Source organism: Blautia sp. MSJ-9 (assembly GCF_018919065.1).
Taxonomy (GTDB): domain Bacteria; phylum Bacillota; class Clostridia; order Lachnospirales; family Lachnospiraceae; genus Blautia_A.
Genome location: NZ_JAHLQG010000034.1, coordinates 1 through 115343, shown reverse-complemented (window position 1 = coordinate 115343; position 115343 = coordinate 1). Strand labels below are relative to the sequence as shown.

At 41.0% G+C, this 115343-nt stretch carries 110 protein-coding genes, 1 pseudogene and 1 riboswitch (1 of these 112 running past the window's edge); of the genes and pseudogenes, 98 read left to right on the top strand and 13 right to left on the bottom strand.

The genetic code is table 11. The features are described 5' to 3' along the window. A protein-coding gene (locus tag KQI87_RS09610) for a hypothetical protein (protein ID WP_216459950.1) crosses the window boundary here: on the top strand, positions 1-393 show its final stretch. It extends 993 nt beyond the left edge of the window; 393 of the gene's 1386 nt are visible here — the last part of the coding sequence; the start codon falls outside the window, past its left edge; its stop codon occupies positions 391-393. 227 nt (positions 394-620) lie between these two features. Here KQI87_RS09610 and aroD read toward each other — a convergent pair whose 3' ends face one another. The 3 genes from aroD to KQI87_RS09595 all read right to left on the bottom strand — a co-directional run bounded on the left by aroD (position 621) and on the right by KQI87_RS09595 (position 4645). Further along, entirely contained in the window at positions 621-1382 is a 762-nt protein-coding gene (aroD, locus tag KQI87_RS09605; protein WP_216459949.1) for a type I 3-dehydroquinate dehydratase, read from the bottom strand. Between the two features lie 178 nt (positions 1383-1560). Then, positions 1561-2439, bottom strand: a complete 879-nt coding sequence (locus KQI87_RS09600) for a shikimate dehydrogenase (RefSeq protein WP_216459948.1) — start codon at positions 2437-2439, stop codon at positions 1561-1563. 205 nt (positions 2440-2644) lie between these two features. Continuing rightward, on the bottom strand, positions 2645-4645 hold the full coding sequence (locus tag KQI87_RS09595) for an oxidoreductase (protein WP_216459947.1): 2001 nt from the start codon (positions 4643-4645) through the stop codon (positions 2645-2647). 458 nt (positions 4646-5103) lie between these two features. Between KQI87_RS09595 and KQI87_RS09590 the strand changes: the two genes are divergently transcribed. The 9 genes from KQI87_RS09590 to rpsA all read left to right on the top strand — a co-directional run bounded on the left by KQI87_RS09590 (position 5104) and on the right by rpsA (position 14842). Beyond that, a complete protein-coding gene (locus KQI87_RS09590) occupies positions 5104-6540 on the top strand; it encodes an acyl-CoA carboxylase subunit beta (protein WP_216459946.1) in 1437 nt (478 codons plus the stop codon). A gap of 14 nt (positions 6541-6554) precedes the next feature. Next, the gene (locus KQI87_RS09585; protein WP_253292447.1) at positions 6555-7310 is read left to right on the top strand and encodes an OadG family transporter subunit; all 756 of its coding nucleotides are present in this window, start codon (positions 6555-6557) and stop codon (positions 7308-7310) included. Positions 7311-7409: 99 nt separating this feature from the next. Continuing rightward, positions 7410-7778, top strand: coding sequence for a biotin/lipoyl-containing protein (locus KQI87_RS09580; protein WP_022381146.1), 369 nt, complete (start codon positions 7410-7412; stop codon positions 7776-7778). Between the two features lie 16 nt (positions 7779-7794). Then, the gene (locus KQI87_RS09575) at positions 7795-8943 is read left to right on the top strand and encodes a sodium ion-translocating decarboxylase subunit beta (RefSeq protein WP_216459945.1); all 1149 of its coding nucleotides are present in this window, start codon (positions 7795-7797) and stop codon (positions 8941-8943) included. Between the two features lie 90 nt (positions 8944-9033). Further along, entirely contained in the window at positions 9034-10446 is a 1413-nt protein-coding gene (locus KQI87_RS09570; protein WP_119233585.1) for an oxaloacetate decarboxylase subunit alpha, read from the top strand. 88 nt (positions 10447-10534) lie between these two features. Then, the gene (locus tag KQI87_RS09565) at positions 10535-11887 is read left to right on the top strand and encodes an NAD(P)/FAD-dependent oxidoreductase (RefSeq protein WP_216459944.1); all 1353 of its coding nucleotides are present in this window, start codon (positions 10535-10537) and stop codon (positions 11885-11887) included. A 229-nt stretch (positions 11888-12116) separates the two neighbouring features. Continuing rightward, positions 12117-12788, top strand: coding sequence for a (d)CMP kinase (gene cmk, locus KQI87_RS09560; protein ID WP_216459943.1), 672 nt, complete (start codon positions 12117-12119; stop codon positions 12786-12788). Positions 12789-12906: 118 nt separating this feature from the next. Further along, the gene (gene ispH / locus KQI87_RS09555; protein ID WP_216459942.1) at positions 12907-13785 is read left to right on the top strand and encodes a 4-hydroxy-3-methylbut-2-enyl diphosphate reductase; all 879 of its coding nucleotides are present in this window, start codon (positions 12907-12909) and stop codon (positions 13783-13785) included. Then, positions 13766-14842, top strand: coding sequence for a 30S ribosomal protein S1 (gene rpsA / locus KQI87_RS09550; protein WP_216459941.1), 1077 nt, complete (start codon positions 13766-13768; stop codon positions 14840-14842). The genes ispH and rpsA overlap by 20 nt, the downstream gene beginning before the upstream one ends. A gap of 154 nt (positions 14843-14996) precedes the next feature. Here rpsA and KQI87_RS09545 read toward each other — a convergent pair whose 3' ends face one another. Further along, positions 14997-16016 carry a ribonuclease H-like domain-containing protein gene (locus KQI87_RS09545; RefSeq protein WP_216459940.1) on the bottom strand — a complete coding sequence of 340 codons (1020 nt, stop codon included), beginning with the start codon at positions 16014-16016 and terminating at the stop codon, positions 14997-14999. A 135-nt stretch (positions 16017-16151) separates the two neighbouring features. Between KQI87_RS09545 and KQI87_RS09540 the strand changes: the two genes are divergently transcribed. From KQI87_RS09540 to KQI87_RS09455, 18 genes are all read left to right on the top strand, one after another. Further along, positions 16152-17015: a putative ABC transporter permease gene (locus KQI87_RS09540; RefSeq protein ID WP_216459939.1), complete on the top strand. Its 864-nt coding sequence runs from the start codon at positions 16152-16154 to the stop codon at positions 17013-17015. Positions 17016-17185: 170 nt separating this feature from the next. Further along, a complete protein-coding gene (gene rsxC, locus KQI87_RS09535) occupies positions 17186-18502 on the top strand; it encodes an electron transport complex subunit RsxC (RefSeq protein WP_216459938.1) in 1317 nt (438 codons plus the stop codon). Between the two features lie 15 nt (positions 18503-18517). Continuing rightward, positions 18518-19495, top strand: a complete 978-nt coding sequence (locus KQI87_RS09530; protein ID WP_216459937.1) for an RnfABCDGE type electron transport complex subunit D — start codon at positions 18518-18520, stop codon at positions 19493-19495. Continuing rightward, on the top strand, positions 19492-20097 hold the full coding sequence (locus KQI87_RS09525) for an RnfABCDGE type electron transport complex subunit G (protein WP_216459936.1): 606 nt from the start codon (positions 19492-19494) through the stop codon (positions 20095-20097). The genes KQI87_RS09530 and KQI87_RS09525 overlap by 4 nt, the downstream gene beginning before the upstream one ends. A gap of 2 nt (positions 20098-20099) precedes the next feature. Next, positions 20100-20810, top strand: a complete 711-nt coding sequence (gene rsxE, locus KQI87_RS09520) for an electron transport complex subunit RsxE (protein WP_216459935.1) — start codon at positions 20100-20102, stop codon at positions 20808-20810. Positions 20811-20816: 6 nt separating this feature from the next. Next, positions 20817-21392, top strand: coding sequence for an electron transport complex protein RnfA (locus KQI87_RS09515; protein ID WP_216459934.1), 576 nt, complete (start codon positions 20817-20819; stop codon positions 21390-21392). Positions 21393-21405: 13 nt separating this feature from the next. After that, on the top strand, positions 21406-22197 hold the full coding sequence (locus KQI87_RS09510) for an RnfABCDGE type electron transport complex subunit B (protein WP_216459933.1): 792 nt from the start codon (positions 21406-21408) through the stop codon (positions 22195-22197). Between the two features lie 233 nt (positions 22198-22430). After that, positions 22431-23039 (top strand): Holliday junction branch migration protein RuvA, encoded by a 609-nt coding sequence (gene ruvA / locus KQI87_RS09505; protein ID WP_216459932.1) that lies wholly within the window; start codon positions 22431-22433, stop codon positions 23037-23039. Between the two features lie 145 nt (positions 23040-23184). Beyond that, a complete protein-coding gene (gene ruvB, locus KQI87_RS09500; RefSeq protein ID WP_216459931.1) occupies positions 23185-24189 on the top strand; it encodes a Holliday junction branch migration DNA helicase RuvB in 1005 nt (334 codons plus the stop codon). Positions 24190-24480: 291 nt separating this feature from the next. Further along, complete coding sequence (gene zapA, locus KQI87_RS09495) at positions 24481-24909, top strand: cell division protein ZapA (protein ID WP_216459930.1); 429 nt, start codon at positions 24481-24483, stop codon at positions 24907-24909. A 117-nt stretch (positions 24910-25026) separates the two neighbouring features. Further along, positions 25027-27234 (top strand): U32 family peptidase, encoded by a 2208-nt coding sequence (locus tag KQI87_RS09490; protein ID WP_216459929.1) that lies wholly within the window; start codon positions 25027-25029, stop codon positions 27232-27234. A gap of 5 nt (positions 27235-27239) precedes the next feature. Further along, the gene (locus KQI87_RS09485; RefSeq protein WP_216459928.1) at positions 27240-28613 is read left to right on the top strand and encodes an FtsW/RodA/SpoVE family cell cycle protein; all 1374 of its coding nucleotides are present in this window, start codon (positions 27240-27242) and stop codon (positions 28611-28613) included. Further along, on the top strand, positions 28537-30021 hold the full coding sequence (locus KQI87_RS09480; protein WP_216459927.1) for a peptidoglycan D,D-transpeptidase FtsI family protein: 1485 nt from the start codon (positions 28537-28539) through the stop codon (positions 30019-30021). Before KQI87_RS09485 ends, KQI87_RS09480 begins: the two co-directional genes overlap by 77 nt. A gap of 416 nt (positions 30022-30437) precedes the next feature. After that, positions 30438-30893, top strand: coding sequence for an NUDIX hydrolase (locus KQI87_RS09475; RefSeq protein WP_216459926.1), 456 nt, complete (start codon positions 30438-30440; stop codon positions 30891-30893). Between the two features lie 78 nt (positions 30894-30971). Further along, positions 30972-31304: a hypothetical protein gene (locus tag KQI87_RS09470; protein ID WP_253292446.1), complete on the top strand. Its 333-nt coding sequence runs from the start codon at positions 30972-30974 to the stop codon at positions 31302-31304. Positions 31305-31308: 4 nt separating this feature from the next. After that, entirely contained in the window at positions 31309-32379 is a 1071-nt protein-coding gene (locus KQI87_RS09465) for a DUF2953 domain-containing protein (RefSeq protein ID WP_216459925.1), read from the top strand. A gap of 2 nt (positions 32380-32381) precedes the next feature. Beyond that, entirely contained in the window at positions 32382-32759 is a 378-nt protein-coding gene (locus KQI87_RS09460; RefSeq protein ID WP_216459924.1) for a GerW family sporulation protein, read from the top strand. A 98-nt stretch (positions 32760-32857) separates the two neighbouring features. Further along, the gene (locus KQI87_RS09455) at positions 32858-32995 is read left to right on the top strand and encodes a hypothetical protein (RefSeq protein ID WP_178760763.1); all 138 of its coding nucleotides are present in this window, start codon (positions 32858-32860) and stop codon (positions 32993-32995) included. Between the two features lie 212 nt (positions 32996-33207). Here the strand turns inward: KQI87_RS09455 and rpmB are convergent, their stop codons facing one another. Continuing rightward, a complete protein-coding gene (gene rpmB / locus KQI87_RS09450; protein WP_019161496.1) occupies positions 33208-33396 on the bottom strand; it encodes a 50S ribosomal protein L28 in 189 nt (62 codons plus the stop codon). 208 nt (positions 33397-33604) lie between these two features. Here rpmB and KQI87_RS09445 point away from each other — a divergent pair, with 208 nt between their 5' ends. The 7 genes from KQI87_RS09445 (at position 33605) to udk (ending at position 43184) form a co-directional block, all read left to right on the top strand. Further along, positions 33605-33964 (top strand): Asp23/Gls24 family envelope stress response protein, encoded by a 360-nt coding sequence (locus tag KQI87_RS09445; RefSeq protein WP_020993850.1) that lies wholly within the window; start codon positions 33605-33607, stop codon positions 33962-33964. Positions 33965-34022: 58 nt separating this feature from the next. Continuing rightward, the gene (locus KQI87_RS09440; RefSeq protein WP_253292454.1) at positions 34023-35657 is read left to right on the top strand and encodes a DAK2 domain-containing protein; all 1635 of its coding nucleotides are present in this window, start codon (positions 34023-34025) and stop codon (positions 35655-35657) included. A gap of 122 nt (positions 35658-35779) precedes the next feature. After that, on the top strand, positions 35780-37834 hold the full coding sequence (gene recG / locus KQI87_RS09435; protein ID WP_216459923.1) for an ATP-dependent DNA helicase RecG: 2055 nt from the start codon (positions 35780-35782) through the stop codon (positions 37832-37834). 287 nt (positions 37835-38121) lie between these two features. After that, positions 38122-38733, top strand: coding sequence for a DUF6465 family protein (locus tag KQI87_RS09430; protein ID WP_216459922.1), 612 nt, complete (start codon positions 38122-38124; stop codon positions 38731-38733). Positions 38734-38999: 266 nt separating this feature from the next. Beyond that, positions 39000-41339 carry a ferrous iron transport protein B gene (gene feoB, locus KQI87_RS09425; protein WP_216459921.1) on the top strand — a complete coding sequence of 780 codons (2340 nt, stop codon included), beginning with the start codon at positions 39000-39002 and terminating at the stop codon, positions 41337-41339. A gap of 242 nt (positions 41340-41581) precedes the next feature. After that, on the top strand, positions 41582-42505 hold the full coding sequence (locus tag KQI87_RS09420; RefSeq protein ID WP_216459920.1) for a carbohydrate kinase family protein: 924 nt from the start codon (positions 41582-41584) through the stop codon (positions 42503-42505). 58 nt (positions 42506-42563) lie between these two features. Then, a complete protein-coding gene (gene udk / locus KQI87_RS09415) occupies positions 42564-43184 on the top strand; it encodes a uridine kinase (protein ID WP_216459919.1) in 621 nt (206 codons plus the stop codon). A gap of 245 nt (positions 43185-43429) precedes the next feature. Here udk and KQI87_RS09410 read toward each other — a convergent pair whose 3' ends face one another. Beyond that, entirely contained in the window at positions 43430-43666 is a 237-nt protein-coding gene (locus KQI87_RS09410; protein WP_216459918.1) for an alpha/beta-type small acid-soluble spore protein, read from the bottom strand. A gap of 423 nt (positions 43667-44089) precedes the next feature. Between KQI87_RS09410 and KQI87_RS09405 the strand changes: the two genes are divergently transcribed. The 6 genes from KQI87_RS09405 to KQI87_RS09380 all read left to right on the top strand — a co-directional run bounded on the left by KQI87_RS09405 (position 44090) and on the right by KQI87_RS09380 (position 49120). After that, positions 44090-45574: a fibronectin type III domain-containing protein gene (locus KQI87_RS09405; RefSeq protein WP_216459917.1), complete on the top strand. Its 1485-nt coding sequence runs from the start codon at positions 44090-44092 to the stop codon at positions 45572-45574. A gap of 166 nt (positions 45575-45740) precedes the next feature. Next, positions 45741-46610, top strand: coding sequence for a DegV family protein (locus KQI87_RS09400; RefSeq protein ID WP_216459916.1), 870 nt, complete (start codon positions 45741-45743; stop codon positions 46608-46610). A 204-nt stretch (positions 46611-46814) separates the two neighbouring features. Beyond that, positions 46815-47210, top strand: coding sequence for a methylglyoxal synthase (locus tag KQI87_RS09395; RefSeq protein ID WP_008702973.1), 396 nt, complete (start codon positions 46815-46817; stop codon positions 47208-47210). Continuing rightward, positions 47207-47758 carry a 16S rRNA (guanine(966)-N(2))-methyltransferase RsmD gene (gene rsmD, locus KQI87_RS09390; RefSeq protein ID WP_216459915.1) on the top strand — a complete coding sequence of 184 codons (552 nt, stop codon included), beginning with the start codon at positions 47207-47209 and terminating at the stop codon, positions 47756-47758. The genes KQI87_RS09395 and rsmD overlap by 4 nt, the downstream gene beginning before the upstream one ends. 135 nt (positions 47759-47893) lie before the next feature. Further along, positions 47894-48388, top strand: a complete 495-nt coding sequence (gene coaD, locus KQI87_RS09385) for a pantetheine-phosphate adenylyltransferase (RefSeq protein WP_216459914.1) — start codon at positions 47894-47896, stop codon at positions 48386-48388. A gap of 105 nt (positions 48389-48493) precedes the next feature. Beyond that, positions 48494-49120, top strand: a complete 627-nt coding sequence (locus KQI87_RS09380; RefSeq protein WP_216459913.1) for an ATPase — start codon at positions 48494-48496, stop codon at positions 49118-49120. A gap of 200 nt (positions 49121-49320) precedes the next feature. On the opposite strand, the gene KQI87_RS09375 is transcribed toward KQI87_RS09380, so the two are convergent. Continuing rightward, positions 49321-50313, bottom strand: a complete 993-nt coding sequence (locus tag KQI87_RS09375) for a hypothetical protein (protein ID WP_253292445.1) — start codon at positions 50311-50313, stop codon at positions 49321-49323. Positions 50314-50481: 168 nt separating this feature from the next. On the opposite strand from KQI87_RS09375, the gene KQI87_RS09370 reads away from it, so the two are divergent. The 32 genes and pseudogenes from KQI87_RS09370 (at position 50482) to KQI87_RS09215 (ending at position 84765) form a co-directional block, all read left to right on the top strand. After that, entirely contained in the window at positions 50482-51933 is a 1452-nt protein-coding gene (locus KQI87_RS09370) for an aminoacyl-histidine dipeptidase (RefSeq protein WP_216459912.1), read from the top strand. 202 nt (positions 51934-52135) lie between these two features. Further along, on the top strand, positions 52136-52978 hold the full coding sequence (locus KQI87_RS09365) for a M23 family metallopeptidase (RefSeq protein ID WP_253292444.1): 843 nt from the start codon (positions 52136-52138) through the stop codon (positions 52976-52978). Between the two features lie 64 nt (positions 52979-53042). Then, entirely contained in the window at positions 53043-53855 is an 813-nt protein-coding gene (locus KQI87_RS09360) for a GTP pyrophosphokinase (protein WP_216459911.1), read from the top strand. Between the two features lie 21 nt (positions 53856-53876). Beyond that, positions 53877-55922 carry a YgiQ family radical SAM protein gene (locus KQI87_RS09355; RefSeq protein ID WP_216459910.1) on the top strand — a complete coding sequence of 682 codons (2046 nt, stop codon included), beginning with the start codon at positions 53877-53879 and terminating at the stop codon, positions 55920-55922. Further along, a complete protein-coding gene (locus KQI87_RS09350; protein WP_216459909.1) occupies positions 55919-56551 on the top strand; it encodes a hypothetical protein in 633 nt (210 codons plus the stop codon). Before KQI87_RS09355 ends, KQI87_RS09350 begins: the two co-directional genes overlap by 4 nt. 157 nt (positions 56552-56708) lie before the next feature. Next, positions 56709-57734, top strand: a complete 1026-nt coding sequence (locus tag KQI87_RS09345) for an RluA family pseudouridine synthase (protein WP_216459908.1) — start codon at positions 56709-56711, stop codon at positions 57732-57734. Continuing rightward, entirely contained in the window at positions 57658-58218 is a 561-nt protein-coding gene (gene lepB / locus KQI87_RS09340; RefSeq protein ID WP_216459907.1) for a signal peptidase I, read from the top strand. The genes KQI87_RS09345 and lepB overlap by 77 nt, the downstream gene beginning before the upstream one ends. Positions 58219-58379: 161 nt before the next feature. Next, the gene (locus tag KQI87_RS09335) at positions 58380-58913 is read left to right on the top strand and encodes a Holliday junction resolvase RecU (protein WP_216459906.1); all 534 of its coding nucleotides are present in this window, start codon (positions 58380-58382) and stop codon (positions 58911-58913) included. 306 nt (positions 58914-59219) lie between these two features. Continuing rightward, on the top strand, positions 59220-60338 hold the full coding sequence (hisZ, locus tag KQI87_RS09330; protein ID WP_216459905.1) for an ATP phosphoribosyltransferase regulatory subunit: 1119 nt from the start codon (positions 59220-59222) through the stop codon (positions 60336-60338). A 3-nt stretch (positions 60339-60341) separates the two neighbouring features. Continuing rightward, positions 60342-60989 carry an ATP phosphoribosyltransferase gene (gene hisG, locus KQI87_RS09325; RefSeq protein ID WP_216459904.1) on the top strand — a complete coding sequence of 216 codons (648 nt, stop codon included), beginning with the start codon at positions 60342-60344 and terminating at the stop codon, positions 60987-60989. Between the two features lie 2 nt (positions 60990-60991). Continuing rightward, entirely contained in the window at positions 60992-62296 is a 1305-nt protein-coding gene (hisD, locus tag KQI87_RS09320; RefSeq protein ID WP_216459903.1) for a histidinol dehydrogenase, read from the top strand. Positions 62297-62466: 170 nt separating this feature from the next. Then, positions 62467-63054, top strand: a complete 588-nt coding sequence (gene hisB, locus KQI87_RS09315) for an imidazoleglycerol-phosphate dehydratase HisB (protein WP_216459902.1) — start codon at positions 62467-62469, stop codon at positions 63052-63054. A 17-nt stretch (positions 63055-63071) separates the two neighbouring features. Further along, positions 63072-63407: pseudogene (gene hisI, locus KQI87_RS09310) on the top strand (phosphoribosyl-AMP cyclohydrolase); the annotation flags it as partial. A gap of 171 nt (positions 63408-63578) precedes the next feature. Then, positions 63579-63754: riboswitch (cobalamin riboswitch) on the top strand. A gap of 159 nt (positions 63755-63913) precedes the next feature. Continuing rightward, the gene (locus tag KQI87_RS09305) at positions 63914-65284 is read left to right on the top strand and encodes a sirohydrochlorin cobaltochelatase (protein ID WP_216459900.1); all 1371 of its coding nucleotides are present in this window, start codon (positions 63914-63916) and stop codon (positions 65282-65284) included. Between the two features lie 259 nt (positions 65285-65543). Continuing rightward, complete coding sequence (locus KQI87_RS09300) at positions 65544-66587, top strand: hypothetical protein (protein ID WP_216459899.1); 1044 nt, start codon at positions 65544-65546, stop codon at positions 66585-66587. A gap of 117 nt (positions 66588-66704) precedes the next feature. Continuing rightward, entirely contained in the window at positions 66705-67823 is a 1119-nt protein-coding gene (locus KQI87_RS09295; RefSeq protein ID WP_442860613.1) for an ABC transporter substrate-binding protein, read from the top strand. 228 nt (positions 67824-68051) lie between these two features. Then, positions 68052-69071 (top strand): FecCD family ABC transporter permease, encoded by a 1020-nt coding sequence (locus KQI87_RS09290; RefSeq protein ID WP_216459897.1) that lies wholly within the window; start codon positions 68052-68054, stop codon positions 69069-69071. A gap of 126 nt (positions 69072-69197) precedes the next feature. Continuing rightward, entirely contained in the window at positions 69198-70334 is a 1137-nt protein-coding gene (locus tag KQI87_RS09285; RefSeq protein WP_216459896.1) for an ATP-binding cassette domain-containing protein, read from the top strand. A gap of 105 nt (positions 70335-70439) precedes the next feature. Further along, on the top strand, positions 70440-71159 hold the full coding sequence (locus KQI87_RS09280) for a glycosyltransferase family 2 protein (RefSeq protein ID WP_216459895.1): 720 nt from the start codon (positions 70440-70442) through the stop codon (positions 71157-71159). Between the two features lie 531 nt (positions 71160-71690). Further along, entirely contained in the window at positions 71691-71993 is a 303-nt protein-coding gene (locus KQI87_RS09275) for a hypothetical protein (RefSeq protein WP_216459894.1), read from the top strand. Positions 71994-72127: 134 nt separating this feature from the next. Then, positions 72128-73735 (top strand): fibronectin type III domain-containing protein, encoded by a 1608-nt coding sequence (locus KQI87_RS09270; RefSeq protein WP_216459893.1) that lies wholly within the window; start codon positions 72128-72130, stop codon positions 73733-73735. Between the two features lie 388 nt (positions 73736-74123). Continuing rightward, positions 74124-75965: a glutamine--fructose-6-phosphate transaminase (isomerizing) gene (glmS, locus tag KQI87_RS09265; RefSeq protein WP_216459892.1), complete on the top strand. Its 1842-nt coding sequence runs from the start codon at positions 74124-74126 to the stop codon at positions 75963-75965. Positions 75966-76224: 259 nt separating this feature from the next. Further along, on the top strand, positions 76225-76449 hold the full coding sequence (locus KQI87_RS17230; protein WP_334300732.1) for a transcription termination/antitermination NusG family protein: 225 nt from the start codon (positions 76225-76227) through the stop codon (positions 76447-76449). Between the two features lie 181 nt (positions 76450-76630). Beyond that, positions 76631-77209 carry a hypothetical protein gene (locus tag KQI87_RS09255; protein ID WP_216459891.1) on the top strand — a complete coding sequence of 193 codons (579 nt, stop codon included), beginning with the start codon at positions 76631-76633 and terminating at the stop codon, positions 77207-77209. Positions 77210-77639: 430 nt separating this feature from the next. Continuing rightward, positions 77640-78050: a His-Xaa-Ser system protein HxsD gene (gene hxsD / locus KQI87_RS09250; RefSeq protein ID WP_216459890.1), complete on the top strand. Its 411-nt coding sequence runs from the start codon at positions 77640-77642 to the stop codon at positions 78048-78050. Then, entirely contained in the window at positions 78040-78264 is a 225-nt protein-coding gene (locus KQI87_RS09245) for an HxsD-like protein (protein WP_216459889.1), read from the top strand. The genes hxsD and KQI87_RS09245 overlap by 11 nt, the downstream gene beginning before the upstream one ends. Beyond that, on the top strand, positions 78257-79300 hold the full coding sequence (locus KQI87_RS09240; RefSeq protein ID WP_216459888.1) for a prepilin peptidase: 1044 nt from the start codon (positions 78257-78259) through the stop codon (positions 79298-79300). The genes KQI87_RS09245 and KQI87_RS09240 overlap by 8 nt, the downstream gene beginning before the upstream one ends. After that, positions 79297-80346, top strand: coding sequence for a His-Xaa-Ser system radical SAM maturase HxsC (hxsC, locus tag KQI87_RS09235; protein ID WP_216459887.1), 1050 nt, complete (start codon positions 79297-79299; stop codon positions 80344-80346). Before KQI87_RS09240 ends, hxsC begins: the two co-directional genes overlap by 4 nt. 8 nt (positions 80347-80354) lie before the next feature. Continuing rightward, positions 80355-81743, top strand: a complete 1389-nt coding sequence (gene hxsB / locus KQI87_RS09230) for a His-Xaa-Ser system radical SAM maturase HxsB (RefSeq protein WP_216459886.1) — start codon at positions 80355-80357, stop codon at positions 81741-81743. Positions 81744-81760: 17 nt separating this feature from the next. After that, positions 81761-82327, top strand: a complete 567-nt coding sequence (locus KQI87_RS09225; protein ID WP_216459885.1) for a hypothetical protein — start codon at positions 81761-81763, stop codon at positions 82325-82327. A 2-nt stretch (positions 82328-82329) separates the two neighbouring features. Continuing rightward, entirely contained in the window at positions 82330-82740 is a 411-nt protein-coding gene (hxsA3, locus tag KQI87_RS09220) for a His-Xaa-Ser repeat protein HxsA3 (protein WP_216459884.1), read from the top strand. A 225-nt stretch (positions 82741-82965) separates the two neighbouring features. After that, entirely contained in the window at positions 82966-84765 is a 1800-nt protein-coding gene (locus tag KQI87_RS09215) for a fibronectin type III domain-containing protein (protein WP_216459883.1), read from the top strand. Between the two features lie 134 nt (positions 84766-84899). On the opposite strand, the gene KQI87_RS09210 is transcribed toward KQI87_RS09215, so the two are convergent. After that, positions 84900-86282, bottom strand: a complete 1383-nt coding sequence (locus tag KQI87_RS09210; protein WP_216459882.1) for an alanine/glycine:cation symporter family protein — start codon at positions 86280-86282, stop codon at positions 84900-84902. Between the two features lie 541 nt (positions 86283-86823). On the opposite strand from KQI87_RS09210, the gene KQI87_RS09205 reads away from it, so the two are divergent. From KQI87_RS09205 to KQI87_RS09165, 9 genes are all read left to right on the top strand, one after another. Then, the gene (locus tag KQI87_RS09205; protein WP_216459881.1) at positions 86824-87285 is read left to right on the top strand and encodes a hypothetical protein; all 462 of its coding nucleotides are present in this window, start codon (positions 86824-86826) and stop codon (positions 87283-87285) included. 160 nt (positions 87286-87445) lie between these two features. After that, positions 87446-88927 carry a polyphosphate:AMP phosphotransferase gene (pap, locus tag KQI87_RS09200; protein ID WP_216459880.1) on the top strand — a complete coding sequence of 494 codons (1482 nt, stop codon included), beginning with the start codon at positions 87446-87448 and terminating at the stop codon, positions 88925-88927. Continuing rightward, on the top strand, positions 88920-89651 hold the full coding sequence (locus KQI87_RS09195; protein ID WP_216459879.1) for a class I SAM-dependent methyltransferase: 732 nt from the start codon (positions 88920-88922) through the stop codon (positions 89649-89651). Before pap ends, KQI87_RS09195 begins: the two co-directional genes overlap by 8 nt. Positions 89652-90075: 424 nt before the next feature. Then, positions 90076-90813 (top strand): CpsB/CapC family capsule biosynthesis tyrosine phosphatase, encoded by a 738-nt coding sequence (locus tag KQI87_RS09190; protein WP_216459878.1) that lies wholly within the window; start codon positions 90076-90078, stop codon positions 90811-90813. A gap of 79 nt (positions 90814-90892) precedes the next feature. Next, the gene (locus KQI87_RS09185) at positions 90893-91678 is read left to right on the top strand and encodes a YveK family protein (RefSeq protein WP_216459877.1); all 786 of its coding nucleotides are present in this window, start codon (positions 90893-90895) and stop codon (positions 91676-91678) included. A gap of 21 nt (positions 91679-91699) precedes the next feature. Beyond that, positions 91700-92404: a polysaccharide biosynthesis tyrosine autokinase gene (locus KQI87_RS09180; RefSeq protein WP_216459876.1), complete on the top strand. Its 705-nt coding sequence runs from the start codon at positions 91700-91702 to the stop codon at positions 92402-92404. A 62-nt stretch (positions 92405-92466) separates the two neighbouring features. Continuing rightward, positions 92467-93432 (top strand): hypothetical protein, encoded by a 966-nt coding sequence (locus KQI87_RS09175; RefSeq protein WP_216459875.1) that lies wholly within the window; start codon positions 92467-92469, stop codon positions 93430-93432. A 35-nt stretch (positions 93433-93467) separates the two neighbouring features. Further along, a complete protein-coding gene (locus tag KQI87_RS09170; RefSeq protein WP_216459874.1) occupies positions 93468-94499 on the top strand; it encodes an LCP family protein in 1032 nt (343 codons plus the stop codon). A gap of 91 nt (positions 94500-94590) precedes the next feature. Then, positions 94591-95193, top strand: coding sequence for a hypothetical protein (locus tag KQI87_RS09165; protein WP_216459873.1), 603 nt, complete (start codon positions 94591-94593; stop codon positions 95191-95193). Between the two features lie 297 nt (positions 95194-95490). Here the strand turns inward: KQI87_RS09165 and KQI87_RS09160 are convergent, their stop codons facing one another. Beyond that, positions 95491-95877: a tyrosine-type recombinase/integrase gene (locus tag KQI87_RS09160; RefSeq protein WP_253292443.1), complete on the bottom strand. Its 387-nt coding sequence runs from the start codon at positions 95875-95877 to the stop codon at positions 95491-95493. Continuing rightward, positions 95874-96068: a hypothetical protein gene (locus tag KQI87_RS16595; RefSeq protein WP_253292442.1), complete on the bottom strand. Its 195-nt coding sequence runs from the start codon at positions 96066-96068 to the stop codon at positions 95874-95876. Before KQI87_RS16595 ends, KQI87_RS09160 begins: the two co-directional genes overlap by 4 nt. Before the next feature lie 634 nt (positions 96069-96702). Here KQI87_RS16595 and KQI87_RS09155 point away from each other — a divergent pair. From KQI87_RS09155 to KQI87_RS09080, 16 genes are all read left to right on the top strand, one after another. Continuing rightward, on the top strand, positions 96703-96879 hold the full coding sequence (locus KQI87_RS09155; RefSeq protein ID WP_216459872.1) for a hypothetical protein: 177 nt from the start codon (positions 96703-96705) through the stop codon (positions 96877-96879). A 372-nt stretch (positions 96880-97251) separates the two neighbouring features. Beyond that, complete coding sequence (locus tag KQI87_RS09150) at positions 97252-97590, top strand: hypothetical protein (RefSeq protein WP_216459871.1); 339 nt, start codon at positions 97252-97254, stop codon at positions 97588-97590. A 57-nt stretch (positions 97591-97647) separates the two neighbouring features. Next, the gene (locus tag KQI87_RS09145) at positions 97648-98307 is read left to right on the top strand and encodes a sugar transferase (RefSeq protein WP_216459870.1); all 660 of its coding nucleotides are present in this window, start codon (positions 97648-97650) and stop codon (positions 98305-98307) included. Positions 98308-98723: 416 nt separating this feature from the next. Next, positions 98724-100715 carry a polysaccharide biosynthesis protein gene (locus tag KQI87_RS09140; protein ID WP_330655768.1) on the top strand — a complete coding sequence of 664 codons (1992 nt, stop codon included), beginning with the start codon at positions 98724-98726 and terminating at the stop codon, positions 100713-100715. A gap of 21 nt (positions 100716-100736) precedes the next feature. Further along, complete coding sequence (locus KQI87_RS09135) at positions 100737-100925, top strand: hypothetical protein (protein ID WP_253292441.1); 189 nt, start codon at positions 100737-100739, stop codon at positions 100923-100925. Positions 100926-101042: 117 nt separating this feature from the next. Continuing rightward, positions 101043-102245, top strand: coding sequence for a DegT/DnrJ/EryC1/StrS family aminotransferase (locus KQI87_RS09130; RefSeq protein ID WP_216459869.1), 1203 nt, complete (start codon positions 101043-101045; stop codon positions 102243-102245). 25 nt (positions 102246-102270) lie between these two features. Then, on the top strand, positions 102271-102954 hold the full coding sequence (locus tag KQI87_RS09125) for a sugar transferase (RefSeq protein WP_216459868.1): 684 nt from the start codon (positions 102271-102273) through the stop codon (positions 102952-102954). A 5-nt stretch (positions 102955-102959) separates the two neighbouring features. Further along, on the top strand, positions 102960-103775 hold the full coding sequence (locus KQI87_RS09120) for a glycosyltransferase (protein ID WP_216459867.1): 816 nt from the start codon (positions 102960-102962) through the stop codon (positions 103773-103775). Positions 103776-103809: 34 nt separating this feature from the next. After that, positions 103810-105078, top strand: a complete 1269-nt coding sequence (locus tag KQI87_RS09115; RefSeq protein ID WP_216459866.1) for a hypothetical protein — start codon at positions 103810-103812, stop codon at positions 105076-105078. A gap of 15 nt (positions 105079-105093) precedes the next feature. After that, positions 105094-105999 carry a glycosyltransferase family 2 protein gene (locus KQI87_RS09110; RefSeq protein ID WP_216459865.1) on the top strand — a complete coding sequence of 302 codons (906 nt, stop codon included), beginning with the start codon at positions 105094-105096 and terminating at the stop codon, positions 105997-105999. A gap of 258 nt (positions 106000-106257) precedes the next feature. After that, positions 106258-107133, top strand: coding sequence for a glycosyltransferase family 2 protein (locus KQI87_RS09105; RefSeq protein WP_216459864.1), 876 nt, complete (start codon positions 106258-106260; stop codon positions 107131-107133). A gap of 30 nt (positions 107134-107163) precedes the next feature. Then, entirely contained in the window at positions 107164-108459 is a 1296-nt protein-coding gene (locus KQI87_RS09100; RefSeq protein ID WP_216459863.1) for an O-antigen polymerase, read from the top strand. 2 nt (positions 108460-108461) lie between these two features. Then, entirely contained in the window at positions 108462-109886 is a 1425-nt protein-coding gene (locus KQI87_RS09095) for a lipopolysaccharide biosynthesis protein (protein WP_216459862.1), read from the top strand. A gap of 57 nt (positions 109887-109943) precedes the next feature. Continuing rightward, the gene (locus KQI87_RS09090; protein WP_216459861.1) at positions 109944-111044 is read left to right on the top strand and encodes a GDP-mannose 4,6-dehydratase; all 1101 of its coding nucleotides are present in this window, start codon (positions 109944-109946) and stop codon (positions 111042-111044) included. A gap of 2 nt (positions 111045-111046) precedes the next feature. Next, positions 111047-112285 carry a nucleotide sugar dehydrogenase gene (locus KQI87_RS09085; protein ID WP_216459860.1) on the top strand — a complete coding sequence of 413 codons (1239 nt, stop codon included), beginning with the start codon at positions 111047-111049 and terminating at the stop codon, positions 112283-112285. Positions 112286-112335: 50 nt separating this feature from the next. Next, positions 112336-112872, top strand: coding sequence for a VanZ family protein (locus tag KQI87_RS09080; RefSeq protein WP_216459859.1), 537 nt, complete (start codon positions 112336-112338; stop codon positions 112870-112872). 261 nt (positions 112873-113133) lie between these two features. Here the strand turns inward: KQI87_RS09080 and KQI87_RS09075 are convergent, their stop codons facing one another. Genes KQI87_RS09075 through istA form a run of 3 tightly spaced genes read right to left on the bottom strand, consistent with a single transcriptional unit; the run spans position 113134 to position 115179 of the window. Further along, on the bottom strand, positions 113134-113331 hold the full coding sequence (locus KQI87_RS09075) for a mobility-associated LCxxNW protein (protein WP_216459858.1): 198 nt from the start codon (positions 113329-113331) through the stop codon (positions 113134-113136). Continuing rightward, positions 113324-114103: an IS21-like element helper ATPase IstB gene (istB, locus tag KQI87_RS09070; protein ID WP_216459857.1), complete on the bottom strand. Its 780-nt coding sequence runs from the start codon at positions 114101-114103 to the stop codon at positions 113324-113326. The genes KQI87_RS09075 and istB overlap by 8 nt, the downstream gene beginning before the upstream one ends. Next, positions 114100-115179, bottom strand: coding sequence for an IS21 family transposase (istA, locus tag KQI87_RS09065; RefSeq protein ID WP_334300733.1), 1080 nt, complete (start codon positions 115177-115179; stop codon positions 114100-114102). Before istA ends, istB begins: the two co-directional genes overlap by 4 nt. Positions 115180-115343: the final 164 nt, after the last annotated feature.

Genomic DNA, 115343 nt, shown 5'->3' with positions numbered 1-115343 from the left:
TGGGTTGGAATGACTGTATCTGTATCCATGCGTTACAGAGAAGGAAAGAAAGCAATGAAATCCCTTCTGGGTGGAATGTCCTCTTTCCGTCTGGCGACATTCTTAAGTGTTATGATCGTTCCGGTAGTAAGCTTCTTCCGTCCGATCTTCGGTGTTGGATCATCCATTACTCTGATGTTCCAGGCGTTTGTATGTGCAAGGATCGGTATGGACTACTGCAAGAGCGACAGAGACAAAATGATCGCAGGCGTAATGGCAGCAGTCCTTGCCACACAGGGAAGCGCATGGGCATCTGCATGGGCACTTGCAGTTGGATTTGGACTGAACATTTTCCTGTCCAACTGGAATCCGTTTGAGAAGAAAGCAGAACAGAAAGAAAATTCTAAATCATAAAGTAAAAGAAGGGTAGTTTCTACACATTGTAGAAATTATCCTTCTTTTATATCTATGGATAAGTATGTTGGTATGAACATGAAAAAAATTATGTATATTGAAAGCCCCTGTCGGAAAATGACAGGGGCTTTGCACGGAGATTTTCATCAAAAAATTTTAAGGAGTATTATTTTGATCAAATATTTATTGACATTTCATCAGGATAACGACCGAAGTTATCTGACAAATTATAGGCTGCTGTGAATGATATCCAGCACCTGTTTTAATTCATTTACACCGATCTGCCCCGGAGCGGAAGCTTTGGAGACAGCGCCGAAAGTGAGAGCGGAGCCGAATGTCTCACCTGTCAGACGGCTGACAACACCTGTTCCTGCCATGGACATGGTAATGATCGGGCGGTCTGCATATTTCTCAGACATTTCCAGAGTAGCGGAGAGGAGTGTAAGGACATCCTGTTTACAGGTAGGCATAACTGCCATTTTCGGAATATCTGCGCCGAAATCCTGCATCATGCGAAGACGTCTGATGATCTCGTCTTTCTCCGGAGTCTTAAAGAAATCATGGTTGGAAGCAATTACCTTTACACCAGCTTCATGAGCAGCATCGATGATGGTCTTAACAACGTCATCACCTGTAAATGCTTCTACATCGATCAAATCTACGTAACCGCTCTGAGCAGCTGCGATATTTAAAGCAGCATAATTGCTTACAGAAATTTCTTTCTCACCGCCCTCTTTAGAAGTACGGAAGGTAAGCAGAACCGGAATATCTTTTAAGACTTCCTGAAGCTCTTTCGCGGTTTCTAATACTTTTTCAGTAGTAAAGACATCATCGAACCAGTCAACACGCCACTCAACCACATCAACCGGGAGAGCAGTGATCTTTTTTGCCTCTTCGAGAATGTCTGTTTTTGTTTTTCCAACGATCGGAACGCAGATCTTTGGTCTGCCTTCACCGATCACAATGTTTTTTACCTGAACTGTGTTCATTTTCTTATCCTCATATTTCTTATCATATTAAGAATAACCGCATACACATGAAAAGCAAACTGCAGGACATGTACATCTTTGCGCGGAGTTATATATTCAGTACATCTCCTGCACTATGCCGAAAAGCGGTATATATCAAATATCACGAGGCAGCCAATTAGCTGCATGATATGATATATCAGTCATCATAGGAGATGTGAAGAATCTCTTTCATATGTTCGATAGGCATCGGTTCGCCTGTCCATAACTCAAATGCAGCAGAACCCTGGAATAACATCATTCCCAGACCGTTCATAGTCTTGCATCCCACTTCTTTAGCCATGGAACGCATCTTTGTTTCCAGTGGAGAGTAAGGAACATCTACAACGATCAGTTCAGGACGGAAATAGGATTTGTCCGGAACAACGGACTGTCCTTCTAATGGTTTCATTCCAACACCTGTAGCATTTACAAAAATGTAGCTGTCGTCCATTTCAGCTTTCAGTTTGTCGAGGTCTGCCAGATCATAAAGAACTGCATGGCAGGATGTCTTTGTATTGATCTTCTCTACTGTGGACACTGCACGATCCCAGAATTCATCCTTGCGGTTGAAGATTGTGATCTCAGCAACACCGTCCAAAGCAGCCTGGATTTCAATAGCAGTAGCAGCACCGCCTGCACCGACGATTGTCATTTTCTTTCCAATTACATCGATATCGTTGTCTTTCAGAGCGGACATAAATCCGATACCATCTGTGATGTGACCTGTAAGATGACCGTTGTCGTTTACGATAGTGTTAACTGCACCGCATAATTCAGCTGCAGGAGAGAGCTCATCCAGATATTTTCCAACCAGAGTTTTGTTTGGCATGGAAACATTGGAACCTCTCATTTTCAGTGTACGGATCGCTTTTACTGCATCTTCGATTTCGTCCGCACCAACCTCGAATGCGAGGTAAGCGTAGTCATACCCGAGTTTTGCAAAAGCCTCATTCTGCATTGCAGGAGAGCTGGAGTGACGGATCGGGTAAGCCATCAGACCGATTAATTCAGTATGTCCGGTAATTCTTTCTGCCATTATAATAGCCCCTTTCGTGATTCGTTGTAAAGGTCTGCTTTTATTTTTGCAAGATCTTTTTGGCGTTCATTGTATATCTGTGTACAGATAAAACAATGAAAAGTATACATTTAAAATGATATCATTTTATTCATAAAGTGAACAAAACTATACTACGTATGTTCACTTTATGAACAATATCAGGATATCAGATTTTACAAATTGTTTACTGAAGATATCCCATCTGAGTCAGAGTGCTGATAATATTTCTTCCTTCCATAGTTCCGTCGATGATTCTTCTTGCACGTTTGCTGTCACCGATGTTCAGGATTTCTACATCCTCAGAAGCAAATGCCTGAGAAAGTTCACTGTAAAGCTGTCCCTGAGCTCTCATGCCGAGGCATACAAAGCCATAGTCAAATGGAAGTTCACGTTCGCCCTCTGCGTCTTTTACAAGGAAAGAGCTGTCCTTTACTTCCTGAAGAGCAGTCTTTGTAAGCTGAGCTACATTATGTTTCTTCATCTGGTCTTTCATATCGTTCTTTGTAACAGGATCCAGGTCACGTCCGATCTGATCCATCATCTCCACGATAGAGATCTCAGCATTTCTTGCTGCAAAGAATTCCACAACATCAAGACCAACAGCACCGCCGCCTACAACAACAACTTTCTTGTCTGTCATATCTTCAGGATAGTCATTGATATGATTGATCATTCCAAGGATAGAAGTAACTTTGCCGCCTTCTTTGTCGATACGGTCATGGAGACCTTTAATCGGAGGAAGCAGAGGAGCGGAACCAGTGGAACTTACGATCAGGTCTGGATGGAATTTGCGGATATTTTCCGGTGTTCCTTCTGTATTCTTGAAGATGTAAAGGTTGTCAAGATGCTCTGCTCTGTGGATCAGGTAGTTCGGGAAGTCAGCCAGACGTTTCTTTGCAGGGATCCTAGAAATAACAGAAGCAAGACCACCAAGAGTTTCGCCTTTTTCCAGAAGGAAAGTGTTACAGCCTACTTCAGCGGCTGTACAGGCAGCTTCCAGTCCGGCAGTACCGCCGCCGATAACTACAACGTTACAATTTTTATTTACTTTCTGGTTCTTATAAACATCACCCTCAAGTACGGCTGGATTTACGGTACAGCGGATCGGGCGGTTGAAACCGATTCTGTTTCCTGCACATCCGATGTTACATGAGATACATTTGCGAAGATCACATTCTTTACCTGCAGCAACTTTATTTACCCATGCAGGCTCTGCGATAAGCCCACGTCCCATACCAATCAGGTCTGCATCGCCATCAGCAAGAATCTGCTCAGCAACCTTAGGGTCACGGATATTGCCCATGGAAATACATGGTTTGCCAAATTTTTCTTTGACAGCTTTCGGCATGTAGGAACGCCAGCCGTCTTTCATATAGTTTGCATCAATCTGGTACTGGATAGAACCATTTAAACCACAGGAAACGTCGAAGATATCTACTTCATCCTGTACATACTCCAGATATTTCAGAGTATCCTCCAAAGTATTGCCCCCTTCCATCAGTTCATCTGCACTGAGACGAAGCATGATCGGGAAGAAAGGTCCAACCTGTTTTCTTACTCCTTCGATGACCATACGGCAAAAACGAGTTCTGTTTTCTACAGATCCGCCGAATTCATCAGTACGTTTGTTTGTAAGAGGGGAGAGGAACTGGCTGATCAGGTAGGAATGTCCTGCATGGATTTCTACTGCGTCAAAACCTGCAGCCTGTGCTCTTTTTGCAGCTTCTCCATATTTCTTTACAATGTGATGAATCTCTTCAACAGTTAACGGACGCGGGATTTCGCCGCCTTCCTTGGATGGAACATCAGATGCGGAAACCGGCTGCATATTTGTACGTGCGGAAACTGCGGAAGCACCTGCGTGATTAATCTGGATCGCGATGCATGTGCCGTATTTATGGATCTCTTCACAGAATTTGTAAAGACGAGGCAGATAGTTGTCATGGTCAATACGAAGCTGAGTAGTTCCGTTAGAACCCTGCGGAGAATCTACACTTGCGTTCTCTACGATGATCAGACCAGTGCCGCCTTTGGCACGTTCTTTATAATAATTAATATGAAGAAAGCTCATCTCGCCGTTCTGCTCACCGTAATTGGTTCCCATAGGCATCATAACTACACGGTTTTTAATAGTCATATTTTTTACAGTAAGCGGGCTGAAAATATGCTGATAATTGCTTTTCATTACGTTTTTCCTCCTGAAATTTTTACTGGATTTCTTTGATATGTTAATTATATAACAGAGTCATTCATAAATCTAATTGATAATATCTGCGATATAATAAAATTAATCTATGGTTGCAAAAAGAAAATCAGGTAGACCGGAGATATGGATTTTTATCAAGTGGATATTTGCAATTGAAGCAGAGGACTTACTTGACCGAAGTCAGACAAACAGAAAAGACGTTCAGAGTATCATATCGGATGATCATATCAGACAAGTAATAGGATTTGGACTTATATAATAGGAAGGAATACACAGAAAAACAGCATACGAAAAAATTTAACAAATTTTTCTGCCATATTTTTAACAAAAAAGACAAAAAATTATTGAAATATCCTTCCAAAAAAGGTAAAATTAAAATCGGCTAAATTTTTGGGTTAACTTTTAAATATTCTCATAAAGATGGAGGGCAAACAAGAATGAGTAATGCAACACAAAGCTTAGCAGGCACAAGAATTACTTCTTTGCTTGACGCAAACAGTTTTGTCGAAATCGGCCAGGGCGTAACAGCCAGATCCACAGATTTCAACATGACTGCAAACAAAGCACCATCTGACGGTGTAATTACCGGATATGGTGTAATCGATGACAAACTGGTTTACGTATACAGCCAGGATGCATCTGTATTAAACGGTACTGTTGGCGAAATGCATGCCAAGAAGATCACAAGACTTTATGATCTTGCTATGAAAACAGGCGCTCCGGTTATCGGACTTGTTGACTGTGCAGGTATCCGTCTTCAGGAAGCGACAGATGCGCTGGAAGCTTTTGGACAGATCTATCTGAAACAGACACTGGCATCAGGCGTAGTTCCGCAGATCACAGCAATCTTTGGAACATGCGGCGGCGGTATGGCAGTTATCCCGTCCCTGACAGATTTCACATTCATGGAATCTAAAAAAGGAAAAATGTTCATCAACACACCAAACGCGCTGGAAGGCAACAATGCAGATAAATGCGATACAGCAGCTGCTGATTTCCAGAGCAAAGAAACAGGTCTGATCGATGGCGTTGGTACAGAAGAAGAGGTTCTTGGCCAGATCCGCTCTTTAGTATCACTCCTTCCTTCTAATAATGAAGACACAGACAATTACACAGAGTGTACAGATGATCTGAATCGTGTATGCGCAGAACTTGCAAACTGTGCAGGTGATACAGCAATCGCACTTTCCCAGATCGCTGACAACGGCGAATTCTTTGAGACAAAAGCAAACTATGCTAAAGACATGGTTACAGGATTTATCCGCTTAAACGGAGCTACTGTAGGTGCTGTAGCAAACAGAAGCGAAGTTTACGATGCTGAAGGTAAGAAAGTAGAAGAATTCGATGGAAGCATCTCTGCAAGAGGCGCAAGAAAAGCAGCAGATTTTGTGAAATTCTGCGACGCTTTTGATATCCCGGTTCTTACACTTACTAATGCAACAGGCTTCATGGCAACTGTATGCAGCGAGAAGATGATGGCGAAATCTGTAGGTGAACTGGTAGCTGCATTTGCAGATGCAACAGTTCCGAAGGTAAACGTGATCATCGGCAAAGCTTACGGTACAGCATATGTAGCAATGAACAGCAAATCTATCGGTGCAGACCTTGTATATGCATGGGACAATGCAGAGATTGGCATGATGGATGCATCCCTTGCAGCTAAGATCATGTATGCAGATGCAGATGCTGCTGAATTAAATGAAAAAGCTGCTCAGTACAGAGAGCTTCAGAACGGTGTTGTTTCCGCAGCAGCAAGAGGCTATGTTGATACTGTGATCAGCCCGGCTGACACAAGAAAATATGTAATCGGTGCATTTGAGATGCTGTTCACAAAGAGGGAAGATCGTCCGTCTAAGAAACACGGAACGGTTTAAGCGAGGTGACGCATATGAAGACAATCAAAAAAATAACTTCTGTCTGCATGGCACTTCTCGTAATGGCAGCACTGATCATTGGCAGTACTTCTATGGTATTTGCTGCTGACGAAGTTGATGATTCTGTAAAGAACTCTCTGGTAACCACAACAGAGGGTCTGACAGATGAGATCATTGGATTCAGTGATGAAGAAATCGAAAGTTACCTGGACTCAACAAATGAGTTTACTGCAAGTGCAATGCAGTCCTGGAACTCTGCCAGAGATGAACTTGGCGCAAAGAAAGAAAACAATGGCGAAACTACTGTAACCTTAAAGGATGATCAGTATATAGTTACAGTTCCTGTTAAATTTGAGAAAGCAGATGCAAATTTTGTATATGTTTTCGATGCAACAGGAACACCGACTTCTCTGTCTGTAGATGTACAGTATGGTCTTGGAAAAACTCTTCAGAGAGCTGGTCTTAACACTCTGATGGGTATCGGAACTGTATTCGTAATGCTGGTTTTATTAAGCCTTCTGATTTCTCTGTTTAAATTTATTCCGAATCCGGAAGCAAAGAAAGCAGCAGAAGCAAAAGCAGCCAAAGCTGCAAAAGAAGCTGAGGCGGCAGCAATCGCAGCAGCGGCTCCTGTACAGGCAGAAGAGAACCTTGCAGATGACGGAGAACTGGTAGCTGTTATCGCAGCAGCAATTGCAGCAGCAGAAGGAACTACAACAGACGGATTCGTAGTTCGTTCCATCCGTAAAGCGAAAAGAAGCAGAAGATAATAAAAAGTGAAAGATTTATTACTGTTCTATTTAATATTTTCAGAACGTGTCACATCGAACGTAGTGAGCAGTAACATTATCATTTAGGAGGATTTTAAAATGAAAAGCTATACAATTACAGTAAACGGTACAGCATATGAAGTAACTGTTGAAGAAACAGGCAGCGTATCTGCTCCTGCAGCAGCTCCAAAAGCAGCTCCTAAGGCAGCTCCTGCAGCAGCACCGAAAGCAGCAGCTCCTGCAGCAGGCGCAGGTGCAGTTAAAGTAACTGCTTCCGTACCAGGAAAAGTTGTTAAAGTAGCAGCAAGTGTTGGACAGGCAGTAAAAGCCGGAGACAGCGTAATTATTCTTGAATCCATGAAAATGGAAATCCCTGTAGTAGCTCCTCAGGATGGTACTATCGCAAGCATTGATGTTGCAGAAGGTGCCTCTGTAGAAAACGGAGATACTTTAGCAACAATGAACTAAGACGGGAGGTAGTCAAATGTCTTATGTAACAGAAACATTGTCCAACCTGATTCACCAGACAGCATTCTTCAATCTGACATGGGGCAATTACCTGATGATCGCAGTAGCCTGCGTATTCCTTTACCTTGCTATCAAGAAAGGATTCGAGCCGCTTCTGCTTGTTCCTATCGCATTTGGTATGCTGCTTGTAAATATCTATCCGGACATTATGGCAAATCCGGAAGATATGTCCAACGGTGTAGGTGGACTTCTTCATTATTTCTACATCCTTGATGAGTGGAGTATCTTACCATCCCTGATCTTCATGGGTGTAGGTGCCATGACAGACTTCGGTCCGCTTATCGCAAACCCGATCAGCTTCCTGATGGGTGCGGCAGCACAGCTTGGTATCTATGCAGCTTACTTCCTTGCAATCTTCCTTGGATTCAACGGAAAAGCAGCAGCAGCAATCTCCATCATCGGTGGTGCTGACGGCCCGACATCTATCTTCCTTGCAGGTAAACTTGGACAGACAAGCCTGATGGGACCGATCGCAGTAGCAGCATATTCTTATATGTCACTGGTTCCGATCATTCAGCCGCCTATCATGAAGCTCTGCACAACTGAGAAAGAACGTAAGATCAAAATGGATCAGCTTCGCCCGGTTTCCAAACTGGAGAAGATCCTGTTCCCGATCGTTATCACGATCGTTGTGTGTCTGATCCTGCCTACAACAGCTCCTCTGGTTGGTATGCTTATGCTTGGTAACCTCTTCAGAGAGTGCGGCGTTGTAAAACAGCTGACAGAAACAGCTTCCAATGCCCTGATGTATATCGTAGTTATCCTTTTGGGTACATCCGTTGGTGCTTCCACAAGTGCAGAAGCATTCTTAAACGTAGATACTCTGAAGATCGTAGTTTTAGGTCTTGTTGCATTCGCAATCGGTACATTCGGTGGATGTATGCTTGGTAAACTGCTTTGCAAACTGACTCATGGACGTATCAACCCGCTGATCGGTTCTGCAGGTGTATCCGCAGTACCTATGGCAGCCCGTGTATCCCAGAAAGTCGGTGCAGAGGCAGATCCTACAAACTTCCTTCTGATGCACGCAATGGGTCCGAACGTTGCCGGTGTTATCGGTACAGCCGTAGCAGCCGGAACATTCATGGCTATTTTCGGCGTTTAATTGAATCAATCGTTTTCCTGTTTTTACCGCATACTGCGGTAACAGCGGGAGAATTTTCGGATTTTTAGAACTATATAAGGAGATTTTATAATGGCAGAATTAGAGAAAAAACCTGTTAAAATTGTGGAAACCATTCTCCGTGATGCTCATCAGTCTCAGATCGCAACACGTATGACCACAGAACAGATGCTTCCGATCGTAGATAAACTTGATAAAGTTGGCTATCACGCAGTAGAGTGCTGGGGTGGTGCAACATTCGATGCATCCCTTCGTTTCCTTCACGAAGATCCATGGGAAAGACTTCGTAAATTACGTGACGGCTTCAAGAACACAAAACTTCAGATGCTCTTCCGTGGACAGAACATCCTTGGATACCGTCCATACGCAGATGACGTTGTAGAATATTTCGTACAGAAATCTGCTGCAAACGGAATCGACATCATCCGTATTTTTGACTGCCTCAATGACCTTCGTAACCTGCAGACAGCTGTAAGCGCTGCAAACAAAGAGAAGGCTCATGCACAGGTAGCTCTTTCCTATACATTAGGAGATGCTTACACACTGGAATACTGGACGGACATTGCAAAACGTATCGAAGATATGGGCGCTGATTCCATCTGTATCAAAGATATGGCAGGTCTTCTCCTTCCAAACAAAGCTACAGAGCTTGTAACAGCATTAAAAGAAACAGTTAAGATCCCGATCGACCTTCATACACATTACACATCCGGTGTAGCTTCCATGACTTACTTAAAAGCAGTAGAAGCTGGTGTAGATATCATCGATACAGCAATGTCTCCATTCGCACTGGGAACATCCCAGCCTGCAACAGAAGTTATGGTTGAGACATTTAAGGGAACACCATATGATACAGGATTTGACCAGAAACTTCTTTCTGAGATCGCTGACTACTTCCGTCCGATCCGTGACGAAGCTCTTGACAGCGGACTGCTCAATCCGAAGAACCTTGGTGTTAACATCAAGACTTTACTGTACCAGGTACCGGGCGGTATGCTCTCCAACCTGACTTCCCAGTTAAAAGAACAGCACGCAGAAGACAAATTCTACGATGTTCTTGAGGAAGTTCCGCGTGTACGTAAAGACCTCGGCGAGCCGCCACTTGTAACTCCGTCTTCACAGATCGTTGGTACACAGGCTGTATTCAACGTACTTATGGGCGAGAGATACAAAATGGTTACAAAAGAAACAAAGGATATCCTGTTAGGAAAATACGGCGCAACTGTAAAACCGTTTAATCCGGAAGTACAGAAGAAGTGCATCGGCGATGAGAAACCGATCACATGCCGTCCTGCAGACCTTCTTGACAATGAGCTTGAAAAACTCGAAAGTGAAATGGCTCAGTACAAAGAACAGGATGAAGACGTATTAACATACGCGCTGTTCCCACAGGTGGCTATGGACTTCTTCAAATATCGTCAGGCTCAGAAAACAAAAGTTGACGAAAAAGCAGCTGACAAAAAGAACGGAGCTTATCCGGTTTAATTAAATATGTCCAAACGAGAAAAAGGAGCTTGCGCAGGCAGGCTCCTTTGCGTTATTATAGAGGAATGTAATATTAGGAGGACATTCCATGAGTAAAGTTTTGATCATCGGCGGCGGAGCTGCCGGCATGATGGCGGGAGTTTTCGCAGCCCGCAACCATCATGAAGTTCATATATTAGAAAAAAACGAGAAACTCGGTAAGAAAGTATTCATCACAGGAAAAGGCAGATGCAACGTAGCTAATGCCTGCGACACAGAAGAACTTTTCCTGGCAGTAATGAGTAACCCGAAGTTCCTCTACAGTGGATTCTATTCATTTGGTCCACAGGACGTCATGAATTTCTTTGAAGAAGCAGGCGTCCCTCTGAAAGTAGAAAGAGGAAACCGTGTTTTTCCACAATCTGACCATTCCTCAGATATCATCCGTGCCCTGGAACGGGAACTGAAGAAAGCAGGAGCAAAGATTCATCTGCATACAGCTGTAAAAGAAATCGTAAAAGAATCTGCAGCAGACAGCGAAACAGAGAATAAGTCAGAAAGTAATTCAGGAAACAACTCAACAGACGTAGCAACTGCTAAATTAAAAAATAAGGCAGAAAAGGCTGATGGTAAAGAAAAAGAGAAGATTACAGGAGTAATTCTTGAAGATGGTACCTTCATGGAAGGTGATGCAGTCATCGTGGCTACCGGTGGATTCTCCTATCAGAGTACAGGCTCCACAGGAGACGGATACCGCTTTGCAAAGGAACTGGGACTGAAAGTCACAGACATCAGCCCATCTCTGGTTCCATTAAAGACAAAAGAAGACTATATCCCGAAACTTCAGGGTCTTTCTCTGAAGAACACGGGACTTACCATAAAGAACGGCAAGAAAGTACTGTATGAAGATTTCGGTGAAATGATGTTTACTCACTTCGGAGTTACAGGTCCGATGATCCTGTCTGCCAGTGCTCACATCGGCGCAAAACTGGCAAAAGCTCCAAATGGTGAAATGTCCGCATATCTGGATCTCAAACCGGCTCTTACAAAAGAACAGCTTGATGCCAGAATCCTGCGTGAATTCGAAGCAGGACAGAACAAACAGTTCAAGAACGTCATCGGCGTACTTTTCCCATCGTCTTTGACACCAGTTATGCTGGAGCTGGGTGGAATCCCGGCAGATAAGAAAATCCATGACATCTCCAGAGAAGAACGCCAGCACTTTATTGACCTCATAAAGGCATTCCCGTTTACCATCACAGGAATGGGTGAGTTCAAAGAAGCCATCATCACCAAAGGTGGCGTTTCCGTAAAAGAGATTAACCCTGGAACCATGGAATCAAAGAAAATCTCAGGTCTTTACTTCGCAGGCGAAGTGCTGGATCTGGATGCAGTGACAGGTGGATATAACTTACAGATTGCCTGGTCAACCGCATATCTGGCAGCGCAGGCGATACAATAATCGATGATCGTTACTCTGTTCACATGATACTAGCCCACATAGAGTGTTAATGGACAGCAACCAGTAACAGTAAAACTATTATAGAAGTAAGCAGATAAGGCAGTATCTTGTAAGAAAATTATATCTATGATATGATTCGGCTATACATTATCCGCTTGATTAAATATAAATATTAAGCAATAAGACAGAGAAATCTGTTTAAATAATAGAAACAGGAGGAACCGTGAAAATGGGATGTAATATTGCCATCGACGGACCTGCAGGAGCAGGAAAGAGCACTATCGCCAAAAAAGTGGCGAAAGAATTATCATTTATCTATGTAGACACAGGAGCCATGTACAGAGCAATGGCCTTATATCTCCTCAACCATGGCGTAAACGGCGACAGCCAGGACGAGATCGAAGCCGCATGTTCCGGCGCAGACATCTCTATCGAATATAAAAACGGAGAACAGATCGTAATCCTCAACGGCGAGAACGTCAACTCCATGCTCCGCACCGAACAGGTAGGAAACATGGCATCCAAAAGTTCCGCAAATGCAAAAGTAAGAGCACATCTTCTGAAACTCCAGAGAACTCTGGCAGAGAAGAACGATGTAGTTATGGACGGACGAGATATCGGAACAACCATCCTTCCGAACGCTGAAGTAAAGATTTACCTCACCGCCAGCGCCGACACCAGAGCCAGAAGAAGAGCCCTCGAATACGAGCAGAAAGGAGAAATGTTCAACCTCGACCAGATCCGTAAGGACATCATCGAGCGCGATGAACGCGATATGAACCGTGAAGTTTCTCCTCTCAAACAGGCAGACGATGCAGTACTTGTAGATTCCTCAGAAATGGGAATTGATGATGTTGTAAATGCCATCCTTAATGTATATAAGGAAAAAGTACAGAAATAGTATTTTATATTGAAAACCATGCAATTTCTTTGATATTGATGATTTATTATTTCCTGCTAAAGAAATTACTATCGAGAAATAGATATGTGTATAACTGTACAGAGCGAAAGGATTATTTATGAAAGTAAAAGTAGCAGAAACGGCCGGCTTCTGCTTTGGCGTCAAACGCGCAGTAGACAAAGTCTATGAACTGATCGATACAGAACAGAAACCGATCTTCACGCTGGGTCCGATCATCCACAACGAAGAGGTAGTATCAGATTTGGAAGCCAAAGGCGTTCACGTCATCACAGAAGAGAGCTTAGATGCACCCGATGAAAACCTGCAGAACGGCATTGTAGTGATCCGTTCTCATGGTGTAGGGAAACCGATCTACGATAAACTGAAGGAAAAAGACATCTCCTACGTAGATGTCACCTGCCCCTTCGTTCTGAAAATCCACCGCATCGTAGAGAAAGAAAGCATTGCTGGAAAACACGTGATTATCATCGGCGACAAAGACCACCCCGAAGTCCAGGGCATCTGCGGCTGGTGTCAGGGTCCCTACACAGTGATCAAAAACCAGGAAGAAGCAGACGCATTTGTACCTCCAAAAGGGAAAAAAATAAGTATTGTGTCCCAGACGACATTTAATTACAACAAATTTAAAGATTTAGTTGAAATTCTCCGCAAAAAGAGGTATGATAATAATGTTTTAAATATTCTTAATATTTTAAACACTATTTGTAATGCTACCGAAGAACGGCAGAAAGAAGCAAAAAACATAGCCGGAGAGGTAGACACTATGCTGGTCGTAGGCGGCCGCCATAGTTCCAATACTCAAAAGCTGTTTGAAATATGCAAAAAGGAATGTGGAAATACTTACTATATACAAACACCTGTAGACTTGGATTCTGAAATGTTCCAATGCAGTAGTTATGTAGGTATTACAGCAGGGGCTTCCACCCCAAAGAAAATTATTGAGGAGGTTCAAGAACATGTCAGAATTAAGTTTTGAACAGATGCTGGAAGATTCCGTAAAAACTATCAGAAATGGAGAGATTGTACAGGGTACTGTCATCGATGTAAAAGAAGATGAGATTATTCTGAATATCGGTTATAAAGCAGACGGTATTATCACAAAGAACGAATACTCTAACGATGCAAGCCTTGTACTCACAGATGCTGTTCACGTTGGCGACACAATGGAAGCAAAAGTTCTCAAAGTAAATGATGGAGAAGGTCAGGTTACTCTTACTTATAAGAGACTGGCAGCAGAGAAAGGTAACAAACGTCTTGAAGAAGCATTTGAGAATCAGGAAGTATTAAAAGCTACTGTATCTCAGGTACTTGATGGCGGACTTTGCGTAAACGTAGACGAAGCAAGAGTATTTATTCCTGCAAGCCTCGTTTCCGACACATATGAGAAAGACCTTTCTAAATATGCAGATCAGGAAATCGAATTCGTGATCACAGAATTCAACCCAAGAAGACGTCGTATCATCGGTAACCGTAAACAGCTTCTTCTTGCTGAGAAAGCAGAAAAACAGAAAGAATTAATGGAGAAAATCCATGTTGGCGATACAGTTGAAGGAACTGTTAAGAACGTTACAGATTTCGGTGCATTCATCGATCTCGGCGGAGCTGACGGACTTCTTCACATCTCCGAAATGTCCTGGGGCAGAGTAGAGAATCCGAAGAAAGTATTCAACGTTGGTGACACTGTAAAAGTTCTTATCAAAGAGATCAAAGGAGATAAGATCGCACTTTCCCTTAAATTCCCGGAAGAGAATCCATGGCTCACAGCAGCTGAGGACTTCGCTGTAGGAAACGTAGTAAAAGGTAAAGTTGCACGTATGACAGACTTCGGTGCATTCGTAGAACTCGCACCTGGCGTAGATGCACTTCTTCATGTATCTCAGATTTCCAGAGAGCATGTTGCAAAACCATCAGACGTACTGTCAATCGGACAGGAAATCGAAGCTAAGGTTGTTGACTTCAACGGTGAAGACAAGAAGATCAGCCTGAGCATGAAAGCTCTCGAAGCACCAGTTGAAGAGAGCACAGAAGAATAATTCATAGAGAATATTTCTTGAGATAATAAATACCGCTATTTACAACTTTGAGCTGTAATAGCGGTGTTTTTATATTAAAAAATTGACTTTTCTAATAAGTAATAGAACGGTCTGACTAATATTATTGTAGAAAAAATATCAATGAGAATTTATATCATTTTAAATGCGCTAAAAGATACGGAAGAGTATGTTCCAGATACTGTTTTTGTATTTGCAGATTTTGCAGAAACTGTTCTGTACAATTGAACCATGTATAACAGGTATCTTTTGTGGCTGCTTTGCGGTGTTTCTTATCAATTCCGCTTCCAAGTGCTTTCGGAATAACGGTATCTTCATCTGGCAGATAGTAATAGTCTTTATAATTCTTATAATGCTGTTTCAGCCGTCCTTGTTCTGTCTGGACAATGAGCTTCACTTCTTTATCTTTTCCTGTAATATAAAAAGTTCCATTTCCGTTAGAAAACTCAGCCGGAAGAGAGAAGAAGAGTTTTAGTACAAAAATAACATTTTCTTCATCTGCTTCCGCATATGTAACTTCATACTCCGAATCATAAATGCAAAGATACCCAAGCATTTCAAAAATCCTTCCCAGTCCCAGCACATCCTCCAAGTTATGTCCCAAGATCTCCTCAGCCATAAGAGAGTCTCTTTTCTTCATAAAATCTTTATAAAGCTGAATACATTCTTTACCATTGTCATAAATCCTGTCTTTAATTCCAAGAAATTCCTCCAGGCATGGCTGTTTCATGGCCGGAAGTTTCAAAAGTGTCTTCAAAGGTTTCAATGTCAGATACAGATCGAGAGAAGTTTTTCCCTCAAACGGAGATGGCAGACCATATTTTTCGTATCTCGCTTCCAGATAAGGCTGATCAAACCGTTCTCCATTGTAAGAAATTAACAAATCATACTGCTCCAGAAATTGTGAAAAAATTCTCAGAATTGTCTCTTCTTCCTTATCATTTTCCGCCATCCACTGGTAAAAATACCAAGTTTCATCTTCAATTCCAACAGCTCCGATAAGGTACAAAAATGTGGATTTTCGGGACAATCCGGTGGTTTCTATGTCATAAAAAACAGGTGAAAAATTGTATTTTTGGAAGTATTTTCCGGTGAAAAATTTAACAGTCTCAAAGTCCGGAAACCCTTGTAAAATGGGCATTTTTTTAACAATCATGTTAATGTTTTTTCCTTTCCTAAATTGTATTTAATTATACACAAAAAATTAAAATTTGGGTAGTGCTTTTTTTCTGAAAATGGTTTATAGTATAACTGTAATTGAAAAAATTATACAAAAAAAGGAAGAAAAAGCATGTGGGATTTATCTATTTTGGGGATTGATTTTTATCACCTCATTAATTGGTTCATCATATACAGTTTCTTTGGCTGGGTGTGGGAGACCTGTTATGTGTCTGTAAAGAGCGGGAAATATGTAAACCGTGGCTTTATTAACGGACCGTTGTGTACGATATATGGATGTGGGGCAGTATCTGTCTATGTAATTCTGAGACCGGTCAGCGGGAATGTGTTATGGCTGTATGTTGGCGGTGTTGTTGTGGCAACTGCACTGGAATATGTAACTGCAGTATTGATGGAAACAATCTTCCATACGTCCTGGTGGGATTACAGTGAGAACAAATTCAATTTTCAGGGTCGTATCTGTCTGGGAGCTTCTCTTGGATGGGGTTTCTTCACAGTTCTTCTGTTTAAGGTACTTCACCCGATTGTGGAGTATATCGTTGCACTGTATCCGGTTTTCGTTGGGGAGATTGGAGTATGTGTGATAGGAATTGCCTATGTTGTGGACTTCGGTTTCTCAGCAGCAGCAGCTTTCCGTATTCAGGAGAAACTGCCGGTCATCGAGGCAGCTATGGAGCAGGCAAAGGACGAAATGCTTGTCAAGATGCACGAGAAGATCGCAGGTGTTGGATTTGCCAAAGAGGCTACTCTTGAGAGCGTAAAAGAACGTCTGGGAGATGTGGAAGTGCTGAAAGAGATGGAGCAGAAACGTGCTGCAGCTGTAGCTGAGATCAGTGCAGAACTTCAGAAGAAGAAAGAAGCTATGGCAGCAAAGGTTGGTCACAATATGCAGCGTTTCGTAAAAGCGTATCCAAACCTGAACCGTGGATACAAATTACATAATCTGAAGAATATCAGAAACAGAAAAGAAAAATAAGATATCAAAGATCGCTACTTAAATAAAGACAAAAGATCTGGATATAAAACGATTTACGAAAAAAGCCAATCAAAAAGAGATGGAAAACAAAATCATGTTACTGAACGTACAAAAGAACAGTAACGATAAAAATACTCTTGAGATGCTTAATATAAAAAGGAGGGAACAAAATGGGAATTTTAACCTTTAAGGGTGGTGTTCATCCTTATGACGGAAAAGAATTATCCAAGAACAATCCGGTAACGAAATATCTGCCTAAGGGAGATATGGTATATCCTCTTTCACAGCATATCGGCGCACCGGCAGCACCGGTAGTTCAGAAAGGAGACCACGTGCTTGCAGGACAGAAGATTGCGGACGCTGCAGGCTTTGTCTCATCACCGATCCATGCATCTGTTTCCGGTACAGTAAAGGGAATCGAACCGAGACTGACAGCAACAGGATCCACGGTTAATTCTATTATCATTGAGAATGACCAGCAGTATGAAAGTGTGGAATTTACTCCTGCACGACTGGAGGATCTTTCAAAGGAAGAGATCCTGGCAAGAATTAAAGAAGGCGGAGTTGTGGGAATGGGCGGTGCCGGATTCCCGACACAGGTAAAACTTGCTCCGAAGGAACCAGACAAGATCGATCATATTCTTGTAAACGGTGCTGAGTGTGAACCGTATCTTACCAGCGATTACAGAAGAATGCTGGATGACTCTGAGAAGCTGATCGAGGGCTTAAGAGTTATGCTGAAGCTTTTTGACAATGCAAAGGGTTATATCTGTATTGAGGATAACAAGCCCGACTGTATTGCAAAGTTGAAAGAAATGGTAAAAGATATCCCGCGTATCGAAGTTGCAGAGCTGATGACCAAGTACCCACAGGGTGGTGAGCGCTTCCTGATCAAAGCTGTCACAGACAGAGAAATCAATTCAACTATGCTTCCGGCAGATGCAGGATGTGTTGTTGACAACGTAGATACCGTAATCGCTGTTTATGAAGCAGTTATCCTTGGAAAACCTGTTATGGATCGTATTGTAACAGTAACAGGACAGGGGATTAAGAATCCGCAGAACTTTGAAGTTCTTTCTGGAACAGATATGGCAGAGCTGATCGAGGCTGCCGGCGGACTGACAGACAATGTATCAAAAGTAATTTCCGGTGGTCCTATGATGGGATTCGCTATGTACGATACTCATGTACCATGTATCAAGACAAGTTCTGCCTGTCTCTGTCTGGAAAAGGACGATGTGGCAGATGCAGAACAGACTGCATGTATTAACTGTGGCAGATGCGTAGGAGTCTGTCCCGGCCATGTCATTCCTGCAAGACTTGCAACATTTGCAGAACATGGTGACATGGAGAGCTTCCAGAAATTTGATGGTATGGAGTGCTGCGAATGCGGCTGCTGCAGTTATATCTGCCCGGCGAAGCGTCCGTTGACCCAGATGATCAAATCTATGCGTAAGATGGTTCTGGCAAGCCGTAAGAAAAAGTAAAAGGGGGACATCATAATGGATCAGATGTTACATGTATCATCCAATCCCCATGTCCGGGATAAGATGACAACAAGCAAAATCATGCAGCTTGTGGTACTGGCGCTTCTGCCGACCACACTGTTTGGAATTTATAATTTTGGCGTTCGCGCCTTACTGGTAGTAGTAATTACCGTTGCTTCCAGTGTATTCTTTGAGTGGATCTATGATAAACTGATGCACAAGAAGAACACGATTACAGACTTCAGTGCAGTTGTTACAGGTTTATTACTTGCATTAAATATGCCTGCATCCATTCCGCTCTGGATGCCTGTACTTGGTAGTGCATTCGCGATTATCGTTGTAAAACAGCTCTTCGGTGGTCTGGGACAGAACTTCATGAACCCGGCACTTGCAGGAAGATGTTTCCTGATGATCTCTTTTGCGGGAAAGATGACAGATTTCGCAGTAAGTGACAACTTCAGAGGCGTAGTAGATACTGTTTCCGGTGCAACTCCTCTGGCAGCTCTGAAACAGAATGGATTTACAGATGGTTCTGTATCCGTATTACATATGTTTATCGGTGATATTCAGGGTACAATTGGTGAGACTTCAGCAATTGCGATCCTCATCGGTGCAGCAATCCTTCTGGTTTATAAAGTCATCGATCTTAAGATCCCGCTTACTTATATCGGATCTTTTGCAGTATTTGTAATCCTTTACATGCTTGGAACAGGCAAGGGATTTGATGTGAACTATCTGTTCAGCCATATCTTCGGCGGCGGTCTTATGCTTGGTGCATGGTTCATGGCTACAGACTATGTCACAACACCGATCACACCTAGAGGACAGTATGTATACGGTGTCTGTCTTGGTGTACTGACTGCAATCTTCCGTCTCTTCGGCGGTTCTGCAGAGGGTGTATCCTATGCGATTATTTTCTGCAACCTGTTAGTTCCAATGATCGAACGTGTGACTCGTCACCCGGCATTTGGGAAAGGGGGCAAAAAAGCATGAGTAACAGAATTATCAAAGATACGATCGCTATTACAGTGATCACACTGGTAGCAGGACTTGCCCTTGGCGTAGTCCAGGATATTACAGCTGACCCGATCGCAAAGCAGGAAGCACAGGCAAAACAGGACGCTTATAAAGCTGTTTTTGCAGATGCTGACAGCTTTGATGTTGTAGATGTAGATGCAGACGCACTGCAGTCTTATCTGGACGAAAACGGATATGCAGCGCAGTCTATTGATGAGACCATGCTTGCAAAAGATGCTTCCGGCAATGAACTGGGATATGCATTTACAGTAACCACTTCCGAAGGTTACGGCGGAGATATCCAGTTTGCAATGGGAATCATGGATGATGGAACTTTGAACGGAATTTCCATTCTTTCCATCGGTGAGACCGCAGGTCTTGGTATGAGAGCAAACACAGATGCATTTAAGGATCAGTTCAAAGATAAGAAAGTAGATAAATTTGAATATACAAAAACCGGTGCCACAGCAGACAATCAGATCGATGCGTTAAGTGGTGCCACAATCACAACGAATGCCATGACAAACGGTGTCAACGCCGGCTTATGTGCATTCCAGTATGAGAAAGGAGGAAACTAGTGATGAAACCAAACACACCTGCAGAACGTTTGTATAACGGAATCATCAAAGAAAATCCTACCTTTGTACTGATGCTTGGTATGTGTCCGACACTGGCCATCACCACATCTGCAACTAATGGTATCGGAATGGGACTTACTACAACAGTCATCCTTGCAGCATCCAACTTAATGATCTCTCTTCTGAGAAACTTTATTCCGGACAGAGTTCGTATGCCTGCATTTATCGTAGTTGTTGCTTCATTTGTAACAGTCGTACAGCTCCTTTTACAGGGATTTATCCCAAGTCTGTATGATTCACTTGGAATTTATATTCCGCTGATCGTAGTTAACTGTATCATCCTTGGCCGTGCAGAAGCATATGCATCCAAGAATAAACCGATCGCGTCTTTATTTGACGGTCTTGGTATGGGCCTTGGATTTACCTTAAGTATTACCTGTATCGGTGCAGTACGTGAGCTGATCGGTGCCGGATCTATTTTCGGACATCAGATTCTTCCTCTGGCAGATGCTGCAGCAGGTAAAGCCGGTTATGAGCCGATCACTATCTTTATCCTCGCACCTGGAGCATTCTTTGTTCTGGCAGCACTTTCTGCATTACAGAACAAATTTAAACTTGGTGCAGCCAAACGTGGCATTGACCCGAGTAATCCTCACTGCGGCGGAAGCTGTGCAGCCTGCGGCAATACCATGTGCAAGGGAAAAAGGGGGTAATGGATTATGAAAGAACTTTTGATCATACTTGTAAGCTCAGCGATCGTAAATAACGTAGTCCTCAGCCAGTTCCTTGGTCTTTGTCCTTTCCTTGGTGTTTCCAAGAGTGTAGAGACAGCAGCCGGCATGGGCGGTGCGATCATCTTCGTTATCACACTGTCATCTTTTGTGACAGGTATTATTTACAATGCTATTCTCGTTCCTACAAACCTGACTTATCTGCAGACCATCGTATTCATCCTGCTGATCGCAGCGCTGGTACAGTTTGTAGAGATGTTCCTGAAGAAAGCAATGCCTTCTCTGTATCAGGCACTTGGTGTGTATCTTCCTCTGATCACAACAAACTGTGCAGTTCTCGGTGTTGCCCTTACAAACGTACAGAAAGGTTATAACATACTTCAGGGAACAATTAACGGATTTGCAACAGCAGTCGGCTTTACCATTTCTATCGTGCTGATGGCTGGTATCCGTGAGAAAATCGCATACAATGACATTCCAAAATCCTTCCAGGGATTCCCTACAGTTCTGCTGACAGCCGGACTGATGGCAATTGCCTTCTTCGGATTTTCAGGACTGATTTAAGGAGGGAAATGTTATGAATATAGGAGCAATTATCGCGGCAACTGTGCTGGTTGCGGCAGTCGGTCTTTTTATTGGTATTTTCCTCGGAGTAGCTGGTAATAAATTTGCAGTAGAAGTAGATGAGAAGGAAGTTGCAGTCCGTGAAGCACTTCCTGGAAATAACTGCGGTGGCTGTGGTTACCCTGGCTGTGATGGTCTGGCAGCAGCGATTGCTAAAGGCGAAGCACCTGTAAACGGATGTCCTGTAGGCGGTGAGCCTGTCGGAAAAGTGATCGCAGCGATCATGGGACAGGAAGTTGTTGAGACAGCCCGTCAGGTTGCATATGTAAAATGTGCAGGTACCTGTGAGAAAACAAAAGACAACTATGAATATACAGGCGTAGAAGATTGTGAAATGATGGCGTTCATTCCTGGCGGCGGAGCAAAGGCCTGCGGATTTGGATGTCTCGGATTCGGAAGCTGCGTAAAAGCCTGTCCATTCGGCGCAATTGATGTAGTAAATGGTGTGGCAGTCGTTGACAAAGAGGCATGTAAGGCCTGTGGTAAATGTGTAGCGAAATGTCCGAAGCACCTGATCGAGCTTGTTCCGTATGACCAGACTACATTCGTACAGTGCAGCTCTCATGCGAAAGGTAAAGCTGTTACATCTGCCTGCGAAGTTGGATGTATCGGATGTAAGAAATGTGAGAAGACCTGTCCGAATGGTGCAATCACAGTTGATAACTTCTGTGCTCATGTAGATTACAGTAAATGTACAAACTGCGGAGCATGTAAAGAAGCCTGCCCGAGACACATTATTCAGTAAAACTAAAGACAGAAATACGAAAAACTGCTGTGTGGGGAAACCTGGATGGCAGTTTTTTAGTGATTAAAACGAAGTGAACAGTAATCCTTTTCTTGAGAAACTTATCTGGAATATTCGAATATATGTTTGCACTCTGATGTAGGATGTGTTATGATGGTTCAGAAGTGATGGTCACTGGAGGCAGTAATATATGAACAGTAACCATTAATGCAATAGAAACCGGAGGAGATATCATGATCGCATTTGTTCATGGAACGGCAGTAGATATGACAGAGAACTCTGTCATTGTTGAGGCGGGCGGAATCGGATATGATATATATATGACAGGTACGGATCTCTCTAACATCCATATGGGTGAGGAAGTGAAGATCCATACTTATTTTAGTGTAAGAGAAGATGCCATGAAATTATATGGTTTCAGATCCAAGGATGATCTACAGATGTTTAAGCTGCTTCTGGGAGTAAATGGAGTAGGACCGAAGGCGGCAGTTGGCGTTCTGGCAGGGATCACAGCAGATGAACTGAGATTTGCAATTCTTTCAGATGACGTGAAGACTCTGTCCAAGGCTCCAGGCATCGGTAAGAAGACGGCACAGAAGTTGATTCTTGAGCTGAAAGACAAGATGAAGCTTGAGGATGCATTTGAACTGAAACTGGCACATGAGCAGGAGAAAGCGGCAGCAGGGCTTGGAGAGATATCAGATGGCAGACAGGAAGCAGTAGAGGCGTTGATTGCTTTGGGATATAGCAGCACAGATGCACTTCGTGCAGTGCGTAAGGTTACAGATGTGGCTCCGGATGATGTAGAGGGATTACTGAAAGCTGCATTAAAAAATTTCTGATATAACAAAAGCGCGTGTGCAGCGAAGCAGATGCAATGATTTTGTTATTAAAAGGGAATATAAGTTGTCTGTATTTGAGCAAAAAAGTACAGATATATCTGGATATAGAAAAACAGGTTAGTGAAAGGCCAGGAGTAATTATTAAATGGACAAACGTATTATAACTACAGATGTCACAGAGGAGGATTTCTCTCTGGAGGGAAATCTCCGTCCTCAGACTCTGGATGATTACATTGGTCAGGAGAAGACCAAGAGTACTTTAAAAGTATATATAGAAGCTGCCAAACAGCGACATGATGCGTTGGATCATGTACTGTTTTATGGCCCTCCAGGACTTGGAAAAACAACACTTTCCGGGATTATTGCCAATGAGATGGGCGTTCATATGAAAGTGACTTCCGGGCCGGCCATTGAGAAGCCGGGAGAGATGGCAGCAATTCTGAATAATCTGCAGGAGGGTGACATTCTGTTTGTGGATGAAATCCATCGTCTGAACAGACAGGTAGAGGAGGTTCTTTATCCTGCAATGGAGGACTACGCCATAGATATTATGATCGGAAAGGGTGCATCAGCCAGATCCATCCGTCTGGATCTGCCGAAATTTACTTTAGTAGGGGCTACAACGAGAGCTGGTCTTTTGTCTGCACCGCTTCGTGACCGTTTTGGCGTGATGCACCATCTGGAGTTTTATACACATGATGAATTGAAGACTATCATTATCCGTTCTGCACAGGTTCTGGGCGTGGAGATTGATGAGAAGGGTGCGGCAGAGATTGCCAAGAGATCCAGAGGAACTCCACGACTGGCAAATCGTCTCCTGAAGAGAGTACGTGATTTTGCCCAGGTAAAATATGACGGCAGGATTACTTATGATGTAGCATGTTTTGCATTGAATCTGCTGGAAGTGGATCAGTATGGTCTTGATAAAATCGACCGCAGGATCCTGCAAACAATGATCGTAAACTTTCAGGGAGGTCCTGTAGGACTGGAGACTCTGGCAGCGGCGATCGGTGAGGATTCAGGGACGCTTGAGGATGTATATGAGCCTTATCTGCTCCAGAATGGTTTTCTGAATCGCACCCCTCGTGGACGAATGGCATCTACTCTTGCATATGAGCATCTGGGATATCCGATGCCGGAGAAAAATTAAAAAGTAAAACTTTTTTAAAAATTCCTATACATTTCGACCGCTTTCGAGTATAATGAAATAAATGTCCGGAATTCTCAGCACATAAGGAGACGGATTGAAACTGATTTTGTTATTGTAAATATTGAGAACAATAACAGGATCATAAAGAAAAATATGGTGTTACTGCAGGCAGAAGAACTTTTGCGGAATATTCTTCAAAAGGATATAAATTTGTGACATACAGACTGGAATTAAAGAATCAGTGCAAAGTACTGCGAAACAGTAATAATAAGATACAGGAGGCTCGTACGGATGGCGGTCAAAAATACAGCAAAGGTAATCATAGGAGGTAAGATTATTACGCTGGGAGGTTATGAATCGGAAGAATATTTCCAGAAAGTAGCATCCTATATAAATAAAAAGATGGATGAATTAAGTGGTATGCCAGGTTACAGCAGACAGCCGATGGAGACCAAGCATACACTTCTCAGCCTGAATATCACAGACGATTATTTCAAGGCTAAGAAACAGGCGGAGGTTTTTGAACAGGATTTACAGCAGAAGGATCAGGAGATGTACAATCTGAAACACGAACTGATTTCTCTTCGTATGCAGATAGAAGAAGTACAGAAGCATGAACAGGAATTGACCGAACAGAAGAACCTTCTGGCAGGAAAAAATGATGAACTGGAAAAGCAGAACAATGAGCTGGAGAAACAGATTGATGAACTGCTGAAATAATAAGAGGGGGGATTACTTCGGTGATTTCCCCTTTATGATTATAGCTGAATGCGGATGTTTTTATTCGCTTGACACAAATACGGATGATGCTATTCGTTTTATATGAGAGGTATATGAGTGAGAAGAGATGAGATAGAATTGTTGGCACCTGCCGGATCGTATGAAGGATTTGAAGCTGCCATTGGTGCAGGGGCAGATGCAGTCTACGTAGGAGGAGCAGCATTTGGAGCAAGAGCATACGCGAAGAATTTTGGAGAAGAAGAACTTCTCCGTGCGATTGACACTGCCCACATTCATGGAAAGAAACTTTACCTGACTGTCAATACGCTTCTTAAGAACAGAGAACTTTCGGAGCAGCTTTATGAATATCTGCTTCCGTATTATAAAGCCGGACTGGATGCAGTGATCGTTCAGGATATGGGAGTATTCCGGACAGTCAGAGAGCTGTTCCCGGGAATGCACATTCATGCCAGCACGCAGATGACAGTGACAGGTCCAGAAGGTATGAAATTTCTGGAAGAGCAGGGAGCTTCCCGCGTAGTAACTGCCAGAGAACTTTCCCTTGAAGAAATCCGGAGAATGCATGAGACAAGCCCTATAGAGATAGAATCTTTTATCCATGGTGCGTTGTGCTACAGTTATTCCGGACAATGTCTGATGAGCAGTATTCTGGGAGGCAGAAGCGGAAACAGAGGGCGTTGTGCCCAGCCATGCCGCCTGCCATATCAGACTGTATTATGTGGAGAGAGGAAGACAGCAGGACAGCAAAAGAGAAATCCGGGAAAAGGAAAAAAAGAGGTATGTCCGCTGAGCCTGAAGGATATTTCTACAATAGAAATTTTACCGCAGATTCTGGATGCAGGAGTGACATCTCTGAAGATAGAGGGAAGAATGAAACAGCCGGGATATACGGCAGGGGTAACTTCTGTATACAGGAAATATTTGGATCTTCTTTTTGAAGAGGGCGCAGAGAATTATAGAGTGTCGGAGAGAGACAGACAGTATCTGCTGGATCTGTTTAACAGAGGCGGTTCCTGTACAGGATATTACCAGATGCAGAACGGTCCTTCCATGATGGCATTTACAAATGAGAAGAAAACTGGTGACATTACACCTGTACTGATAAAGAAGAAAGAGAAATTGCAGGGAACGCTGATCCTGTTTCCGGGAAGTCCGGTAATACTGGATGTATCCTGCCGGGGAATTCATGGATCTGCATCTGTAGGAGAAGTACAGTATGCGCAGAACCAGCCCCTGACAGAGGAACGTGTCCGTTCGCAGATGGAGAAGCTTGGGAATACAGAGTATGAATGGGAAAGTCTGGAGATTCAGATGGATGAGAGCATTTTTATCCCGATGAAGATTCTGAACGAGGCGCGCAGACAGGCTCTGGAAGCACTGGAGGAAGAAATCCTCAAAACATACAGAAGGGAAGAAGTAAAGCAGGAAAAAGGCATAGAATTGTGTGCACAGCAGTACAATTCTGGCAAAAAACAAAAAAATCTTCCGATTTATGTATCTTGTGAAGAAAAAGAAACAGCACTTGCGTTATATAAAAGTGAAGGGATACAGGGAATGTACCTGAATGCAGATGCAATGGAAGCCTGTCTTGATGAAGGGGTAGACAGAGGAATAGAGATGTATCTGTCACTTCCACATATTATGCGAGACGGGATGCCCAAAGAGCTTGAGACGCGGATTCAGGAATGGCTGGACAGAGGCATGCATGGATTTCTTGTAAGAAATCTGGAAACATTTGCAATTCTGAGTAAGGCTGGACTGGCGGACAAATGTGTGCTGGATCACAATATGTACACTTGGAATAATGAAGCAGTTAAGTTCTGGGAGGAACAGAAGATTATGCGAAATACTGTGCCGTTTGAACTGAATGAAGGAGAAATCCGGCACAGGGATAATCGAAACAGCGAAATGATCATTTATGGTTATCTGCCGCTGATGTTATCTGCTCAATGTGTGCATAAGAATGTTTATGGGTGTAATCATAAGGAAGAGTGGGTAACATTAAAAGACCGTTATGATAAGGAATTTACAGCAAAATGTGTCTGTGATCCCTGGAAAATGGAAAATACAAATACCCACATTCCTTGCTATAATATCATTTACAACAGTATCCCTTATGGCCTGCTGAAAGAGAAACCACAGATAGATAAGCTTGGAATTTCTTCTCTGAGACTTGCATTTACGATTGAGAAACCACAGGATGCAGTAAAGATTTATGAAGAGTTCCGAAATGTTTATCAGAAGGGGGAGAATCCTCCGAAGCGGGAATACACAAAGGGACATTTTAAAAGAGGAGCCGAGTAAGGCATATGATTAATGTAATTGTAGAATTATCCAAGTATGTGATCCTTACCCTGATGGTAATTTATACATTTCACTGCTTCTATCTTGTGAAACAGCAGAGTGAGGAAGAGAGAAACGAATCGCTGCGGCAGCAGCTGATGCTGATCTTTTTTATGGATTTCACTGCGTTTCTGGTCATTTACCTGAAGACTGGTAAGTTTCAGGTCATCCTGTTCTATGCAGAGATGATGGCGTTTTTTGCGGGAATCCAGATTCTGTACAGAATTTTGTATAAGAAAGCATCTATTTTACTGCTCAATAATATGTGTATGCTTCTCAGCGTTGGATTTATTATGCTGTGCAGACTGGATGTGTCTACGGCAACCAGGCAGCTGGTGATCGTAGCTGGTGTGAATGCAGTAGCACTTGTTGTTCCTGTTCTGATCAGGAAGATGAAATTTCTCAAGGATCTGACATGGATTTATGCAGGTCTGGGAATTGTTCTGCTGGCAGCAGTACTTGTGCTTGCACAGACAAGCTATGGTGCAAAGCTTTCCCTAATGGGTATTCAGCCTTCAGAAGCGATCAAGATTACGTTTGTGTTCTTTATGGCGGCATTATTGAGAAATGGAGCTGATTTTTCAAAAGTAGTTCAGGCTACTATAGTGGCCGGGCTTCATGTAGGTATCCTGGTGCTTTCCAGAGACCTTGGAAGTGCTGTGATCTTTTTTGCAGCGTATCTGGTGATGATTTATGTGGCATCCAAGAATGTAGGATATCTGGCGCTTGGTCTTGCTGGTGGTTCTGCTGGAGCTGTTGTGGCATATCATTTATTTGCACATGTGCGTCAGAGAGTAACTGCATGGAAGGATCCTATGGCAGTTTACCAGAATGAAGGTTATCAGATTGTTCAGTCATTGTTTGCGATCGGAACCGGCGGATGGTTTGGAATGGGCTTGTGCCAGGGTTCTCCTGAGAAGATCCCTGTTGTTAAGAATGACTTTATATTTAGTGCCATTTGCGAGGAACTGGGATGTATTTTTGCCATATGTCTGATTCTTGTGTGCATGAATTTCTTTCTGATGATCGTAAATATTGCGCTTAAGATAAAGAAGCCGTTTTATAAACTGATCGCACTTGGGCTTGGCACGGAATATGCATTTCAGGTGTTTCTGACCATTGGTGGTGCGACGAAGTTTATCCCTATGACAGGTGTAACCCTTCCGCTGGTCAGCTATGGAGGAAGTTCAGTGGCGAGTACCGTGCTGATGCTGGCAATCATTCAGGGACTGTATATTTTGAGAGAAGACGAGGACGAAGAAATTGAGAGATATCGAAGAAAGGAAGCAGCGCAAAGAGCTCAGGAAGCGTCAGAAGCGCAAGGCTCAGGAAATTTCTAAAAAAAGAAGACCACGTAACCGGGAATATACGCTGGTATCCTGCTTTTTTGTGCTGATCTTTGTCAGCATGATCGGATATCTGGTTTATTTTAACTATGCCAAGAGCGAAGATTTCATTAATAGTCCATATAATACCAGACAGGATACTTTTTCAGACAGGGTTGTGCGAGGCAAGATCGTATCTGCAGATGATCAGGTGCTTGCACAGACGAATGTTTATGAAGATGGAACTGAGGAGCGTACTTATCCGTATGCAAATATGTTTGCGCACGTAGTGGGATATGATACCAATGGAAAGAGCGGCCTGGAATCAGAAGCAAACTTTCAGCTGCTTACATCTCATGAATTCTTTTTGAATCAGATGAAGAATGAGTTTAAGAATCAGAAGAATACAGGAGATACGATCGTGACTACTTTAAACGCGGACCTTCAGACGACGGCATATAATGCGTTAGGAGACAGGAGAGGTGCAGTAGTTGCCATAGAGCCCTCTACCGGTAAGATTTTGGTAGAATTAAGCAAACCGGATTTTGATCCGAATACTATTTCCGAGAACTGGGATACACTGGTCAATGATTCCAATGACAGCAGCCTGCTTAACAGGGCGACTAATGGTGCATATCCACCGGGTTCTACTTTTAAAGTGGTAACTGCACTTGATTATTTCAGGACTAAGGGAAGCCTGGAGGGATTCTCTTATCTCTGCGAGGGAAGCATCACGACAGAGGATCACACGATCCGATGCTATGGTGGAACGGTTCATGGTCAGGAGGACTTTTACAGTGCATTTGCTAATTCCTGTAACAGTGCCTTTGCAGAGATTGGAACCATGGTCGGAGGAACTTCACTGAGAAAGACTGCAGAGGATCTTTTGTTTAACAAGAGCCTGCCTCTTACTTCTTATAAGAAGAGTATTTTTACACTGACTGGAAAATCTTCAGTTGCAGAGGTGATGCAGACTGCTATCGGACAGGGAAATACACTGGTGTCACCAATGCATATGGCACTGATCACCAGTGCGATCGCCAATGGTGGAGAACTGATGAAGCCGTATCTGATCGATTCTGTAGTTAGTTCAGATGGAGAAACTGTTAAGACAACACAGCCTGAGAGTTATAAGAAGCTGATGACTACCAATGAAGCAAATATTCTTGGTAAGCTGATGAAAGGCGTTGTTGAGAATGGTACTGCATCTGCGCTCAACGGAAGAGGATATACAGTAGCTGGAAAAACGGGTTCTGCGGAATTTGACGAGAACGGTTCCAGCCATTCCTGGTTTATTGGATATTCTAATGTGGATAATCCTGACCTTGTAGTTGCCATTATTGTTGAGAATGGTGGTACAGGAAGCGAAGCGGCAGTGCCGATCGCAGGTCAGATTTTTGATGCCTATTATTTTGATAATTAATAAAAAAATGTCCGGTTTTATGAGGATACAATAGGAGTATCTCTGAACCGGACATTTTTGCGAAATATTTTGGCTGTCGTCAACATATTTCATGATGTATAGTAATGTGCTTTGTGAGTTACTGTTCACAGGTAATATCCCGCGAGGTGTTTTTTGTGAGCGAAGGTCACCTACAGGACCTGCCACTGGCAGCTCCCTACGGATGCATGGCAACAGGAAACCCGAGACATACCGCGCGAATTTATGCGATTAGCATAAATTTTGTGCATTGCGAAGCGTGTTACTGGGCACGGAGTGAACAGTAACCTTTGTGACGTTTAATGTAACGATTTGTTATTTACGGGTTGCGGGTTTTGCGAAAAAGAGGTATACTATACTCAGTTTTTAATACCACGCAAAACAGGAGGGATTGCATTATGATAGAAGCAACGAGCTGTGGCGGTGTGGTAATTCATCGGGGTAAGATTCTTACATTGTATAAATCTTACAGGAACCGTTATGAGGGCTGGGTATTACCGAAGGGAACTGTGGAGCCAGGTGAAACGCATGAACAGACGGCATTACGGGAAGTGATGGAAGAGGCTGGAGTGCGGGCGACCATTGTGAAATATATCGGAAAGAGCCAATATAACTTTACCGTTCCGGAGGACGTGGTTTCCAAAGAGGTACACTGGTATCTGATGACTGCGGATAATTATCATAGTAAGCCCCAAAGAGAAGAGTTCTTTGTGGATTCCGGGTATTATAAGTACCATGAGATTTATCATCTGTTGAGATTTTCCAATGAGAAGCAGATTGTAGAGCGTGCTTATCAGGAATATCTGGAGATGAGAAGTAATGGACTCTGGGGAAAACAGCATAAGTATTATTAACGAGGACAGGGCTGTGTTTTTTGACGCAGCCCGGTTTAATTTCAGAGAAAAAGGGAATACTTTTGAAATACAGGAAGAATGGAAACGGGAGAGTGTAAGATGCTGGTCTGGCAGGAGAATTTTTTAACAGGAGAATCTGTAAAGAATCCAAACAAAATCAAAAAGAAATTAAATAATGGAAAGCTAGTGCCGGGCATTTATCTTCTTACGTTATCAGAGAATCCGTCGAATCTGATGGATATTATTCCGGCAGCAATGCTGATCCAGAAGAGTTTGTATGGAATCTGCCCTAAGATTATAGGAATGGCAAAGGGGAAGGATGAAGCTCTGGAAATGGTACGAAGTCTGATCGATGAAATGTATACAGAGACAGGTACTTTTGCAACAGCTGAATATATAGAAAACAGGTGAGAATATGCTACATATTTTATGGCTGATCCTTAAGTTTATATTGATCGTACTGGGGATTGTGTTGGGGCTTTTTTTACTGGCAGTCCTGCTTGTTCTATTCTGTCCTGTCAGATATAAGGTATCAGCTGTTAAAACAGAAGATGACTGGAAACAGATAGAAGGGGAAGGTGTTGTAAGCTGGCTTTTTCATGGAATTTCCCTGAGCGCCAGATGGCAGGAACAGAAGATGGAATTCTCTTTCCATTTATTTGGAATTCCGATAAGTAAGTTATTGAAGAAGCGCCGGGCAAAGAAAGAAGCCGCACAGGAGAAACCCCGTCAGAGAAATGCAAAAAAAGAGAAGCAGACAGAGCTGGCTGAGAAAGCAGAACAGAAAATTGAAACTGCAACAGAAGCACATTCTGAATCAGAGGAGTGCGGACAGAGTTCTGAACAGGGGGATTCCGGGAAACAGACATCTGTGCAGCAGGAAGAGAAAAAAGAAACAGATGTGCCGAAGCCGACAGTCGAAGAGATTGACAGACCGAAGACGGATGAGCTTGTTTCAGAAGAAACTGTACAGACTGAGTCATCAAAAACAGATTCTGTCGAAGCTTCTTCTCAGAAACAGTTCTTTATAAAAAAGATTTATAATAAGATCAGGAGACTGATTAAAAGCATTCAGGCAAAACTTCGCAGGATTCGCAGAACTTTTGATAAGATCAGAAGTCAGGCATCCTGGTGGAGGGCGTTTCTTATACATCCAAGAGTAAAAGCTGCCAAAGATCTTGTATGGAAACATGCAAAATTTCTGCTGAAGCATATTTTTCCTACCAGGATAGAAGGACAGATTACTTTTTCCTTCGAAGATCCTGCACTGACAGGAACAGCACTTGCTGTATTGGGGATGACGATTCCATTTCATAAGAACTGTGTGCAGATCAATCCCCGTTTTGACGGAGAGAACTATCTGCAGGGAAACATCAGGGCAAAAGGCAGAATTTATGGATTTGTATTTGTACGTGCTGCATTGATCATTTATTTTGATAAAAATATAAAATACGTTATCAAACGTTGGAAAACCAGGAGGGTATGACCATGGCAAACGAAAATAACTTTAAAGAAACTGTAAACTCATTATTTAAGGGAATGGACAGCTTTATTTCTGCGAAAACAGTAGTAGGAGAAGCGATTCATGTAGGCGATACGATCATCCTTCCTCTGATGGATGTATCCTTTGGTGTAGGTGCTGGCGCTTTTTCAGGAGAAAAGAAGGACAACGGTGGCGGCGGAATGGCCGGTAAGATGACTCCATGCGCTGTTCTTGTCATACAGAATGGATCAACTAAGCTTGTTAATGTAAAGAACCAGGATGGGCTTACTAAAGTTCTTGATATGGTGCCGGATTTCGTAGATCGATTCACAGCTTTTACAGCCGGAAAAGATGACGATGAACCAGGCAGTGACGAGAAATAATAAAAGATGGACAGAATATTTGAGATGATCTACACATTTCCAGGAGAGCTTCTGCATAAACTATAGCAAACCAATGAAAAAGAAAAGGTGCAGGAGAATTGGAAAAGCTCATTGGCTTTATGCTTTTTTTTATAGGTCTTGGGATGGTGATCGGTCTGTTGATTGCAGAAAATGTGATCCTTGTAGTTTCAGCCGGAATTTTCCTGCTGCTGGGATATCATCTTTTCTGTCATTAAAAACGAAATATAGGATATAAAAAGAGACTGTCAGAGTCGGATGTGATATCAATCAGAATATCCAGGCTGTGCCAGTCTTTTGTTTATGTATAGGAAGTTACTCCGTAATGTTCCTATAGCATAATAAGGCCCTTCGGGCAGGATTCTTTCCTTGTATCAAATATAATTTTGAGTAAAAAAATACCCCTGCAAAAACAGGGGCAATGGTGTTATTATGCTCTTTCTACTTTACCGGATCTTAAGCAAGAAGTACATACATATGTCTTTCTAGCTCCGCCTTCAGCAGTTTTGATTTTAACGGATTTTACGTTAGATTTCCACATTTTATTGGATCTTCTATGTGAATGACTTACATTATTTCCGAAATGAGCAGCTTTTTCACAGATTGCACATTTAGCCATGATAGCACCTCCTTGACGCTTTATTGTTACTGTCTGCTGTGTGCATAGCGTCTAAACAGTAACCTTGTGTTCAACAGATTACATTGTAACAGATGAATTGTGCTTTTGCAAGCAAAAAAAGGAAAAAAAAGAAAAATAATATTTCTTTTTCTTTCAAAAGAGGTTATAATACATGTACATACAATATATAAGCATTGGAGGTAACCATATGAATGGACGTATAGATTCCGGATTGGGTCAGATCATAATTGACACAGATGTAATCGCAACTTACGCAGGAAGCGTTGCAGTAGAGTGCTTCGGTATCGTAGGCATGGCAGCAGTCAGCATGAAAGACGGACTGGTAAAGCTTCTTGGAAAGAACAGCCTGAAACATGGTATCAGTGTCAGAATTACAGAGGACAATAAAATCCGCCTGAATTTCCATGTGATCGTGGCATATGGCGTGAATATAAGCACAATTGCGGACAACCTTGTCAGCAATGTCAAATATAAAGTCGAAGCCTTTACAGGAATGGAGATTGACAAGATCGATATTTATGTAGAAGGCGTACGTGCAATTGATTAGGATAGAGGAGGAACTTGTGGTGAATAACAAAACCATAGATGCCAGAATACTTTCCAGAATGTTTCTTGCAGGAGCCAAGAATCTGGAAGCTAAGAAAGAATGGATCAACGAACTGAATGTATTTCCGGTACCGGATGGAGATACAGGAACCAATATGACAATGACGATCATGGCAGCGGCTGCAGAAGTAGGATCTCTTGGAGATACAGATATGGAGTCACTGGCTAAAGCGATTTCTTCCGGTTCTCTGCGCGGTGCAAGAGGTAACTCAGGTGTTATCCTTTCCCAGCTTCTCCGCGGTTTTACCAAGAGCGTTAAGAAGAGTCAGGAACTGGATGCGCAGGCAATCGCTGCAGCAATGGAGAAAGGTGTGGAGACTGCATACAAGGCAGTTATGAAGCCGAAAGAAGGAACCATCCTTACTGTTGCAAGAGAAGCGGCAGCCAAAGCTGTTGAACTTGCAGAGACAGCAGAAGATCTGGATACATTTTTCCAGGGCGTGATCGCTCATGCAGAAGAGACTCTGGCAAAGACTCCGGAGATGCTTCCTGTTCTGAAAGAAGCAGGAGTTGTAGACTCAGGCGGACAGGGACTTCTGGAAGTATATCACGGAGCATACGACGGCTTCCTTGGCAAAGAAATCGACTATACACAGTTTGACAAAGCTAAAGGTCCTGCAGTAACTAAGATTGATGCACAGACAGAAGCAGATATTAAATTCGGTTATTGTACAGAATTCATTATTCTGCTGAATCAGCCAATGTCTGAGGAAACAGAGCATGAGTTCAAGAAATTCCTGATGTCCCTCGGAGATTCCATTGTGCTGGTTGCAGATGACGAAATTGTAAAAGTACATGTTCATACCAATCATCCTGGACAGGCAATCGAGAAGGCTCTTACATTTGGTGCACTTTCCCGCATGAAGATTGATAATATGCGTGAAGAGCATCAAGAGAAGCTGATTAAAGATGCTGAAAAAATGGCAAAAGAGCAGGCAGAGCAGGAAGCAAAAGAAATTGCAGCACAGCCGCCAAAGGAAGTTGGATTCATTTCCGTATCTGTTGGAAACGGAATGACAGAGATTTTCAAGGAGCTGGGTGTTGACTATCTGATCGAAGGTGGTCAGACTATGAACCCAAGTACAGAAGATATGCTGAATGCTATTGCAAAAGTAAATGCAAAGACTATTTATATCTTCCCGAATAATAAGAATATCGTTCTTGCAGCTAATCAGGCAAGAGATCTTACTGAGGATAAAGAGATTGTAGTTGTTCCTACAAAGACAATTCCACAGGGAATCACAGCTATGATTAGCTATGTACCTGAGAAAAACAGTGCTGAAAATACAGAGGCTATGCTTCAGGCAATTGAGCATGTGAAGACCGGACAGGTTACTTATGCAGTACGTGATACCAGAATTGATGATAAGGAGATCCATGAGGGTGATATGATGGGTATCGGTGATCATGGTATTCTGGCAGTTGGTAAAGATCGTCTGGAGGTTACGAAGGCAACGGTTGCTGAGATGGTAGATGATGAGTCCGAGGTGATCAGTATTTATTATGGTGCTGATACGGATGAATCTGAAGCTGAGGAACTGGCAGCGGCGCTTGAAGAGGCTTATCCGGATTGCGATGTAGAGCTGAATGCGGGTGGACAGCCAATTTATTATTATGTTATCTCTGTAGAATAACAGGATTTTATGATGGTAATAAAAGAATAGTTAATATAATGAAAACGGGTATAGGCCATTGTTGAGGGTGGGTATATCCGTTTTCGTGTTAGAAAGGGATTATAGAAAGGAATCGGTAGTATATGTCAACATCTTTGCGTACCTTGAAGGGCGTGGGGGAAAAAACGGAAAAGTTATTTGCGAAAATAGGAGTTACGGATATAGAATCTCTTCTGAGTTATTATCCGCGCAATTATGATGCGTATGAGGAGCCTGTTGAGATTCAGTCGCTGGAGGAGGGGGCTATTGTGGCAATTTCTGCGACGATCATCATAGGTGTGTATGTGAATCAGGTACGGAATCTGCAGGTGATTACTACCACCGCAGCAGATCTTACGGGAAAGATTGCTGTTACATGGTTTAATGCACCATATCTGCGTTCTACCATCAGGAAAGGAAGCAGATTTATTCTGCGGGGACGTATTGCCAGAAAACAGGGAAAGCTTCAGATGGAACATCCGGAAATTTTTACTCCTGCAGCTTATGAGGAGATTCTGCACAGTCTTCAGCCAATTTACGGACTGACATCGGGACTTTCCAATAAGACAATCGTGAAGCTGATCCATCAGGTATTGAATGAACAGAATTTACAGGCGGAGTATCTGGCGGATGAATATAAGGAGAAGTATCATTTGGCAGACCGAAATTTTGCACTTCCGGCGATTCATTTTCCGAAGAATATGCAGGAGCTATTATCTGCCAGAAGACGTCTGGTGTTTGATGAGTTCCTTCTGTTTATTCTTGCTGTGCAGATGCTGAAGGAGAAAACGGAAGAGGCACCGAATGCGTTTCCGATGCATCCGGTGTGGACGACGGAGCAGATTATCGAGAATCTGCCTTACGACCTGACAAAAGCACAGCTAAATGTCTGGCATGAGATTGAGCGTGATCTGAGTGGCCAGGCTTTGATGTCAAGATTGATACAGGGAGATGTAGGAAGCGGCAAGACGATCCTGGCATTTCTGGCAATGATCATGACTGCGGAGAATGGGTATCAGGCGGTATTAATGGCGCCTACAGAGGTTCTTGCCAGACAGCATTTTCAGGCAATGGAGAAGCTTCTGCAGGAACAGCAGATTGATTTTTGCCATCCGATTCTGCTGACTGGTTCGGATACTGCGAAGGAAAAAAGAGAGAAATATGCATTGATTGCGTCTAAAGAAGCAAATCTGGTGATCGGAACGCATGCACTGATTCAGGAGAAGGTGCAGTATAATAACCTTGGTCTGGTTATTACAGATGAACAGCATCGTTTCGGAGTAAAGCAGAGAGAAGCACTGACTACGATGGGAAATCCCCCGAATGTGCTGGTAATGAGTGCAACCCCGATTCCGAGAACTCTTGCTATTATCATCTATGGTGATCTGGATATTTCAGTAATTGATGAGCTTCCGGCACAAAGACTTCCCATTAAGAATTGTGTAGTGGATACTTCTTACAGATCAAAGGCATATTCCTTTATGGCAAAACAGATCAGTCAGGGGCGACAGGTTTATGTAATCTGTCCGATGGTAGAGGAAAGTGAAGGAATGGATGGCGAGAATGTGCTGGATTATACAATGAAATTGCGCAATGTCTTTCCACCGGAAATAAAAGTAGCAGCGCTTCATGGAAAAATGAAAGCAAAAGAGAAGAATGCGATTATGGAGGCATTTGCAGCAGGCGAAATTCAGATTCTTGTATCAACCACAGTTGTGGAGGTAGGAGTGAACGTACCGAATGCAACGATGATGATGGTGGAGAATGCAGAGCGATTCGGTCTGGCGCAGCTGCACCAGCTTCGCGGACGGGTGGGACGTGGTGAATATCAGTCGTACTGTATTTTTATGCAGGGAAGTGATGCGAAAGAAACATCTAAGCGACTGGAAATCCTGCGAAAATCTAACGATGGATTCTATATTGCAGGAGAGGATCTGAAGCTTCGCGGACCTGGAGACTTGTTTGGAATTCGACAGAGCGGACTGCTGGAATTTAAACTGGGGGATATTTATCAGGATGCAGATATTCTGAAAGCTGCCAGTGAGACTGCGGCAGATATTCTTTCGCTGGATGAGGATTTAAGTCTTCCTCAGAATCAGGAACTGCAGAGAAAACTTTCAGAGTATATGAAAGAAGATCTGCAGAATCTGGGATTATAAATCTGAATAAATTTTTCAGGTGCATGTATCCAGTTGCAGTGAAATCATTTGTTTTCTGTTTCGTCTGGCATTGATGAAGATTTGTAGATGAAGCATGTCAGAAATGATTCGCATAATTTCCCGTTTATATGTAATATTGCACAAAACAGGCAGCCCGGAAATGAGACAGAATTGTCCCGGGTGTGGTTATTTTTTCTATATAAGGGCAAAAAACGTTGCAAAAGCGGCAGATTCGTAGTATTCTATTTCCGTAAAAGAATACTTATACCTTGTAAGGAGGCTATCATATGGCAACAAAAACACCTACAGCAGATCTCACTACATCCACTGCGAAGACAACCAAAGTAAAAGAGGCTCCTGCAAAGACAACTGCTGCAGAAGTATCTGTAAACAAAGAAGCTGACAAAAAAGAGACCATAAAAAAAGAAGCAGTAAAGAAAGAAACTACAAAAAAAGAACCAGCAGTTAAAGAAACAGTAAAAGAAGAAACAAAAGCAGTAAAGGAAACAGCTAAAGCCGCAAAAGAACCTGCTGTAAAAGAAACAGCAAAGAAAGAAACTGCGAAAACAGCAAAAACAGCTGCAAAGAAAACAACTACAAGAAGAACTACAAAGAAAGCAGCAGAAAAGGCCGCTGAGAAACCGGCAGAAAAAGCAGCAGAGAAGAAGACAACTACAAGAAGAACCGCTAAAAAAGAAGTAGCTGCCGAAGTATATGTTCAGTTCATGGGCAAAGAAGTATATGCAAAAGACGTCTTAGAGCATGTTAAGAAAATCTGGACAGAAGAGATGGGTAAGAAAGAGAAAGATCTTAAAGATGTCAAGATCTATATCAAACCAGAAGAATATAAAGCATATTATGTAATCAATGGTGACGTAACAGGTGTCATCGGACTTTAATATTTAATACATAGAGAAACTCAGATGAAAATGGTCTGGGTTTCTTTTTTGTTAAACTGTGAATCAGTTGTCCGATGGTGGGAAAGTAGTGAAGAGGATGATTTTATTCGCTTGACTACAAAAACAATGTTTGCTCAGAAATACTCTTTACTTGACAAAAATTATCAGTTAAGATAAGCTATCTTCAATGGATATAATTTATTGAGAAAAATAATCAATATTTCTCGGAGATAAGTAAAGAAAATACAAAGGATGAGCGAACAACAATGACATTAAAAGATTTGGAAATCGGAAAAAGTGCAGTGATCCGGTCTGTTGGCGGAAAAGGTGCTCTGCGCCAGCATTTTCTGGATATGGGGATGATTCCGGGAGCAGAGGTAACTGTTGTGAAATTTGCACCCATGGGTGACCCTGTGGAGCTGCAGATACATGGATATGAACTGACACTGAGACTTGCAGAAGCAGAACAGATAGAAATTGAACAAATTCCCAGAAGAAGCAGAAATCACGAAAGAATAGAGCTTCTGAGAGAAACGGATCACCCGGGACTGGGGGAAGATGGCAAATATCATTCAAAAAAAGATGAACATCCGGTACCGGAAGGCTCAACTCTGACCTATGCATTGGTAGGAAATCAGAATTGCGGAAAAACAACACTGTTTAATAAGCTGACAGGTTCAAACCAGCATGTGGGAAATTTTCCGGGTGTAACCGTAGACCGTAAGACAGGAATGATCAAAGGGCATCCGGAGACAGAAATCACGGATCTTCCCGGAATTTACTCTATGTCACCGTATAGCAGTGAGGAAATCGTTTCCAGAAATTTTGTTCTGGATGAAAAACCCCGTGCGATTATTAATATTGTAGATGCAACCAATATAGAGCGAAATTTGTATCTGACCATGCAGCTTCTGGAAATGGACATACCGATGGTAGTTGCGCTGAATATGATGGATGAAGTGCTGGGAAATCAGGGTTCCATAGATGTAAATATGATGGAGGCATTACTGGGAGTTCCGGTGATCCCGATTTCAGCAGCAAAGAATGAGGGCGTGGATGAACTGGTTGATCATGCATTACATATAGCGAAATATCAGGAACATCCACTGCGACAGGATTTCTGTGACAAGAACGACCATGATGGTGCAGTCCACCGTTGTATTCACGCAGTGATGCATCTGATTGAGGATCATGCGGCGCAGGCAGACATTCCGGCCAGGTTTGCAGCGACGAAGGCAATTGAGGGAGATCCATTGATTCTGGAACAGCTGAAGCTGGATACCAATGAAACAGAGATGCTGGAGCATATTGTACAGCAGATGGAAACAGAACGCCAGCTGGACAGAAGTGCCGCAATCGCAGATATGCGTTTTGACTTTATTGAGCGGTTATGTGAGCATACAGTTGTGAAGCCAAAAGAAAGCAGAGAGAGAATCAGAAGTGAGAAAATTGACAGAATCCTTACGGGAAAATATACAGCAATTCCCTGTTTCATAGGAATTATGGCGCTTGTTTTTTACCTGACTTTCAATGTAATCGGTGCGTGGCTGCAGGGAGTTCTGGAAGTAGGAATTGATAAGATTTCAGCATTGACTGATGCGGCACTGACGGCTGCCAATGTTAACAGTGCGATGCACAGTCTTGTAATTGACGGTATTTTTACAGGTGTGGGAAGCGTGCTGAGCTTTTTACCGGTCATTGTGACATTGTTCTTTTTCCTGTCTCTTATGGAGGATAGTGGTTACATTGCCCGTGTGGCATTTGTGATGGATAAGCTGCTGCGAAAGATTGGCCTGTCCGGACGAAGCATTGTGCCAATGCTGATTGGATTTGGATGTACAGTTCCGGCGGTTATGGCAACACGTACTCTTACAAGCGAGAGGGACAGAAAGATGACGATCCTGCTTACTCCGTTTATGAGCTGTACGGCAAAGCTTCCGATCTATTCCTTTTTTGTAAATGCATTCTTCCCTAAAAAGGGTGGATTTATTATGACAGGATTATATCTGTTAGGTATTCTGGTGGGAATCCTGGCAGCACTCCTGTACAATGGTACCCTTTTTAAAGGGGAACCGGTACCGTTTGTCATGGAACTTCCAAATTATCGGCTGCCTGGGGCAAAGAATGTGGCGCAGTTACTCTGGGAAAAAGCAAAAGACTTTCTGCAGAGAGCATTTTCTGTAATTTTGCTTGCGACAATGGTAGTCTGGTTCCTTCAGAGTTTTGATCTGCATCTCAATCTTGTGAAGGATTCTTCAGACAGTATCCTTGCAGTTATATCGGGAATTCTGGTACCGTTGTTCAAACCACTTGGCCTGGGAGACTGGCGGATCTGTACTGCTCTTATCAGTGGATTTATGGCTAAAGAAAGTGTGGTATCAACTCTGGAAGTACTTTTTGGAGGAAATATTGCTTCTGTGCTGACTCCGCTGGCAGCTGCATCATTGCTTGTGTTCAGTCTGCTTTATACCCCATGCGTGGCAGCGATTGCCTCTGTGAAACGCGAACTTGGCAGCAGATGGGCAGCAGGTGTGGTTCTGTGGCAATGTGTGATTGCGTGGCTGGCAGCACTGATCGCCCGTTTTATCTGTGGAATGTTTATTTGACCGAATTTCTCCTGTATGCTGGATGAGACAAAGAAATGCATGCAGGGGATTTTTTTGTTATGGAAAACAGACTATTTTGGAGTTGAAAAATAGTGTTTGAATCAGAAGAAATTCGAAAAAATTAGAAACTTTACGGACAATGCATTTTATGCTAACATAACAATAATGACCAGAATAAGAGCGTGAAAAGTGGTCTTCAAACACATGAAAAAGAATAAAAGACAAAGGAGTAAGTTCAAAGTATGGGAATTGTTGTAATCGGAGATGTATTTATTGATATAAAGGGCTATTCGATAGCATCTTATATTCCTCAGGGAAGAAATGTAGGAACTATCGCACAGATTCATGGCGGTGTAGGCAGAAATGTTGCAGAGGATATTGCAAATCTGGAATTAAAACCAACTTTTATCGGCCTTGTAGATGACGATGCAATGGGAGAGGAGGTTATCCGCAAGCTGGACCGCCACAAAGTTGACACCAGATTTATGCGCAAAGTGCCAAACGGAATGGGAACCTGGCTGGCAATTTTTGATAACAATGGAGATGTGGTTGCATCTGTTTCTAAGAGACCGGATCATACACCGGTAGAGTATATTCTGGATAAATGCGGGGACGAGATTTTTAAAGATGCGGACAGTATTGCAATTGAAATTGATACAGACAGAGAGATTGTGAAAAAGACATTTGCATACGCTGAGAAGTATAATAAGAAGGTATATGCAATGGTATCCAACATGAGTATCGCAGTAGAACGCAGGGATTTTCTGAAGAGAACTTCCTGTTTTGTATGTAATGAACAGGAAGCGGGAATTCTCTTTTCTGAGGATTACAGTCAGACTGAGCCGGAAGAGATGGCAAAGATTCTGGCAGAACGTGTGAAATCTGCGCGTATCCCACGTATGATCGTGACAATGGGCGGACAGGGTGCAGTTTATGCATCTCAGGATGGAGAATGTGGTGTTTATCCTGCAATGAAAGTAGATGTAGTTGATACAACAGGTGCAGGAGATGCCTTCTTTGCAGGGGCCTGCGCAGGACTTACCTATGGAAAAACTCTGAAAGAATCCTGCGGAATCGGAACTCGTCTTTCTTCTACCGTAATCTGTACTTCAGAGAACATTTGCCCGCGCTTTATGCCGGAGGAGTTCGGACTGAATTACAAATAAAACAAAGGTGAAGATTGAAATCTGTAAGAATACGCAGTTAATGGAGGATAAAGAAAAGATGGGAAGTATTGTGATCGGAGTTGCCGGAGGTTCCGGCTCTGGTAAATCTACTTTTACAAACAGAATCAAAGAATATTTTGGGGATGACGTGGTTGTCCTTTATCATGACAATTACTATCGCAGACAGGATGGAGTTCCTTTTGAACAGAGAGTAACTGTCAATTATGACCATCCAGATTCACTGGAAACAGAACTTCTGGTAGAGCATCTGAAGCAGTTAAAAGAGGGAAAGTCTATCGAATGCCCGGTATACGATTACACACAGCATAACCGTTCCAGCGAAGTAATCCGCATTGACCCGAAACCGGTCATCCTTGTAGAGGGAATCCTGCTTCTGGCAGACCCGAGAGTGCGAGATCTTCTGGATATCAAAGTCTATGTGGAAGCAGACGCAGATGAACGAATCCTGCGCAGAATTTCCCGTGATGTAGAAGAACGTGGACGAGACCTCAACGGAATTATTAAACAGTATCTGACAACTGTAAAACCAATGCATTATCTATATGTAGAACCGACACGTTCCAAAGCAGATATTGTGATCAACAGTGGCAAGAACGATATTGCATTTGATTTATTTGTATCTAAAATCAAACTGTTGTTGGAGAAAAAAGAATCTTAATTTTAACGGAATTTGGCAGTGAAACGGATTGCGAATATCCGTTGAATATATAATAATGCCGCTTTATTTCTGATATCATAATATATAAAGGCTGGAAACAAAAGATATTTTATATCTGATGTTTTCTGGCTTGATATAATATATGATACAGTAATAAAGCGGCATTATTTCATTTCAGAAAGTTTATGATAGCAGTTAGATGGATGAATCTATTTTTGCTATATTGCTTTCCGTTGGTGATTAGATTAGTACTGCTGACCACTCTGAGAGCCGGAACCACTGGACATCTGTCTTTCCTGAGCTTCAATCATCTTTTTGACCATATATCCGCCAACAGATCCGTTCTGCTTGGAAGTCAGGTTACCGTTGTATCCATCTGTAAGCGGCACACCTAATTCATTTGCAACCTCGAACTTGAAACGGTCTAAAGCACCCTTTGCTTCCGGTACAGCTGCCTGGTTAGAAGATTTTGTGTTTGACATATCAATTTCCTCCTTGGTTGTTGTTTGCTCTTTTATATTTGCTTCGGTGTTACAATGCTAGTATATGAAAACATAAAAATAATACACTGGAAGTTTTCACATGAAAAGGAAGAGCATGGAAAAATGAAATTTATTATGATATTCGGCGTTACTGTTCACAGGTAATATCCCGCAAGGTGTTTTTTGTGAGCGAAGGTCACAGAAAACCCGAGACATACCGCGCGAATTTATGCGATTAGCATAAATTCTGTGCATCGCGAAGCGTGTTACTGGGCACGGAGTGAACAGTAACTATTCGGCCAGTTTTAGACTTTATCAATATAATTTAACTTGAAAATTAGTCTAAAAACGTGATAACATTTATATTATCTGATGAAATGGTTATAGAGTTCTTTTAAGATAGAAATTACGAGGAGAAACCAAATGAAAACGAAAAAATTGCTTATTACACCTATAATATTTTTGCTCATCTTATGCATATATGCGGTTCCTGCCAGTGCGGCAGCGCCTGGAAAGGTAACGGGGATCAAAGCTAAGCAGTTGTCCGAAGAAAAAATAAAGCTCACCTGGAATGCTCAGGTATCAGTCAATGGATACGAAATATATCAGAAAACAGGTTTGCAAAAATATAAAAAAATCAAAACCACAGGAAAAGTACAGAGCCTTACTGTCAAGGAACTGGAGCTGGGAGAAACTTACTATTTTCGTGTAAGAGCATATAAGAAATCTTCAGGTAAAAAAGTTTACGGAAAATATTCCTCCTCCGTTAAGATTGTTATGAAAAAAACTACAGCAGAAACCAAAGTATTTACAGTTTCTCCAAAGTCAAATCCATACCAGAACAAGTATGTCGGCTCATCCGGATTTACAGAACAGACCCGTTCATATTATGTTCTTCGTTCTTATCTGGAATACTTTGCCAATGTAGGAGGTGGGGAACTGCATTTAAAGAAAGGTACCTATAATCTACTATACTGCCTGTACATTCCATCTAACACTACAATTGTATTTGAGGATGGAGCTACAATAAAAAGAATGGACAAATCAGCACTTTTTACTCTTTGTAGTTATAACGATCTGCACACAGGAAAAAAATTTTACGGATATAATGGAGTGCATGATATTAAGCTAATTGGAAAAGGAACAGTTATTTTTGACAAGGAATATGGTGGAAATGCTGCTATCCTTATGGGACACACCAAAAACATCCTGATAGAAGGAATCACTTTTGCCCATATGTCTGATACTTCATCGCATTTCATTGAAATGGACGCTTCCTATAATGTAGAAATTCGCAACTGCACATTCCGGGATTCTACCTCCTCAGGCAAAAAAGAAGCAATCAATCTGGATGTTCCAGATGCTGCAACCGGAGGGTTTACCTGGGAAGGAAGTGGCATGGATAAGACAGCAAACGATACCATATATATCCATGATAACGTATTTAAAAATCTTACCGCGGGAGTAGGAACGCATATGTACACTCCGGGACATCCTCACAAAAACATCCGAATAGAAAACAATAGTTTCAGCACATGCAAACTTTTTGCTATAAGGGCTCAGAACTGGGAGGATTCCTACATTCTTAATAACATATTTTCCAATATCAGTGCATCTGATGACTCTGCACTTGCCATAGATGCAAGAGGAATCAGCAATGTGATCGTTAAAGGAAATACTATAACAAATTCCGATGCGTTCATGAAGATTATTGTCAGCAGATATTCCGATGATACAATAGCTTCCAGACCAGGACTTGTGAACTATGAACCAGTATATAACTCTGTTAAAGAAGAGGATGTGGTTTACAATATAGTATCTGGTCTTAAGACAAATTATGCAGTTTCCTACGTTAATAGCAGTACTCATCAGGGAACGACCACGAAATACTGGAATGCCAGAAATTAAAAAAACATCCCGAAATATTGATTCTTATGATATACTGAGTTTAATTGAATCAAGCAGGTCCGCTGCTTCAATTGCGAAAAGTAATAAACTGCGGAACAGACCAGTTATTCGGTTATGGACAAGTAGAGAAGCGGATAATTAAACACGAAAGGAACTTAAAAAGTTTATGGAATATCAAATTTTTACAGATGCAACAGCAGATATCAGTGAAGAAATGCTGCAGGGTTATCCAAAACTGGAGATCATTCCGATGCAGGTTGAGGTTGGAGGAGAACATTTCCTGTTTGGACCGGGAGGAAATCTTACAGTAAAACAGTTTTATGAGATGCAGAGAGCTGGAAAATTTGCCTCTACTTCTCAGATTAATCCCCAGTCTTATTACGATCATTTCGAACCAGTGTTAAAAGCTGGACAGGATATCTTTTATTTATGTTTCACATCCGGATTATCCGGTACATATAACACTGCTAATATGACCATTGCAGACTTGAAAGAGAAATATCCGGAGAGAAAGATCATCTGTGTAGATACTTTATGCGCTTCTGTGGGAGAGGGATTTATTGTCCGTGAAGCACTGCGTATGCAGAAAGAAGGAATGTCCATGGAAGAACTGCAGAAATGGACAGAAGAGCACAGACTGCAGGTTTGTCATTGGTTCACGGTAGATATGCTGGATCATCTGCGCCATGGAGGACGTATTTCTGCAGCATCTGCAGCAATCGGAACTGTTCTGAATATCAAACCGCTGCTACATGTAGCTGAGGATGGAACTCTGAAAGTTATGGATAAACCAAGAGGACGAAAGAAAGCATTTAAATTGCAGATGTCAAAGATGGAACAGGGATGGATGCCAGAGCTTGGAAAACTGGTAGTGATCGGACATGGAGACAGTATAGAAACCGCATTAGAGCTGAAGGAAACAGTTCTTTCTAAATATCCTGATGCAGAAGTACACATTGCAGATATCGGTCCTGTGATCGGAGCTCATACAGGCCCTGGAATGCTGGCATTAATCTTTTGGGGAACAACCAGATAGAATGTTGCTTAAATTTCATTGTCGCGGGCAATTTAGAACGAATTATGAATTGTGTATGTTTTTCAAGTTTTAATTGCGTTTTATTTAGTACTTTGTTATAATTACAGTTAGAATTGTGAAGAATGGAAAGAATTCGCAAAATAAACGGGAGAATCGGGTTACTGTTCACTCCGTACACAGTAACAGAATCGGAGAGGAGAAACTATGAACTTAGGTATAATCGCACATAACAGCAAAAAAGTACTGATAGAAGATTTCTGCATCGCTTACAAGAATATACTCGCTAAACATGAGGTCTACGCAACTGGTACAACAGGACGAAGAATTGAAGAAGCGACAAGCCTTCATGTGCATAAATTCCTTGCCGGCAGCATTGGTGGAGACAAGCAGTTTATGGAGATGGTAGAGCGACAGGATCTTGATATGGTCATTCTGTTCTACAATCCAGTCATGATCGATCCAAAAGAACCGGATATCACAAGCATTGTGAGAAGATGTGACCAGTACAATATTCCTGTAGCGACAAACATTGCCACTGCAGAACTTCTTATTTTAGGACTCGCAAGAGGAGACCTGGATTGGAGACTGAACCTTAAATGAGAGTAATCGCAGGAAAAGCCAGAAGACTTAACTTAAAAACGATTCCGGGAACGGATACAAGACCTACCACAGACAGAATTAAAGAAACTCTGTTCAATATACTCCAGCCAGAACTTCTGGAGTGTCGTTTCCTTGATCTTTTTGCAGGAAGCGGCGGAATTGGTATCGAGGCATTAAGCAGAGGAGCTTCCTATGCAGTATTTGTAGAAAAGAATCCGAAAGCAGCAGCATGTATCAGAGAAAATCTTGCATTTACAAAACTTGCAGAAGATGGTAAACTGCTGAACATGGACGTGCTGCAGGCACTCCGTTCTCTTGAGGGAAAGGGTGTCTTTGACATTATCTTCATGGATCCACCGTATAATAATGAACTGGAACGTCAGGTACTGGAGTATCTTAAAGATAGTACTGTTGTTGACAAGAATACACTTATTATTGTAGAAGCAGATCTTCAGACGGATTTCAGCTATGTGGAATCTCTCGGTTACAGGCAGCTTCGTTCAAAAGAGTATAAAACTAACAAGCACGTATTTTTAGAACGTGTATGAAGATTGTTATCTGTAAAAATGCCATTTGACTGAATGCCATTTATTTTCGGCCGTTCAGAAAGATGTAGATTTATATACAGATGATGATCGTATTTTCATGCACATGTGCCAGAGGAAAGAGAGAGTAAGAAATACATGAAAATAGCAGTATATCCAGGCAGTTTTGATCCGGCGACTTATGGTCATCTTGATGTGATCCGCAGAGCGGCAGTATCTTTTGATAAGGTAATCGTAGGTGTTTTACACAATTCTTCAAAAAGTCCGTTGTTTTCTGTAGAAGAACGTGTTAATATATTAGAAAAGGCGGTTCAGGATGTCCCTAATGTTGAGGTAAAACCATTTGAGGGATTGTCAGTGAACTTTGCCAGAGAGAATCACGCTCAGGTAATCATACGTGGACTTCGTGCAGTTACAGACTTTGAGTATGAACTTCAGATGGCACAGACAAACAGGGTACTTGCGCCGGATGTGGATACTGTATTTTTGACCACAAGTCTTCAATACGCATATTTAAGTTCCACAATACTGAAAGAGATTGCTAATTTTGGCGGTGACCTGAGTAAATTTGCACCAAAGGAAATAACAGATGCAGTCATTGAGAAACTTCATCGTCCAGTAAGTGACAAGTAAGTTACCGTTCATACGCTATGATTCCGCTTTCCGCTATAGCAAAGCGCGTTACTGGGAATGAAGTGAACAGTAATATCAATAGAGAAAATAAGGAGAGTATATACTATGAGCAGCAGAATTGAACAGATTATCGGTGAGATCGAGGAATATGTAGAGAGCTGTAAATTCCAGCCACTGTCAACTACCAAGATTGTCGTGAATAAAGAAGAGATCGAAGAACTTCTGAGAGAACTTCGTCTGAAAACTCCAGATGAGATCAAACGTTATCAGAAGATAATTAATAATAAAGATGCAATCCTTGAGGATGCACAGTCTAAAGCAGATGCTCTGGTCGCAGATGCACAGGCAAGAGCTCAGGAACTGGTAACACAGCATGAGATCATGCAGAAAGCATATGCACAGGCAAATGATACCATCAATGCAGCCAATAAGCAGGCTCAGGAGATTCTTGATTCTGCAACACAGGATGCCAACAGCATTCGTCTCAGTGCTATCACATATACAGATGATATGATGGCAAATATCGGCAGTGTTCTTAATACAACATTAGAGGATGCAGGAGCTAAATATAAAGTATTCATTGATTCCCTGCAGAGTTGCCTTGATGTTGTTAACCACAACCGTCAGGAACTTGCACCACAGACAGCTCAGGCAGCAGCAATTACAGGTTCTTATCATGATGATGATAAAGACGATGATGATGACCTGTTAGATGATCTGGGCGAGAACTAAGAATAAGTATATTACCAGGGTCAGGAAGTTTTCCTGACCTTTTTTATGTCATAGGAGTTCCTATGACATAAAAAATCCTACGGGCAGGATCGCACTGTGTCGGAGAGGAATTATGTTGCTGAAGCGACCTGCCGCAAGCGGAGAATCCTGCAAGCAGGATTCTTTTTTGTTATCATAAGAAATTAGGACAAGACTCTTTCTTACATTATAAAATAGTAAAGAATACCGGCAGCAAGCACTGCGTTGATACATTTGGAAATTATATAAGGCACTAGACTGAGATCGCGGTGAAGAACACTTCTGGTCTGAGCAAGGATACATAGCCCTCCGGATGCAGTTGCTGCAACAGAAGTGATGATACGTATGATACCCGGCAGCCCGGAATCTGCAATAAGAGAAAGGCCGGTAGTAATTTCAGTAAATCCCAATAACAGATATTGCCAGAAAGCAGGAAAAGGGTGATAATATCGGATACATCCGGCAAGAATAGAAAAGAGCAGGATATATCCCCCAAGTCGTGTGATCGTTTCAAACCCATTCATGATCGAAGCATCCAGAAGATTTTGGATTGAAGTTATGTCGGAAGGCTCTTTGGCTGAACTTGCAGTTACAGGGACCGGACAGTCAGAAAAAATATTTCTGTATACAACAAATCGAAAGAACAACATACACACCAGATCAGCAGAAAAAATGCTGAGAAAGATCAGCAAAGCAGGAACAGCATCTTTAAGGCAGAATTTACTCAGATATGTGATGATAAAAGCCGGACTTGGATTATTGCAGAATGTGGTAAGATATAAAGCTTCTTTTTTACTGATCCTGCGGGAGGCATACAGATCAGAAACCAGTTTGACACCCAGAGGGTACCCACACAGCATGCCAAGTACAAATATGTAGCCGCCCCAGCTGCTGACACCGAGAATCCTGCGAAAGAAAGCTTCCAACGGCGGAAGCAGTTTTTGAATTCCATCTGTATGTGTCAGCACTCCTGTAAGGATAATGAAAGGAAGCAGTGTAGGAATTAAAGTATTCAGCCACAGAGTCATTCCTGCTCTGGCACATGTTAGACTTTCTGCTGGATGCATCAGAAGAAAGAGCAGAAGTCCCAGAATTCCAAGGATATACAGCAGATTTTTCAGCTTTTTCTGGATACCGGAACATCGAAAGTGGATATCGGTTATAATATGTTCCATAGACACCGGTCATTTTATAAATTCTTTATAAAATTTATATGGCACAGAAGAAAAATAAATGCTATAGTATTCAGGTAAAATATATCTGGTGTCATCAGATTTTTTATAATTAGGTCCTGTTTACAGGATTCTTTTTTAAAACATGTGATTTTTGGAGGTAATGTAATTATGGCAGTTTTAGAGAATTGCGAACCAAAAAGAGTATTCCATTATTTTGAGGAAATCTGCAAGATCCCTCACGGATCAGGAAATACAAAACAGATCAGTGATTATTTAGTGCAGTTTGCGAAAGATCATGGCCTGAAATATATTCAGGATGAAATGAACAACGTAGTCATTTACAAACCAGGAACAGCAGGATACGAGAATGCACCTACTGTGATCATTCAGGGACATATGGACATGGTATGTGAGAAACGCCCGGATGTAGAGCATGATTTTACAAAAGACGGCTTAAATCTTTCTGTAGAAGGAGACTATATTTCTGCAAACGGAACCACCCTTGGTGGTGATGACGGAATCGCAGTCGCTTACGGACTTGCACTTCTGGAGAGTGATACCATCGCACATCCGCCGCTTGAAGTATTTATCACAGTTGATGAGGAAATCGGACTTCTCGGAGCGGTTGGCTTTGACTGCAGCGTATTAAAAGGAAGAAGATTTATCAATCTGGATTCAGAAGCAGAAGGAAGCCTCTGGATCAGCTGTGCAGGCGGACTTTCCGGAATCAGCCATATCCCGGTAACAAGACTGGAAGCAAAAGGTGAGAAGCTGACCGTTAAGATCAGCGGACTGATGGGCGGTCATTCAGGTGCTGAGATTGATAAGAACCGTGCAAATGCAAACTCCCTTCTGGGAAAATTCCTCTATGGACTTAAGAAGGCGGCAGATTATGAGCTGATCAGTGTGCAGGGCGGACAGAAGGACAATGCAATCACAAGAGAATCTACAGCAGAGCTTTTGATTCTTAAAGAAGATGTGGAAGCAGTGAAAGAATATGCCGCTTATATGCAGAATGCATGGAGAGAAGAGTATGCAGGAACTGATGAGGGAATCACAGTAACTGTTACAGATGACGGCGAGAAAGAAGTGAAAGTTCTTCATCCGACAAGCAAGGAGAAAGTAGTATTCTTCCTTGTAAACGTACCATACGGTGTTCAGAAAATGAGCGGAACGATCGCAGGTCTGGTAGAAACATCCACAAACATCGGTATCCTGAAAACATCTGAGGATGAAGTGCTGGGAAGCTCCAGCATCAGAAGTTCTGTGGAAACAGCACGCGATGCACTTTCTGATAAGATCCAGTATCTGACAGAGTTCCTTGGAGGAGAATATGAGAGACAGGGCGTATACCCTGCATGGGAATACCGCAAGGATTCACCGCTTCGTGACAAGATGGTGGAAGTATACGAAGAGATGTACGGCCAGAAACCAAATGTAGTAGCCATCCACGCAGGACTTGAGTGCGGACTTTTCTATAAGAAGATGGAAGGCCTCGACTGCGTATCTCTCGGACCGGATATGAAGGATATCCACACATCTGAGGAAGTCCTCAGCATTTCTTCTACAGAGAGAGTATGGAAATATCTTGTAAAAGTTCTGGAAAATCTGAAAGACTGATAAATAATATCTGCACCCTGTCATTGCATATAATGGCGGGGTGTTTTTCTGTCCTGCGAAATTACTCTGTGATGTTTCTGCGACAGAAAAAACGTTACGATTCAATTCATGGTCAGTCACATGCTTTGCAATGCATAGAATTTTTTTGTTCTATGCTGTTAACTTTCTGCATATATTGTATCAGAATGCGGAGGTATCTTAAATGTTTGATCCGTACGATACACGGACTCCCCTGTTTCGCTGTATTTTGTCATTACTGGCACTTTTGCTTATAACCGGTATGCTGGAGACAACACTGAAACTGCGCAGCCGGGCATCTGTTTTAAAGGCAGATTCCTGTGAGCGGACTGATTTCAGACAGCAGCACATAACGTCGGGATTATATCGCAGGATATGGAAAATGGCAGCAGATAAAGAAACAGGCACAGATAGCTTTATAGATATTCTGACAGCAACTATGCTGAACTCCGATTTTTATCCAGAACAGGTGCTGCCTGATGCAACACCCTATCAGAAATACAAACCGGCAGAATATGAACAGCTCAAAGGTGCTTACCAGTCCGTCTGGTCGGATCTGAAATATTTTCCCATTCCATCTACAGAAATCTATTTCGAGAATTCTTACGGTGCACCCAGAGACTATGGAGGTCCGCGCACACACGAAGGCTGTGATCTGTTCGGCACAGAAAAAGAACCGGGGTATTATCCGGTTTTAAGTATTACAGACGGTGTGGTGGAGAATATAGGCTGGCTTCCCTTGGGCGGCTACAGGATCGGAATACGTGCCCCGAAAGGCGGGTATTTTTATTATGCCCATTTAGATGCATATGAGAAAGAATTCCGGACAGGTGAGGAAATATCTGCAGGAGATATCCTGGGATATATGGGAAATACAGGCTATGGCGGCGAAGGCACGCAGGGCATGTTTCCGGTCCATCTTCATCTGGGGATCTACATCAGGACACCGCATTATGAAGAACTGAGCGTCAACCCTTACTGGGTACTGAAAGCCATTTCTAAAAAAATCAGAAACTATTCATATTAGCGAGATATTTTTTTTAATCTATGCTATAATAACAAAATGTATGAAATGCAAGGAGCGAGTGAAAATGGAAATACAGTTATGGAGAAGCATTTTGTGCCCGTATGAACTGGCTGTAAAAGAGCTGGAAGTTAAATTCACCCACATTATCGAGGAATGCAAAGAGAACGACATTTACTGTCCGATCGAACAGGTTGAGGGCAGAGTCAAGAGCGTGAGCAGTATCCTTGAGAAAATGCAGCGCAAGCATATTCCGATGGAGAAGATGGAGGAAGAACTGGAGGATATCGCAGGTATCCGTATTATCTGCCAGTTTGAAGAGGATATAGAGACTGTCGCTTCCATGATTCAGAAGAGAAGCGATATGACCATAAAGAGTGAGAAGAATTATCTGAAACATATTAAACAGAGTGGATACAGAAGTTATCATCTGATCATTTATTATACTGTAGACACGATCAATGGACCTAAGAAACTTCAGGCTGAGATCCAGATCCGGACAATGGCCATGAACTTCTGGGCTACCATTGAGCATTCTTTGCAGTATAAATATAAGGGCGATATGCCTGAGCATGTGGCAGAGCGCCTGAGCAATGCGGCAGATGCCATCAATGCCCTTGACCATGAGATGTCTTCTGTACGAAATGAGATCATGGATGCACAGAATTCCTCCCAGATGCAGTCGAATCTGGTGAAGGATATTCTGATCAATATCGAGAATCTGTACAAAATCGCAAACAAACGCGAGATCATGAAGATCCAGGATGAATTCCTGAGAGTATTCCGTACAAAGGATCTCCAGCAGCTCAAGCGATTCCACAGACAGCTTGATATTATTTCGGAAGGATACCGTGCACAGGCGGTATATCACCATGTCTAAAATACATACGAGGAAATTTAAATGCAGGATTTTTTACCGGTAACAAAGAAAGAAATGAAGGAGAGAGGATGGAACCAGGTGGACTTTGTCTATATTTCAGGCGATGCCTACGTGGACCATCCGTCCTTTGGCACGGCGATCATCAGCAGACTGCTGGAGAGCCGCGGATATAAAGTAGGCATCATCAGTCAGCCAGACTGGAAGAAGAAAGAGAGCATCCAGGTATTTGGCGAGCCGCGTCTTGGATTTCTGGTATCAGCGGGCAACATGGACTCCATGGTAAACCACTATACTGTATCCAAGAAGCACAGGCAGAAGGATTCCTATTCCCCAGGCGGCCAGATGGGACTTCGTCCTGACCGCGCGGTGATCGTATACAGCAATCTGATCCGTCAGACTTATAAAAAGACGCCCATTATCCTGGGCGGTATTGAAGCCAGCCTGAGACGACTGGCACATTATGATTATTGGGATAATAAAGTAAAACACAGTGTACTTCTGGACTCCGGCGCAGATCTGATCTCTTATGGAATGGGTGAACATTCCATTATCGAGATTGCAGAGGCACTGGACAGTGGGCTTCCTGTAGAGGAGATCACATTTATTGCAGGAACTGTATTTAAATGTAAAGATCTGTCAAGAGTTTATGAGCCGATCATTCTTCCATCTTATGAGGAGATAAAAGAGGACAAGAAAGCCTACGCAGACAGTTTTGCAGTTCAGTATCAGAATACAGACCCGTTTACTGCGAAACCAATGGCAGAGTCCTATGGGACGAAAGGATATATTGTTCAGAACCCTCCGGCAATGCCTTTGTCACAGGAGGAGATGGACGATGTATATGCACTTCCATACACAGAGAAAGTTCACCCGATGTATGAGAAAATGGGAGGAATCCCGGCACTGGAGGAGATTAAATTCAGCCTGACAAGCAACAGAGGATGCTTCGGAGGCTGTAATTTTTGCGCTCTGACATTCCATCAGGGAAGAATCCTCCAGACCAGAAGCCATGAGTCTCTGATCGAAGAAGCCACCAGAATGACGAAAGACCCGGATTTCAAAGGCTATATTCATGATGTAGGCGGTCCGACGGCAGATTTCAGACAGACCTCCTGTCAGAAACAGCTTACGAAAGGTGTATGTAAGAATAAGCAATGTCTTTTCCCGACACCATGTAAGAATCTGACAGTAGACCATTCTGACTATGTTTCTTTACTTCGGAAGCTGCGTAAGATTCCGGGAGTTAAGAAAGTATTTATCCGTTCCGGTGTACGCTTTGATTACGTAGTGGCAGACAGGGACAAGACGTTCCTGCGGGAACTGGTAGAACATCATGTAAGCGGACAGCTTCGTGTAGCGCCTGAACATGTATCTGATCAGGTGCTGAAATACATGGGAAAACCAAGTCACAGTGTTTATCAGCAGTTCCTTAAGGAATACGATGATGCAAACAGGAAAACTGGCAAGCAGCAGTATGCAGTACCATATTTCATGTCCTCCCATCCGGGATGTACCATGAAAGAAGCAGTAAAGCTTGCGGAATACGTCCGTGACCTTGGCTTTACACCGGAACAGGTGCAGGACTTTTACCCGACACCGTCCACGCTCTCTACCTGTATGTATTACACGGGAATCCATCCTCTTACAGGAGAGAAAGTTTATGTGCCGAAAAATCCACATGAGAAAGCCATCCAGCGAGCTCTGATGCAGTACAAGAACCCTGCAAACAGAGAACTGGTACTGGAAGGTTTGAAGATGACCGGCAGAATGGATCTGGTCGGCTATGGCCCGAAATGCCTGATCCGCCCAGTCCGTGAAGGACACGGGGAACATCCGGGCAGTGAAAATGGAAGCAGAAATGGCAATAGAAACAATTCCCGCGGTGGAAACAGAAACATTAAGAACAGAAATAATAACCGCAGTGAAGCTTATGGAAACAGCCGGACGACGAGAACGACAGGAAAAAGTCAGGAAAATTTTCGGGAGAACAGTAGAGATAAATCTGTATCTAAGAAAAATACAATACGAAATACACACAAGAAAAACTCCAGAGGAGGACGCAAGTGACAGCAAAGAAAAACCAGAAAACATCAAAAAAAATTCCGAAAGGTGATTTTGGATATTTCAAAAGCGAAAAGAAACGCCGCCTGATCATCACGGCGATTCTTTTTGCAGTACCATTATTTATCTTCTTCACATCCTGGATCTACTTCAAGACCAGAATGACCGTCTGGACAGTTGTAGCAGTAGTCGGGTGCCTTCCGGCCTGCAAATCCATGGTCGGCCTGATCATGATCTTCAAATGCAGACCAATGGACAGCGCACTCTATCAGAAAATCCGCGCCCATCAGGGGAAACTGGACATGGCATACGAACTCTATATGACTTTCTATGAAAAGAGCGCTTATATCGATGCAGTAGCAATCTGCGGAAACACAGTAGCAGCTTACAGCAGCGATCCGAAGATCGACGCCGCTTTCATGGAAACCAACGCCCAGAAGATTATCCGTAAGAACGGCTACAAAGCCACAGTAAAAATCTTCACAGATATCCGTCCTTTCCTGGAACGTCTTGATTCCATGAACGACCACAAAGAAAGCCTGGAAGAAGGAATCAAATTCACTCCGGACGAGAAATACCCGGATCTCACCAGAAACGAACTTATTCGCCAGACGATTTTGGCCATTTGTTTATAGAGATACAGAAGCAACGGTTTATTTATCACATTGTTCATTTTATTTTCAGTAACGAGGCTCAAATTCATCCCAGATTGTCTGTGATAATAGATTTTGGGCTCATAACAGTAAGAAGATAGTTACTTATTGAACATTAGTTAAGAAAGATATTTTAATAATGAAAGAATTTATCATAGAAGAAAATGAAGCCGGCCAGCGCTTTGACAAATATCTGGCCAAGCTTCTCAAAGAAGCTCCTAAAAGCTTCTTCTATAAAATGCTCCGCAAAAAGAACATTACCTTAAACGGCAAAAAAGCTACAGGAAACGAGAAACTCCTCAAAGGAGATACAATCAAACTGTTCCTGAGTGACGAAACCTTTGACAAATTTGCCGGAACCACTCAGGTAGCCCGTGCGTATTGCGACCTGGACATTATATATGAAGATTCCGATATCATCATCATTAACAAACCCGCTGGAATGCTTTCCCAGCCAGCAGATGACGGCGAACCATCCCTGGTAGAATACCTGATCGGATATCTTCTGAAAAAAGGCGAACTCACCGAAGACCAGCTCAAAACATTCAAACCATCCGTATGCAATCGCCTTGACCGCAACACCAGCGGAATAGTCTGCGCAGGCAAAAGCCTTTCAGGGCTCCAGTTCCTCTCCAGAATCTTCCACGACAGAACCCTTCACAAATACTATCTCTGTTTGGTAAAAGGAAACCTGGACAAACCGGCCCACATCAAAGGCTATCTGCACAAAGACAAAAAAACAAACAAAGTAACCGTAAGCAGACAGGAATTTCCAGATTCCCTTCCAATCGAAACCGGCTACCGACCATTAGGCAGCAACGGAACAATGACACTTCTGGAAGTCGAACTCATCACAGGCCGCACCCACCAGATCCGTGCCCACCTTGCAGGTACAGGACATCCCCTGTTGGGAGACACCAAATACGGTAACAGCGAATTCAACAGACAATACATCCGTCATGGAGTAAAACACCAGCTTCTCCATGCGTACAGATTAGTAATTCCGGAAACAGACCAGACCTTCACGGCGCCGGTACCGGAGCTTTTTTTCAAAATCATCAAGGAAGAACACCTGGAGGAGGTATATCATGAGAATCTGGAAAGAAGTATGGGATTACGCAAAAATGATCATAGCAGTGGTGCTGATCGTGACTCTCGTAAATAACGTTGTACTCATCAATGCCAAAATTCCATCCGAATCAATGGAGAAAACCATCATGACTGGCGACCGGATCTTCGGATTCCGACTGGCATATGGCATCAACATAAACTTCTTCGGACACAAAATATCAAAGAAAACAAAAGACCCTGAACGCTTCGACATCGTCATCTTCAAATATCCCGACGACGAAAGCCAGCTCTTCATCAAACGAGTCATCGGCCTCCCCGGAGAAAAAGTCCAGATCACAGACGGCAAAGTCTACATCAACGACTCCGAAATCCCACTGGATGACAGCTTCCTCCCGGAAACACCAAGAGGAACCTTCGGCTCATATGAAGTCCCCGAGAATAGTTACTTCGTACTCGGAGACAACCGCAACCACTCCAAAGACTCCCGTTACTGGAAAACCACCAGTTTCGTAACTTTCGATGAACTTGTAGGCAAAGCGATTGTCAGATATTATCCGTCAGTGAAGATGCTTAAATAAATTCCCACTCTATTGATTGGCGCTTTTTGCTGACATAAACGAGAAATTAACTTGATCATGTTAAATGATTATTGCAATTTATGGATAGACATAGGATGAGCTTTAAAGTTATCCATAAATATTATGACAATATAGTATAAGAAACATAATGGAGGAACACCGTGGCAACCTGGAACAGCAGAGGATTGCGAGGCTCCACCCTGGAAGACCTCGTAAACCGCACCAACGAACAATACAGAGAAAAAGGACTGGCACTCATCCAGAAAATCCCAACTCCGATCACCCCCGTCCGCATGGACAAAGAAAACCGCCATATCACACTGGCCTACTTCGAACAGCGAAGCACCGTAGACTACATCGGAGCAGTCCAGGGAATCCCCGTCTGCTTCGATGCCAAAGAATGCGCCACAGACACCTTCCCCCTCGCAAACATTCATCCCCATCAGGTAGAATTCATGCAGGCATTCGAAAAACAGGGAGGCGTAGCATTCTTCCTCATATTCTACAGCCACGAAAATCAATTCTATTATCTCCCCCTGCGCCACCTTCTCACATTTTGGAATAGAATGCAGCAAGGTGGCCGCAAAAGCTTCCGCCGGGAAGAATTGGATAATCAATATTATTTAAATAAGAAGAATGGATTTCTTGTTCCTTATCTTGATGGGATTCAGATGGATCTAAATGAAAGAGAGTAGAAGAAGATTTCATCACAAACTTCCACATTGAACAACCCAGCTCATAACGCAGATTTTCGGAGAACTTAGAAGCTCTTAGACACCGAAACCGCATTGGAGGGGAAATATCTTTCTGAGCGTCTCTTATTAAATAATAATGTAAATAATATAGAAGGGATTGACAATTCCACCAAAACCCATTATAATTTTACCTAGTTTTCGTATTAGCTTGGTATCGCGTTACTAAACTAAAGCGAAACAAAGAAAACAACATTAATTTAAGAAGTTTAAGAAACCACAATACATAACCACAGGAGGACCAAAACCATGCAGCGTATTTTTCACACCCCAGAAGGTGTAAGAGACATTTACAATGGCGAATGTAGCCAGAAAAGGAAAGTACAGGAGAAAATCCATCGCGTCTTCCACCGTTATGGATATGAAGACATAGAAACCCCAACCTTCGAATACTTCGAAGTATTCAGCCGCGAAGTAGGAACTATCCCGTCCAAAGAACTCTACAAATTCTTCGACCGAGAAGGCAACACTCTCGTACTCAGACCAGACTTCACCCCGTCTGTATCCAGAGCCTGCGCCACCTACTTTTCACCGGACAAAGAACCAGTAAGCCTCTGCTACACAGGCAATACCTTCATCAACAACTCCAGCTACAGAGGCCATCTCAAAGAAACCACCCAGATGGGCGTAGAACGAATTGGCGATGAATCTGCAGATGCAGATGCAGAACTCCTTGCCATGACAGTAGAATGCCTCCTCGCAGCAGGCCTCACCGAATTCCAGGTCAGCGTCGGACAGGTAGACTACTTCAAATCATTGTTAAAAGAAGCAGAACTCGACCAGGAAGCAGAAGAACGTCTCCGCACTCTGATCTCCCAGAAAAACTCCTTCGGCGTAGAAGAATTTGTAGCAGAACAGAAGATCAAAGACAGCCTGGTAAAATCTTTCGTTGAAATCCCACAGATGTTCGGATCAGAAGACGTTTTAAAGAAAGCCAGAAGCCTCACAAACAACGCCTGCGCATTAGAGGCCGTTTCCAGACTGGAAGAGATCTACGAGATCATGAAGAACTACGGATATGAGAAATACATCTCCTTTGATTTCGGCATGCTCAGTAAATACCAGTACTATACAGGAATCATTTTCCAGGCATACACCTATGGAACCGGCGAGCCAATGATCAAAGGCGGCCGCTACAACGGTCTGATGAAACACTTCGGAAAACCAGCCGCATCCATCGGTTTTGCGCTTGAGGTAGACAACCTCCTTCTCGCACTTTCCAGTCAGAAACTGATCTCCGAGAAAGAAGACAAGCCGGAAGTGATCGAGTACGAGCCACAGAACCGTGCAGAAGCCATCAAAGAAGCCCAGAAGCTTCGTGCAGAAGGCAGAAGTGTAGCATTACGTTTGAAAAAGGAGGTCAGATAAGCCATGAGATACCTGACAGTTGCCCTGACAAAAGGCAGACTTGCCAAAAAGACAATGGAAATGTTTGAGAAAGCAGGGATTACCTGCGAAGAAATGAAAGATAAAGATTCCCGTAAACTGATCTTCGTCAACGAAGAATTAAAGATGAAATTCTTCCTTGCCAAAGGACCGGATGTTCCTACCTATGTAGAATACGGCGCAGCAGACATCGGAATCGTAGGAAAAGATACCATCCTTGAAGAAGGCCGTAAACTTTATGAAGTTATGGACCTCGGATTTGGAAAATGTAAAATGTGTGTCTGCGGACCGGAGAGCGCCAGAGAGGTTCTGGAAAACAATCAGCTGATCCGTGTGGCAACCAAATATCCAAATATTGCAAAAGATTATTTCTTTAACAGAAAACACCAGACCGTAGACTTGATCAAATTAAACGGTTCTATCGAGCTTGCACCGATCGTCGGACTTTCCGAAGTGATCGTGGATATCGTAGAGACCGGAAGCACACTGAAAGAAAACGGCTTGAAAGTATTAGAAGAAGTTTGCCCACTGTCTGCCAGAATGGTAGTCAACCAGGTAAGCATGAAGATGGAGAACGAGAGAATTCGCAAACTGATTGATGAATTAAGAAGAGTTCTGCAGGAGGAAATGTAAAGATGCGTACAGTAAAATTAACAAAAGAATCCACAAAAGATATTCTTGAGAATCTGCTGAAAAGAAGCCCGAACAATTACGGAAAATTCGAATCAACAGTTGCTCAGATTCTTGACAAAGTAAAAAATGAAGGAGACGAAGCTCTCTTTGCCTATACAAAAGAATTTGACAAAGCAGAAGTGACAAAAGAGACCATCCGTGTCACAGAAGCAGAGATTGAAGAAGCCTATGCACAGATCGATCCGGCGCTCCTTGGAGTCATCCGCAAAGCTCTGGTCAACATCCGCAAATATCATGAAAAACAGATCCAGAACAGCTGGTTCACAAGCGAGACAAATGGAACTATGCTTGGTCAGAAAGTTACTCCATTAAACCGTGTCGGTGTTTATGTACCTGGCGGAAAAGCGGTTTACCCATCATCTGTACTGATGAATATCGTACCTGCAAAAGTAGCCGGTGTACCGCACATCGTTATGACAACACCTCCTGGAAAAGACGGCAAAGTATGTGCCTCCACACTGGTAGCTGCCAAAGAAGCAGGAGCAGATGAAATCTATAAAGTAGGTGGCGCTCAGGCAATCGGAGCACTTGCTTTTGGAACAGAGAGCATCCCAAAAGTAGACAAGATCGTAGGTCCTGGAAACATTTTCGTAGCTCTTGCAAAGAAAGCAGTTTACGGATACGTAAGCATTGACTCCATCGCAGGTCCAAGCGAGATTCTTGTTCTTGCAGATGAGACAGCAAATCCGCACTTCGTGGCAGCAGACCTTCTTTCTCAGGCAGAACACGATGAACTTGCCTGCGCAATCCTGATCACAACAAGCGAAGAATTTGCTGCCAAAGTAGACGAAGAAGTAAAAGGTTTTGTAGAAGTCCTTTCCAGAAAAGAAATTATCCAGAAATCTCTGGACAACTTTGGCTATATCCTGATCGCAGAAGACATGGATGAAGCAATCGAAGCAGCCAACGAGATTGCGCCGGAACATATGGAAATCGTAACAGCTAACCCGTTCGAAGATATGATGAAAGTAAAGAATGCAGGCGCTATCTTTATCGGTGAATACAGCTCCGAGCCTCTGGGAGATTATTTCGCAGGCCCGAACCATGTTCTCCCGACAAACGGAACAGCCAAGTTCTTCTCCGCACTTTCCGTAGACGACTTTATTAAGAAATCCAGTATCGTATACTATTCAAAAGCTGCACTGCGTGACATCCATAAAGATATCATCCAGTTTGCAACCTCCGAACAGCTCACTGCACATGCCAATTCCATTGCGGTGCGTTTCGAGGATGAAGATAAGGAATAATATAATACCTGAGATTTTCAAATTTGTTAAAGGTTCTATTTCCTGAACATCATAAATTGATGTTTGAGTTGAAAACTTTATCGTGTAAGCACGAATAGTTTTCTGACTTTTTTATCCTGGATATTATAAAGTGAAAATATTATAAAATGTAAAACAGAGAGGACTTAATCATGGCAAGAGAAGCCTCAGTAGAAAGAAATACAAAAGAAACCGAAATTAAATTAAAAATAAATCTGGACGGAACCGGATATTCTGACATCGAGACAGGTGTAGGGTTCTTCGACCATATGCTGGACGGCTTTACCCGTCACGGACTCTTTGACCTCAGTGTCAGAGTCCACGGCGATCTTCAGGTAGATGATCACCACACCATCGAAGACACCGGAATCGTTCTCGGAACTGCATTAAAAGAAGCCATCGGTGATAAAAAAGGAATCAAACGCTATGGCAGTTGTATCCTTCCAATGGATGAATGCCTGGTACTCTGCGCAATCGACCTGTCCGGAAGACCATATTTCGCATGGGATGCAGAATTTACCACAGACAAGATCGGTGACATGTCCACAGAAATGGTAAAAGAATTCTTCTACGCCATTTCCTATTCCTGCGGCATGAACCTTCATATTAAAGTCTTAACCGGTGGGAACAACCATCACGTAGCAGAAGCTATGTTTAAGAGTTTTGCCAAAGCACTGGATGCAGCTACATCTTATGATCCAAGGATCACAGATGTATTATCCACGAAAGGAAGCTTATAATGGAAAACACACCAAAGTTTAAAAGCAATATCGCCTGGTCTGATTTCAAATTAAACAGCGACGGAATGGTACCTGTCATTGCCCAGGACTATCAGACAAATGAAGTTCTGATGCTCGCATACATGAACGAAGAAGCCTTTAACGCCACACTCGAAACCGGCAAGATGACCTACTGGAGCAGAAGCCGCAACGAACTCTGGACCAAAGGTCTTACATCCGGTCATCTCCAGTTCGTAAAGTCTCTTACTCTGGACTGCGATAACGACACCATCCTTGCGAAAGTAGAACAGATCGGTGCAGCCTGCCATACAGGCAGCAGAACCTGTTTCTTCAAAACACTAACGGAAGCAGAATAAAGATTATTATTCACATGTTGCTGAGAGTGTAGCGAACAGTAACGAATGAAGTAAGAGAATCAGCATGATTTCTTATATAATGCAAAAACATTAATAGAAAATATAAACAAATTGTATTGACATTTTCTATCAGATGTGATAAAAAAAGAGTATCCGAATTGAATATGTGCAATGTTATAACGCGAAGGTTGCATCATATTGATGCACAAAAGAGAATCCGGTGAGAATCCGGAGCGATACCGTCACTGTGTATGGGAGCTGCTTTTCAGAAACCACTGGGCGACCGGGAAGGGAAAAGCGGCGATGATCGAAGTCAGGAGAACTGCCTTGGCGTGGAATTTAAGGTCTGCGGTATTACAGAACCTGTATTCTCATAACTATACATAGCTCTTTTATAATTAACAACCGTGTATTTATGGGAAAGTGGCAGCTGCAGTATATGTAGCTGCTTTTCTTTGCATACGTCTGTCCGGAAATACGAAAAATAAAAGAGGAAAAACGAAATGAAAAGAAAATCCATGTTAGCTTTATTACTTGCAGTATCTATGACCTGTTCCATGACAGCAGCAACAGGCGCAGTAGCATTTGCTTCTGATGACACAGCAACAGAAGAATCAGCTGATGACGCAGAAGCAACAGATGATGCAGAAGCAGAGGACGCTTCCGATGATACAGCAGAAGCTTCTGATGATGATCAGAAAGCAGCTGACGAAGTAGCAGCCCTGATCGACAAGATCTATGTTCAGGAAAGAAATGACACAACTGATGAAGACTGCAAAGCAGCAAAAGAAGCATGGGACAAACTGACAGATGCTCAGAAAGAACTGGTTGAAGGTGAAGAAGCAAGCCCAGAGTATTTTGGACGTGATACAGGTGATGCTTCCAAAGATGATCCACGTAACCAGGACGAAATCGGTGAGAACGAACTTCTGGTAGTAAGCTTTGGTACATCCTTCAACGATAGCCGTGCAGAGGATATCAAAGGAATTGAAGATGCTCTTGCAGAAGCATATCCGGACTGGTCCGTAAGACGTGCATTCACAGCACAGATCATCATTAACCATGTAGAAGCAAGAGATGATGAAGCAATCGATAACATGCAGCAGGCACTTGACCGTGCAGTAGACAACGGTGTTAAGAACCTTGTTGTACAGCCTACACATCTGATGCATGGTGCAGAGTATGATGAGATGGTAGATGCTGTTAACGAATACAAAGATAAATTCGAATCTATTGCAATCGCAGAGCCAATGCTTGGTGAAGTAGGCGAGGACGCTACAGTAATCAACGATGACAAGAAAGCAGTTGCTCAGGCAATCACAGATGCAGCTTGCCAGGAGGCAGGATTCGATGATATGCAGGCAGCAGCAGATGCTGGTACAGCATTCGTATTCATGGGACATGGTACATCCCATACAGCTAACGTAACATATGACCAGATGCAGACACAGATGGAAGACCTTGGATTCACAAACGCTTTCATCGGTACTGTAGAAGGTAAACCAGAAGATACAGCTTGCGAAGAAGTTATCGCAAAAGTTAAAGATGCAGGATTCAAGAATGTAGTCCTTCGTCCTCTGATGGTTGTTGCTGGTGACCACGCTAACAACGATATGGCTGGCGATGATGAAGATTCCTGGAAATCTCAGTTTGAAACATCCGGAGCATTTGACAGCGTTGACTGCCAGATCGAAGGTCTTGGAAGAATCGAAGCAGTAGAAGATATCTATGTAGAGCATACAAAAGCAGCTATCGACTCTCTTGGAACATCTGATGACGCAGAAGCAACAGACGATGCAGAAGCTACAGATGACGCAGCAGCTGATGATACTGCAACAGATGATGCAGCAGAGGAAACAACAGACGCTGAATAATCAATCGATTAAAAGATTTTAAATATTGTCCAAACGAAAAACTGCCCGGAGAACTTGCAAAAGTTCCCGGGCAGATATACTATATGATAGAAAGGAATGAGACTTTTTATCATATAGTATATCTGCACTGGCAGGTTTAGTTTAATAAAAACAAAACAACTATTATAGGAAGAATATTTCATTTTATCTATTATTATAGAAGAAAAATATTTAACAGAAGAAAAACAAAAATTTATATATAAGACAAAGGAGTAACATCATGAAAAAACGTTCATTCACCTTATTAATGACAGCCCTTACAGTTTCAGCAACATTACTCGGCACAAGCCCAATCCTGGCAGAAACAAAAGATGATACTGCAACAGAAGAAACAGCAGATAAGGACGTAGCTGACACAGAAGAAACAGATGCGAAAGATGAAGAAAGCAAAGATGCAGACACATCCAAGGGAGATACCTTAGAGGATGGCACTTATACAGCAGAATTCGATACTGACAATGGAATGTTCCATGTGAACGAAGCAAACGACGGAAAAGGAACCCTCACAGTAAAAGATGGTCAGATGACTATTCATGTAAGCCTTGCATCCAAGAAAATCGTAAATCTGTTCGTCGGAAAAGCCGAAGATGCAAAAAAAGATGGCGCAGAACTCCTTGAGCCAACTACAGACACTGTTACATACAGCGATGGAATGACCGAAGAAGTATACGGCTTCGATATCCCGGTGCCTGCACTTGACGAAGAGTTCGACGTAGCCCTTATCGGAACCAAGGGCAAATGGTACGATCATAAAGTAAGAGTTACCAATCCTGTAAAAACAGATGATGCAGAAGCAGCAGATACCGAAGACACAGCTTCCAAAGATGCAGAAGACACAAAAGAAGACGCGAAAGATGACACAGAAACAGCAGACACAGAGAAAGACAGCAAAGACGAAAAAGGCAAAACATTAGCAGATCTTAACCTTGAGGATGGCGACTACACAATGGAAGTAACCCTCACAGGCGGAACTGGCAGAGCAACTGTTGATTCTCCTGCTGCAATCAAAGTAGAAGGCGACAAAGCCACAGCAACTATCGTATGGAGCAGCCCGAATTACGATTACATGCTCGTAGATGGCGAAAAATATGAGCCAGTCAATAAAGATGGAAACTCCACTTTCGAAATCCCGGTCAGTGTATTTGACGCAGAAATGGAAGTAACAGCTGATACAGTAGCAATGAGTACTCCTCATGAGATTGACTACACCTTAAACTTTGATTCCTCAACTGTCAAAGAAGCGAAAGCAAAAGACGCTGAATAATAGATACAAAAAACTAAATAAAGAAAATACATAAATCGGAAATATACAGTTATGAAAAAGAATATTTCAATTACAAAACTGCAGAAAACAATATTTCATGCTTTTCTGCTGATGGCGATGATGCTGATCTGTACCTGCACGGTAAATGCAGCTGACAAAGACAGCACCAGTACTCCGGCAGATATCCCGGGACTGACTTATGATCACAGTATGGAATTATCCTATGCGCAGGAATTCAGCGTGGACTACTATAATGATGGCTACGTCCTTATCACTATTGATCAGGAAGGTCAGTTTCTGGTAGTCCCGGAAGGAAAAGAAGCACCGGAAGGTCTGGATAAAGATATCACAGTAATCCAGCAGCCACTGAATAACATTTATCTGGTAGCAACTTCAGCCATGGATCTTTTTCGTGCCATTGATGGCATTGACAGTATCCGTCTCTCCGGAACCAAGGAAAGCGGATGGTACATTCAGGAAGCCAAAGATGCCATGGAAGCCGGAAAGATGATCTATGCCGGTAAATACAATGCACCGGACTATGAACTGATCCTGAACGAGGGATGTGGTCTTGCCATTGAGTCCACCATGATCCATCATAACCCTGAGGTACAGGAGAAACTGGAGCAGTTTGGTATCCCGGTCATGGTAGAACGTTCCAGTTATGAGAGTCATCCTCTTGGCAGAACCGAATGGATGAAACTCTATGCAGTTCTCCTTGGAAAAGAAGATGTGGCAGAGAAAGCTTTTAAAGAACAGACAGACAAGCTTGACAAAGTCCTTGCATCTGACGATAAAGACACTGGCAAGACAGTAGCGTTCTTTTACATTAATTCCGTAGGCGCTGTCAATGTCCGCAAAAATAATGATTATGTGTCCAACATGATCGAACTTGCAGGCGGCAAATACGTCCCGGAAGACACCGGAGAGAGCGATAATGCCCTGTCCACTATGAATATGCAGATGGAAGAGTTCTATGCCAAAGCAAAAGATGCAGATTACATTATTTACAACAGCACCATTGACGGAGAACTTACAACCATTGACGAACTCCTTGCCAAGAGCAATCTTCTGGCAGATTTTAAGGCAGTGAAAGATGGAAATGTATGGTGCACAGGCAAGAACCTTTTTCAGGAAACAACAGAACTTGGAACTATGATCGAAGACATCCACACTATCCTGACAACAGATGATGATTCATTGGAAGAACTCAACTATATACATAAACTTAAATAAAAGAAAAATTCAAAGGATCAGACAGAGGGACAGTTATAAGTAAGTGTTGAAGGTGGATTGTGAATATTCGTTTAATAAGAAGGAATCCTGCAGACAGGATTTTAGTACAGGGGCAAAACTTGTAGTTTGCCCTTGTATTATATCTGAGTAAATAAGCAAATTTGCTCTTATCCATATAATTCGGGATAAGAGCATAGAAAACAAATAAAAGATAGAAGGAACAAGGACATGAACGACAAGAAACGTACAGCCAGATACTGGCTGTCATTTATCATACTGGCAGTTCTGCTGGTGATCTTATTTGTCTGGAACGTAAATGCCGGAAGCATTCACCTTTCCGTAGGCGAAATCCTGAATATTATATTCAGACATCAGGGGGACAGCACTGCCTATAATATCATATGGGAGATCCGTCTTCCGAGAATCCTGGCAGTTATCATCCTGGGAGGAGCACTTTCCGTTTCCGGATTTCTCCTGCAGACATTTTTCAATAACCCGATCGCAGGACCTTTTGTGCTTGGAATCTCCTCGGGAGCCAAGCTGGTAGTCGCCCTGCTGATGATCTTTTTCCTCAGCAGATCTATCTCTATGGGATCCGCGGCAATGATCATTGCAGCTTTTATTGGTTCCATGATCTCCATGGGATTTGTCCTGCTGGTGGCAAAGAAGGTCCACAATATGTCCATGCTGGTCATCAGTGGTGTTATGATCGGATATATCTGCTCCGCTGTTACAGACTTTGTGGTTACGTTTGCAGATGATTCCAATATTGTCAATCTCCACAACTGGTCTCTGGGAAGTTTCTCAGGAATGTCATGGGCGAATGTGCGGGTAATGGCAGTCGTTGTGCTGATCACGATGGTAATTGTGTTCTTCATGTCAAAACCTATCGGTGCATACCAGTTAGGAGAAGTCTATGCGCAGAACATGGGCGTGAATATCAAGCTGTTTCGCGTAGCACTGATCCTGCTGTCAAGCATTCTGTCCGCCTGTGTGACCGCTTTTGCAGGACCGATATCCTTTGTGGGAATCGCAGTGCCACACATTGCTAAAAGCCTGCTCAAAACAGCCAGACCTCTCCTTGTGATCCCTGCGTGTTTCCTTGGAGGAGCAGTATTCTGCCTTTTCTGCGATCTGATAGCCAGAACTGTATTTGCGCCTACAGAACTCAGTATCAGCTCCGTAACTGCAGTGTTCGGAGCACCGGTCGTAATCTATATTATGATCCGCAGACAGCAGAGAATATAACCTGTTGGCAGAATGTACTTCCATCACCAAAAGCAATTTTCAATGGATTTTGACTCGTAACTGTGAGCGAAGATACTGAATAGTTACGAGCAAAGAAACAAATATAAGGAAAGATATAGAGAGAAAATGGATAACAATACAAATAAAAAAGCGCCTGCGAAAGAGCCGTATTTTTTTCATACAGATCAGCTGACGGTCGGTTATGACGGTAAACCACTGATCAGAGAAATCAATATTCAGTTAAAAAAGGGTGAGATCCTTACTCTGATCGGCCCAAATGGAGCCGGGAAATCCACAATTCTTAAGAGTATTACCAGACAGCTTGCCACAATCAGTGGTACGGTTTATCTGGATAAACAGCTGATGAGTCAGATGTCCAACAAAGAAGTATCGCAGAAACTGGCAGTTGTTCTCACAGAGAGAATGCGTCCGGAATTAATGACCTGTGAAGATATCGTAGCAACCGGACGTTACCCTTATACAGGTACTCTGGGAATTCTTTCAGCAGAGGACAAAGTAAAAGTAAAGGAAGCCATGGAAACTGTCCATGCCTGGGACTTAAAAGACAGAGACTTTACAGCCATCAGTGATGGGCAGCGGCAGAGAATTCTCCTTGCCCGCGCCATTTGCCAGGAGCCGGAGATCATTGTATTGGATGAGCCGACTTCATTCCTGGATATCCGTCATAAACTGGAACTGCTCACAATTCTGAAACAAATGGTTCTGGACAATCAGCTTACAGTCATAATGTCTCTTCATGAGCTGGATCTTGCACAGAAAGTTTCTGACAAAGTTATTTGTGTTCATGGAGAATACATAGAGAAATACGGTGCACCGGAGGAAATTTTTACCTCAGATTACATTCGAAATCTGTACGGCATTACCCGGGGAAGCTACAATGCAGCCTTCGGGTGCGTGGAAATGGAACCACCGAAAGGCACATCGCAGATATTCGTGATCGGAGGCAACGGAAGCGGAATTCCAATCTACCGGAAACTCCAGCGCCAGGGCATTCCTTTCGCAGCAGGTGTGCTTCATACAAATGATGTTGATTATCAGGTAGCCAGTGCTCTTGCAGCACAGGTAGTTGCAGAGAAACCATTTGAATGCATTTCACAGAAAAACTATGAAAATGCAGCAGAACTTATGAAGCAGTGTCAGAAAGTTATCTGCCCGCTGAAAGAGTTCGGCACCATGAACGCTGCAAACAAAGAACTTCTCAATCTAGCCCGGAAGCTAGGAATACTTGTAAAGGATATATAAACTCTGCAATACCATTTCCTATGTATATGTGCTATAATGGATTTCATCAAACATCGTTACTGAGACAAAGTGGACAGTAATGAAAACATCCAAAGGAGAGGCACTATGGATAAGCTATATATCGTTATTCCTGCATACAACGAACAGGATAACATTGAGCAGGTCGTCAACGATTGGTATCCCATTATAGAGAAGCATAATGGGAATGGTCAGTCCCGCTTGGTGATCATTGACGACGGAAGCAAAGATTCCACATATGAGAAATTAAAACAATGCGCTGAAACACGACCGCTTCTGACTCCGCTGACAAAGCCAAACGGTGGACATGGAGCAACCGTGCTATACGGGTATAAATATGCTCTGAAGAACGGTGCAGACTACATATTCCAGACAGATTCCGATGGTCAGACACTTCCGGAAGAGTTTGAACCGTTCTGGAACCGCAGACAGAAATACGACATGGTTATCGGGTGGAGAAAGGACAGACAAGACGGATTTTCCCGTGTATTTGTGACCAAAACACTGAAATTAGTTATTCGTATCTGTTTCGGTCTAACTCTAACAGATGCAAACACTCCATATCGTCTGATGAAAGCGCAAACAATGCGCAGATACATTGCCCTGATTCCGAAGAACTTCAATCTTTCTAACGTTCTTCTGGCGGTAATCTACAAGAAAAAAGGATGTACCATCAAATATCTGCCTATCACTTTCCGTCCCCGCCAGGGAGGAGTCAATTCCATTAACATGAAGAAAATCTGCAAGATCGGAAAACAGGCAGTCATAGACTTCATGAAATTAAACCGGATCATCCGCAACACCTGAAAAAAATCCACTTTTTTATCGCTGCCCGCATGTAGTTACATGACGGGCAGCTGCTTTTTTCTACGTATTATCAAGATGAATGTCGAATTATATCATAAAACGTCGGACGAATTCCGTTGACTTTTAGAGGCATAAAAATTAAAATTAAACTCGAAATAGGACAGAAACCAACACACTACATTATGTGAAAAGATGTAATATAACTGCTAATACAACACAAGATATAGAAAATATATACGATTTTTTATTCTACATAACACAGCTGCGGCAGCAGTCAGGCGGATAAAATCCTCCGCTTTGCTACTTGCACATAACCAAATAATTGCTTCGCAGTTTATCAGGAAGAACTTGCACTCCTCCTGATACAAGCAAGTCCCTACTCAATGCTTATTGCTTTTTAGAATTGAAGCAGGGGAATTACCTGATTTGGTTAAAATAACACACACTCAATACAGTATATATTATATAAAGTAATGCAGTGAAGTAACAACATCAGATCACGGACACAGGATAATAGGAGAAAAGAGAATAATGGATACAATAAATGCAATGGAATTAACAGCAAACTACGAGGAGAAACTTGCTGTTCTCAAGGCAGAAATGAGCATGACAGACAAATACATCCAGCAGGATAACAATGACCTTACTGAACTGGAGAACAGATACGAGAGACTAGACATCCCATATCCGGTAAGGAGATTCCTGGATGACTACATTGCATGCATGCAGACAAAATATGAACGTCTTGCAGATTTATGCTATCTGGCAGGAGAACGAGGACTTCTGGCAGGTACTGAATACAGAGCGGATAAGAAAATAGCTGCAATACGCTAGAGCGTGTTACTGTACATACTTTTTAAATCTCTTGTTTTATTTGGCGAAATAGGATATTGTAGATATGATATAGAAAAATTGGCAGATATGTTTCCATTTTTCTATTTTTTACGGCAGATAAGGAGAGATTAAATATGCATAAGAAGAGAGACATAATAAGCCTGGGACTTAGTCTGGTGCTGGCAGCAGGTATGCTGGCAGCACCGGCAGCGGCGTCTGATTTTACAGATGGTACAGCTTCAACTGTTTCAGATTTCAGTTCAGATACAGAGGATATTCCGAAATTTGACTCTGGCGAAGAGAATACAGATAACGGAGAAGAGAGTTCAGATGCGAAGGAAGATAATTTCGATGATACAGAAGTTATGACAGATACCGTGATTCCGAGTGCAGACATTCCGGATCATGAACAACTTTTGGAAGAATACCTTAACAGCATTCTATATGAGCAGGATATCTCCGTACTGCCTGGAACTTCCGTGGCAGAGGATGTATTGACCGGCGTACAGCAGACCTTATATGAAGAACTTAAAGGAAAGATCACCACAGTGGCATCCAAGGGAGGCTCAACGAAATTCAGTATCAGTTCCAATCTTGGACTCACCTGGCAGACTACAGCAAAAGGAGCAGCGCTGGAGAAAGAAGTATCCTCACGTTTCGGTACACTGAATACTTCCAGGATCATTAACTGCCTGCTGGTAGACTGTCCTTATGAACTCTACTGGTATGAGAAAACAGCATCAACCATATGGCAGTATGGGTATACTACATCTACAACAGGAGGCAAAACAACTGTAAAGATTACAAATATTTCCATATATATGCCAGTGATCAACAGTTATGCATCTGGAAGCTATAAGGTAAACGCCAAAATCGTACAGCTTGCAAAGAAGGCAGCAGCCAAAGCGAAGATGATCGTAAATGAATTCAGCAGTTACACAGAACCTGAGAAACTTCTTGCATATAAAGAAATTATCTGCAATCTGACTTCATATAATGAAGATGTGACGGACTGGGATGAATACGGAGATCCCTGGCAGCTGATTTATGTCTTTGACGGAGATGACAGCACCAATGTAGTCTGTGAGGGCTATTCCAAGGCATTCCAGTACTTATGCGATCTCAGTGATATTACTTGTTATACAGTAAGCGGTATCATGAGCGGTGGAACTGGAGCAGGACCTCACATGTGGAATATTGTTGCAAATAATGGTAAATACTACCTGACAGATATCACCAACAGCGATGAGGGTACAGTAGGAGCCGGGGGCGGGCTGTTTCTGGATACCCCACTCTCCGGAAGTATTTCCAAAGGCTATACATATGCCACAGACAGCATAAACATGCATTATGCATACGATACAGATACGAAGAAATTATATGGAACAGGAAAGAATTCTATCCTTCTGATGACACAGGAGTCCTATTCGGCGGATGGCCTGACCGCAAAACCGGCAAAAACAACAATTACAGGCATATCAAACAAGACAGCCGGCAAACTTGTGATCAGCTGGAAGAAATCAAAAGGAGCGAAAGGATATGAGATTTACCGCCGTGCAGGAACTACCAATTCCTATGTAAAGGCAGCAGTGATCCAATCTGGTTCCACCATAAGATACACAAATATGAAACTGAAAAAAGGACACACATATTATTACAGAATCCGTTCCTATACATATGATAAAAACGGCGAAAAAGTATATAGTGGATGGTCCACTGTAAAAAGCCAGAAAGTAAAATAAAGTGTCTCGGGGTTTTGGTGACCTTTGTTTATAAAAAAATCTTGAGGATATTATAAAAGAATAATGTTTGCGAAAGTACTTTCATAAAAACAGAGTATATCGTTTTGGGCGATTTTCTTGCCATAAGTGAAACATCATGCTACAATGAAACACGATATGGAAAGAAACACCCCGAAATCACAGGTTTCAGTCAGGGGCAGAAGAGATTTTGCCTCTGTTTTTTTGCATTATGATATCAGGGTCAAAAAATGGAAGAATCATTTTCATGTCTGTATGCATGATAGGAAATTTGAATCTCAGAACCGACAAACATGAGAAAAGAAGTGATTTATATAACAAATCTGCGAACTTTGAAGGTTTGAAGAATTATTCAGGAGGAATATAGAAAATGTGTGGAATTGTAGGATTTACAGGTAATCATCAGGCAGCACCGATTCTGCTGTACGGTTTGTCCAGACTGGAATACAGAGGATATGACTCAGCAGGTCTGGCAGTTCGTGACGGAGAAGGCGATACAGCAATTATCAAAGCGAAAGGACGTCTGAAAGTTCTTGCAGACAAGACCAGCGATGGAGAGTCTGTTCCAGGTACATGCGGAATCGGACATACCAGATGGGCAACTCATGGCGAGCCATCTGAGACAAACGCACATCCGCATATGAGCGATGATGGAAATGTGGTAGCAGTCCACAATGGAATCATTGAGAATTATCAGGAGTTAAAGGATAAACTCATCCGTAACGGATATGAATTCTATTCATCTACAGATACAGAGGTAGCAGTTAAACTGGTAGACTATTATTATAAGAAATATCTTGGTACACCGGTAGATGCTATCAATCATGCGATGGTTCGTATCCGTGGCTCCTATGCGATGGCAATCATGTTCAAAGATTATCCGGAAGAGATTTATGTGACAAGAAAAGACAGTCCAATGATCCTTGGCGTAGAGAACGGTGAATCCTATATTGCCTCTGATGTCCCGGCAATCCTGAAATATACCCGCAACGTATATTATATCGGAAACCTGGAAATGGCCCGTGTCAGAAAAGGTGAGATTACTTTCTACAATCTGGACGGTGACGAGATCCAGAAAGAGCCAAAGACTATCGAATGGGATGCAGAAGCAGCAGAGAAAGCCGGATTTGAGCACTTTATGATGAAAGAGATTCATGAACAGCCGAAAGCAGTCCATGATACTCTGTATTCTGTACTCAAAGACGATCACATTGATCTTACAGAAGTAGGTCTTACAGAAGAGGATATCCGCAAAATCAGCCAGATTTATATTGTAGCCTGCGGCTCTGCGTACCATGTAGGAATGGCAGCTCAGTATGTAATTGAAGACCTGGCCAGAATTCCGGTACGTGTAGAACTTGCATCTGAATTCCGTTACAGAAACCCGATCCTGGATCCAAACGGACTTGTGATCATTGTCAGTCAGTCCGGTGAGACAGCAGACAGTCTGGCAGCACTCCGCGAAGCAAAGCAGAACGGTATCCGTACACTGGGAATCGTCAATGTAGTAGGTTCTTCCATTGCCAGAGAAGCAGATAACGTTTTCTATACCCTGGCAGGTCCGGAAATCTCCGTAGCAACCACAAAAGCATACAGCACTCAGCTCATCGCTTCCTATACCCTGGCAGTACAGTTCGCCAGAGTAAGAGAGCAGATTACAGAAGAGAAATACCAGCAGCTGATCACAGAACTGAAAGCCCTTCCGGATAAGATCACCAAGATCATCGAAGACGACAAAGAACGTATCCAGTGGTTCGCAGCCAAACAGGCAAATGCAAAAGACGCCTTCTTTATCGGTCGTGGCATCGATTATGCCATCAGCATGGAAGGCAGCCTGAAAATGAAAGAAGTCAGCTACGTACACACAGAAGCCTACGCAGCAGGCGAACTCAAACACGGCACCATCTCCCTCATCGAAGACGGAACCCTCGTAATTGGCGTCCTCACTCAGGATCATCTTTATGAGAAAACAGTCTCCAATATGGTAGAATGCAAGAGCCGTGGCGCCTACCTTATGGGCCTTACAACATACGGACACTATAATATAGAAGATACCGCAGACTTCACCGTCTACATCCCAAAAACAGACCCGCACTTTGCAACTTCACTGGCGGTTATCCCACTTCAGTTACTGGGATACTACGTCAGCGTAGCTAAAGGTCTGGATGTAGATAAGCCGAGAAACCTGGCTAAAAGTGTAACTGTGGAATAATATAATGTAAGAATAGTTGAAGGGGAGATTTGATCATTTCGGTCAGGCTCCCTTTTCTGTCATTATAATTAAGTTGGATTTTCAATCAGGCATATTCGGATATTAAAAATTTTTACAAAATCTCTAGTGATAGATGAATTTTCATGGCAAAAAATACCGAAAACAAAAGTCTTTTGTCTTTAAATCGTCGCTTTGCCGCGTTTGAAGATATGGATCTTACATATCTTGAAGTAAGAATCTGTCTTGCAACACAGGCAGAATGGCGAAGCATACCAAAAATACGGAGGTAACGGATCCAATGTGGTATGTGATGCAGGTGCGCACAGGCACCGAAGAAAACATCCGCTGCCAATGCCAGCGGTTAATAAGCAGCGACACTTTAGAACGCTGCTTTATCCCATATTATCAACAGAAGAAAAGATTTCAAGGCGAATGGCATATCCAGGAAAGAATCCTCTTTCCTGGGTATGTCTTTTGCGAATAAAAACTTCATTCAAATAGAATATTGAAATGTTATTCATCATAAAAAATGTGCTTTTTGTCAGAAATAAAACAATATATAGTTAAAAACAGTATAATACTGTTAACAAATTTATAATAAAAGAGGAAGAAAATTATATATTATGGATTTGTACAAAGAAAAGACAGATGGGAGAAAAAAGACTATGATGAAAATAAGTTTAAAGAAAATGTTAGTAACAATTTTGGCGACAGCTCTAGTAATGGCAACTCCTGTAGGAGTTATGGCACGTGGCACTTCGCAGCCTGCAAAAGTGAATCTTGCAGTGAACAGAACGTATAAACAGTATGATGTAACTGGCGATAAAAAAGCAGATATATTTTATACTCGAAAGAGCATGACCTCTAATGTAAATAACCATTTAAAGGTGTATGTCAATAAAAAGTTGGCGTTAAACTGTAATATAAGAGATGATCAGGGCGGTCGTTATGAAACAGTTTTATGTACAATGAATAGTGGAACATTTCTGTCAATTAGATTTGAATCAAATATGAATGACAAACAGATGATGCATAAATTGTATCAGTATAAGAATGGAAAGTTTGTATCGGTGTTTAATGTTCAGAGCAAATTGTTTATAACGAATAGTTCTATTTCTAATACATCTGTTAAAAGTGTTTCTGATAACAAAATAGTATTAAAGACGTATGTAGTTTTGACTAATGGTCCATGGAGAAAAAATTATACATATACATATTCTTCTGGAAAATTTAAGAGAGTTTAATAATAGGAGACAAAGATTTTACCTGATTGAGGTGGAAAAAATCCGTAAAGGGTCAGGAAGTTACAAAGGCAGAGTATTCTGCATATACCTGCATATACTAAGAAGATCATCAAAAATGAGAGTGGTAAGTCCTTTTCAAAGCTTAAATGGAAGAGATATTAAATTCTTAATACAAATATGATAGTCAGCAATATTACATAAAAAGAAAAGCTGACGTAATTTTACAGAGAAATGGTTTCATGTTATCATTAACACTTAAAAACAAGTGGATAGCATGAAATCATTTTTTTATTTATATCTCATTCCAATCTCGAACAATGTCGAATAAAACTTCCCTCCAAAAAGATTTTTCTCTCCAATTATGATAGATTTCCCCTTCCAACAGGTATATAATAAAGAAAAATACTACAAATCATAAAGGACCTGATATATGTTAGATTATGAAAGAATAGAAGATGGCAGAATCTGCTTTAAGGTGAAGAAAGATATTTATCCATTGAAGGCTGTTTACCGAGCTGCATATCTGTTAATGGACGAATACTACATAGGAATTGATCAGAACGCTGACGAATATTTGATCTTTTTTTCCAGCAAGGAGCGGGCAGCTGACGGAAGAATAAAGGCCGTGGATTTTGAAGATGCAGGGCGTTTTCAGAATGAATTGCTGGATCAGAGTATGAAACTGGCTATTGGTAATGATACCAGACAGATTCGTGAGTTGATCGTGACACGGGCTTTATATAGTGCGTTTATTCCGCAGGAAGAGTCGGAAGAAGAGACTGACAGCGATGAAGAGTATAATCTGGAAGAGATTGCAGAGGCGTGGAAGGATGAAGAATAGTCTGTTATTAAATAAAGGAATCTACAGTCGTGATGCGATTCAAATGTCAGTATCGGCTTTTGGTAGTCTTGCGGAGATCTCAGTTGTAGAAGAAGACAATTATTACCATTTGCGTTTTGAAAAATGCAGGACAGAACCGCTGATGATATTAAATGAATTCAGAAATTATGTTCTGATAGCAACGATTAAGAATATGGGTGATTTGTATGACTGATTATTTTGCAAGCCATGTTGAATACCTTATGCTTTTATATCTTGTTTTTATTTGTGCAGTTGCAGCAGTAACAGACTGGAAGCGGGGAAAAATTTACAACAAATGGCTGAAGGCAGGAATGTGTCCGGGAATTGTGCTGGCATTTTTATATTATTTCTGGCACAGAGAGCTTATTTCTCTGTTCCTGACGAATCTGTTATCAGCACTTGTGATCGCAATTCTGTTTTTTGCGTGGAAGTTATGGGGGGCAGGAGATTCGAAATTATGGCTGTTTGTAAATTTTATTTATCCTGCCGGATGGTATGCAGTTTCGGATAAGATGTTGTTTCCGTCCATGATCATGTTTATGCTGATTTTTATTGAGGCATATATTTATCTGATTGGAGAATCCCTGTGGCTTACAGTTTTTCACAAAGAGAGGGCAGTTACCTTTCATCAGGGAAAAATTCAGCTGGAGCAGTTGTGGGATATAGGGTTTTCCATATTATTTCTATCTCTGGTCTATACTGCCTGCAGTTATGTACTCGGAGATTATTTTGAAAGTAACAGGATTTTTTTCTCTCTGATAGGAATTTTGATGACAAATAAGCTGGTATCAGCCAGGATTCCGCATAAGAAGATATGGACCATCTGTATGCTGACGGTATATTCACTTCTCAGTTTTACTTTTTGGGGCGGATATGATTTCAGAACGTTGGGAATGACGGTGATTCTTGTTGTAGTAACGCATTTTAGTCTGAAATTTACGGATAGATTTAATTATGAATGGATCCGGACATGCGATGTGAAAGCTGGTATGATTTTATCTTATTTCGCGGTTCAGCAGTTTTATGGATCCAGAGTAAAAGGGCTGCCAACTACTACAGATGAGACTACGAAGTCAAGAATTACACAGGAGGAAGCGGATTCCATTAAGAGATGGGAGAAGTCCAAGTATGGTAAGGAACAGATTATGGTTGTCAGATATATTCCCTTTGCGGTATTTATTTTAATAGGAATGATTACATATTTGATTGGAGTATGGCGCTTAAAATGAATGATTTGACGAAGTTGACGGATCTGAGAAATGATTGTCTCTGGAGAATTGAGAAAAGTGAGGACATCTGGTATGCGGTTGACAGGAATGGAGAAAAAACTGCCATAATAAATGACGAAACAGAGGACCTTTGCCATGGAGATGTAATAGAACTTACGCAAAAGGGAAAAGTAATCAGACTTCACGATGGAAGTTCATCCAGTGCGCTGGTTTATGTGACAAATCAATGTAATTCCAATTGTATTATGTGTCCGGATTCGGTAAAAGCCCGTACAAGACCGAATCATATCACAAGTGAATATCTGATGGAGTACATTTCCTTACTGCCTTCGGATCTGAGTCATGTAGATATCACCGGAGGAGAGCCGACATTGTTGAAATATCAGTTACTTCCATTGATCCAGCGTATGACGGAACAGGCAGAGGAAGCAGAAGTTTTGATGCTTTCGAATGGAAGAAGTTTTGCTGATCGTAAATATGCGGAGAAATTTTCAGCTTTTTCCAATAAAAAATTTAAAATTGAGATTCCGGTACATAGTGCAGAGCCCGGAAAACATGACCTGATAGCCGGATGCCCGGGAAGTTTTGCCCAGACAATGGCTGGGATTCACCATTTGCTGGAAACTGGTGCAGAAGTTGGAATACGTATTGTTGTTTCCAGATTGAATTATCAGGAATTAAATTCTATCATTCAGTTTATTCATCAGGAATTTCCGGCTGTGAGATACATAAATATTATGGGAATGGAAGTTCTGGGAAATGCCTGGAAGAACAGAGAATTGGTTTGGATAGAAATGGATGAGCTTAAGTTTTACCTGCAAAGTGCACTGGAGGAGAGCTTCAGGTGCGGGATAGAACCGGGACTTTATAACTTTCCATTATGTCTTTTTGACAGGAAATACTGGTACTGCTATAAGAACAGTATCAGCGATTATAAAATCCGATACTTCGATCAGTGTGAAAAGTGCGGAGAAAAATTGAAATGCGGAGGATTTTTCTTCTCCACCTATCATTATACAAAATATAAAGTCAGAGTTTTAGGATGATGAATGCGATGAAAAGAAATTATTTTAATTATAAGAAGATAAGAGATAAATATCTTTTGACGAACGATTTAGGAAGATATATTTTTCTGACTAAAGATGAATTTTTGCGGTTTGTCACTAATAAACTTGATCCACAGGAGGGACTTGCAGGCCGGCTTAAGGATGAATATTTTCTTTATGAAGGCAGCACTTATGATTTTGTGGAGAAAGCAGGCGCAGAATTCCGGGAGTACAGAAGAAATCTTTTTCAGGGAGCATCGTTGCACATCTTTGTACTGACGAAACAATGTAATCAGCAATGCGTGTACTGTCAGGCATCTACAGACCTTGACAGACATACAAAGATGACTTTGGAGACGGCAGAAAGGGCTGTTGACATAGCGTTGCAGGCACCGTCACATTTCCTGACTTTTGAGTTTCAGGGTGGGGAACCACTGATGAACTTCGAGACACTCCGGCATATTGTAGAGTATACCAAAGCACAACAGACAGATAAGGAAATTGAGTTTTCACTGGTTTCTAATCTTATGTTGTTGGACGAAGAAAAAATACAGTTTCTTGTAGAAAATCAGGTTTCGATCTGTACATCTCTGGATGGGGATGAACTTCTCCATAACAGGAACCGACCGTATTTGAACAGGAATGCTTTTAAAATATTGGAAAAGCGCCTGCACAAGTTAAAAGAAAGTGAGATTTCAGTATCTGCAATTCAGACAACTACCAGATATTCTCTTACAAGGTACAAAGAGTTGGTAGATCAGTATCATGCTTTTGGATTAGAGCAGATAATTGTCCGTCCATTAACACCGTTAGGATATGCAAAGGATAACTGGGATACCATAGGATATACAGTAGAAGAATTTCTGGAATTTTACAGAAAGATATTTGAGTATATTCTGGAACTTAACAGACAAGGAATATTTATGATTGAAGGCCATGCCAGAATCTTTCTGGATAAGCTTTTTAACCATGATGCTGGAAATTACATGGAACTGCGTTCTCCGTGCGGTGGTGCGATCGGGCAGATGGCATATTATTATAACGGAAAAGTATACAGCTGTGATGAGGCGAGAATGCTTGCAGAAATGGGCGATGACAGCTTTTGTCTGGGAAATGTCTATGATAACGACTATAATCAGCTGATGAGCGCACCTGCGTGTAGAGTGCTTGTCAATGCATCCTGTCTGGAAGGACTGACGGATTGCTGTGACTGTGTATATCATCCATACTGCGGAACTTGTCCGGTGATCAGTTATGCCAGATATAAGACAGTATATCCGAGAATGGAAGAGGAGTACAGATGCAGTATTTACAAAGGAATCCAGGAAGTACTGTTTGAGAAACTGTATGAAAATGATAAGCAGACTATAGAAATTCTGAAGTCCTGGTGTCAGTAAGAAGAGGGAGAAAGAGAATGAAGAATTTGAAAAAAGTTTTTATTTTTGTGATGATCAGTCTGATACTTACTTTAGGAATCAGACAGCCATGTGAAGTAATGGCGTCTGTCAAAACCATTACATATGATACGGGAGATAGCTATATTGGAAATGTAGATGATAGCGAATCAAGTGATCCGGATGAAGAGGAGCCAGATATATTCCTTTCCAAGCAGGGAAAAGGAACCTATTATTGTGCAGATGGAACTGTTATCACAGGAACGTGGGATAATAATTATCTGAAAGGAAAAGCAACTGTTAAATATAAAAATAAAGACAAATTCACAGGATATTTTTCAAAAGATAAAAGAAACGGAAGCGGCACTTATTGGTTTAAAAACGGGGACAAATTCACGGGTCATTGGAAAAATGACAAAATGAACGGCACCGGTACGTATACCTGGAAAAGTAAAAATTATATAAAAGGTACATGGAAAAACGGGAAACTCAACAGTAAGGCAACGTTGAAAATTAAAAATAATGTATATTCAATTCAGGTCACTAATGGAAGGCTCACAAAGGTGTATAGCAGAAAGAAGGTATGAGAATGGATAAGAAAGATATTTTTCCGCAGATAAAAAAAGGAATCGAGGATTTTATGCAGGAGGAAGAGGGAAACATTTCCAGATCTAAAGTTGCCATGATTGGTTCTATGATGGTGATCCTCGGAGTTATGCTTGCAGATAGTGATGTCTATGCTGCACACAGATCTCATAGTTCTCACAGATCGCACAGCTCTCATAGCAGCCATAGTTCCCATAGATCAAGCACTCACGGAAGCCATGCATCTCATTCCTCAAGCAGCCACAGCAGTCATGGCTCTCACAGCAATCATAATTCGCATTCCTCCGGAAGTCATTCCTCAGGCGGATCCAGCCATTCCTCAGGCAGCAATACGACAGCTACGGTAAAACTTCCGAAGATGCAGACACCACAGTCCACGCCAAGTATGCAGTAATCCTGGCCAACTATCCCGAAATATGTCGTTTTGTCCCATATCACTTGCAGCATTTCCTGAAATCTTGTATTTTATTAATAGAGAGATATCAGGGCTTGCAGCGTCACACGTTTAGCACCCATTGCAGTGGAACGAAAATGCGGGAGCTGCTTCGCGGTGAGGTAATTTGTAGATATCAAGTGAACGAAATATTGAGTAAAAACAAAGGATAAGGAGCGAGGAAGTATGTACAGAAGAAAAAGTTTTATCAGTTTGAGTTTAAGTCTCGTGCTGGCAGCAGGAACTTTGACAGCACCGGTACTGGCAGCAGACGAGTTTACAGATGGGATGGGAGTAGAGACATTTTCTAACACGGATCAGATTCCATCTGCTGAGAATGGCACAGAACAAGAAACATCTTCAGCAAAAAATCAGGGAAAGTCAAATGTGGATGCAGATTTCAACGCTACAGTTTTTACAGATGGCGGAGAGAATAAAGCGATTTCAGGTGGTGACATTGCTGAATTCAATAGTGCAGATGATGATATCACGGACAGCAATGTTACAGATAGCAGCATTACTGATGATACCGCAGCAGGAAATGATTTCACAGTTACAGAAAGAACAATACAAGAACTCCCGGATGGTTCTGTGCATGTAACAGAGAAAATCAGTCTGAATACTGATACTTCATCAAACAATGATGAACTGTTTGGGGAGTATGCAAATCAGTTCTTCTACGAGAAAGATGCAGCTACAGCCCCTGCCACTTCTATTGGCGAGAGTGTTCTTTCCGGTGCACAGCAGGCTCTTTATGAAGAGATGAAAACAAAAGTAACCAATATAGCAGCAAAAGGTGGAAGCACAAAGTTCAAGATCACTTCAGATCTGGGGCTCCGCTGGCAGACTTCTGCTTCGGGAGCACGGTTAGAAAAGGAAGTATCACAGACTTTTGACAATCTGGATACAGACAAAGTTCTTAGCTGTCTCCGGACAGATTGTCCTTATGAATTATACTGGTATGAGAAAACGGCCAACACGGAGTGGAGCTACAATTATTCTGTATCAGTAAGTGGCGGTAAACGTATTGTCAGGATTACAGATCTGGAGGTATCCATGCCGGTATGCAATGGCTATGCGTCCGATCAATATCGGGTAGATGCCAGCATGGTAAATATAGCAAAGGCATCGGCGGCAAATGCAAAACAGATTGTAAATGAATTCAAGAATTCGTCTGTGACAGAAAAACTGGTTGCTTATAAGGAAATGATCTGCTATCTGACAGACTATAATGATGAAGCAATGTCGGATTCTTACGCAGACGGCTATGGTGATCCGTGGCAGTTGATCTGGGTGTTTGACGGAGATGATTCCACACAGGTAGTCTGCGAGGGCTATTCAAAAGCATTCCAGTATCTGTGTGACCTCAGTGATATTACCTGTTATACAGTAACCGGAGACATGGACGGCGGAACCGGTGCCGGACCTCATATGTGGAATATTGTAGAGCAGGATGGCAGATACTACATGGCAGACATCACAAACAGTGATAAAGGTACAGTAGGAGAGGACGGAGATCTTTTCCTTAATACTCCATCTTATGGCAGTGTTTCAAAAGGTTATACTTACGAAACCGAAAGCGGCAATATATATTTCAAATATGATAAGGATACCCGAGACACCTACGGAACCGGTGCAAATTCTGTTCTGCAGATGACAGATAAAGCTTATGATGTTGACAACAATACCGTGAAGCCTTCTAAACCGGTTATCAGTGGAATATCCAATAAAGTTGCAAAGAGGTTGACAATCTCCTGGAAGAAATCCCAGAATGCAAAAGGCTATGAAATCTACCGTAGAGTCGGTACTACAGGTTCTTATAGAAAAGTAGCAACCATCAAATCCGGAAATACTGTAAGATACACTAACACAGGATTAAGAAAAGGAACGAAATACTATTACAGAATACGGGCATATTCTTATAATACGCTGGGAAAGAAAGTGTATAGTGGATGGTCTGCTGTGAAGAATAAAGTGTCCAGATAATTATAAAGAATCAGAACATGCACAGGTAATTATTAGTGAAATGTACAGAAAAGGATTATGATTATTTAAAACAATTGTTTTAGAAAGAGCCCGGAAACTTCACGTTTGGTTTCCGGGCTCTTTCTAAAATCTCATCATTTATCAATAACTTCAATCGGTGTCTCATCCTTCGCATCCAGATGATCAATATACTTCCGCGTCTCCTTAACGATCACATTAGAAAGCAAAAGAACCGCAACAAGGTTCGGGATTGCCATCAGAGCGTTAAGGATATCTGCAACAGTCCATACCAGATTCAGTGAAATAATCGGTGCGATAGCGGCAACAGCAATGTAAAGAACACGATAAGGAATTAACCCTTTTTTACCTGCGAAATATTCTACACATCGTTCACCATAATATGCCCATCCAAGAACTGTAGAATATGCGAAAGAAATAATTCCGACTACCAGGATCACAGGCCCAAGAATCGGGATCTGCTGAAAAGCCAGAGTAGTAAGTACACCGCCATCAGTGATATTTCCCATATCAATAGAAGGATTTTTCATAATACTGGTAACCAGAACAAGCCCTGTCATAAGACATACAACAACCGTATCCCAGAAAGTTCCGGTACTGGAAACAAGAGCCTGGCGAACTGGATTTCTTGTCTGGGCAGCAGCTGCGGCAATTGGAGCAGAGCCCATACCAGATTCATTGGAAAAAAGTCCTCTGGCAATTCCATACTGCATAGCCATCATAATACCGCGTCCTACCAGACCACCGGCAGCAGCGCCAGGTGTAAATGCCATACTGCAGATCGTTTTGACAGCAGGAATAATAAAATCATAATTAATTCCCAGAATAACCAGACATCCAAGCACATAAAAGAATGCCATAAAAGGAACCAGCTTTTCGCATACAGTAGCGATTGATTTGATACCGCCAAAGATAACAAGTGCAGTCAAAGCGGCAACTGCAATTCCGATAAATGCAGGCGAAATATTCAGGTTCTCGTTACATACCGTAGCGATCGCATTAACCTGAGTAGCACATCCGATTCCAAAGGAGGCAAATCCACCGAAGAAGGCGAAGAGCAGTGCCAGCCATTTCATATGTAATCCACGTTCCAGCGCATACATAGCGCCGCCCTGCATACGGCCATCTTTTGTTTTGACACGATACTTAACTGCGATCAGAGACTCACTATATTTGGTTGCAATGCCAAAAACACCAGTCAGCCAGCACCAGAGAACAGCCCCCGGGCCGCCAAGCGCAATAGCAGTTCCCACACCAATGATATTTCCGGTTCCAATAGTAGAAGCAAGTGCAGTGGTAAGTGCACCGAACTGACTGACTTCACCTTCAGCTTCTGTATCCTTGGTAACAGATAAACGGATAGCAGTGCCGATTTTTCTCTGGATCACACCTGTACGGATTGTCATGAAAATGTGTGTCCCAAGCAGCAGAAGAATCATCCACCAGCCCCACACCAGGCTATCCAGCCTGTTAATGAAATTTGCGATAGTATTGATCATAGACGCCCTCCTTTGATATACCTTATTTTATAAAAATGCAACAGATGCTTCCGAGTCCACAAACTTCTGGCATATAAAATAAAGGCATACAACCACGATGATGTGTGTTGTACGCCCTTGTACGTTTCTTCTGTCTGTTACAATTGTTTCTTAATATTATACAGGAAAATGTGTAGGATTGCAACGAAAAAATCATACTTAAATGTAGTCTAAATGTAGTCCTATATGGACGAAATCAGCTTTACGCTGACATGTTTTCATGCTATCATTATTTCAATGAAATTAAGGAAGTCTACTACTTTATTTGTAAAAAGCAATAAGCGGTCAGGCAGAGAAGCATAAAAACTTTTTAAATTAAAAAGAGCTGCCAATAGAAAGGAGAGACATATGGCAAAATGTAAAGTTTGTAGAGAACAGAAAAATAAATAGGTTATCTATCAGGAAAGTAATGCATTTCATCAAGAAAGGGTTCCGAGCATTGGAAGTATGTTATGATAATACCAACAAGAAACACAACACACTACGAAACGGAGGAAGACAAATGCAGAGAGAAGGAACAATAATAAAAAGAAACAATATTTTCAATAAGACATTAATTGCAGTTATCGTGCTTTTATGTGTAATTCTGTGTGAGAGCGTAATACCAGTAAATGCAGCACAGAAAAAGAATCAAGGTATTATTTATTATGAGACTAATTATAATAAGACCAAGGGATCCCAAAAAGGTTATTTTCCCAGAACAACAAAGATAATAATTAATTCGAAGAGCATCACTTTTTATGGCTCATTTTTAAAGAGCAAAAAAGAGAAAATAGTACGTGATAAATATCATTATGTAAAATATGGGAAAAAGACATTTGCAATAACTTCGAAAACAAAGTATTTACAATATGATGATGTAGGATGTTTCCCAATGAAGAAAGAGAAACTTTTAAAGGGTGGGGGAAATTTACATATTGAAGTCGAGAATGGAAAAGTGAAAGCTATAAAACGATATATGTAGCTGCTTTTGCCTTTACTCTATTTCGGTTCCATGTTATCATTAACTCAGAAAGACAAATGGTAACATGGAACTATTTTTATGCAGCCCGTAACAAAAACTAACACCCATTTTGCAAAATAACCAACATTTATCCAGAAGCCAAAATAAGGGGGACACTACCATGCTCAAAAACTGGACCCCGGCGCATATGCCGGAAAAGGAGGAAATCAAAGAACGCCTGCAGACTGCCAGAAATCAGCTCTATGATTTCCAGATGAAGATCAAAGAACACAAGATACCAGTCATTGTACTTTTCGAGGGCTGGGGCGCTTCTGGCAAGGGAAGTACTATTGGAAAAGTAATCAAGAACATAGACCCACGTTTCTTCAAAGTAGCCACAATGTCCACACCAACAGCAGAAGACCTGAGATATCCATTCCTATACCGCTATTTCAAACAGATCCCGGAAGCAGGAAAATTCACATTTCTGGATTCCGGCTGGATGGAGCAGACATGCAGAGAATGTCTGGAAGGCAAAATTGAGGGAGAAACATACACACAGAGAATCGACAGTATCCGCCGCTTCGAGCGTCAGCTCACAGACAACGGCTATCTGGTTCTGAAATTCTTCATGCAGATTGACAAAGAAGACCAGAAAGAGCGTCAGAAAGCACTTCTGTCTCATAAGGATACAAAATGGCGAGTATCAAACTTTGATAAATGGCAGAATGACCATTACAAAAAATGTGCAAAGATTTTCTCGCAGTATATGTCCGACACCAACGCATCCACAGCGCCATGGTACATCATAGATGCATCCGACCGAAAATGGGCAGAACTTCAAATACTTGAAACTATGGTAAGCAACATCGAAGTAGCCATGCAGAATCAGGCACATTCAGTCCCGATTCTTCAGAATGTATTCCCACTGGAGCAGATTCCACGTCTTGCTGATATAGATCTCAAGGACAAGACACTGGATGACGAAGAATACAAAGCAGAGCTGAAACATCTCCAGAGCAAACTGGGAGAGCTCCACAACAAATTATACAGAAAACGTATCCCTGTTATCATTACCTATGAAGGATGGGACGCAGCCGGAAAAGGCGGCAACATCAAGAGAATCACAGAAGCCCTTGACCCGCGTGGCTATGAAGTAAATCCAATCGCAAGCCCAGAACCACACGAGAAAGCCAGACACTATTTATGGCGTTTCTGGACAAGACTTCCAAAAGATGGTCACATCGCTATTTTTGACAGAACCTGGTACGGCAGAGTTATGGTAGAGCGTCTGGAAGGCTTCTGCAGCGAGAACGACTGGAAACGTGCCTACAACGAGATGAACGAGTTTGAAAAAGAACTCAAGGACTGGGGCGCAGTTATCATTAAATTCTGGGTACAGATCGACAAAGACACTCAGCTGGAACGCTTCCAGGAGCGTCAGAACAATCCTGAAAAACAGTGGAAGATCACGGATGAAGATTGGCGAAACCGTGAGAAATGGGATGCTTACGAAGTTGCAGTAGATGAGATGCTTCAAAAAACCAATACATCTTTTGCTCCATGGCATGTACTGGAATCTGTTGATAAGAAATATGCCCGAATTAAAGCATTAAAGATCGTAATTGACGAAATTGAGAAAGCGCTGAAAGACAATGAATGATAAAGTAGTCGTCTGCCTTGGCAAAGGCGGACAAAGAGAAATGGCAGAATCTTTTGCCAGAAAAAATAACGTACCAATCACAGACAACCCCGGAGATCATCTGACGGTAATGTTTGATTCCAAAGGCGTTTCCCTTACCGGCTATGGGCTGACGTACCAGGGAGATTTCGAAAACATGCTTCACAGAGTCACCAACGGAAGACTTTCCCATGAGATGCTGGCCCGCGCCGCCAAAGCAGAAGGAGAGAACCTGAAAGCCATCGATGCCACTGCAGGCATGGGAGAGGACGGTTTCCTCCTTGCAGCATACGGCTACGAAGTTACCCTGTACGAACAGAACCCTGTGATCGCGGCTCTTCTCAAAGATGCTCTCCGCCGTGCAAAGAAACATCCGATATTAAAAGACATTGCTGCCAGAATGAAACTGGTAGAAGGTGACAGCGTAGAATGTCTGGCGAAACTCATGGATCCGGTAGATGTCATCTATCTGGACCCCATGTTCCCGGAAAGACAGAAATCCGGTCTGATCAACAAGAAACTGCAGCTGATCCAGAAACTGGAACCACCATGCTCCGAAGAAAAAGATCTTTTTGATGCGGCAATTAAAGCAAATCCTTCTAAGATTATTGTAAAACGCCCATTGAAGAGCGTACATCTGGCAGACAGAGAACCTTCTTATATTTTAAAGGGAAAAGCAATCCGTTATGACTGCTATGTAATGTAGAAGGAGTATCTAAGCTTTAAACTATATGAAATAATAATCAGAATAAGAAGTCACAGAGCAGAGAATTTGCCCGGATACAGTCGGATTCTCTGCTTTTTTGCATTTTGTGCAGAGTTTTCATTGCTCTTTTGCATGAAATCCTGTATAATACCATACGCTTAAGAAAAGCTTTTATATCTGAGAGTATTACACGTCAGTAACCTATGTTTAATATGAAGCGTAGAGAAGCTATCCTGAAAGAAAAAGAATATATAAAAAATGTGCGTAACCGCAAAAAAAATCCGCAAACGGATGCCTGTTTTAGCGTTGCCCTGAAGGGCAATCGAGCAGGAACCCCCACTTCAAAATCTGTAAGATTTAAGTGGGGGGAATATGGCACCATCAGAAATAGATAGTAAAAAACTAAGAAAGAAGGAATGTATAAATGTCCGAAAAGGGAATTTTCGACATACATTGTCACATAGTACCCGGAGTGGACGACGGAGCAACAGACATAGAAGAAACCAGAAAACTGCTCCGGATGGAGTATAAGCAGGGAGTAAGAAACATTATAGCAACCCCACATTTTCGTTTCCGCATGTTTGAGACACCTGTGGAAAAAGTAAAAGAGCAGTTCAAACTGGTAGAGAAAGCAGCAGCAGAGATCAGCCCGGATCTCCATGTATACCTTGGATGTGAATTCCATTCTACTATGGAAATGCTGCCAATGCTCAGAGAGAAGAAAGTAATGACAATGGCAGATTCTCGTTACGTACTGACAGAGTTTTCCCATAATTCTGAAGAAAATTACATACATGAACGAATCAGCGCTTTACTATCCGGAGGCTATAAACCAATTGTTGCACATATCGAACGATACGAAGCAACACGGATAAATCTGGATTTCGTAGAAGACCTGGTCAATATGGGGGCATATATGCAGATCAATGCAGACAGCATTATTGGAAAAGACGGCTTTTTCACACGCCGCTATTGCAACAAGGCAATGAAATACGGTCTGATCCATTTCGTAGGATCGGACTGCCACAACAGCACACAACGCATCACCAGAATCGGCGAAGCATACAAAATGACCGCCAAAAAGCTGGGCCAGGACTATGCAGATGAACTTTTTATCCATAATCCAGAGGAAATTTTAAAGAATAAACCCCATGTGGATTGACTTTTGCGTTCTACTAAGATACAATAAAGTCGGTTTATGTCAAAATATACAATGAGAAAAGGGAAAAGGAAAATATCAAATGTTAGACAATTTGAACAGCAAGGTTGAGAGTAGCAGAGTGCAGACACTTGATGTCAACGATGATGAAGTCGAAATTGATTTACTGGAGATATTCCGTGCACTTAAGAAGAGAATTCTGCTGGTATTGATGGTTGCCCTTATAGGAGGATGTATCGGAGCTACAACTACACAGTTTCTGATGACGCCGATTTACAGTTCCACATCCAGTATGCTGGTGCTCTCAAAAGAGACAACACTTACGTCTCTGGCAGACCTGCAGTTAGGTGCAAGTCTGACCAGTGACTACACAGTACTGATCACAAGTACTCCGGTACTGGAACAGGTCATCACAAATCTGAATCTGGATATGACAGCAGAGGATCTGAAGAAGGATGTAACGATCAATAATCCTACAGATACCCGTATTCTTGAAATCACAGTCGATAATGCAGATTCTACAATGGCGAAGAAGATTGTTGATGAGATTGCAACTGTTTCTTCTTCTTATATTGGGGATAAGATGGAAGTTATCCCGCCTAAGATCATCGAAGTTGGTAAGGTTGCTACAGAGAGAACATCACCAAGTGTACCGAAGAATACAGCAATCGGATTCTTACTTGGATTCCTTGCATGCGCAGCTATCGTAGTTGTATATGCAGTAATGGATGATACCATTAAGACAGAAGAGGATATTGAGAAATATCTGGGAGTTACTGTTCTTGCCAAGGTTCCTGACAGAAAAGACTATGTAAATATGAAGAACAAGAAACCGAAGAGCAATAAGAAGAGCAAGAAACACCGCTAAATTAATGGAGGAATCTGATCAATGAAGAAACTCAATTTAACAGATAAAAGAAAACCGGACTATTTCTACGGCGAGGCGATCAAGACTCTTCGTACAAATATCCAGTTGTCCGGTCAGAGTATTAAGACAATTCTGGTTACAAGCTGTTATCCAAATGAAGGTAAGAGTGATGTTGTTCTCAGCCTGGCACAGGAGCTTGGAAGCATCGGTAAGAAAGTCCTTCTTCTGGATGCTGATATCAGAAAAACAGCCTATGCAGGCCGTCTGGGAGTAGAAGAGGAAGTCAAAGGACTCTCCCAGCTTCTTAGTGGTCAGGTAGGACTGCAGGAGATTATCTACGAAACAAACTTCCCGAATATGGATATCATTTTCGGCGGACCTGCAGCACCAAACCCGTCCGGACTTCTCAGTGAGAACATTTTCAAGGTTTTCCTGAAAGAGGTCAGAGAATATTATAACTACATACTGATTGACACTCCGCCTATCGGAACTGTAATTGACGCTGCCGTAATCGGTGGCTGCTGTGATGGAGCGATTTTCCTTATCCAGCCTGGAAACGTAAGATACAGAGATGCACAGAAAGCTTTTGCACAGCTGGAGAGAAGCGGATGCCGTGTTCTGGGCGCTGTTATGAACAAGATAGACACCACAGACGACAAATATTATTCTTCTTACTACAAGCATTATGGTGAATACTATCGCAGAAGCGATGAGTCCCAGAAATAATGAGAATCTATCGCCAAAGGTGATGCAAACCATAATCAAATAGTAAAGGAAGATCGGGAAAAGTGAGCAGAAATAGAAAGAAAAAAGGAAAAAAGACAAATATCTTATTGGGATTTATCTGTATTCTGCTGGTGGGACTGCTTGGATTTCTCCTTGCAATGAATTATAAAACCGAACAGGAAGAATCACAGAGACTGACCGAGCTTGCCGGTGATCAGCACATAGGAATCGAAGATTATGATGCAGTGAAAGAACATGCTGCAGAACTTGAGAAAGCATCAAAAGATGAGGAAGAATCTTCAGAAACAGATAATACAGACAAGAAAAGCAAGAAGAACAATCAGAAAGAAGACGCAGCAGAGGCTGATGATACAGAGAATGCAGAAGAGAATGCTGATGAAGAAACTGCAAGAACAATCTCAGGCGTTGTATGCTGGGGAGATGATCTGATTAATGGAGATGCATCCAATACCTATTCTTATATGGCAGTACTTCAGAAACTTCTGACAGATAACGGATACAACCTGACAGTTGTGAATAAGACACTTCAGGCAGGTGGAACTCTTTCCATGATGAAGATGGCAGGAGTAAGCGATGAAACTCTTCAGGGTTATATCACGAAACATCAGCAGGCGGCAAACGGTGCACAGATGAATGTAACAGAAACAGGAATCCGTGACCTTACAGAAGAAGAGACAACCAGAAATGACATGGACTGCATTCCGGTTATCTTTATGGGATACTACGGTGGATGGAACCATGATCCTGCAGAACTTGCAGAGCAGCAGGAACAGATCTTAAATACTTTCCAGTATAAAGATGATTTTATCGTAGTAGGAACCATCCCGCTGGATGGAAGCGTAACTGCTGATGCACTGGATCAGGTGCTCAGCCAGAAGTGGGGTGAACATTACATCAGTCTTGCAAGTGTAACAGCTCAGCCATCTGCGACTTATGAAGCACAGCAGGCGATGGGAGAGGCAGTATTTAATAAACTACAGGAGCTTGGCTATATCACAAAAGACTGATAAGGCATACAATTGCAACGATTGAAGGAATGAAAATGAAAAAAACAGCAAGAGAAGCTGCGAGACAACGGAAGATAACTATGATCCTGATCATTGTACTGATCATAGCTCTTACAGTTCTGGGCGGTGGGTATTATCTGCTGATGCAGACAAAAGAGAATGCCGCAAAGAGCCAGAAGAGCAGCAGTCAGATACAGACAGCACAGACAAGTCAGCAGGACAGCGGTACTGTAGAATACAATGGTGAGTCATATAAATACAACGACCATCTCAGCAACTACTTATTTCTAGGAATTGATACAAGAGATTCGGTAGATACCTACCAGACACAGCAGGATGCTGGCCAGGCAGATGCAATATTTCTGGTGTCTATGGACAGAGCAACAGAACAGTTAAAAGTTCTGTTCATTCCACGAGACACTATGGCGAGGATAGAGGTGTTCAATCCATCAGGCAAGAGTCTGGGAGAGACAACAGATCATCTTAATATCCAGTATGCATTTGGCGATGGACAACAGAAGAGTTGTGAACTGATGAAAACAGCAGTATCCAATCTGCTGGAGGGACTTCCGATTCAAGGGTACTGTTCCATGAACATGGACGGTATTTCAGTGATCACGGACTTCGTAGGAGGAGTACAGATCACAGTGCCTGATAGCAGCCTTGAGGAAACAGATCCAGAATTTAAAGAAGGCGCTGTTGTAAACATTACAGGCGAGAACGCAGAAGAGTTTGTACGATATCGAGACACTGACAAGACCCAGAGTGCTCTGGTTCGTCAGGAGAGACAGAAAACCTATCTCCAGGCACTGGTTCAGAAAGCCCAGGAGAAGGCAAGTGAGGATGCCGGTTTTGTGGCAGACCTCTACGACAGTATTAAGAGTTACACAGTTACAAACATGGGAAATGATGTATTTGCCAAACTGCTGGCAGCATCCAGAAACGGAATCACTGATACAGAGACAGTACCGGGTGAGGGAACACAGGGTGAGAACTTTGACGAGTATCATGTAGATGAAGATGCATTGTCAGACTTGATAATTTCCATGTTTTATGAGAAAATCTAACTGATAGTACTGTTATATCACTCAGAGATAGTCCGTACAGACATTCTGTACGGTTATCTATATAAAAATAATCCAAAAGGAGAGGTGCATTATGAAAATTGCAAAGAAATTCATGACACTTGCTTTAGCAACTGCCCTTGGAGTAGGATGTGCTACTGTAGGTGTCAGTGCAGCAGGAAGCCGCACAAGCGCAATTACAGTATCCGCTGAACAGTCTGCAATCTATGAAGTTGTTCAGAAGATCGAAGACACAGAAGGCTTTGCTGATCTGAAGGCTGAACTGCCTGTAGTAGCTGACGCTTTCAAAGAAGTTAACGAAGGTAAGATGGAAGTAGCAGAATTCAAAGATGTTCTGAAAACTCTTGCTGACGAAACAACAGACGAAGAAGTGAAAGCTGCTCTTGAAGAAGTTGTTGAGAAACTTGAAGGAAAAGAATTCGTTACAGGATTCGATGAATTCAAAGTACTTGACGCTGACAAAGCAGAGAAAAATGCTGATGGCAAATATGAAGTAGAAATCGCTGTTCCAAGCATCACAGACGCTATGGAAAACATTCAGCTTCTTACCTACAGCAAAGAAGATGCAAAGAAATGGCAGATCGTAGATCCGATCAGCGTTGACAAAGAGAACAAAACTCTTGACGTTGCATTAGATGACGGCGCTTTCTTCACAGTAATCGCAGACGCTGAATAATTAATTCAATAACTCAAAAAAATGCAGCCGCCAGAAATGGCGGCTGTTTTTTTTGCTTGCAATGAGAACCTTGAGTTCTGAAAAGGGATATGCTATAATATATAAGAACAATTAGTTCTTATATATTTGTACAAATAAGAATAAAAAAACTTAAACAGGGAACAGTAGTAATAGATTCCCTCTCTTTTTTACTGAAGATAAGACCAATACGTTCTTTAAATTCGTAGAGTATCCTATTCTAAGAAAAAAGCCCCGGAAATCCTTTGTTTATGGGAGTTTCGAGGCTTTTGACGGCTTTTACATGACGGCTAATAAGCCGGAAAGTTTTTGCATATTCTGTTGCTTTAATTCCATAGAAGGGTGGACATATCGGTTCATTGTAATATTTACACTGGCATGACCAAGAATTTCACTGAGACTTTTGACATCGAATCCCAACTCTATACATCTAGTAGCAAAGGTATGGCGGAGTGCATGAAAATTCACTGGAGTCAATCCGCATTGGTTCTGTACATAACGGAAATAATTTTGCATTGTTCGTGGCTCTACATATTCCTCATCCATAGCTGCCAGAACATATCCCTGACGATCAGGAAATTCCTTTTGAATCAGCTGTAGTAAACTGTCTGTGATAGGAATAGTGCGGATAGAACATTTGCTTTTAGGAGAAGTAACAAGTATCATGGTTTTCTGTGTTCCACCATTATGAATTCTATACTCGCAATAGCCTGATTACGTTTCTTTTTTGCCTCTTGATAGGAAGAAGCGTAAACAGAGCCATAAACTGCTTTGCCACTTTCTGATCGTGCTTTAATGTATCTTCCTTCCCAACGCCCGTCTTTTCTTTTGTAAATATTCTCTCCTTTTTTTGACATAATAAAAGTTCTCCTTTCAGTAATATGTACGACTATAATTATTACGGTGTATTGATTAGTGTGTAGCCCAGAATGGCGAATTTTCCAATATCATTCCTCTAAATAATTCATAAAAAATATTGATGCTATACAAATATTTTGTCAAAAAAGATAGAATTGCCCCGATTTGCTCAGAAATATTGACAAAATATGCCGCAGTATGTAAAATTACTCATAGTTGAATTTATAGAATTAGATAGAAATGTAATTCGTGGAGTAGGATACTCTACGAAAAATGCCGAAATGAGGTGGATTCCGCCATGTGGTTTATGTATGAGCCTACAAAGAATATAATCGCAGAATTTAAAGAATTTTACGATACCAAATTATCAAAAGAAGAACAAAAAAAATTTTCATACCTACATATGACTACATGAAAAAATATCAGGGTTCCTGGCATATAGAACAGCGGCCTGTGTTCCCAGACAGTTTCTTTATTGAATGTAAGGATGAAACAGATCTACAAGGAACACTGGATAGACAAAAATGGTCATCCCCTATGAAGCGGGACATTATATCCGGCATAACATTATTACTACCAGAACAGGAACTATTTTTAAAAAATTTGATGCAGCCTGATATCAAAAGAATCTCCATGTCAACAGGCTATATCAAAGACGGTGTAACCCATGTGACTCAGGGACCTTTACAGGGAAAAGAAAAGCTGATCTGCAAAATAGACAGACACAAACGTCTGGCGAAACTTGAAATCTCACTGGGAGAGAGCAGACAAGAAATATCAGCAGGTTTGGAGATTATTTCTAAAAATTAAAAATGTGTATCAGTCAGGCATTCGATAATTTGACTGATACACAAAATAACTTCTTAAAAACATTTTTGAATAACATAAATGAATTACATAATTTCAGAAATGTACTAAAAAGAGATAAAGACCTAATAAGGTCAACTGAGGGGATTATTTTTATATAAATACTAAAAACAAAAGGAAGAGAAAAATGAAGGAGAAAAATATGATGAAGTTCATAAGGGAACCAAGAGCTGGGACATGTGAAAAAAGTTGTGGCTTATTTGTCATACACTAAAACTGTACATACAAATATAAGAAACATACATCACACATGCTTAATACACACATTATCAGATAAGACAAAATAAAAAAACGAAGGAATGCGGCGAAAGAAGAATGAGTGAAAAAGTTACAAACAACAAAAAAAGACTTGAACATTGGGAAGTGATCTCTCTGATCTTGATGGTATATGATTTTACGGCGATTCTGGTATCTTATTTTGCAGCTTTATGGATACGGTTTGACTGTAAATATGAAAATATCCAGAAAGATTATCTGCAGACATACTTTCACACAATATGGGTATATGCAGTTTTCTGTGTAGTTATATTCTGGTTCCTGCGCCTGTACAAAAGCATCTGGAGATTTGCAAGCTATGCGGAACTGATGCGCGTAATCATGGGAACCGTGATCACTGGCGTTCTTTATCTGATCACTGTTACGGCATTTAAATAGATTTAGATGAAAAAGAAATAGTTAAGAAGAATTTCTTTTAGGGGGAGTTTAAGAATTATGAGTTGGAGAAAAGTTGTTGGAATTATTACAGCGACAGTTGGTACTGCTTTTGTGACCACAGCTATTGTGGCTAAGGTAAAAAAAGGTAATAGCCAGTACGAGAATGAGCCAGAGCAGAAGAACCCAATGGAGGGTAAGAAGGTAATCTTCGTTCAAGACGAAAATGATAAAGAAAACGCTGATGGCATGAAAGGTCATCTTGAATCTATAGGTGAATGCAATCACAAAGCCGGTTTTTATGAGAAGTATGTAAAAAGAGGAATTGATATCGTCCTGAGTTTTGGCGGACTTGTAGTATTAAGCCCGGTATTATTAGGTATCGCTGTGGCTATTAAGATTGATGATCCAGGTCCTGTTTTGTTTACACAGAAGCGTGTGGGTGAGAATAAGAAATATTTCAAGCTCCACAAGTTCCGTTCCATGAAGATGAGTACTCCTCATGATAAGCCTACCCATATGTTGGAGAATCCAGAGCAGTATATCACAAAGGTTGGAAAATTTATCAGAGCACATAGTCTTGATGGGTACGATATAATAGGACAAACCCGTAAAGGCCTTGAAAACATAGGGTTTCGCGAGGTTAGTCCAATGAATTTTCTTGATAATCATACCTGTTTCGGGTGGTATTCCGGTGAGATGAGGATTGCGACAGTTTAGAACAAACAGCTCAGAATACTTGTAGATGCAAAGGATTTGAGGTGGTTTAGGCTGTAGGAATCCTGTTTGTTGTGTAATGACCAAAAAATAGATGGTCAAATGTGTTATGGCAGGTTCAAGGTTCGTTATGATGGTTCTTTCAGTTTGGAGAAATCATGATAAGGAGGTTTGAATAAGAGTCTTTTAGCACTGGTTTGTGCGGTGATTTAGAAAGACTGTCTGCCGTATTAGACGCTCCAATTTGTTGGGGGGGGAGGGAGTGCAAGATATGACAGGAAAAATAAAAACTGACGGTTATAAGAGGGTACTTCGGAGGTCCGGGGTGCGTCTGGCTGTGTCCTTCACCCAGTAAAACATGTTCACAGAAGAAAAGAAAAATATTTATTAAAAGTGCCGGATAACAGGAAGGAAATCTGGTGAGAAAAGAGGTACAGATGAAGGATAAGAAACGTAAAAAAAGAAATATTCGCTGGACATTGGTTTTATATGATCTGCTTGTTTTTGCTCTGGCGGCAGTGTTGCTTCTGGGGCTCTATGGAGGTAATGACAAGCTCACATATAACGGAATGGTGCAGCAGGCAGCATTAGCACTGGTATGTATTTTTGTCAGCAGACTGATTGGAAATGTATATGGTCAGATTTGGAGATATGGCGGCATTCAGTGTTACATCAGATTACTGTGTACAGATGCGGTAGCTTTTCTGGTTTATATGTGTTTAGAAATGTTGCTGCCGATAGAAAAGATTACTTTTGCGAGGATGCTGTGTCTGGCATGCCTGAACCTGCTTGGTGCACTGACACTTCGTATGGCATATCGCTATGCATATAAATGCGGGAATCAGGAAACAGCATTTGGACGATTTCTGTCATGGGTTTTATACACTGTTTCCGGTGTGAATGCAGCCAGTGATAAGGAAGTCCAGAAGATTAAAATTGCAATCATCGGAGCTGGACGTGTTGGAGTCAGCTTTGCAGAAGAACTGCTTAATAATGAAGAAGCTGCTTACATACCGAGATGTTTTATTGATACGAACCAGGATAAAGTAGGACGTGAGATCCAGGGAATCCCTGTATGGTCTGAGGATGAAGCAACATTTAGAAAGTTAGGCGAGTATGAGGTACAGGAGATTGTCTTTGCCATACCGTCCATGGATGTAGATAAGAAAAAAGCTCTGTACGATTATTACAAAAAAGCAGGGTATAAGTTAAAGGTTTATGATTATCCGACTGTTTATGCAGCAGGCGGAAAGAGACATTTAAGAGAGTTTGATGCGGAGGATCTGCTGTTCAGGAAGCCTCTGGCTGTGACTGATGAGCGTACCAACGACTATTACAAAGGCAAGGTGATTCTGATAACCGGTGGCGGCGGTTCTATTGGCTCTGAACTGTGCAGACAGTTGGCAAAGATGTCACCGAAGAAGATAGTTATTCTGGATATCTATGAAAACGGTGCTTATGATGTCCAGCAGGAATTAAAGATTGCTTATGGCAGTGCTTTGAATCTGCAGATTGAGATCTGCTCTATCACTCACAAGAAAGCACTGGAAAAAGTGTTTGAGAAACATCATCCGCAGATCATCATCAATGCGGCTGCTCATAAGCATGTGCCGCTGATGGAGAATAACTGTGTGGAAGCAATCTATAACAATGTATTTGGAACGAGAAATCTGGTGGAACTGTGCGAAAAATATGAGGCAGAACGTTTCATGATGGTTTCCACTGATAAGGCGGTAAATCCTACAAACGTAATGGGTGCAACTAAGCGTATGTGTGAGATGATCGTGCAGAGTGCAAGTACCCATGGAAAAGTGAAGTACAGTGCAACCAGATTTGGAAACGTACTGGGAAGTGCAGGTTCTGTTATTCCGCTGTTCCGAAGACAGATTGCAAACGGCGGACCGGTCACTGTTACTGATAAGAGAATCATCCGTTATTTCATGACAATTCCGGAGGCATCCCAGCTGGTACTGCAGAGTGGAGCAATGGCAAAGAACGGTGAGCTGTTTGTACTTGATATGGGAAAACCTGTGAAGATTTATGACCTGGCTGAGAATATGATCCGTCTGTCTGGCGTACATGGAGTGCAGATTATTGAAACAGGATTAAGACCAGGAGAAAAACTTTATGAGGAACTGCTGGTTAAAACAGAAGAACTGGATAAGACTGAAAACAGCATGATTTTCATTGAAAGAGATACTGCATTGAGTGAAGAAGAAATCAGCAGACGTCTTGCCCTGTTGCAGGATGCCTGTGATATCGGCGATGATGACATGGCACGTGAAGCATTGAGAAAGGCTGTGCCTACGTTCAGGAAACCGGAAGAAGTTAATAAAGAAGCTGTTCTGGATGGAAAACATATTCAGGACAAGGCATATCAGGTTAATTTAGAGCAGAAGATAGCGATTTAAAAGCTGGAAAGGAAAAGCCGTATGCATTACGAAACAAAAGGAATTTTAGAAAAAATAAAGGGTTCAGTTATCTGTAAAACAGATGATGGTGAAGTGGAATATGCATCCACTTCCATGATCCCAGAGGATATCAGTGGGGAGCAGATGATTATTACGTCTATTTTCACGAAAGATAATAAAATCGTGCTGTATTTTGAAAAAATCCAGTGATCAAAAATGATCTGAATGCAGACTGGGTAAAAGAGCATATTAAGGCAACAGGCGTGGAACCAGGATTCTTTTAAAAGACCTGATTGAATAAACATTAAAGAAAGGAAATTGTTGATTATGAAAATACCATTTTCACCGCCAGATATTACAGAAACAGAAGTAGAACAGGTTGCAGAGGCATTGAGATCCGGATGGATCACAACAGGTCCGAAAACAAAAGAATTGGAAAGAGAAGTTGCGGGTTTATGTGGTGTAAATCGTGCTGTATGTCTGAACTCTCAGACTGCCTGTGGTGAAATGACATTAAGATTACTTGGTATTGGAAAAGATGATGAAGTTATCACCAGTGCTTATACCTATACAGCCAGTGCATCAATTGTATGCCATGTAGGAGCTAAACTGGTTCTGATTGATACACAGGAAAATTCACTGGAAATGGATTATGACAAACTAGCTGATGCTATTACTGAGAAAACAAAAGTAATTATTCCAGTTGACCTTGGCGGTGTACCATGCGATTATGACAGAATTTTTTCTATTGTAGAGAGTAAAAAACACCTGTTCCATCCGGAAAATAAAATCCAGAAGGCAATAGGCAGAGTCATTGTTATGGCAGATGCTGCTCATGCTTTTGGAGCAACATGGAAAGGCAAGCCGATTGGAAGTGTTGCTGATTTCTCAAATTTCAGTTTCCATGCAGTAAAGAATTTTACTACTGCTGAGGGTGGTGCTGCTACATGGAGAGACATTGAAGGTATTGATAATGAGACGCTGTATCATCAGTATCAGCTTCTTTCTCTTCATGGGCAGTCTAAGGATGCTTTGGCAAAAACACAGCTTGGTGCATGGGAATACGACATTATCGGACCATGGTACAAATGCAATATGACAGATGTGGTTGCAGGAATTGGTTTGGCGCAGATGAAACGTTATCAAGGATTACTTGCCAGAAGAAAAGAAATTATCGGTAAATATGACGCTGCATTTAAGCCACGTGGTATTGAAGTGCTGGATCACTATACTGATAAGCACCAGTCATCTGGTCATCTGTACATAACAAGAGTGCCAGGAATCACTATGGAACAGAGACATGAAATCATTGTAAAAATGGCAGAAGCAGGTATTGCCTGCAACGTACATTACAAGCCATTGCCAATGATGACTGCATACAAAAAACTTGGATTTGATATTAAAAATTATCCAAATGCATACAAGAGATTTGAAAATGAAATTACACTGCCGCTTCATACCAGACTGAAAGATGAGGAAGTGGAATATGTGATTGAACAGTACTGTAAAATTGTAAGGGAGTATTTATAAAAATAGATTGAGATGGGAGATTGTTATGTTACGAGAATGGGATAAACTGCCAAAGAGTATGCGAACAGAAGCTGTTCGTCCATATTATGAAAGACTGAAAAAGAAAAAAGTAAGCCTGGCATTAAAGAGAATTTTTGATGTGATTGCATCCTCTATCATGCTTGTAATACTTTCTCCCTTGTTGCTCATCATTTCAATTTTGATTGTGACAGATTCAAAAGGTGGAGTATTTTACCGTCAGGAGAGAGTTACCCAGTATGGGAAGAAATTCAAGATATTTAAATTCCGGACAATGGTAGCAAATGCGGATAAAATCGGAACGCAAGTAACGGTATCAAATGATAATAGAATCACAAAAATTGGTGCTGTGATCCGAAAATATCGTATTGATGAGATACCACAGCTGCTTAATATTCTGGCCGGTGATATGTCTCTGGTAGGTACCCGTCCGGAAAGTGTGCATTATGTAAAACATTATACTCCGGAAATGATGGCAACATTGCTTCTGCCAGCAGGTGTGACATCAGAGGCGAGCATACTTTATAAAGATGAGGCAGAACTGTTGAATCAGGCAGATGATGTAGATAAAGTTTACATAGAAAAAATTCTTCCAGAAAAGATGAAATATAATCTGGAAAGTATTAAGAAATTTAGCTTTATCCGGGAAATAGGAATAATGGTAAGAACTGTTGTAGCGGTTGTGAGGTAATAGAGATGGAATATAGTGTTTTGATGACAGTTTATGGAAAAGACAATCCAGAATATTTTAGAAAAGCTTTAATGAGCATGGTTAAGCAAACAAAAAAGCCAGATGAAATTGTATTGGTTAAAGATGGTCCTGTTACCGAAGAACTACAATCTGTAATAGATAAGATTGATGAAAAATATCCAAATTTAATTATCCAGGTGATGCTTCCTAAAAATAAAGGGCTAGGTCTTGCTTTGAATGAGGGAATTAAAGTTTGTAAAAATGAACTTTTGGCACGTATGGATTCAGATGACATTTCACTACCGACAAGATGTGAAAAACAGGTAGCTGAGTTTGAAAAAGACTCCCGATTGGATATTATTGGTTGTCCTGTAATTGAATTTGTTGGTGAACCAAATAATAAGGTTGGTAAACGTGATGTACCGTTAGACAATGAATCAATACATAAATATTGTAAAAAGAGAGATCCATTCAATCATCCGACTGTTATGTATCGAAAAAGCAAAGTTGAAGCTGTCGGCTGTTATGGAGATCTTAGAAAAAATCAAGATACAGATTTATGGATTAAAATGTTAGCAAATGGTGCTGTCTGCAAGAATTTGCCAGAATATTTGCTGAGATTTCGTTTTGATGAGGGTACTTATAAAAAAAGAAAAAATTGGTTAAATACTAAATTATTAATAGAAATTAGATGGAAAGCCTTTAGAACAGGATTTTGTTCTTTTATTGATTTTGCTGAAGTAGCAGGGGCACAAATGGCTATTTATCTATTACCAATACGTTTTCAGGAATTTGTTTATAAAAAAGTATTAAGAAGATAAAACTCGTATTTTGAATAGAAAATGAGGATTTATAATGAGTTTAGAACAGAAAATAAATTACCAGCTAAATAAATACCCGGCTGTGAAAAGGGTAGTAAAGAGAGCATATCAGACAGGAATGTATGCCGTTTCAAAGAAAATTAAATCAGAGGGAAATATTACCAGAATATCTCCTAATGATTCCGAACACGAATATTTTTTTGGATATTATGATAAATCACCATGGGATATTACGGACAGATATATGCTTTGTCTTAAAGCTAATGATACATGGTCAGATGTAAGTCCAAAAGAAAAAGCAGATATTTTATTGATTGATACAGAGAAAAGTGAATCCGATCCAGAAAGAGTAAAAAAAATTGCAGAAACAAGTGCATGGAATGTACAACAGGCCTGTATGCTTCAATGGCTAGGTCCAGATTTTAAAGATAGAATACTTTTCAATGACTGTCGGAATGGAAAATATGTATCTGTTATTTTGAGTTTGAAAACAATGACAGAGAAAGTGATTCCAGCACCGGTTTACACAGTATCATCTGATGGTAAGTTTGCATTAACATTAGATTTCAGTAGGCTATACAATTTAAGACCTGGATATGGCTACTATAATGTTCCAGAAAAAACGAAGGATGTTTCACTTCCAGATACTACTGCTATATGGAAGGTTTCACTTGAAACAGGTGAGATAACAGAACTTTTAAAATATACTGATTTTGCTATATTTCAACCAAGACACGAAATGCAGGAAAAAGGATCTGTTCATAAGGTGAATCATCTTATGTTAAGCCCGAATAATGAGAGATTTATGGTATTGTACCGTTGGTTTAATGGTGAGAGAAAATATACGAGATTGATTACTTGTAATGTTGATGGAACAGATATGTATGTTTTATCTGATGATGACATGGTTAGTCATTGTTTTTGGAAAAATGATAATGAAATTATTGCTTTTGAAAATAAAAAGCATGGTGGTACAGGGTATTATCTTATGCGGGATAAAACAGAAAGATATTATCATTGTTGGAAAGAGTTAACAGGAGATGGGCATCCAAGTTTTTCTCCTAATAGAAATTTGGTAGTTACTGATTCTTATCCAGATCGAGCACGTATTCAGTACATTAGAGTTATGGATGGAGATGTAAGAAAAAACGGAATAAATATAGTTGCAAAAGTATTTGCGCCTTTTAAGTATGACAATGATACAAGATGTGATTTACATCCAAGATGGAATCATGCAGGAAATAAAATTTGTTTTGATTCTGTCTTTGAAGGGCATAGAGGTATTTATATAGTTGAGTTATAAGGAGTATTTTAGATAATGCAGAATAAAGAAGAGGATAGAAATGTTAAGGTTAAAGGTTTAGTATCATGTATAATTCCTACATATAAAAGAAGTGATACGTTATTAAGAGCGGTTAATAGTGTACTTGCTCAAACATACCATAATATTGAAGTACTTGTGGTGGACGACAATAATCCAAATGATGAATATAGTTTAGCAACTCAGGAGAAAATAAAAACAGTTTCTGATTCACGCATACGGTACATCTTACAAAAGAAGCATGTTAATGGGGCTGTTGCACGAAATGAGGGAATAAAAAAAGCGAAGGGAGAGTTTATTGCATTTTTGGATGATGATGATGAGTGGCTTCCGAATAAAATTGAAGAACAAGTAGAGTTTTTAAACAAAAATTTGCAAATTGATGGAGTGTCTTGTCTGTACAGTATAAAAAATAGAGGTGAGATTGTTCGCGTATGTAAACCATATACGGGGGAACAATTGCACAAAAAAGTGTTAGACAGATCAGTTTCAGTATTTACAACAACAATATTAGTGAGACGGAAAGCGCTGGACGAAGCGGGATATTTTGACGAGGATTTGTTAAGACATCAAGATCTTCAATTATTACTGGATTTTTTATATTATCATAATATGGAAGTAATTCAGGATTACTTAGCCATTTTGCATTCGGATTCAGAAATTAATCATCCGGATGTAAAAAAAATGATTGAAGTAAAGGGGACTTTTTTTGATAAATGCCGCAAACATATGCAAAAGTATAGTATATCAGAACAAAAACAAATTCTGGCAGCACATTACTTTGAAATTGTAGTTGCAGCAATACGAAATAAAAATATGTTTATAGCATTTAAATACATTTTAAAAATAGGTATTAATCCTAAGGCTTATAAAAATGTTTTTAGAAGATGGAAATCCCGGTAAGCAAAAAATTATTGGAAATTATGAGAATTCTATATAATATTATATGTGGTTCATCAAAGAGAATGTTATGTAAAAAATATAACTTTTGATGTTATTTAATATGTTCACTAATACAGGGACTTTTTATTGCAACTATTTGCTTGAAATGTTTTGCTTGTATTATTTTTAAATTTATTCTGCGTTTTGAGAAATATAAAACAAGATTATAGGAAGGAAATGTATAGTTGTTATTTTTTAAACAATTATATTAGATAAAAAATGAATGCATTAGTATGTTATTGTATTCTTCATTATAAAAATTTTGAAGTTACAATGGAGTGTGTTGATAATATATTAAAAAATAATGATACAGAGAATTTCCATATTGTTGTTGTAGATAATGGTTCAAACAATAATACTGGAGAGAGATTAAAAGCTATATACGAAAGAAATAAAAAAGTTCACATAATAATTAATGAAAGTAATTTAGGATTTGCAAGGGGAAATAATATTTCTTATGATTATGCAAAATGTATACTTAAGGCAGATATCATTGTAATGATGAATAGCGATATTATGATAAGTAATACATTTAGTGCGAAAAAGATTTGTGAAATTTGCAATGGAGGCACAGATATTATAATCCCAGATATTATAAATAAAATAGGAAATCATCAGAATCCATTAAGGAAAAATATTCCATGTAGAAAAGAGTATATAACTTCTATGATAAAAAATATTGTGATTATTCTGGGTGTGCAAATACCAGTTGCTGGTAAATATATTTATTCTTGGTATCAGAAAAGAATAAATAATAGAGAAACCAGACTGATAAAAAAAGATTTTGCATTTAACTGGAAAGATTTTGTTCCACATGGATCTTGTATCATATTTAATAAAAAATGGATTGATAAAGAATACTTTGCATTTGTTCCTATCACTTTCTTATATTGCGAAGAGGAAATTTTGTATTCTTATATAAAAAAGAATAAGTATTCAATGATGTTTCATCCAGACTTATGTATTGAACATTTGGAAGATGCTTCTATAAATTATGCCTATAAAAATGGTAAAGAAAAATTAATTTTCAGATTAAAATGCCAAACAAAATCAATTATTTCCTATCTTAAATTTGATGCCAAACAAAAAATTTGAGATTTAATATGAACAAGGAGTAATTAGGTGATGTATCTATTATTTGTTATAGTATCAGTTTTTTTGCTAATGCTTGCTAAAAACACCATAGGTAAATGGATAAATCCATGTGCTGTGTATATTGTTATTTGGTGGATAGCTTTGTCAATTCATGATTTAAATCTTATTTATTATAATGATATGAAAAAAGTTACTTATTTATATATTATTGCTTATGAATGTTTTGTTTGTTTTGGCATTATGTTTGGGAGTAAATATAAATTTGTATTTGGAAAAAAGAATATATATTCTCAAGTTTCGAGCGAAAATGATTTTGATTATACTAAATTAGATAAACTAATTTATGCAACTGCTATTTTTGCGGCCTGTGCAATAATTCCAAACATAATGATGATTTTGGTGAAATACGGATTTTCCGGAATAATTAGTAATATGGCAGACATATATGCAGCTAGAGAATCAGGAGAAATGGATTATGTTAACTATTTTGCTCCAATGATTTATGTGTCTCTTGTTCTCATGAGCATACGAATAAAGAAAGAGGGAATGAAATTCTGCTTTATATTGGTGATTGTTCTGGCAATATTAAATGCATTGAGTTTTGGTGGACGAAATAATGTTATGTATACTGTTTTAACGATACTTCTTCCATTTTTAGTGAATAATGATAATAGAAATGAAAATATGAAAGCTGTTAAAACAAATAAGTTTAATAAAAAAAGAAAAAGAATTGTTGGAGTAGTTATTATTTTATGTGTTGTAATTTTATATAAAATTAATATGCAAAGAGCATTGGCCACAGTTATTCCTAATAATATTTCTCCGTTGATGAAAAGTCTTGTTACAAAGAATTATAGTATTTATAAAACAGTACAGTACATATCAGAACCAATTTCGTATTTAGATGTTTATTTAGATAATTCTTATTTTAAGTTTGGAGTGAATACTTTTTATTTTTGGTATAAACAGATGAATAAATTAGGATTTAATCTTCCTATTTTAACAACTTTACCTTTTTATAATGTTCCAATGCAATGTAATGTTGGTACATATATAACGGAATTGCTTATAGATTTTAGTTGGTTTGGTTTATTTATTGCTTTTTCCTTTGGTCTGATTTTAGGCATTTCATATAGAAGATTTCGAGTTGATAATACTGATATTTTGGCTGCCTTGTTAATGACAATTTTTTATATTGCGCTTATACTATCATTTTTTATGTGGCATATAAGAAGTACTACGATATGGCTTTTTATATTATACAGTGTTTTTGTGTCATTAGTATGGAATAGATTCTATAGATATAAACATAGATTGGAGAAATAATTATGACATTCAACTCAAAAAATAAAGTATTAAATGATATATTGAAAGTAGCTGCCAGTAATATTATTGTATTATTTTCAGGTGTATTAGTTGGTTTTTTGTTACCTAAAATAATAGGTATTACTGATTATGGCTATTATAAAACATACACGTTATACGCTACATATGTGGGAATGTTTCATTTTGGTATTTCTGATGGTATATATTTAAAATATGGTGGAAAAGATTATAGTCAGTTAGATCGTTATAAATTTCGGTATTATACCAAAATGTTTTCGTTTGTAGAAAGTATAATTGCTGTCTTGATAATGGTAATTTCAATATTTATTTTAAATGATGATATACAATTCATATTTATTTGTCTTGCAATTTATTTAGTATTTCATAATATAACTAGTTATTATCAAGCAATATCTCAAGCAACAAGTAGATTTAATGAATTATCTCAAAGAAATATAATACAATCAGTTCTTGTGTCATGCATAATTATAGGATTATGGTGGGGAAAATTAGTATTTTATTTAGATATAACCTATAAAGCCTATATAATATTATATTCAATAATAATAATAATTTTGGCTATATGGTATGTTATTACATATAGAGAAATTTCTTTTGGGCAAACTCATATGAAGAGAGAAAATATAAGGGAAATTTTTTCTCTTATTATATTGGGTTTTCCTTTAATGTTAGCTAATTTGTGCTCTTCATTAATTTTGACATTGGATAGACAATTTGTAAATATATTATTTGATACAGAAACGTATGCAATTTATGCTTTTGCATATAATATGTTGGCTTTGGTAACAACAGCTACATCTGCCATATCAATGGTATTATATCCAAATCTTAAAAAAACTGATGAAAGAACTCTTAAGAACAATTATAGTAGTTTGATTGGAGCAATTTTGTGTTTGATGTTTGGGTGCCTTTCAATTTATTTTCCGTTAAATATGTTTGTATCCTGGTTTCTAACTAAATATATTAAAGCATTAACTATATTTAGGATTATTTTCCCTGGTCTTGCAATAAGCTCCGCCATTACAATAGTTATGCATAATTATTATAAAACATTAGGCATTAATGTTATATTTTTTGTAAAAAGTGTGGTTGTGTTAGTGATATCTGCTAGCGCAAATTTTTTGGCATATAAATTATTTGGAACAACAGAATCTATTTCAATAGCTTCAATTATTACGATGATATTTTGGTATCTGCTTGTTGAATATTATTTTGTGAAGCATTATAGAATAAAATGGATTAAGAATTTTGTATATTTTCTAATAATGATGGTTATGTTTTATATAATCACAGCTATTTCAAACCAAATATATGCATTAATTACATATGCAGGTATATTTTTGTGTATAACGATTTTGCTTTATTACAAAGATATTAAGAATAAATTATTTTGTTGGACTAAATAAAATTTTGTTAAAAGGCTTTAACTAAGTATAGCTTAATATATAATTGAGGTAAGATTAATGAGAGAGAAAAACATTGCATTAAGAAACAAGATGATTTTTGTAACTGGAGTTGCGGGCTTTATTGGTTCAAATCTTATAATGAAACTTTTGAAAACGGTGCATCCAGTGCATATTATTGGCATTGATAATATGAACGATTACTATGATGTTTCAATAAAAGAGTGGCGATTAAAAAAAATTGAGAATATAGCCAATGAGTATCCAGAATCTTCATGGAAATTTGTAAAAGGAAATATAGCAGATAGGGAAATTATTGATCAGATTTTTAATGAATATAAACCATCAGTTGTTGTAAATCTGGCTGCGCAGGCAGGAGTTCGTTACTCCATTACAAACCCTAACGTGTACATAGAGAGTAATCTGATTGGATTTTATAATATTCTGGAAGCTTGCCGTCATTCTTATGATAATGGTCAAGAAGGAGTAGAACATCTAGTATATGCATCTAGTTCCTCAGTTTACGGGACAAATAAAAAGATTCCATATTCCACAGATGACAAGGTAGATAATCCAGTATCCTTGTATGCTGCAACGAAGAAATCAAATGAATTGATGGCACATGCTTACAGCAAATTGTATAACATACCGTCGACAGGTCTTCGTTTCTTTACTGTATATGGACCGGCAGGACGTCCAGATATGGCATATTTTGGATTTACAAATAAACTTCGTGCAGGAGATATTATTCAGATTTTTAACTATGGTAATTGTAAACGTGATTTTACCTACGTGGATGATATTGTAGAAGGGGTGAAACGTGTAATACAGGTTGCTCCTGAGAAGAAGACAGGAGAGGACGGGCTTCCGGTTCCTCCGTATACTGTTTATAATATTGGCAATAGCAATCCTGAGAATTTGTTGGAGTTTGTGGATATTTTGCAGCAGGAACTGATTCGTGCAGGAGTCCTTCCGGAAGATTATGACTTTGAATCACACAAAAAATTGGTACCAATGCAACCAGGAGATGTTCCTATTACTTATGCAGATACAACTGCATTGGAGCGGGATTTTGGTTTTAAACCTAAAACAAGTCTTAGAGATGGATTAAGGAAATTTGCAGAATGGTATAAAGAATTTTATATGCAGGAGGAATTTTAAAGATGAAGATATCAGTAGCAGGTACAGGATATGTAGGTTTATCAATCGCGACACTTTTATCACAGCATCATGAGGTGATGGCTGTGGATATCATCCCAGAGAAGGTGGAACTGATCAATCAGAGGAAATCTCCTATTCAGGACGAGTATATTGAGAAATATCTGGCTGAGAAGGATCTGAATCTTACAGCTACTTTGGATGCAGAGGCTGCTTATAAGGATGCAGATTTTGTGGTGATTGCAGCACCTACCAATTATGACAGCAAGAAAAACTTTTTTGATACTTCTGCAGTGGAGGCAGTGATCAAGCTGGTGATTCAGTATAATCCGGATGCGGTAATGGTTATCAAGTCTACCATTCCGGTAGGCTATACAGCCAGTGTGAGGGCGAAGTTTCATTGCGATAATATTATCTTCAGTCCGGAATTTTTACGAGAGTCAAAAGCATTATATGATAATCTGTACCCATCTAGAATTATTGTTGGAACTGACGTACAAAATGCAAGATTGGTAAAAGCAGCCAATACTTTTGCCGGACTTTTACAGGAAGGGGCAATTAAGGAAAATATTGATACCCTGATTATGGGATTTACAGAAGCTGAGGCAGTTAAGCTTTTTGCGAATACATATCTGGCATTGAGGGTATCCTATTTCAATGAGCTTGATACTTATGCTGAAATGAAGGGACTGAATACTCAGCAAATTATCAACGGTGTTTGTCTGGATCCGCGTATTGGTTCTCATTATAATAATCCATCCTTTGGATATGGTGGATATTGTCTGCCGAAGGATACCAAGCAGCTTCTGGCCAATTATGAAGATGTTCCACAGAATATGATGTCTGCCATTGTAGAATCCAACAGAACGAGGAAAGACTTTATTGCCGACAGAGTTTTACAGAAGGCAGAATACTATGCTTATGGTGATGAAAATACTTATGATGCTTCAATGGAAAAAGAGGTTGTAATTGGCGTATACCGTCTGACTATGAAATCTAATTCCGATAACTTCCGTCAGTCATCTATTCAGGGAGTTATGAAGCGTATCAAAGCGAAAGGTGCAACCGTTATTATCTATGAACCAACGCTGGAAGATGGAACAACCTTTTTTGGAAGTAAGGTTGTAAATGATCTTGCCAAGTTTAAAGAGCAGAGTCAGGCAATTATCGCCAACAGGTATGATAGCTCTCTGGATGATGTGAAGAATAAAGTTTATACAAGGGACTTGTACGGACGGGATTAAATCTGGCAGACACCTGAAAACAGAGGAAACTGTAATGAAAGGTGTAAGGAATGGACATTTATCAAATCTGGACAACATATAATCCAATGTGGTCTGAACGTGAAATCATCTGCTTTTCAGTACTTATGATATTGGTAATGGTGATGGTAATTCATGGCATTCAGAAGAAGAAATGGAATCCGATACAGGGAGTTGCTATTGTAGTGTTGGTACTGTTTCTTGGAATTGTATTTGGTTCTACTGTTTTTACAAGAATCACTGCAATCCGGCAATATGAATTAAAGCCATTCTGGTCATGGTGTGCGATTATACGCTATCATGATCGGGAACTGCTGAGGGAGAATCTGTTAAATTGTCTCCTGCTGGTACCTATGGGGCTCCTGTTACCAATAATCTTTAATCACAAAGTCAAACTAAACCGGGCATTACTTGCAGGTTTTCTGGTATCAGTAGTCATTGAACTGTCACAGCTTATCTTCAAAAGAGGGTTGTTTGAGTGGGATGATATAATTCACAATGCGCTGGGCTGTATGCTCGGGTGTTGGGTTATAAACTGGATTTTTGTAAAATTGAAAAATCGTAAATGAGATGGGGGACAGCCGATTACTGGCTGTCCCTTTTTATTTGTTCATCGATGGCGCGGTTGATGAAGGCGGATGGTAAGCGATGAATAATCCACCGGTTTTTCAGTATCCAAAATTTATGAGATAATCCCTCTAAGGAGTGGTATCTCTATAACTTTTCCAGTTTGAGTATTCCAATGCAATAGTGCATGCTTTCCAAAGATTCAGAGCACCCTTTTCCGGAAAAATAGTGCATATCTTTCCGGAGCAGAGTGCAGCATTTAATTAGTATTCATCAGGAATAGCTATTCCGTGTTCTGTAAGAAGTACTTGTAAATGGTCAATATATTCTCTTAAGTGCTGGATTTCTCTCCAATTATCATGACACAGTTCATCGGCTTCCTCTAATTCGTGGCGGGTTATTTCATAATCCGTAAACTTGATGCATTTATGGTCTTTGCTGAAGGCGCGATAGTCAGTCATGGACAGCTCCTTTCCGGGAAGCGTTAATGCCATGGCGTTCCCTCATGGATACACGGCCATCAATCATCACCTCGTAGGAATTATGAATGATTCGGTCGATGATTGCTTCGCAAATAGTGGCATCACATTCATTTCCAATGCGGTTGTACCAGCCTTTTGGTTCAAACTGTGTACAGAAAATCACAGAGCCTTTTACACTACGGGCTTCAATGATCTCGAGAAGCTCCCGTGTCTGTTCTGTAGATACTGGACTTAACAGGAATTCATCCAGAATCAAAAGATCAATCTTTTGATATGCTTTAATTACCTTTTTCAGCGTGCCGTCCCCATGTGCAACAGCCAGCTCATTCAATAGATCCGGCAGACGTACATAACGTACTTTGATAAAGTTCCTGCAGGCTGCGATCCCGAGTGCACAGGCGATGTATGTTTTGCCATTCCCGGAGGCTCCTTTTAAAATGATATGGTGGTCATCGGATATATACCGGCAGGTGGAGAATTCCAGCATCTGTCCTTTATCCAGATTTCGGTCAGGATGATACTCGATATCTTCCATGCACGCATTGGGATAACGGAATTCAGCACTGCGGATAAGCTTTTGCAGTTTTGTGCTTTTTCGCTTATCCCATTCTTTATCAACCAGCATACCGAAGCGGTCTTCAAAGGATAATCCCTGATAGGTCTCAGAATCCCTGCACTGGCATTCAAAAGCATCTGACATTGCAGATAATCGCAGATCATGCAGCTTATCTATGGTTGACTGACGGATCATGAACGGTCACCTCCTTCGTAATAGGAGGCACCTCTGGTAATGCCATACTTGGAACTTTCTTTATTAAAAGCGCTGGAAGCAGCTTTCTCTACTGCCACTTTGTCCTGACCATTTTTCAAAATGGTGCTGATATTTTTCAAACTTGGGCTTGGCGTGTAACTAAGTGCCTTGACACAGGCGTTTCCCAAACGTTCCGTACCATAGCGGTCCGCAAGTTTCATCAACGATGCACAGGATTTGTAACCCTGTTGTTCTACCTTATGCATATATAAAAAATGTTTTACTACAATAAGGGTGGAACAGCCAACATTATTTCCCCAGGCCAGAAAACTGTCGGTGTTGTATTCCAGAAACTTTCTGTGATTTTCAGGCATATGTTCTGGTACATAAATCGGTTCCGGAGAGTACAGCCTACGCACATGCGATGCTATACGGTTGTTGTGGTAAAAAACTTCAATACTGTTTTCAGTGACACGGATATCGACTTTCTTACCGATAAATTCATACGGGACAGAATACTTGCAATCTCCGATTTTTATGAGATAATCGGGTTGTATGGTGGCAGTTGACCAGACAGCCGTTTCATACGGGGAAGCAGGTAATGGCATGAGGAAGTCCTTTTCTTCTTCAATAAATGCAGATAACCTGCTTCCTTTCTTTTTCTGGAAAGGTTTCGCATTGAATTCTTCAAGTTTTTCATGGATGGCTTTATTAAGCTCATCAAAAGTGAAGAACTTCCGGTTTCTTAAGGCTGCAAGGATCCATGTTTCAAGAACTTTTACAGTACCTTCCGCATTTGGTTTATCCTTCGGTTTTACCGGACGGGCAGGAATAATTGCAGTTCCATAGTGCTCTGCCATTTCGTGGTAGGATCGGTTAAGTATAAGCTCTGTCCGTGTGTTTTTGATCACACCTGTTTTAAGATTATCTGGTACAAGAATACGTGTTACACCGCCAAAGAATGAATAGGCATGGATATGAGCTTCTATCCAGTGGTTGGATTTCATATCGGGGAATGCTTCCGCATATCCATACAAACTGCATGGAAGAACAGCAACAAATATATATGCAGATATGTCGCTGCTACTGGCAGCATCATAAACTTTAAGCGTATCGCCTACCCAGTCTTATGAGAAGAGAAAAGTTATGAGAAGAGATGGCGCTAATTCACGATTTTCAATCTATTTCTTCGTATTTTACTTCTCATAACTTTTAAATCAAATATACCTGCTATACTGAA

Bases quoted from the DNA above. Each gene is read 5' to 3' on its own strand.
- KQI87_RS09080 (WP_216459859.1), top strand. From the start codon at position 112,336: ATGGACATTTATCAAATCTGGACAACATATAATCCAATGTGGTCTGAA.
- glmS (WP_216459892.1), top strand. From the start codon at position 74,124: ATGTGTGGAATTGTAGGATTTACAGGTAATCATCAGGCAGCACCGATT.
- KQI87_RS09280 (WP_216459895.1), top strand. From the start codon at position 70,440: ATGGATAAGCTATATATCGTTATTCCTGCATACAACGAACAGGATAAC.
- KQI87_RS09360 (WP_216459911.1), top strand. From the start codon at position 53,043: ATGGAAATACAGTTATGGAGAAGCATTTTGTGCCCGTATGAACTGGCT.
- KQI87_RS09275 (WP_216459894.1), top strand. From the start codon at position 71,691: ATGGATACAATAAATGCAATGGAATTAACAGCAAACTACGAGGAGAAA.
- KQI87_RS09240 (WP_216459888.1), top strand. From the start codon at position 78,257: ATGACTGATTATTTTGCAAGCCATGTTGAATACCTTATGCTTTTATAT.
- KQI87_RS09165 (WP_216459873.1), top strand. From the start codon at position 94,591: ATGAAAATTGCAAAGAAATTCATGACACTTGCTTTAGCAACTGCCCTT.
- udk (WP_216459919.1), top strand. From the start codon at position 42,564: ATGGGAAGTATTGTGATCGGAGTTGCCGGAGGTTCCGGCTCTGGTAAA.
- rsxE (WP_216459935.1), top strand. From the start codon at position 20,100: ATGAAACCAAACACACCTGCAGAACGTTTGTATAACGGAATCATCAAA.
- KQI87_RS09160 (WP_253292443.1), bottom strand. From the start codon at position 95,877: ATGATACTTGTTACTTCTCCTAAAAGCAAATGTTCTATCCGCACTATT.
- KQI87_RS09430 (WP_216459922.1), top strand. From the start codon at position 38,122: ATGGCAACAAAAACACCTACAGCAGATCTCACTACATCCACTGCGAAG.
- rpsA (WP_216459941.1), top strand. From the start codon at position 13,766: ATGTCAGAATTAAGTTTTGAACAGATGCTGGAAGATTCCGTAAAAACT.
- lepB (WP_216459907.1), top strand. From the start codon at position 57,658: ATGAGAATCTGGAAAGAAGTATGGGATTACGCAAAAATGATCATAGCA.
- KQI87_RS09445 (WP_020993850.1), top strand. From the start codon at position 33,605: ATGAATGGACGTATAGATTCCGGATTGGGTCAGATCATAATTGACACA.
- KQI87_RS09115 (WP_216459866.1), top strand. From the start codon at position 103,810: ATGAGTTTAGAACAGAAAATAAATTACCAGCTAAATAAATACCCGGCT.
- hisD (WP_216459903.1), top strand. From the start codon at position 60,992: ATGCGTACAGTAAAATTAACAAAAGAATCCACAAAAGATATTCTTGAG.
- KQI87_RS09270 (WP_216459893.1), top strand. From the start codon at position 72,128: ATGCATAAGAAGAGAGACATAATAAGCCTGGGACTTAGTCTGGTGCTG.
- KQI87_RS09205 (WP_216459881.1), top strand. From the start codon at position 86,824: ATGCAGAGAGAAGGAACAATAATAAAAAGAAACAATATTTTCAATAAG.
- KQI87_RS09195 (WP_216459879.1), top strand. From the start codon at position 88,920: ATGAATGATAAAGTAGTCGTCTGCCTTGGCAAAGGCGGACAAAGAGAA.
- KQI87_RS09135 (WP_253292441.1), top strand. From the start codon at position 100,737: ATGCATTACGAAACAAAAGGAATTTTAGAAAAAATAAAGGGTTCAGTT.
- KQI87_RS09110 (WP_216459865.1), top strand. From the start codon at position 105,094: ATGCAGAATAAAGAAGAGGATAGAAATGTTAAGGTTAAAGGTTTAGTA.
- KQI87_RS09215 (WP_216459883.1), top strand. From the start codon at position 82,966: ATGTACAGAAGAAAAAGTTTTATCAGTTTGAGTTTAAGTCTCGTGCTG.
- recG (WP_216459923.1), top strand. From the start codon at position 35,780: ATGTCAACATCTTTGCGTACCTTGAAGGGCGTGGGGGAAAAAACGGAA.
- KQI87_RS09290 (WP_216459897.1), top strand. From the start codon at position 68,052: ATGAACGACAAGAAACGTACAGCCAGATACTGGCTGTCATTTATCATA.
- pap (WP_216459880.1), top strand. From the start codon at position 87,446: ATGCTCAAAAACTGGACCCCGGCGCATATGCCGGAAAAGGAGGAAATC.
- KQI87_RS09355 (WP_216459910.1), top strand. From the start codon at position 53,877: ATGCAGGATTTTTTACCGGTAACAAAGAAAGAAATGAAGGAGAGAGGA.
- hxsD (WP_216459890.1), top strand. From the start codon at position 77,640: ATGTTAGATTATGAAAGAATAGAAGATGGCAGAATCTGCTTTAAGGTG.
- KQI87_RS09585 (WP_253292447.1), top strand. From the start codon at position 6,555: ATGAAGACAATCAAAAAAATAACTTCTGTCTGCATGGCACTTCTCGTA.
- feoB (WP_216459921.1), top strand. From the start codon at position 39,000: ATGACATTAAAAGATTTGGAAATCGGAAAAAGTGCAGTGATCCGGTCT.
- KQI87_RS09105 (WP_216459864.1), top strand. From the start codon at position 106,258: ATGAATGCATTAGTATGTTATTGTATTCTTCATTATAAAAATTTTGAA.
- KQI87_RS09380 (WP_216459913.1), top strand. From the start codon at position 48,494: ATGAGCAGCAGAATTGAACAGATTATCGGTGAGATCGAGGAATATGTA.
- KQI87_RS09300 (WP_216459899.1), top strand. From the start codon at position 65,544: ATGAAAAAACGTTCATTCACCTTATTAATGACAGCCCTTACAGTTTCA.
- KQI87_RS09600 (WP_216459948.1), bottom strand. From the start codon at position 2,439: ATGGCAGAAAGAATTACCGGACATACTGAATTAATCGGTCTGATGGCT.
- KQI87_RS09075 (WP_216459858.1), bottom strand. From the start codon at position 113,331: ATGACTGACTATCGCGCCTTCAGCAAAGACCATAAATGCATCAAGTTT.
- cmk (WP_216459943.1), top strand. From the start codon at position 12,117: ATGGGATGTAATATTGCCATCGACGGACCTGCAGGAGCAGGAAAGAGC.
- KQI87_RS09130 (WP_216459869.1), top strand. From the start codon at position 101,043: ATGAAAATACCATTTTCACCGCCAGATATTACAGAAACAGAAGTAGAA.
- KQI87_RS09370 (WP_216459912.1), top strand. From the start codon at position 50,482: ATGGCAGTTTTAGAGAATTGCGAACCAAAAAGAGTATTCCATTATTTT.
- KQI87_RS09485 (WP_216459928.1), top strand. From the start codon at position 27,240: ATGATTAATGTAATTGTAGAATTATCCAAGTATGTGATCCTTACCCTG.
- hisB (WP_216459902.1), top strand. From the start codon at position 62,467: ATGGCAAGAGAAGCCTCAGTAGAAAGAAATACAAAAGAAACCGAAATT.
- KQI87_RS09095 (WP_216459862.1), top strand. From the start codon at position 108,462: ATGACATTCAACTCAAAAAATAAAGTATTAAATGATATATTGAAAGTA.
- KQI87_RS09365 (WP_253292444.1), top strand. From the start codon at position 52,136: ATGTTTGATCCGTACGATACACGGACTCCCCTGTTTCGCTGTATTTTG.
- KQI87_RS09475 (WP_216459926.1), top strand. From the start codon at position 30,438: ATGATAGAAGCAACGAGCTGTGGCGGTGTGGTAATTCATCGGGGTAAG.
- KQI87_RS09400 (WP_216459916.1), top strand. From the start codon at position 45,741: ATGGAATATCAAATTTTTACAGATGCAACAGCAGATATCAGTGAAGAA.
- istB (WP_216459857.1), bottom strand. From the start codon at position 114,103: ATGATCCGTCAGTCAACCATAGATAAGCTGCATGATCTGCGATTATCT.
- aroD (WP_216459949.1), bottom strand. From the start codon at position 1,382: ATGAACACAGTTCAGGTAAAAAACATTGTGATCGGTGAAGGCAGACCA.
- rsxC (WP_216459938.1), top strand. From the start codon at position 17,186: ATGGGAATTTTAACCTTTAAGGGTGGTGTTCATCCTTATGACGGAAAA.
- KQI87_RS09090 (WP_216459861.1), top strand. From the start codon at position 109,944: ATGAGAGAGAAAAACATTGCATTAAGAAACAAGATGATTTTTGTAACT.
- KQI87_RS09570 (WP_119233585.1), top strand. From the start codon at position 9,034: ATGGCAGAATTAGAGAAAAAACCTGTTAAAATTGTGGAAACCATTCTC.
- KQI87_RS09410 (WP_216459918.1), bottom strand. From the start codon at position 43,666: ATGTCAAACACAAAATCTTCTAACCAGGCAGCTGTACCGGAAGCAAAG.
- KQI87_RS09180 (WP_216459876.1), top strand. From the start codon at position 91,700: ATGAAGAAACTCAATTTAACAGATAAAAGAAAACCGGACTATTTCTAC.
- zapA (WP_216459930.1), top strand. From the start codon at position 24,481: ATGGCGGTCAAAAATACAGCAAAGGTAATCATAGGAGGTAAGATTATT.
- KQI87_RS09085 (WP_216459860.1), top strand. From the start codon at position 111,047: ATGAAGATATCAGTAGCAGGTACAGGATATGTAGGTTTATCAATCGCG.
- KQI87_RS09510 (WP_216459933.1), top strand. From the start codon at position 21,406: ATGAATATAGGAGCAATTATCGCGGCAACTGTGCTGGTTGCGGCAGTC.
- KQI87_RS09120 (WP_216459867.1), top strand. From the start codon at position 102,960: ATGGAATATAGTGTTTTGATGACAGTTTATGGAAAAGACAATCCAGAA.
- KQI87_RS09565 (WP_216459944.1), top strand. From the start codon at position 10,535: ATGAGTAAAGTTTTGATCATCGGCGGCGGAGCTGCCGGCATGATGGCG.
- KQI87_RS09395 (WP_008702973.1), top strand. From the start codon at position 46,815: ATGAACTTAGGTATAATCGCACATAACAGCAAAAAAGTACTGATAGAA.
- KQI87_RS09295 (WP_442860613.1), top strand. From the start codon at position 66,705: ATGATGCTGATCTGTACCTGCACGGTAAATGCAGCTGACAAAGACAGC.
- KQI87_RS09525 (WP_216459936.1), top strand. From the start codon at position 19,492: ATGAGTAACAGAATTATCAAAGATACGATCGCTATTACAGTGATCACA.
- KQI87_RS09465 (WP_216459925.1), top strand. From the start codon at position 31,309: ATGCTACATATTTTATGGCTGATCCTTAAGTTTATATTGATCGTACTG.
- rpmB (WP_019161496.1), bottom strand. From the start codon at position 33,396: ATGGCTAAATGTGCAATCTGTGAAAAAGCTGCTCATTTCGGAAATAAT.
- ruvA (WP_216459932.1), top strand. From the start codon at position 22,431: ATGATCGCATTTGTTCATGGAACGGCAGTAGATATGACAGAGAACTCT.
- hxsA3 (WP_216459884.1), top strand. From the start codon at position 82,330: ATGGATAAGAAAGATATTTTTCCGCAGATAAAAAAAGGAATCGAGGAT.
- KQI87_RS09545 (WP_216459940.1), bottom strand. From the start codon at position 16,016: ATGATTGTTAAAAAAATGCCCATTTTACAAGGGTTTCCGGACTTTGAG.
- KQI87_RS09375 (WP_253292445.1), bottom strand. From the start codon at position 50,313: ATGGAACATATTATAACCGATATCCACTTTCGATGTTCCGGTATCCAG.
- hxsC (WP_216459887.1), top strand. From the start codon at position 79,297: ATGAATGATTTGACGAAGTTGACGGATCTGAGAAATGATTGTCTCTGG.
- KQI87_RS09145 (WP_216459870.1), top strand. From the start codon at position 97,648: ATGAGTTGGAGAAAAGTTGTTGGAATTATTACAGCGACAGTTGGTACT.
- KQI87_RS09540 (WP_216459939.1), top strand. From the start codon at position 16,152: ATGTGGGATTTATCTATTTTGGGGATTGATTTTTATCACCTCATTAAT.
- KQI87_RS09590 (WP_216459946.1), top strand. From the start codon at position 5,104: ATGAGTAATGCAACACAAAGCTTAGCAGGCACAAGAATTACTTCTTTG.
- KQI87_RS09285 (WP_216459896.1), top strand. From the start codon at position 69,198: ATGGATAACAATACAAATAAAAAAGCGCCTGCGAAAGAGCCGTATTTT.
- hisG (WP_216459904.1), top strand. From the start codon at position 60,342: ATGAGATACCTGACAGTTGCCCTGACAAAAGGCAGACTTGCCAAAAAG.
- KQI87_RS09460 (WP_216459924.1), top strand. From the start codon at position 32,382: ATGGCAAACGAAAATAACTTTAAAGAAACTGTAAACTCATTATTTAAG.
- KQI87_RS16595 (WP_253292442.1), bottom strand. From the start codon at position 96,068: ATGTCAAAAAAAGGAGAGAATATTTACAAAAGAAAAGACGGGCGTTGG.
- KQI87_RS09185 (WP_216459877.1), top strand. From the start codon at position 90,893: ATGTTAGACAATTTGAACAGCAAGGTTGAGAGTAGCAGAGTGCAGACA.
- KQI87_RS09305 (WP_216459900.1), top strand. From the start codon at position 63,914: ATGAAAAGAAAATCCATGTTAGCTTTATTACTTGCAGTATCTATGACC.
- KQI87_RS09245 (WP_216459889.1), top strand. From the start codon at position 78,040: ATGAAGAATAGTCTGTTATTAAATAAAGGAATCTACAGTCGTGATGCG.
- KQI87_RS09470 (WP_253292446.1), top strand. From the start codon at position 30,972: ATGGAAACGGGAGAGTGTAAGATGCTGGTCTGGCAGGAGAATTTTTTA.
- hisZ (WP_216459905.1), top strand. From the start codon at position 59,220: ATGCAGCGTATTTTTCACACCCCAGAAGGTGTAAGAGACATTTACAAT.
- KQI87_RS09255 (WP_216459891.1), top strand. From the start codon at position 76,631: ATGATGAAAATAAGTTTAAAGAAAATGTTAGTAACAATTTTGGCGACA.
- ispH (WP_216459942.1), top strand. From the start codon at position 12,907: ATGAAAGTAAAAGTAGCAGAAACGGCCGGCTTCTGCTTTGGCGTCAAA.
- KQI87_RS09155 (WP_216459872.1), top strand. From the start codon at position 96,703: ATGTCAACAGGCTATATCAAAGACGGTGTAACCCATGTGACTCAGGGA.
- coaD (WP_216459914.1), top strand. From the start codon at position 47,894: ATGAAAATAGCAGTATATCCAGGCAGTTTTGATCCGGCGACTTATGGT.
- KQI87_RS17230 (WP_334300732.1), top strand. From the start codon at position 76,225: ATGGCGAAGCATACCAAAAATACGGAGGTAACGGATCCAATGTGGTAT.
- KQI87_RS09575 (WP_216459945.1), top strand. From the start codon at position 7,795: ATGTCTTATGTAACAGAAACATTGTCCAACCTGATTCACCAGACAGCA.
- KQI87_RS09150 (WP_216459871.1), top strand. From the start codon at position 97,252: ATGAGTGAAAAAGTTACAAACAACAAAAAAAGACTTGAACATTGGGAA.
- KQI87_RS09190 (WP_216459878.1), top strand. From the start codon at position 90,076: ATGTCCGAAAAGGGAATTTTCGACATACATTGTCACATAGTACCCGGA.
- KQI87_RS09580 (WP_022381146.1), top strand. From the start codon at position 7,410: ATGAAAAGCTATACAATTACAGTAAACGGTACAGCATATGAAGTAACT.
- KQI87_RS09170 (WP_216459874.1), top strand. From the start codon at position 93,468: ATGAAAAAAACAGCAAGAGAAGCTGCGAGACAACGGAAGATAACTATG.
- KQI87_RS09440 (WP_253292454.1), top strand. From the start codon at position 34,023: ATGTTTCTTGCAGGAGCCAAGAATCTGGAAGCTAAGAAAGAATGGATC.
- KQI87_RS09595 (WP_216459947.1), bottom strand. From the start codon at position 4,645: ATGAAAAGCAATTATCAGCATATTTTCAGCCCGCTTACTGTAAAAAAT.
- KQI87_RS09345 (WP_216459908.1), top strand. From the start codon at position 56,709: ATGAAAGAATTTATCATAGAAGAAAATGAAGCCGGCCAGCGCTTTGAC.
- KQI87_RS09405 (WP_216459917.1), top strand. From the start codon at position 44,090: ATGAAAACGAAAAAATTGCTTATTACACCTATAATATTTTTGCTCATC.
- KQI87_RS09225 (WP_216459885.1), top strand. From the start codon at position 81,761: ATGAAGAATTTGAAAAAAGTTTTTATTTTTGTGATGATCAGTCTGATA.
- KQI87_RS09515 (WP_216459934.1), top strand. From the start codon at position 20,817: ATGAAAGAACTTTTGATCATACTTGTAAGCTCAGCGATCGTAAATAAC.
- KQI87_RS09125 (WP_216459868.1), top strand. From the start codon at position 102,271: ATGTTACGAGAATGGGATAAACTGCCAAAGAGTATGCGAACAGAAGCT.
- KQI87_RS09420 (WP_216459920.1), top strand. From the start codon at position 41,582: ATGGGAATTGTTGTAATCGGAGATGTATTTATTGATATAAAGGGCTAT.
- rsmD (WP_216459915.1), top strand. From the start codon at position 47,207: ATGAGAGTAATCGCAGGAAAAGCCAGAAGACTTAACTTAAAAACGATT.
- KQI87_RS09530 (WP_216459937.1), top strand. From the start codon at position 18,518: ATGGATCAGATGTTACATGTATCATCCAATCCCCATGTCCGGGATAAG.
- hxsB (WP_216459886.1), top strand. From the start codon at position 80,355: ATGAAAAGAAATTATTTTAATTATAAGAAGATAAGAGATAAATATCTT.
- KQI87_RS09100 (WP_216459863.1), top strand. From the start codon at position 107,164: ATGTATCTATTATTTGTTATAGTATCAGTTTTTTTGCTAATGCTTGCT.
- ruvB (WP_216459931.1), top strand. From the start codon at position 23,185: ATGGACAAACGTATTATAACTACAGATGTCACAGAGGAGGATTTCTCT.
- KQI87_RS09210 (WP_216459882.1), bottom strand. From the start codon at position 86,282: ATGATCAATACTATCGCAAATTTCATTAACAGGCTGGATAGCCTGGTG.